We start from the raw sequence: 109,728 nt of genomic DNA on the forward strand, positions 1-109,728 counted from the left end.
TCGACCGTTCGCTGCACGACACCTACTACGTCGTGGCGCACTTCCATTACGTTCTGTCGCTCGGCGCGGTCTTCGCGATCTTCGCCGGCTGGTATTACTGGTTCCCGAAGATCACCGGCTACATGTACAACGAGTTCATCGGCAAGCTGCACTTCTGGGTGATGTTCGTTGGCGTGAACCTGATCTTCTTCCCGCAGCACTTCCTCGGCCTTGCCGGCATGCCGCGTCGTTACATCGATTATCCCGATGCCTATGCCGGCTGGAACCTGGTGTCTTCCTATGGTTCCTATATCTCGGCCGTTGCCGTGTTGATCTTCCTCTTCGGTGTTTGGGAAGCCTTCGCCAAGAAGCGGATCGCTGGCAACAATCCCTGGGGTGAAGGTGCGACGACGCTCGAATGGCAGCTGTCCTCTCCGCCGCCATACCACCAGTGGGAACAGCTTCCGCGCATTCGCTGAATGCCGGACCGGAGTGCGCGGGCAGGGCTTGCGAACTCCGGAAGCTGAAAAGAGGGGATGGTGTGGGCTTATCCGCGCCGTTTCCCTTGAGGCGGACGGAGTCTGCTGCCGCGTGAGGCATTTTGTCCAAGCGAAGCTTTTCGTACGACATGATAAAAGCCAAGTACTGCCGCTATGAATGGGCAGACGCAGCAGGGCGACGGAACGGGCGTGGCGATATACCATGCGCATGGCATCGGGTCTTTGACCCCGGTGCTGCCCGTGCCGGAACGTTCGAACCAATGAATTGACGCACCGTGCACGCCGAAAACGACACTCTGTTTTCGGGCTGGTGCAAGGGATGCCGCGGCAAGCGGCATCTGAAGAAAAACAGGATACGAAATGACCGTCATCGACAATCGCGAAATGCTTGGCCTGGAAAGCTCCGAACTTTCGGAAGCCGGCGCGCGCGATTATTTCGAGTTGCTGAAACCGCGCGTCATGTCGCTCGTCGTCTTCACGGCGTTTGCGGGCCTCGTGCTGGCGCCGGGCCACATCAACCCGGTCCTCGGCGTCATCGCCATTCTCTGTATTGCAGTCGGTGCCGGCGCATCCGGCGCGCTCAACATGTGGTACGATGCAGATATCGACGCCGTGATGAGCCGCACCGCCAAGCGGCCGATCCCGTCCGGCCGCGTAGCACCTGGCGAGGCGCTGGCCTTCGGACTGACGCTCTCGGCCTTTTCGGTGGTCATCCTCGGGCTTGCGGTCAACTGGTTCTCCGCCGGACTGCTCGCCTTCACCATTTTCTTCTACGCCGTCGTTTATACGATGTGGCTGAAACGCTCGACACCGCAGAACATCGTCATTGGTGGTGCTGCCGGCGCTTTCCCGCCCATGCTTGGCTGGGCCTGCGTCACCGGCGGCGTTTCGCTTGATAGCGTCATCCTCTTCCTCATCATCTTCTTGTGGACACCAGCCCATTTCTGGGCGCTGGCGCTGTTCAAGATGCGCGACTACGGCTCCGTCGGCATTCCGATGATGCCGAACGTGGCGGGCGAGCGCTCCACCAAGAACCAGATGATCGTTTACGCCGTGCTGACGGCTGCAGTTGCGGTCGCGCCGTATTTCACCGGTCTGGCGAGCCTCGGTTATGGCATTTTCGCCGCCGTGCTGAGCGCGATCTTTGTGTACTGTTCGCTCGATGTCCGGCGCATGCCTGACGGTGACGAAAGAATGCTGCCCGCCAAGAAGATGTTCGCCTATTCGGTGCTTTACCTCTTCGCCATCTTCTCCGGCCTTTTGGCCGATCATTTCGCTCCGGCCCTGAAAGCCGTGATTTCGGGAGTTTTTTGATGGAAACCGTGGAACTGAGCGCGGCGCAGAAAAAATCGAGGCGCGGGCGCAACGTCGCGCTCGGCGTCTTGCTCGCCGGTCTGGTGGTGCTGTTTTACGTCATCACCATCATCAAGATCGGTTCGCATTGACGGCCTGACAGTGAGGGCATGATCGGAGGAGAGGAGGGGGACATGGCGAATACTGGGGCAAATATCGGGGCAGACAAGGCAACCGCCGGCACGCAGCGGGTGAGCAATCGCTCCATCCTCGTGCTCTGTCTCGTGTTTTTCTGCGCTATGATCGGCATGGCCTATGCCGCCGTTCCGCTCTACAGCCTGTTCTGCCGCGTCACTGGCTATAACGGCACGACCCAGCGCGTCGAGCAATATTCCGACGTCATTCTCGACAAGACCATCAACGTCACCTTCGACGCCAATACGTCGAATGGCCTCAACTGGGATTTCCGCCCGGTCGACAAGCTGGTCACGCCGAAAATCGGCGAGACGGTGCAGATCAATTTCAAGGCGACGAACCGCTCAGCGGTGGCAACCACGGGCACGGCGGTCTTTAACGTCACGCCCATGGAAGCAGGCGCTTATTTCAACAAGGTGGAGTGTTTCTGCTTCACCGAAACGACGCTTCAGCCGGGCGAAACGCTCGAAATGCCGGTGGTGTTTTTCATCGATCCGGATATCGCCACGGCGCGCGAAACGAAGAACATTCATACTTTGACGCTGTCCTATACGTTTTATCCGGCCAAAACCGAAAAACCGGTTGCGTCCTTGCCGGTAAAGACTGAATCTGGCGAAAGCAAATTGTGAGAGGAGACTCGGGCCTTCTGAGCAGGGCCGGGTCTGGGAAGAGATACCAGGGGATTGTCACACATGGCAGATACGCATCAGAAGAACCACGACTACCACATCATAGATCCAAGCCCCTGGCCGCTTCTGGCCTCGATCGGCGCATTCATTCTGACCTTCGGCGGCGTCTGTTACATGCGTTACCTGTCGGCTGGCTCCTTCAAGCTGTTCGGCATGGAACTGGCCAATCCCTGGCTGTTTTATATCGGTCTCGTCATCGTGCTTTACACCATGTACGCATGGTGGGCAGACACGATCAAGGAAGCCAATGAGGGTAGCCACACCCGCGTCGTTTCGCTTCACCTGCGTTACGGCATGATCATGTTCATCGCCTCTGAGGTGATGTTCTTCGTCGCGTGGTTCTGGGCCTATTTCGATGCCAGCCTTTATCCGCACGAGGCCATTCAGGCGTCCCGCCTCGAATATACCGGTGGTCAGTGGCCGCCAAAGGGCATCGAGGTCATCGATCCTTGGCACCTGCCGCTCTACAACACCGTCATCCTGCTTTTGTCGGGCACCTGCGTCACCTGGGCGCACCATGCCCTGCTGCACAATGACCGCAAGGGGCTGATCACCGGTCTCGTCCTCACCGTTGCCCTCGGCGTCCTGTTCTCGACCGTGCAGGTTTACGAATACATGCACGCCCCGTTCGACTTCAAGAACTCGATCTATGGTGCGACCTTCTTCATGGCGACCGGGTTCCACGGTTTCCACGTTTTCGTCGGCACGGTTTTCCTGCTGGTCTGCCTGCTGCGCGCCATTGCCGGCGGTTTCACGCCGAAACAGCATTTCGGCTTCGAAGCGGCTGCCTGGTACTGGCACTTCGTTGACGTCGTCTGGCTGTTCCTGTTCTTCGCGATCTACATCTGGGGCGGCTGGGGCGCGCCGCTGGCGGAGTGATGCGGTTTGTTTTCTGACTCGGAGGGCGGCATCTGCCGCCCTTTGTGTTTAAACAGGCGGGCCGGACGGAGGTTTAACCGGCCCAAGGCGGGAGGCCATCATGTCTGAACCCGGAAACGGCGGCTTTGCGCCGGTGGACCCAATAAAAGTCGGGCTGAAGGGCTGCTGCCCGCGTTGCGGCAATGGCAGGCTGTTCGACGGCTTCCTGACCCCGAAACCCGCATGCAGTGCCTGCGGGCTGGATTACGGCTTTGCCGATGCGGGTGAAGGCCCGGCCGTCTTTGTCATGCTGATCGTCGGTTTCCTTGTCGTCGGGCTGGCGCTTTGGTTCGATCAGCGTTTTGCGCCGCCCGTCTGGGTGCATGTCATGCTCTGGTTGCCTTTTGCGGTGATCGTCTCCCTCGTGCTGCTGCGCAAGATGAAGGGCATCATGATTGCGCTGCAATACCGCAACAATGCAAGCGAAGGCAGGCTTGATCGTGAATGAGGTTTCCCACATGAAGGCGGCGGAAAGACGCATCTGGTTTGCCGCGCCGCTCGTCCTTTTGGCACTTGCCATCCTTCTCGGGCTAGGCACATGGCAGGTGAAGCGGCTTTACTGGAAAGAAGCGCTGATTGCCGATATCGAGGCGCGGCGCAACGCAAGTCCGGCTACGCTCTCGCAGATCGAGGCCATTGCCAAAAGCGGCGGCGAAATTGAATATCGCAGGGTCAACGTTTCCGGCGTTTTCGATCATGCCCGCGAGCGGCATTTCTTCGCCACCCATCAGGGCAGAACCGGCTATTACATCTATACTCCGCTGTCGCTTGCCGATGGCCGCATCCTCTTCGTCAATCGCGGCTTCGTGCCGTTTGAGATGAAGGAGGCAACGAAGCGGCCTGAAGGGCAGATCGCTGGCGAGGTGGAGATCAAGGGGCTGGCGCGCGCGCCGCTCGTTGCAAAACCTTCTTCCCTGCTGCCGGATAACGATATCGCCAAGAACATCTTCTACTGGAAGGATCTGGCGGCCATGGCGTCGAGCACCGATATCCCGCCCAACAGGCTGGTCAACCTGTTCGTGGATGCCGACGATGCGCCGAACCCCGGCGGCTGGCCACAGGGCGGCGTGACGCTGATAGATTTGCCCAACAATCACCTGCAATATGCGATAACGTGGTATGGTCTGGCGGCGGCCCTTGTCATCGTCGCCGGTTTTGCCTATTTCCGGAACGGTAAGGCGCAAGGTGAATAACGCGCGCCCTGTCCGGTAAGGCTGGCTACCGGGAAAGGGCAAGGAGCACGCCAAGGAGCACGAATGAACATCGCCGTTTCCAAACCCCCTTTGACGATAAGGCTGTGCGGACCGCGCGGCTTTTGCGCGGGCGTGGACCGGGCGATCCAGATCGTCGTACTGGCGCTGAAAGCATATGGCGCGCCGGTCTATGTCCGCCACGAAATCGTCCATAATCGATACGTGGTCGAGGGGCTGGAAGCCAAGGGCGCGATTTTCGTCGAGGAACTGCACGAAATCCCCACCGAGCATCGCGAGCAGCCGGTGGTCTTTTCCGCCCATGGTGTGCCCAAATCCGTGCCGGAGGATGCGCAGGCGCGCAACCTGTTTTATCTCGATGCCACATGCCCGCTCGTCTCCAAGGTCCATAAGCAGGCCATGCGCCACCAGCGCCTCGGCCGCCATGTCGTGTTGATCGGCCATGCCGGTCACCCTGAGGTCATCGGCACCATGGGCCAGCTGCCCGAAGGTACTGTTTCGCTGGTCGAGACGGTGGAGGATGCCGGCACCTATGAACCGGTAGACCGAGAAAACCTCGGTTTCGTTACCCAGACAACGCTGTCTGTCGATGATACCGCAGGCGTTATTGCCCGGTTGCAGGAACGTTTTCCGGCCATTCAGGCGCCCGCCGCCGACAGCATTTGTTACGCCACCACCAACCGTCAGGATGCGGTGAAGCAGGCGGCCCCCGGCTGCGATCTCTTCATCGTGGTCGGCGCGCCCAATTCGTCAAACTCGAAGCGGCTGGTGGAAGTGGCGCTGCGCGCTGGCGCCAAACATTCGGTTCTGGTGCAGCGTGCGGCGGAAATCGACTGGGATGCGATCGGCGATATCCGCACCGTCGGTCTTTCGGCGGGCGCTTCCGCGCCGGAGGTCATCGTTGATGAGATCATCGAAGCCTTCAAGGCGCGTTTCGATACGACGCTCGATCTGGCCGTCACGGTGGAGGAAACGGAACATTTCCTCGTCAACCGCGAACTGCGCAGCATTGAGCTGACGACGGACGACATGGCTTTCGTGAATGGCAATGCCAGCAATGCCCTGCCACCGAAAGCCGCCACTGGCGCCTAGACCGGGATGGCGAGATATGTGAGTGGTTCCCACCGCGCATATGTCATCCCCTCTTCAGATTTTCACTCCATCCTTCATCAAGAGATTTGAAATTGGCAGTTTATACGGACATCACCGAAGATGATCTGAGGAATTTCCTCATACAATACGACGTTGGCAGCCTCACATCCTATAAGGGCATTGCCGAAGGCGTTGAAAACTCCAATTTCCTGCTGCATACGACGAAGGATCCGCTGATTCTGACGCTTTACGAAAAGCGCGTGGAAAAATCCGATCTGCCGTTCTTCCTCGGTCTCATGCAGCATCTGGCCGCCAAGGGTCTGTCCTGCCCCTTGCCGCTGCCGCGCAAGGACGGGGAATTGCTGGGCGAATTGTCCGGCCGCCCGGCAGCGCTGATCTCCTTCCTTGAAGGCATGTGGCTGCGAAAACCGGAAGCGAAACATTGCCGGGAAGTCGGCAAGGCGCTGGCCGCCATGCATCTTGCCGGTGATGGGTTCGAGATCAAGCGGCCCAATGCACTCTCCGTCGATGGCTGGAAGGTGCTGTGGGACAAGTCTGAAGACCGCGCCGACGAGGTGGAGAAGGGCTTGAAGCAAGAGATCCGCCCGGAAATCGATTATCTCGCCGCCCATTGGCCGAAGGATTTGCCCGCGGGCGTCATCCATGCGGACCTGTTTCAGGACAACGTTTTTTTCCTCGGTGACGAGCTTTCCGGCCTCATCGATTTTTACTTCGCCTGCAACGACCTGCTCGCCTATGACGTGTCGATCTGCCTCAATGCCTGGTGCTTCGAGAAGGATGGCGCTTATAACGTCACCAAGGGCAAGGCGCTGCTGGAAGGTTACCAGTCGGTGCGTCCGTTGAGCGAGGCGGAACTGGATGCCTTGCCGCTTCTGGCACGCGGCTCGGCGCTGCGCTTCTTCCTGACCCGCCTCTATGACTGGCTGACGACGCCGGCGGGCGCGCTGGTGGTGAAGAAAGACCCGCTGGAATATCTGCGCAAGCTGCGGTTCCACCGCTCCATCAGCCATGTCGCCGAATACGGGCTGGTTGGCGAATGAAACATGTCGATATCTTCACCGACGGCGCTTGCTCCGGCAATCCCGGTCCGGGCGGCTGGGGTGCCGTGCTGCGATATGGCGAGACCGAAAAGGAATTGTCCGGCGGCGAGGCCGATACCACCAACAACCGCATGGAACTGCTGGCGGCCATCTCGGCGCTCAACGCGCTGAAAAGCCCCTGCGAAGTCGATCTCTATACCGACAGCGCCTATGTCAAGGATGGCATCACCAAGTGGATTTTCGGCTGGAAAAAGAAGGGCTGGAAAACCGCCGATAACAAGCCGGTCAAGAATGTGGAGCTGTGGCAGGCGCTGGAGGCTGCGCAGGAGCGCCATAAAGTGACGCTGCACTGGGTCAAGGGCCATGCCGGCCACCCGGAAAACGAGCGCGCCGACGAATTGGCACGCAAGGGCATGGAGCCTTTCAAACGCCGGTAACGGAAGTCTGATTTCTTCCATTCGGCCCTGATCCGGCCCAACCGTGATAAGGGATTGTGAAAACTGAAACCCGATCTATCTTGTCGTCAAACAGTTGGACGATGTTCCAGCGGAGGAGAGACATTCAGATGATCCTGCATTGTGTATTTCTACGGTTCAAGGCTGCAACGGCATCCTCTGAAAAACACGCGGTGTTTGAAGCAATTGCGGCCCTCAAGGACGTGATACCCGGCATAATCGACGTGAAATACGGCCAGAACGTTTCGCCGGAAGGCCTGAATGGCGGTTTCGTCGATGGCTTCATCGTGACGCTGGACAGCCCGGAAGCCCGCGACGAATATCTGGCGCACCCGCAACACATGGAAGTCGGTCAACGTCTGGTCTCGCTGACCGATGGCGGTCTGGCCGGGCTTCTGGTGTTTGATATGAACGTGTGAAAAAAGGGCGGTTTGACCGCCCTTTAATGGATACTGTGCTTCATTCGCGACGACAGAGAGGTGGCTTAAAGCTGCTCGATCATCGCTGCAGCGGCCGAGACCGTCGCCTGGCCGGGATTTTCTTCCACGTTGAGCGATGTAACCACGCCGTCTTTCACCAGCATCGAATAGCGCTTGGAGCGCACGCCGAGGCCACCGCCGGAGAGGTCGGCATCGAGGCCGAGCGCCTTGGTGAAGGCGGCGTCCCAGTCGGCGAGGAAGTGAATTTTGCCCTGGCCGCCGGACGATTGTGCCCATGCGCCCATGACGTGCCAGTCGTTGACGGAAACGACGGCGATGTCATCCACGCCCTTTGCGAGAATGGCGTCGCGGTTTTCGAGGTAGCCCGGCAGGTGGTTCAGCGAGCAGGTGGGAGTGAAAGCGCCGGGTACGGCAAAAAGAACCACCGTCTTGCCGCCAAAAAGCGCATCGGTGGTGGTTTCCACCGGGCCATCGGCGGTCTTTTCCTTGAAGGTTGCGGAAGGCAGTTTTTCGCCGATCTTGATAGTCATGTCCATGCTCCTATGGCCGTTTGGTTCGCGCGACTATAGAGCAAGGAAAAGAAAACTGTCATACGGTTTTCGCGGGAAATTCCATGGCTGAGAAAGCCGTTCGGGATATGTCGCCTGAACGGTCAGGGCTTTGGAAAATTGAGCATGGTCTCCATGGTCCGATCGCCGGATTTGACAAGAATGGGCCAGCTGTTGCCCTGCACCTGATAGGTTTTTGGCAAGCCCTTGATGTTCATGTAGAAGGAGAGCTTGCGCTTGTCTCGCACCAGGTTCTGCGGCTCATAATAGGCAAAACCGGAGGGGCCGGCGATGAATATCTCGGTCTCCTTCGGCGCGTTTTCCGGCAGCTGCAATTGCACGCCAAGCATGGTCTTATCGGGCGTGATGTGGAAATCGACAACCTTAAAATCGTCGGACGCAGCCTCTGGCAGCGTCTCGCGCGCCTCTTCCAGCAATCGCCGCTCTTCGTGGTCGTCATCGCCCGCATTGCCGCGGCTGATCGAAAACGTCGCCTCAAAGGGAATGCAGATATTCTGGCAGACGCCGATGAAGGCGCTGAGGTCGATATTGCCTCCCGCTTTGGCGTCCACGGCTTTCAACTGAAAGGGAATGCTGACGGCGTGATCGTAGCCGATATCGGTGATATCGCCGTTCTCGATGAGTTTGGGAACGGGATAGGCCATCGATGTCAGGCTTACACCGCTTGCCGGATCAAGCGTGATCTTGGGCGGTATTCCAGCTTCGCCCGGTTCGCGCCAATAGGTTATCCAGCCGTCTTTAGGCTCGATCTGCAACACGCCGCGCACCACGCCGTCCGCATCCATGGCAAGGCTTGCCACACGCATCTGGCCGCCTTCACTTCTCGCCCAGTCGGTAATTTCGGCCTGCGCTACTTGCCCGCCCCCGAGAAGGGCGGCGAAGGCAACGGCGAGGCGAAGATGTGAAAATCGAAAGAATGTCCTGACGCTCATTCTTTCCGTCTAACCCAACATCGCCCGATGGACCAGTTACGAATTCGTGCGGTTCATCATTTTCGGTTGATTGATCGGGCGCGATGCCGCATCCTGTGCTCTGTCGAAGTGCGAACGCCGCTTTCCCGTTCAATGATGGAATTCGGCAAGCTGGAGGCGCCGGTGAGCTTTTCAACCCTGATGGACAAACGCGAACGTGGCTTTTTTGACAGCCAGTTCCTCATTGCGATGCCGGGGCTGGACAATGGCAATTTTGCCCGTTCGGTGGTCTATATCTGCGCCCATTCGGATGCTGGAGCCATGGGTTTCATCATCAACCGGCCGCAGCAGATCACCTTCACGGATATTCTGCTGCATCTGAAGCTGGTGGACAGCAACGACGCCATCATGCTGCCCAACCGCACCCGGGAATTTCCGATCCAGTGCGGCGGCCCGGTCGAATCCGGCCGGGGTTTCGTGCTGCATTCCGATGATTATTTAAGTGAATCGAGCATTCCGGTCAGTGACGACATTTCCTTGACGGCGACGCTGGATATCGTGCGCGCCATTTCCAATGGTCGCGGCCCGCAAAAGGCTACCATGATGCTCGGTTATGCCGGCTGGGGTCCGGGTCAGCTGGAAAACGAGATCGCCAATAATGGATGGCTGAATTGCCCGGCGGCGGAAGAGCTGATTTTCGACCGTGGACTGGACAACAAATACGAGCGGGCGCTTGCGCTTATGGGTGTGGATGCTCGCATGCTTTCTGCTGAAGCCGGCCACGCCTGATTTTTTCCAGATGCTCCTTTTGTCGACTGCTGGAACCAATCCCAATCCCTGACGTTAACAATCCCGAAAGCCGCACAGACAGTACGGCTCAACTAGGGAGCAGTAACATGGGTAGCACATCAGACAAGATCGCCGGTACAGCCAAGGAAGTTGCTGGCAAGGTCAAGAAAAACGTCGGCGAAGCAACCGGCAACAACGAGCTGCGCGCCAAGGGTGCCGCTCAGGAAACCGAAGGCAAGGTACAGAAGAACGTCGGCAAGGCCAAAGATGCGGTCAAGGGTGTCGTTGATCGTATGTAATGTCGCCTGACGGGCTCCCGTGTCTTTGATGCGGTGCTTTGGAGCGCATGTGTTATCGCACATGCGCTCTTGTCGTCTGGAGGCCTGAAGGGCGGGTTTGTTACGCCTTTCACCTTGGTCTCTTGTATTCCCCTTCACCCAATTCATCCATCGCAAGGGTTTCATGAATGAAGCTTTTCTCCTGCGCTTCCTGTGGCCAGCCTGTCCACTTCGACAATCGTTTCTGCGTCTCTTGCGGCCATCGTCTGGCCTTCGTGCCGGAGCGCCTTTCCATGGAAGCGCTGGCGCCTGCGGGAGAGCCGAACTGGCAACTTGTTGCCCAGCCGGAAAGACAGGTGCGGTTCTGCGCCAATGAGGTGAACGACATCTGCAACTGGTCTGTGCCGGCGGAAAGCCAGAACGCCTTTTGCCCGGCCTGCAGCCATAACCGTCTCGTGCCGAATATCGCGACGGATGAGGGTATCGAACAATGGCGCGGCATCAGCCAGGCGCAGCGGCATTTGTTCTATTCGATATTGCGTCTCGGCCTGCCGCATCCCAACCGCGATGCCGATCCTGTCGGCGGGCTAGTCTTCGACTTTCTGGTCGACGAGGTCGCACCTGACGGTTCCGTCATTCCCGCCATGACCGGCCACGACGAGGGCCTGATCGCCATTCGCGCGGCAGAGGTGGATGATGCGACGCGCGAGCAGGTGCGCGCCAACATGAACGAGCCCTATCGCACCATGCTTGGCCATTTCCGCCATGAGGTCGGGCATTTCATCTGGAACAAGCTGGTTCGTGATGAGAACCGACTGGAGGCCTGCCGCGCGGTATTCGGCGATGAGCGCGAAGACTATGCCGCGGCGCTACAGCGCAACTACGAGCAGGGGCCGCGCCCCAACTGGCAGGAAACTTTCATAAGCGCCTACGCCTCCGTGCATCCCTGGGAGGATTTTGCCGAGTGTTTCGCGCATTATCTTCACATCGTCGATACGCTGGAAACCGCGCGCGCCTTTGGCGTGGCGATAGACCCCGACGGACATGAGGAAATGGCGGCGGAAGTCACTTTCGATCCCTATAATGCCCGTAGCGCCGCACAACTGGTCAAGGCCTGGATTCCGCTCAGCGTCGCCATCAACTCGATCCAGCGCAGCATGGGGGAGGCGGACCTTTATCCCTTCGTGCTGGCCCCGCCTGTTGTGAGCAAGATGGAATTCATCCACGACCTGCTACACGGCAGGATCGACGCGATGCCTCAACAGCAGATGCAGCAGTTCTCGATGGCGCAGTGAATACGAGACACGAGAAGTCATAGTCAGGAAACGCGTCGTTTCCTTCTCCCGTCATTCCGGCTCAATGCCGGAATGACGGCGGTGGATGGAGTAGCCCTTTACCACCCCATACTCCAATTCCTCTTACGAAGCTCGCTTCGTCGGCTGGAACCGCTCCCGCAGAAGCTTCAGCGCCGCATCGCCGGAAACCGGTGTGCCGAACAGGAAGCTCTGGCCGAAATGGCAGTTCATGCGTGAGAGTTCCGCCGCATCCTCAGGCGTTTCAATGCCTTCCGCCACCACCTGCATATCGAGCGCGCGCGCCATGGCGATAACGGAGCGCAGCAGCACGTTGCGCTTGTCGCTGGTATTTGCCACCAGTGCCTTGTCGAGCTTGATCGTGTCGAAGGGGAAGCGGGTGAGATAGGCAAGTGACGAATAGCCGGTGCCGAAATCGTCCATGGCGAGGCTGATGCCCGTTTCCTTCAGCTTGGAAAGCACCAGCCGCGCCTGTTCCGGGTTCTCCATCACCACGGATTCCGTCAGCTCCAGCTTCAGCTGCTGCGGATTACAGCGCGTTCGCGTCAGCATGCCGCGCACGTCGTTATACAGTTCGTTATTCAGCAATTGCGCGCTGGAAATATTGACGGAGATGAAGATCGGCATCTTCTCGATGGAATGCTGCCAGTCCATCAGGTCGGTCGCTGCCCTTTCCAGCGCGAACATGCCGAGCGGTTCGATCAGACCGGAGGCTTCCGCGATGGGTATGAATTCGCTTGGCGGAATGTTGCCGCGCTTGGGGTGTTCCCACCGCATCAGCGCCTCGAAACCGGCCAGCGCGCCATCGTCAAGCTTGACGATGGGCTGATAGGCGAGCGACAGCTCCTTGCGCTCGATGGCGCGGCGAAGATCGCTTTCCATTTGCAGGCGGTCGGTGCCGGACGTGCGGAAAGCGGGACGGAACGGCTCGACGCGGTTTCCGCCAGCGCGCTTGGCGCGGTACATCGCCAGTTCCGCATCGCTCAAGAGACCTGCGGCACTTTCCTGCTGGTCTATCCATGAAACGAGGCCGATGGAGGCGGTGAGGATGATTTCGCGATTGGCGAAATTGATCGGCACCATGATTGCCTTGTTCACCGCATCGGCGAAATCGGCCACCCGCTGCGGATCGCGCTCCGAGGTCAGGATCAGGCCGAATTCATCGCCGCCGAGACGCGCCAGCGTATCCTGCGGTTTCAACAGGCGGCGCAGACGCCGTGTCAACGCGATGAGGATATTGTCGCCTGCAGCAATGCCGAGCGTATCGTTGACCAGCTTGTAACGGTCGATATCGATCGCCATCACCGTCGGGCGCACGCCGTCGCTTTCAGGAGAGAGGTTGAGGATCGATTGCAGGCGGTCGAGGAAGACCTGCCGGTTTGGTAGCCCGGTCAGATTGTCATTCATCGCATCCTGCAACAGCCGCTCCACCGAGTTCTTCTGCTCGGTGATGTCGGTGATGGTGCCGACGCAGCGGATGATTTCGCCGTTAGAGCCAAGAACCGGGCGGGCGCGGATTTGCAGCCAATGGAAATGTCCGTCTTCAGCGCGAATGCGGAATTCGTGATTGAGGCGGCCCTTGCGATGGTCGAGCAGCACGTCGAGCGTTGCCTTGAACCGGTCGCGATCGTCAGGATGCAGGCGCGGCAACCAGTTGCGCGCAGCACCATGCATCGTGCCGGGCTCCAGCCCCAGACGATTGGAAATGTCAGGTGTGGTGACGATGCGGTCGCGCGTCACGTCCCAGTCCCAAACGGTATCGCCGCTGCCCGTCAGTGCGAGAGATTGCCGTTCGAGATCGGAAAACAGGCCCTGCTGATAGGCGCTGCCGGCAAAGGCATGCTGGATGACTGTGAAGCCGATCAGAAGCACGATCAGCACCAGCCCGCCGCCAAGCGCCGGCTGCACGATGTCGTTGTCCAATTGTCCGGTCACCGTCAGCCAGCTGCCGAACAGCCAGACGAGGATGAGCGCCCAGGACGGAACGAGCAAAATCGCCCGGTCGTAACGGTTGAAGCCAAGATAGATGATGAGTGCGATGCCGGCCGTCGCCGTCAGCGCGAAGGAGACGCGCGCGATACCGGAGGCGACCGAAGGATCGTAAATCGCGACGCCGAACAGCAGCGCCAGACCCACCACCCAGGCAAAGGTCGCATAACCCAGATGTGCGTGCCAGCGGTTTAGATTGAGATAGGTGAACAGGAAGACCACGAAGCTGGAGGCGAGAGCCACTTCGGCGCCCGCCCTCCATATTCGCTGATCGCTGGATGTGACGGTGATGAGTTTTTCAAGGAAGCCGAAATCGACGCAGATATAGGCGAGCACCGCCCAGGCGAGCGCGGCCGACGCCGGCAGAACCGAGGTTCCCTTGACGACGAACAGGATGGTCAGGAGCACGGCCAGCAGGCCGGCAATGCCGAGAACGATGCCGCGATAGAGCGTGAAGGCGTTGATCGTATCCTTGTAGGCTTCCGGTTCCCACAGATAGATCTGCGGCAATTGCGGGGTCGACAGCTCGGCGACGAAGGTGATGACGGAGCCGGGATTGAGCGTGATGCGGAAGACGTCGGCATCCGGGCTTGGCTGCCGGTCAAGCGCAAAGCCTTCGCTCGGTGTGATCGCGATGATGCGCTGCGAGCCGAGATCGGGCCAGAAGAGCTTGGAATTCACCAGACGGAAATGCGGTGCGACGATAACGCGCTCCAGCTGCTCTTCCGAAACGTTGGCAAGCGCGAAGACGGCCCAGTCGCCCTGATGGTCGGTGGAGCTGGCGCGCACCTCGATACGGCGGCGGATGCCATCCGGACCGGGCGCGGTCGAGACCTGAAAGGCTTCACCCTGATTGGCATAGATATCGGTTGTCGCGGTGAGATCGAGCGCCGTATCGTCACGGGAAATCTTCACCGGCTCGAAGGCGTAGGAAAGAGACGAAAAAAGCAGGAAAAACAGGAAGAACGGCGCAGCCAGTGCAATTGCCGCCAGACGTTTCGACAGGCACGGCGCAGAGTGAGTGTAAGTCATGTATCGTACTTCGTTCCACTGGAGCTTTGCTTGTCGGCAAGAAGGGAAAACATCGTATGATCCCGCCATTGGCCGTTGATTTTCAGATATTCCCGCAAGAGGCCTTCCCGCTGGAACCCGGCATTTTCGAGAAGCCGGATGCTTTTGAAGTTTTCCGGAATACAGGCTGCCTCGATACGGTGCAACTGAAGTCCGTTGAAGATATAGGGTATTACCAATTTTAATGCGGCAGACATATGGCCTTGCGCGGCGTAGCGTTCGCCCACCCAATATCCTATCATGCAGCTTTGTGCAGCACCCCTCCTGATATAACCGATGGTGATGCCGCCAACGAGCAACGTCTCCTTCTCGAATAGCAGAAACGACACGGCGGTGCCGGAGGAAAACTCCTGGCCGTTGCGCACCACACGCGTGCGGAAGGAGCCTTCCGTCAGTTCGTCCGGGCGCCAGGTGGGTTCCCATGGCTGGAGAAACTGGCGGCTTTCCGAGCGCAGAACGTGCCACTGCTTGAAATCGCCATAGCGCGGCAGTCTGAGAAGATGGTTGGCGCTGCGCAGTTCCGGGGTGTCGTTATGTCGGGAAAGAAAACGCAGCATTCACCATCCCTGTACGGAAAGAAACCGCAACCCTCAGCCGTTCGCCTTTATCCTTGCGGGCTGCTGCGCGGAAAGCGCGGCAGTAATGTCTGAAAGAGGCGGCAGCTGTTCGAGCGGGCCAATTGCAGACAACGTCGGAACTGTATCGAAAAACAGCCGTCCTGCAAGATCGGTCAGGCGTTCCCGCGTGATGTCGTTCAGGCGCTCCATCATCTCCTCATTGGGGATGGGCCGGCCGTAAAGCATCATCTGCCGTGCCATCTGGCCGGCACGGGCTGCCGGGCTTTCCTGACCCATCAGCAGTTGCGCGCGGATTTGTGCGCGGGCGCGGTCGATTTCTTCCTGATGAATGGTCTGGGAAGACTTGCGCAACTCGTCGACGATGACGGGCATCAGTTCCGGCAGGTCGTTGCCGCCGGTCGCCGCATGCACGCCGAAAATGCCGGTGTCGGAAAAACCCCAATGGAAGGCGTAAACGGAATAACAAAGGCCGCGGGACTCTCGCACTTCCTGGAACAGGCGCGATGACATGCCGCCACCGAGAATATTGGCGAGAATTTGCGAACAGTAGAAATCGCGGGCGTGATAGGCCTTGCCCTCGAAGCCGAGAAGCACCTGCGCGTCCATGAGGTCACGGGTCTCGCGGATTTCCCCGCCGGTATAGATCGCCTTTTCGAGAACCGGCGTGGTGACCGGCAGCTGCGGCAGCGAGGCAAAACGTTCTTCCACCTGCTTCACGAAGCTCTGGTGGTCGACAGCACCTGCTGCAACGACGAAGATGCGATCCGTCGTATAGTTGCGGGCGAGATAATGCCTGATCTGGGCGCTGGTGAAGGATTGCACGGTTTCCGGAGTGCCGAGGATCGGGCGGCCGATGGTCTGGTCGCGATAGGCGACGCCGGAAAAATTGTCGAAAATCACATCGTCAGGCGTATCGGTGGCGGCACCGATTTCCTGGAGGATGACGTTTTTCTCCCGCTCCAGCTCGTCTTCGTCGAACAGCGACTCTGTCAGAATGTCTGCAAGAATATCGACGGCGAGCGGAACGTGGTCTTTCAGGACGCGGGCGTAGTATGAAGTTGTTTCCGTCGATGTCGCGGCGTTGACTTCGCCGCCGACATTTTCGATCTCTTCGGCGATCTGCCGGGCGGTGCGGCGCGCCGTACCCTTGAAGGCCATATGCTCGAGAAGATGGGCGATGCCGTGCTCGGCAGTCGTCTCGTTGCGGGACCCGGATTTGATCCACACCCCAAGAGCAACGCTTTCGAGATGCGGCATTCTTTCCGTGACAACGGTCAACCCGGACGAAAGCCGGGTCACATTAACTCTCATATCAAGTCTTTCCGCGTCTCTATTTGCCGGCGCGTGCGTGGCTGCCGATGAAGGTTTCCACCGTCTTCAGCTCTGCGTCCAGAATGTCGAAACGCTCCTCCCGGTTCATAATGTCAGCTAGCCATACTGGAAGCGCCGGGTCGATTGCGCAAGCGGATTTTACGGCGGCCGGGAATTTAGCCGGATGGGCAGTGGACAGGACCACCATCGGGCTTGATGCCTTTTCGTGTTTTTCCGCCACAAAAACGCCGGTCGCCGTATGCGGGTCGATCAGGTAACCGGTTTTCTCAAGCGTATTGCGGATCGTCGCCGCCACCTGCTTTTCGGTGGCACGGCCGGCGCGGAAATCCTTCTTGATGAATTTCAGCGCATGCGGCGGGATTTCAAACGCGCCGGATTGCTTGAGGCCATCCATCGATGCCTTTACTGCAGCGGAATCGCGGCCATAGGCTTCAAACAGCAGCCGCTCGAAATTGGACGAGATCTGGATGTCCATCGAGGGCGAGGTGGTGGGCGTGACGCCGCGCATCTCGTAACGGCCTGTCTTCAGCGTGCGCGCCAGAATGTCGTTGTCGTTGGTGGCGATGACAAGCTTGTCGATCGGCAGGCCCATCTTCTTGGCGACGTAACCGGCGAAGATATCACCGAAATTGCCCGTTGGGACGGTGAAGGAAATCTTCCGGTCGGGACCGCCGAGCGACAGGGACGCCGTGAAATAATAGACCACCTGCGCCATGATGCGCGCCCAGTTGATGGAGTTGACGCCCGAAAGCTTGACGCCGTCGCGGAACTTCGCGTCGTTGAACATTTCTTTGACGAGGTTCTGGCAATCGTCGAAATTGCCGTTGATCGCCAGCGCATGCACGTTGGAGGCGGTGGAGGTCGTCATCTGGCGCTGCTGCACCGGAGAGACCTTGCCATTGGGGAAAAGGATGAAGATGTCGGTGCGCTCACGCCCGGCAAAGGCGTCGATGGCTGCGCCGCCCGTGTCGCCGGAGGTGGCGCCGACGATGGTGGCGCGTTCGCCGCGCTCAGCCAGCGTATAATCCATCAGGCGGGCGAGAAGCTGCATCGCCACGTCCTTGAAGGCAAGCGTGGTGCCGTGGAAAAGCTCCAGCACGAAGGTGTTCGGCCCGGTCTGCGTCAGGGGTGCTACGGCCGGATGGCGGAACGTCGCATAGGCGTCGTCGATCATCGCCCTGAACTTGTCGGCCGGAATTTCACCACCGGTGAAACGGTAGAGAACCTCAAACGCGATGTCCTGATAGGACTTGCCGCGCAGGTTGCGGATTTCCTTTTTCGACATGGAGGGCCATTCGCGCGGCACGTAAAGCCCGCCATCACGGCCAAGGCCCGCCAGAAGCGCGTCGCAGAAACCAAGCGAAGGGGCCGCACCCCTGGTCGATACATATTTCACGAGATAGTCCCTTGTCGTTTACCGGTCTGTCCGTTGCCGTTACCGGCTCTTTATCAGCAGCATCCCGCCGGAATGAGGCGATTGGCGAGGTAATGAAGGGCTTTTTTGAAAATTCAAGCAAAACCAAACATGCCAATCGATTTTTTCCGGCGTCGCTGCTATAGACCATCGCCAACCTGCGTGAAAGGTCAATAAACAGCGTCTCCGGTTCGGTTCCGGGACAATGGAGAGGGAATTAGAAGAGTGTCAGGGAATTTCTTGCGTTTGTCCGCCGCGATGTCGCTTCTGGCCGTTGTTGCAGGATGCAATTCCTCCAATCCGTCAGACTCGCTTGCCGTCAACCCTCCGGCGGCGCAGGCAAATGCCGTTGCTCCGGTGGTGCAGGCCAACTGCCCGACGGTCACGGTTCTCGATGCCAATGCCGTCCACCGCGTCTATGCCGGTGGCGCAAAGGACGATCCGCAGAAACTCGCCTATCAGGTTTCGCTGTCAGACACGACGCGCTCTTGTACCGCGAACGAAACCACGCTGACGGTAAACGTGCTGGCCCAGGGCCGTCTCGTTCCCGGCCCGATGTCGAAGCCCGGCCGCGTGACCGTACCGATCCGCGTCACCGTTAAGGACGGCGACGGCGAGATTTACGGCGAAACGACCAATTTCGCCATCGACGTTGCTGCGGGCGGTGCCGGCACGCAGTTCATCTTCAACAACGATCATGTCGCCATTCCCAACGGACCGGGCGGCGCACCGAGGTCGGTCAGTGTCTATATCGGTTTTGCCGAGCAGGGCGCAAAGGCCAAGACCAAGCGCCGGTGATTTGACGGGCGAAATGTAAAAACCGGAGGCTGCTTTTGCGGGCTTTCGGGCAGATCGCAAACAAACCATGCCTCATACGCAACGTCATCCTCGGGCCTGTCCCGAGGATCCGAACACGTATCGTGGAATCAAGTCGTTGCAGATGCTCGGGACAGGCCCGAGCATGACGAAGTGGCGTTTGTGACAAAGCCAGAGATTAAAAAGCGCCTTCCCACTCCGCCATCGCTGCAATAACGGCGGGCAGGTCCTGCATGCGTGAAATCACCGTTTCCGCGCCCGCATCCGTCAACCGGTCGGCATGGCTCGGATAGGTGTGGGATGCGCCGGTGAAGCCGATGACGCGCATGCCGGCTGCCTTTGCACCATGCACGCCGTGCACGGAATCCTCGATTACGACGGCGCGATCCGGTGAAACGCCGAACTGGGCTGCGCCATGCAGGAAGATATCCGGCTTCGGCTTGACGCGGTCGGCTCCGAGATCCTTGGCGGAGTAGATATGTGGTGCGAAATAGGGCTTCAGGCCCACTTTCGTCAGCATCATGTCGAGGCGGTGGCTGGAGGAATTCGAGCAGATGCAACGCGGTGTCGTCAGGCGCGACAGAGCGAACTTGACGCCCTCGATGATCTTCACGTCGCGTTCCAGCCGCGCGTCGAGCAGCTTTTCCGACTTGTCGAGCAGCGATGCGGAAAACGGGATGCTGGCTTCGCTTTCCACCTGCAGGAGGATGTTCTTCCAGGTCATGCCGGCGAAACGCTCGCCCATTTCCTCGACGGAGATCGGATACCCGGCCTCGGTCAGAAGGCGGGACTCCACCTGTGCGGCGATGATTTCGGAATCGACCAGAACGCCGTCACAGTCGAAAATAATGAGGTCGAAGCCGCTCATGGGCGCTCCCTGTATCGGATTTGCCTTGGAAAAAAGTGATGCCCGGGCTTTTAGACCAAGTCCGCGTCAAGCTCAACCGGCTGGCCCGCAAGGGTCGGTCGCGCCCGGCTCATAGCTGGGATTTGGCTTTGCGCGTTTCCTGCGCACAAAAACCGCTACACAGATCAGCGCCGGATGCGTTATGGGATGTTATGCCCAAGACAGCGAAAACCAGACCCGAAGATACCATTGCCGCACGCATCAGCCGCACTCTGGCTGACCGCATCGTGCGCGGTGAGCTGTCGCCGGGTGAACGTCTGAGGCAGGATCACATTGCCGCCGAATTCGGCGCATCGCATGTGCCGGTGCGCGAAGCGTTCCGCAGGCTGGAGGCGCAGGGCTTGGCCGCCAGCATTCCGCGCCGCGGCGTGCGGGTCGCGGATTTCGGCCTCGCCGATGTGCGCGAAGTCGCGGAAATGCGCGCCGCGCTTGAGGTTCTGGCGCTGCGCCACGCCATTCCAAACATGACTTCAGCCATTCTCGACCAGGCGGAGGCCGCCACGCTCGAAGGCGATAGCGCGGTCGACGTGCAGCATTGGGAAGAGGCCAATCGCCGCTTCCACCGCCTCATCACGGCGCCTTGCAACATGCCGCGCCTGATGGAGGCGATCGACGGCCTGCATGCCGCGAGCGCCCGATTCCTGTTTTCCGCCTGGCGGGCAGGATGGGAGCGCCGCACCGATACCGATCACCGCGCGATCCTCGACGCATTGCGCGGCGGCCGTGCCGAGGAGGCGGTGCGAATTCTCGACGGGCACGTGCAATGGATCGGTCGCAAGGCAATCCGCACCCCTTCAGGCTCGGTGCACGACGCCTTCGCCATCGTCGGATAGGCCGGGAACGATTGGCTGTGCTCGTTTGGACTCCGCCCGAAAAGTCGGTTATCGATATCCGGCCGCGATGACGATCCGCGGTGCGTGAAGGGAGCATGTATGGCTGCTGATACGGCGAAATCACGGAGCGGATTTTTCCTTTGTCCGCCGATCTGTTTTCTTGATCGGAAACGCGTCCCGTGACGGTCCGCCTTCGCCCCCATCACCTTCTCTGCATGCTGACCTATGTGGGGAAGGGATATACCTCCGGCTTTGTCGAAAACTACGACCGTGTCGCCGCTCGGCTGAACGCAGGCGAAGAGGATATCGAGCTGGTCGATGGGCCGGACGATATCTGCGTTGGCCTGTTGTGCGAAAGCCATGCCCACTGTTTCAACGAGGGCGTGGTCCAGAGGGACGAGGCGGCCCGGCTTTCGGTTTCAACGCTTTTGAACGAGACAATCACCGCCGGAAAGCGGCTGCGGGCAACGCCGGAGCTGCTTGAGAAAATGCGTCTGGCCTTCGCCGCCGGAGACATCCGGCAAGCCTGTCGCGGCTGCCAGTGGATTAGGCTGTGCGATCGCATCGCGGCATCAGGATTTACCGGCGTGAAGATTGGCGAGCCGCCGCCGCACCCGGCCGGGCAGCGGCTTACTGCTACTCCGGCACATTCGTCTCGGTTCTCTCGGCGGCCTTGACCGTCGCCTTGATCTCCTTCGGCTCGCGCCCGGATTTCTTGTCGTAGCTCACCTTCACCGAATAATCGCCGGGATGCAGGGTCTCCTGATGCCGGTTGCCATAACGGCCGGAAATTTCCTTTTGCGTACCCTGAAGGTCCTTGGTCGTTTCGACGATGTCGATCCGCTCCGCACCCGGTGCCGTGATTGCCAGAACACCAGCATCGAGGTTGAGGTTGATCTCGGTGCGTTTTCCTGCAGTTACGGTGAAGGGCTGTTCCACCGTGACCTTGCCCAGACGCGCGCGCATCACGAAATCACCGGCAGGCATTTCCATGGTTTTGCCGGTGCCGTAAACACCGTTGATGGTCTGGCGCGTGCCATCAAGCGTCTCCTTGGCTGAAAGCGCTTCGAAACGGATATCGTCCGTTTCCACAGCCTTGCCACCGTCCGTATAGGCCGCCTTGGCAACGACCACGCCGCTCGGGATGACTAGATCGTGGCTGATCGTCTCGCCCGCCTTGATGACAAGCGTTTCCTGCGCACGCGCAGGGCCGATGCTGCCGGTGAGGAGCAGTTCGCCCGCCGGCACGAAGGTCGTGTTCTGCCCGTAAACGCTGTCCTTGAAATCGTCTTTGGTGATTTCGGTTTTCGCCTGGCTTTCCACATCGCCGCCGGGGCTGCGTTTTGGCACCACCGTTAGTTCCGCCGCGTCGAAATTAGCCTTTGGCCTCGTTAGGCTTCCCTCCTTCACCTCGAAGGGTATTTCGCGACGGATGTTGCCCAGCGCTGCCACGCCGACATACTTGCCCGCCGGCAGCTTCGCTTCGAAGGTGGCGTCGTAGGAGCCGCCGGCATTGACGTCGCTGCGCACTCCGGCCCCGTCAGCCTTGTAAAAATCCCAACGCACCCTGTCGCTGTTGCCGAGCGATGGGCCACCATCGAACAGCACAGCGTCGGTGACGACGTTGTATAGCGGTGCCGGCTCCTGCGCCCCCAAGCTTGACGGCAGCGCCGCCAGAAGAAAAGCCGCGGAAAAGGCATGCACTGAAAAAGAAGCCACTCGCGTTACGGACATCATTGCGGATTACCCCCTGAGTTGCCGGTATTGCCAGCACCGACATGCGGAACAGGACAACCCGTTGTGCACAACGTTTTTGCGCCACTTCGGGTTCCCCGCCCGCGCCAGCAAATTGCGCGTGTCAGCCGCGACAGCCATTTATTTCGCATTTTCCGTGACTTGTTCAGGCTTTGATAACCATCTTCGGTAACCATAAGCATCAGTAGAGAGTAAGCGTATGGAGCGAGTACCAATGGCAGCAGTTTTTCCGCTGGCCGATTTTCGGCGTGCCGGTTTTGATCGTGCGGGCGAGAGTGACGCCTGGAAAGACAGCATAATCAAAGGTGATTGTGTCGCTGCCTTGGATGCCCTCCCGAGCCAGTCGGTGGATGCGATTTTCGCCGATCCGCCCTACAACCTCCAGCTTGGCGGTACGCTTCACCGGCCAGATCAGTCGCTGGTTGATGCGGTCGATGACGAATGGGACCAGTTCTCCTCCTTCGAGGCCTATGATGCCTTCACCCGCGCCTGGCTGCTGGCCTGCCGCCGCGTGCTGAAGCCGAATGGTACCATCTGGGTCATCGGCTCCTACCACAACATCTTCCGCGTCGGTTCCATGCTCCAGAACCTCGATTTCTGGATCCTGAACGATATCGTCTGGCGCAAGACCAATCCCATGCCCAACTTCAAGGGCCGCCGTTTCCAGAACGCCCATGAGACCATGATCTGGGCGAGCCGCGATCCGAAAGCCAAGGGCTATACCTTCAATTACGAAGCGCTGAAGGCCTCCAACGACGACGTGCAGATGCGCTCCGACTGGCTGTTCCCGATTTGCAGCGGTCATGAGCGGCTGAAAGGTGACGACGGCAAGAAGGTGCATCCGACCCAGAAGCCGGAAGCATTGCTGGCACGCATCATCATGGCCTCTACCAAGCCTGGCGACATCGTGCTCGACCCGTTCTTCGGCTCCGGCACCACGGGTGCGGTTGCAAAACGTCTCGGCCGCCACTTCGTTGGTATCGAGCGCGAACAGGATTACATCGACGCGGCCTCTGCCCGCATCGCCGCCGTCGAGCCGCTCGGCAAGGCGGAGCTGACCGTCATGACCGGCAAGAGGGCCGAACCGCGTGTTGCCTTCAACACCCTGGTGGAAAGCGGTCTCGTCCGTCCCGGCCAGGTGCTGACCGATGCAAAGCGCCGTTATAGCGCCATTATTCGTGCCGATGGTACGATTGCATCCGGCGGGACTGCCGGCTCCATTCACCGTCTTGGTGCAAAGGTGCAGGGTCTCGACGCATGCAACGGATGGACGTTCTGGCACTTCGAGGATGGCGACCAGCTGAAGCCTATCGATGATCTGAGAACAATCATCCGCAGTGAACTGGCAAAGGCCTGACAGTCTAAAGCCCAAAAGGCTGAAGGCAACGATCCACCGCCCGCCATTGTCAGCATACGTCTCCGTCCGGTTTAGTACCTTCAGTCCCGGATGGAGAACGACCAACGCCCGGCACTTCGGTGTCGGGCGTTGGTATTTTTGAATATCTAAATTTAGCCAGACAAGTTTCGCGCAAGAGAACGGTCATAGTGTCCTACGCAAAGCAATGGTTGTGAAAATCCGGTTCGGAAAGTTCACGAAAACATTGCTGTCCCATGCCGCTTGCGGCAGGACTGGCGCAGGCAGGAGACCGCCATTTCCGCCTGCGCCAATTTTCTTTTTGGATCTGATGGTCTGTCAGACATCCACGCCGTAGGATTGCAGATCCTGCTTCAGCTTTTCCGCTCCGGTAAAATGCACCGCCTGCCAGCCGGCGGCCTTGGCGCCTTCGACATTCACAAGCGTATCGTCAATGAAGATGCTTGCGGCAGGGTCGAGGCCAAATTCCTTGGCGTGCAGCTCGTAGATCGCCACATCCGGTTTCAGCAGCTTCACATCGCCAGAAACCGTCACGCCGCGCGGCAGGGTGAGGAAGGGGAACATCTTCTGCGCTTCGCGGAAGGTATCGGAGGCGAAGTTGGTCAGCATAGTCACGTCGTGACCGTTGTCGATCAGGCCGGTCATGATCGCGACGCTGTCGTCATAGGAATGCGAGACCATCTCATGCCAGAACTTGCGGAAGGCGCGGATATGCTCTTCCCGCTCGGGAAACTGCTCCATCAGCAGCGCCTCGGCGTCTTCCCAGCCGCGTCCGCGATCCTGTTCGAGGTTCCAGTCATGGGTGCAGACATTCTCGAAGAACCATTTGCGCTCGTCGGCATCGGGAATGAGGCGGCTATAGGGAATATGCGGATCGTAGTGGATCAGTACCTTGCCGATGTCGAATACGATATGCTCAATCTTGGTCATCGAAACTTCCTGCTTTCATCGAATGCGGATGGAATAGCCTGTGCGATGACTTTTTTCATCACCGTCGGCAAGGCTTGCGCGTCAAGATTTGTAACCGGCTCCCACCATCCGTCATCCGCGCCAGTTTCAAGCCCATCCGGCACCTGTGCCCGATAGACGGTGAGCCGCAGCTCGAAATGGGTGAAGACATGCACGATGACGCCCGCCGCTTGCCAAGACGCGGCAAAAGGCGCGTGGCTCGTGTCGGTGCCGCCATCCACGCGGGCGGTCCATGCTGTTGTCGGCACCTCCGTCATGCCACCGAGAAGGCCGCTTTCTATGCGCCGCCGCAGCAGAATTTTGCCGCTTGCATTCACCGCCACGAAGGCGGCTCCCAGCCGCACCGGTTTTGCCTTTTTCGCGGCCTTGACCGGAAACCGCTCCGGCTCGTCATGGGCAAGCGCCAGACAGTCGCGATTGAACGGACAGAGCGCACAGGCAGGGCGCTTCGGCGTGCAGATCGTCGCACCGAGATCCATCATCGCCTGCGCAAAATCGCCCGGCCGGTCGGGAGGCGTAAGCTCCGCCACTTTCGCCTTCATGGCGGGTTTCGAGCCGGGCAGGGGTGCATCTATCGCGAAAAGGCGGGAGATGACGCGCTCCACATTACCGTCCATCACCGCCGCCTGCCGGTTGAACGCAATGGCCGCCACGGCAGCAGATGTATAGTCGCCGATGCCGGGCAGCTTCTTCAGGCCCTCTTCGGTATCGGGAAAGACGCCGCCATGCTCTTTCGCCACAGCTTCCGCACATTTTTTCAGGTTGCGGGCGCGGGCGTAATAACCAAGTCCCGCCCATGCAGCCATCACATCCTCAACCGGTGCCGCCGCCAGATCGCTGACATGAGGCCACGTTGCGAGGAACTTCAGGAAATAGGGTTTAACCGCCTGCACCGTCGTCTGCTGCAACATCACTTCGGAAAGCCAGACATGATAGGGATCGGCACGTTTTCCTTGTGCCGCCATGGCCGGCGAGGTGCGCCAAGGCAACTCGCGATGGTGGCGGTCGTACCATGCGAGCAGCATCTGCGCGTGCGATGACGGGGCGGTTTTTTGAAGCATGGTTTGCCGTTTCTCTTCGATTCGGCCTATAGTTGGGCCATTCATACCGACCTATCAAGAAGCTCCGGACTGTCCGGTCCTGAAACCCGAGTGAAAAATGCGATATCCACGCAAAGGCGTCATCCAGATTGCCGAAATAGCCAATGGCATCATGGATCCCCTCCTGTCGAAACGGGCGGGCATCAACACGGCGCTGCTCGGCTCGTGGGACGAGATCGCCGGCGATGACTTCGCCGATTGCACGCGGCCGGAAAAGATTACCTGGCCGCGGCGCGACGAGGGGCCGGATCGCGGCGGTTACCAGCCGGGCGTGCTGACGATTGCCTGCGAAGGCGCACGCGCTCTGTTCCTCACCCATGCACAGGGCGAGCTCATCGCCCGCATCAACGGTTTTTTTGGCTTTCCGGCGGTACGCCAGATCAGGATCGTGCAGAAGCCGGTATCGCAGCCCGTTCCCCGCCGGCGAAAGCCGCCGCCGCTGCGCGGTGATGCGGCAAAACGTCTCGACGACATGATGGACGGCATCGAGAGCGAAGCGCTGCGCAAGGCAGTGGAAAGGCTCGGCACGGCGGTGATGCAGAAGAAGAAGCCGCGGGGCGGGACGATTTGATGTCGCGCACCGTCCTTGACTGGTCACAATTCTTTGACAAGAAGAGTTCAAAACCCCGCTTGTGATGAACAGGCCGTCGCTATATCGGAATCAACAGACAATAGAGTCTATTACCAACAGGTGCTTTCATGCATTTTTCCGAACTGACCATTTCCCGTCGCAGCCTTCTCGGCGGCGTTGCACTTGCTGCCCTTGCCACGGCCCTGCCGTTTGCCTTCACGCCGGGCGTTGCCCAGGCGCAGGAATTGCCTGAATCCACCGGTGACGTGGATATGGCTGCGGTGTTGAAGCCCGGTCCGCTGCCGGAAGCGGCGCTCGGCGATGCGAACGCTCCCGTCAAGATCGTCGAATATATGTCGATGACCTGCCCGCATTGCGCCAATTTCCACAACAAGACCTTTGACGAGATCAAGAAGAAATATATCGATACCGGCAAGGCCTATTTCGTCATCCGCGAATTCCCGTTCGATCCGCGTGCCGCTGCTGCCTTCATGCTGGCGCGCTGCGCACCGGAAGGACAGTATTTCCCGTTCGTTTCCATGCTGTTCAAGCAGCAGCAGAGCTGGGCAACAGCCCAGGATGCCCGTGCGGCCCTGCTGCAATTGTCGAAAATGGCCGGTTTCTCACAGGAGTCTTTCGAGGCCTGCTTGACGAACCAGAAGCTTCTGGATGATGTGAACGCAACGATGCAACGCGGTGCGACGGAATTCGGCGTCAACTCCACGCCGACTTTCATCATCAACGGCAAGAAATACGCGGGAGACATGTCGGTTGAAACCATGTCGGCTGTCATCGACAAGCTGCTCTGATCGCCGAACCCTTAAAGGAACGGGCGGCGGGTATTTCCGTTCGCCCGTTTTTTATTGCCGTTATTTCAGGCGGAGCGGAGCGGCATGAAGTTCAACAAGCTCCGCGTCGTCGGTTTCAAATCCTTCGTTGAACCCTCGGAATTCATCATCGAGCCGGGTCTGACCGGTGTCGTGGGTCCCAATGGTTGCGGCAAGTCCAATCTGGTCGAAGCGCTTCGCTGGGTGATGGGCGAAAACTCCTACAAGAACATGCGCGCATCCGGCATGGATGACGTCATCTTCTCCGGTTCCGGCAATCGCCCGGCCCGCAACACCGCCGAGGTCGGCCTTTATCTCGACAATTCCGATCGCACCGCGCCCGCCGCCTTCAACGATGCCGATGAAATTCAGGTGACGCGCCGCATCGAGCGCGAAAACGGCTCGGTCTATCGCATCAACGGCAAGGAAGCGCGCGCCAAGGATGTGCAGCTTCTGTTTGCCGATGCCTCCACCGGCGCGCGTTCGCCCTCGATGGTGGGGCAGGGGCGTATCGGCGAACTCATCAATGCCAAGCCGCAGGCCCGCCGCCAGCTTCTGGAAGAGGCGGCCGGCATTTCCGGCCTGCATTCCCGCCGCCATGAAGCGGAGCTTCGCCTGCGCGCTGCCGAAACCAATCTGGAGCGGCTGGAGGATGTGACCGCCCAGCTTGAAAGCCAGATCGAAAGCCTGAAACGCCAGGCGCGGCAGGCCAACCGTTTCAAGATGCTGTCGGCGGATATCCGCGCCCGCGAGGCGACCCTGCTGCATATCCGCTGGGTAGAAGCCAAGGAAGCCGAAGGCGAAGCGGAAAGCGCGCTTAATCAGGCCACGAACATCGTTGCCGAAAAGGCGCAGGCGCAGATGGAGGCGGCCAAACAGCAGGGCATTGCCAGCCTGAAGCTGCCGGAACTGCGCGAGGATGAAGCGCGTGTCGCTGCCGCCCTGCAACGTCTGCAGATTGCCCGCACCCAGCTGGATGACGAGGCGAACCGCCTGCTGCGCCGCCGTGATGAGCTGGCGCGCCGTCTGTCGCAGCTTGGCGAAGACATCGTTCGCGAAGAACGGCTTGTCTCTGATAACGCCCAGATCCTCGCGCGGCTCGATGAGGAAGAGGCAGACCTTCTCGAAATCCTCGCCGATTCCGGGCGTCATGCCGAAGAGATGCGCGAAGCCTTTGAGGCAGCTGCCGCTAAACTGACTGAAAGCGAAACCGTTTTCACTGCCATCACCGCCGAGCGCGCCGAGGCCGCCGCCGGGCGCCAGCAGCTGGAACGGGCGATCCGCGAGCTTTCCGATCGTAAACTCCGGCTGGAACGCCAGTCGCAGGAGGCATCCTCCGAGATCGATGCCGTCGATGAAAAACTCTCCGGCCTTCCCGATCCTTCGGAGCGCCGCGAGGCGGTCGAGGCAGCCGAGATCGCGGTGGAAGATGCTCTGATCGTGGCGGAGGAAGCCGAAGCCGCCGTTGCCGAGGCGCGTTCCGCCGAAGCGCTGGCGCGCGGCCCGCTGGAAACGGCGAGAAACCGGCTGAACGCTCTGGATACGGAAGCGCGCACCATCACCAAAATCCTGGCGGCCAGTGCTGCCGCCAATGGCAGCTTCACGCCGGTGGCGGAAGAAATGACGGTGGAACGTGGTTTTGAGGCAGCGCTTGGTGCAGCCCTTGGCGACGACCTCGAAAGTGCCCTTGATCCCGCTGCTCCCGCCTATTGGGCCGGCAATGGCGATGGTGCGGGCGATCCTGCTTTGCCGCAGGGCGTCAAGCCGCTTCTGAACTATGCGCAGGCGCCGGACGCATTAAGGCGCGGTCTCGCCCAGATCGGCGTTGCAGCCGACACTGCGGAAGCCTTGCGCCTGATGCCGTCGCTGAAGGCCGGTCAGCGGCTGGTGACGCGCGAGGGCGCGCTGTTTCGCTGGGATGGCCACATCGCCAGCGCTGATGCGCCGGGAGCCGCCGCCCTTCGTCTGGCACAAAAGAACCGGCTTGCCGAAATCGAGACGGAACTGGAAGAGGCCCGTTTCAGTCTGGAGGAGGCCGAAGAACAGCTCTCCATCAGGACCGACGACATCAAAAGCGCCGAGTTGCGGCTTTCGGAAGTGCGCGACAGAAGCCGGCTGGTGACGCGTCATCTTGCCGAGGCACGAGAGGCGCTGACATCAGCCGAACGCGCCTCGGGCGATCTTCTGCGCCGCCGGGATATCGTTTCGGAAGCGCTGAACCAGATCGGCGCGCAGATCGACGAGATCGTCGTTCAGGAAGAAAACGCCCGCATCGAAATGGAAGACGCGCCGGATCTTTCCGCCCTTGATCTGCGCCTGCGTGAAAGCCAGCTGGAAGTCGCCACAGACCGTGGCCTGCTGGCGGAAGCGCGCGCCCGCCACGAGGGGGTGAGCCGCGAGGCGGAAAGCCGCCAGCGCCGGCTTCAGGCAATCGCGCAGGAGCGCTCCACCTGGGCATCGCGGGCCGCCAGTGCCGCCGATCACATCGCCACCCTGCGCGAGCGTGAGGAAGAGGCGCGCGAGGAAATCGCCGAACTGGACATTGCGCCGGAAGAGTTCGACGAGAAACGCCGCAACCTCCTGACCGAGCTTCAGAAAACCGAAGACGCCCGCCGCTTGGCCGCGGACCGGCTGGCGGAGGCGGAAAACCTGCAACGCGCCGCCGACCGCGTTGCCACCACCGCCCTTTCCGAACTGGCAGAAGCCCGTGAAAAGCGCGGCCGCGCCGAAGAGCGGCTTGTTTCCGCCCGCGAGAAGCGGCAGGAAACCGAACATCGCATCCGCGAAACGCTGAATACCGAGCCGCATATGGCGCTGCGCCTGACCGGCCTTGGTCCCGACCAGCCGAAGCCAGATATTCGCGATGTCGAGCGCGATCTCGACCGGCTGAAGATCGAGCGTGAGAGGCTGGGCGCCGTCAACCTGCGTGCCGAGGAAGAGCAGGCGGAGCTTTCCGCCAAGCTCGCGGCCCTCATCAAGGAACGCGACGATATCATCGACGCGGTGCGCAAGCTGCGCGCCGGTATCCAGAACCTCAACCGTGAAGGCCGTGAACGGTTGATTGCGGCATTCGATGTGGTCAATTCGCAGTTCCAGCGGCTTTTCACCCATCTGTTTGGTGGCGGCACGGCGGAATTGCAGCTGATCGAATCCGACGATCCGCTGGAAGCCGGCCTGGAAATTCTCGCCCGTCCTCCGGGCAAGAAGCCGCAGACCATGACGCTGCTTTCCGGCGGTGAACAGGCGCTGACGGCCATGGCGCTGATCTTTGCGGTCTTCCTCACCAATCCCGCACCAATCTGCGTGCTGGACGAGGTGGACGCGCCGCTCGACGACCATAATGTCGAGCGTTACTGCAACCTGATGGACGAAATGGTTGCCTCCACCGAAACGCGTTTCGTCATCATCACCCACAATCCCATCACCATGGCGCGCATGAACCGCCTCTTCGGCGTCACCATGGCCGAACAGGGCGTGTCGCAACTGGTTTCCGTGGATTTGCAGACTGCCGAGCAACTGCGCGAAGCCGTCTGAGTTTCCCGTTCCGGACCTGCCCCTTAAGCCTTGTCCATCGCGAATTTATCTGGCCGCATCACCCATTCGGGTGGGCGACAATGCGCGGCATTTTGCTATGTCTTTTTGAAAGGAATTTGGGCTCTTTCCAGACCCCCCATCCGGTTTCCTGTACCGGATGGAAAGCCTTGCGAGGTCGCTGCCGTGGCCTCGCAAGGCTTTTTTTTGGTGTTGTGCCTCGCGTCCCTCGTTCCTCAACCAGTCACAGGAAACCAGCCGACTTGCCGCCCTCTTATACCGGCACCAACCGCAGCCGCGTGCCCCACGGATCAATCGCTTCCACAACCTTGTTTTCCATCTCCACCAGCACATAACCGGCCGCCCGCAGCCGCGTTTTCTGCGCTTCAAGGTCCGTGGGATTTTTGATGGCAAGAGAGAACCAGTCGAGGCCGGTTTCGGTGGCGTTGCGCTCTTTCGCCCCCCGGCTGTTCCATGTGTTGACGGCCAGGTGGTGGTGATATCCGCCCGATGACAGGAAAGAGGCATCCGAACGGGCATCCTGCGTCGGTTTGAGACCAACGGCTTCCTCGTAAAAGGCGCGTGCGGTGGCAATCTCGCCGACCCGCAGGTGAATATGGCCGATGCGCATGCCGGAAGGTGCGGCCTCGTAATCGCTCTTTTTGGTGTCGGTCAGCGTTACGAGATCATCGACGTCGAGCGGTTCGGTCCCCATCTTAACCACGCTGCCGCTCCAGACCCATGTGTCCTTCGGCCGGTCGCTGTAAACCTCGATGCCGTTGCCTTCGGGATCGTTGAGATAGACCGCTTCACTGACATTATGGTCGGCAAAGCCCGTGAGCGGCACCTGCCTTAACGCCGCATGTACCAGCCACCGCGCCAGATCCTTGCGGCTGGGCATCAGATAGGCGATGTGGAACAGGCCGGCTGAGGTGGGGCTTTCATAATCCGCCGTTGGCTTGTGAACGAGATCAAGCAGGGGAACGGTGCCGGCGCCGAGCGTCACACCCCGTGCGTTGCGCGCAACCTCATTCAACCCGAGCACGGAACGGTAATAATCGATCATCGGATCGAGATCGCGCACCCGAAGCGCCGCCTGACTGACATGCATCGGCGTGGTCAGCGCAAAGGGAAGGGCGGTGCCTGCACTTGCTGCGGGTGGGGCGCCTTCTGCTCTAAGAGCACCGGCAAGGGCGGTGGCGGCGCAAGAAATTCCGGCAAATTTCAACGTGTGGCGGCGAGTAAATTGCATGAATAATCTCTTTTTGGGCGATGTGGATGGCTTAGGGAACACTCCGTTTCTGCGCACTACACGAATGCGTCAGTAACGCTGTTATTTTGCTTTTGCGGCAATTCTGGCGCGCAATTCGCCGCAATTATGCTGCACTGCGATGTAAACTGGACGTTGTGGCGTTTCCAACATGCTGCCAATGCTGTAGATGATAGAAAAATGACAACGCTTCTGGGTGGAGAGCGTGGAATGAAAAAGTGGGTTTATACCTTCGGCAACGGTGCTGCCGAAGGCCGGGCAGGTGACGTTGCTATATTGGGCGGCAAGGGTGCAAACCTTGCCGAAATGGCAAGTCTCGGCCTTCCCGTTCCCCCCGGCCTCACCATCATAACCGATGCCTGCGCCCTTTATCACAAGAACGGCCGCGATCTCCCCGAAGAGCTGAAGCTGCAGGTCATGGCCGGCCTTCACGGCATGGAAGCCGTGACCGGCAAGACATTCGGCGGCAGCCAGACGCCGCTGCTGTTGTCGGTCCGATCAGGCGCGCGTGCCTCCATGCCGGGCATGATGGACACGGTGCTCAATCTCGGCCTCAACGACCGCACGGTGCAGGCGCTGGGCCACGATGCGGGCGACGCCCGTTTCGCCTGGGACAGCTATCGCCGCTTCATCCAGATGTATGCCGATGTCGTCATGGGTCTCGACCATGAGCTGTTCGAAGAAATTCTCGAAGACGAGAAAGGCCGGCTCGGCCATGAATACGATACCGATATGTCGGCGGTCGAGTGGCAGCATGTCGTTGCGCTTTACAAGCAACTGATCGAGGACGAGTTGGGAGAGGCTTTCCCGCAGGATTGCCATGTTCAGCTCTGGGGCGCGATCGGTGCAGTCTTTGCCAGCTGGACGAACCATCGCGCCGTGACCTATCGACACCTGCACAATATTCCCGGCGACTGGGGCACGGCGGTCAACGTCCAGGCCATGGTCTTTGGCAATCTCGGCTCGTCATCGGCAACCGGCGTTGCCTTCACCCGCAATCCCTCCACCGGAGAGGCGGAGCTTTACGGCGAGTTCCTCGTCAATGCCCAGGGTGAAGATGTGGTAGCGGGCATCCGCACGCCGCAATCCATCACCGAGGCCGCGAGGCTGGCGTCGGGTTCCGACAAACCCTCCATGGAAAAGCTGATGCCAGAGGCTTTCGCCGAGTTCATGGTGATCTGCAAACGGCTGGAGACCCACTATCGCGACATGCAGGATCTGGAATTTACCATCGAGCGCGGCAAGCTCTGGATGCTCCAGACCCGTTCCGGCAAGCGCACCACACGCGCCGCCATGAAAATCGCCGTCGATATGGTCGAGGATGGGTTGATCTCGCAGGAAGAAGCAGTCTGCCGCATCGAGCCGTCATCGCTCGACCAATTGCTGCACCCCACCATCGATCCCGGTATTTCTCGGCCCATCATCGGCTCCGGCTTGCCTGCCTCCCCGGGTGCGGCAACCGGCGAGATCGTCTTTACCTCGGAAGAAGCGGTCGCTGCGGAAGCTGAAGGCCGAAGCGTCATTCTGGTCCGCATCGAAACCAGTCCGGAAGACATTCACGGCATGCATGCCGCCGAAGGCATTTTGACGACGCGCGGCGGTATGACCAGCCACGCCGCCGTGGTAGCGCGCGGCATGGGCATTCCCTGCGTTACCGGTGCGGGTTCGATGCGCGTCGATATGCGCAACAAGGTGCTGATCGGCGTTGGCTGCATGCTGAAACGCGGCGATGTCATCACCATCGACGGCTCTTCCGGCCGGGTGATGAAAGGTGAAGTGCCGATGACGCAGCCTGAACTGTCAGGTGACTTCGGCAAGCTGATGCAATGGGCCGATAATCTGCGCCGTATGACAGTGCGTACCAACGCCGATACACCGGCCGATGCCCGCGCCGCGCGTGCCTTCGGTGCAGAAGGCATAGGTCTTTGCCGCACCGAACATATGTTCTTCGAAGGCGATCGCATTCATGTGATGCGCGAGATGATTCTCGCCGAAAGCGAAAAGGGCAGGCGGGCAGCGCTTGACCGGCTTTTGCCGATGCAGCGTTCGGATTTCACCGAGCTTTTCCAGATCATGCACGGCCTGCCGGTGACGATCCGCCTGCTTGATCCGCCGCTGCACGAATTCCTGCCGAAGAGCGATGGCGAGATCGTAGAGGTCGCCGCCGCCATGGGCATGCCGCAGACCGTATTCCGCCAGCGGCTGGATGCGCTGCACGAATTCAACCCCATGCTCGGCCATCGCGGCTGCCGGCTTGCCATTTCCTATCCCGAAATTGCCGAAATGCAGGCGCGCGCCATTTTTGAGGCTGCGGTTGCGGCGGCGCGCATCACCGGTGCGCCTGTCGTGCCTGAGATCATGGTGCCGCTGGTCGGCCTCCGGTCCGAACTCGATTACGTTAAGGCTGTCATCGACACTGTGGCCGCCGAGGTGGCGGAAGAGACCGGCATGACGCTCGAATATCTGACCGGCACCATGATCGAGTTGCCGCGTGCGGCGCTGCGCGCACATGTGATTGCGGAAGCTGCGGAGTTCTTCTCCTTCGGCACCAACGATCTGACGCAGACGACCTTCGGCATTTCCCGCGATGACGCGGCACGTTTCATCAACACCTATCAGCGCAAGGGTATTATTGAACGCGATCCGTTCATCTCGCTCGATTTCGACGGTGTGGGAGAGCTGATCCGCATTGCCGCCGAGCGCGGCCGCCAGACGCGTCCGGAGCTGAAACTCGGCATCTGCGGCGAACATGGCGGCGACCCGGCCTCGATCCATTTCTGCGAGGATGCGGATCTCGACTACGTGTCCTGCTCGCCCTTCCGCGTGCCCATCGCGCGTCTTGCCGCCGCGCAGGCGACACTTGCCGCAAGGGCAAGGCAGGGTGAAACCGCCAGCAATGTCGCCTTCATTCCGGTCAGGGGTTTGGTTGGACGATGATCCGCCGCTCCACCACCACCGGACGATAGAACATGTCGCGGTTCATCTGCGCCTGCCAGGCGCGGTTGTCGGCGCGACGATCCATTTCCAGATCGAGAAGGCAACCCGCCATGGGGTCGGTGCCGGGGCGGAAACCATAACCCCGGCATGTCGCCTCATCCCGCGCCCGGCGCTCTTCCGGCGTCAGCGTCTGGCAGGCGGTGAGCGCCAGTAGAGCGGCGAGCGAACCTAAGACAATGGAAACGCGCATTTTGTTTCTCCCTAGAACATGACAGCCGGGCGGCACTTTTATTGCCGCGATTGATACGCCTGATTCATGATCGGGAAAAGCGGGTGAAGACTGGAAAGTTGCATCGTCTATTGCCTGATGCCGCAATCTTCTTTTCACGCCAGGGATGTCCGCGGCCGCCACCCGTTCTTGTTTTGCATTATTACTCTGAGCAGCCGTCCAGTATCGTGCCCCTGCTATCTTCAAGCGAGGCGTTGCTGCCTTTCGTGCGCAAAGTGTAGCTATAGTTCGGGTCGATTGCGTTATAAACCGCTCCGGACGCCGATATTGTTTCCGCCATAGGTATCATTTCTTCCATCTGCTGCAGGATCGCGAAGCTTTTTCCATCGGCGCCGTTGACGTAAACTACACGTAGGACTTCGTTGTTGGCGCACGAATAGGATACGGAATCAACAGTTGTTCCCGCTGCTGCGGTCAAATTAGGGAATGCAATGAAGGAGAAAATACTCAGGAGAATTATAGACGATTTTTTCATATTTTATCTCGGTACAATTTTGTTTTCCATAATTATATTAGGACAATTGCAGCTAAAATTGATGATTCGCAAATTTATACTTCAATATTTTTGGGATTATTGTCAATGTGGGCGTCGCTAAAGTGATAGCGACGCCCATCATAGAGATATGAAGGTACCACCCCGGCGGCACCACTTTCAGTCGTTCTTTGTTCAGGCAGGAACCGCGTCGCGGTCATCGAGCGCCTCGATGTCCTTGGCGTTGTTATAGACTGCCTCATCTAGAATGCCTTCACGTTTGGCGACGATGGTGGGCACCAGCGCCTGACCGGCGACGTTGACGGCCGTGCGGCCCATGTCGAGGATCGGGTCGATGGCGAGCAGCAGGCCAACACCTTCGAGCGGGAGACCGAGCGTGGAGAGCGTCAGCGTCAGCATCACCACGGCACCCGTCAGGCCCGCCGTTGCGGCCGAGCCAAGCACCGAGACGAACACGATCAGCACATAGTCCTGAATGCCGAGCGGCACCTGGAAGAACTGGGCGATGAAGATCGCTGAAATCGCCGGATAGATGGCGGCGCAGCCGTCCATCTTGGTGGTGGCGCCGAGCGGCACGGCGAAGGCGGCATATTCGCGTGGCACGCCGAGGCTCTTTTCCGTCACGGTTTCGGTGACGGGCAGGGTGCCGATAGAGGAGCGCGACACGAAGGCGAGTTGGATTGCCGGCCATGCGCCCGCAAAGAAGCGCGATGGCTTCAGGCCATGGGCGAGAAGCAGCGCCGGATAGACCACGAAGAGAACCAGCGCCAGACCGATATAAACGGCCGCCGCGTACCAGCCAAGCTGCGAAAGCGTCGTCCAGCCATATTGGTCAACGGCGCGACCGAGCAGGCCGATGGTGCCAATGGGCGTGAGGCGGATGACCCACCACAGGATCTTGCGCACGATGGCAAGCAGCGACTGGTTGAAGGCAAGGAACGGCTCCGCCGCCTTGCCCGCTTTCAGCGCCGCGACACCAAAGGCAATCGACACCACGAGCAGCTGCAACACGTTGAAGTTCAGCGAGGTGCTGGCGGAACCGTTATTGACCTTGGTCGAGGCCTCGAGGCCGAACACGTTGGCCGGCACGAGACCCTTCAGGAAGTCGAGCCAGGAACCGGTGGAGGAGGGTGCTGCCGCTGCGGTATTGGCAATCGCGGTGTTCACGCCCGGCTGAATGACGAGGCCAAGGACGATGCCGATGACCACGGCGATCAGCGCCGTGATGGCGAACCACAGAAGCGTCTGCCAGACGAGCTTTGCCGCATTGGAGAGGTTCTTGAGATTGGCGATGGAGGCGACGATGGCTGTGAAAATCAGCGGCGGCACCAGCGCGCGCAACAGCTGCACGAAAATGCTGCCGATGGTCTGCAACGTCACGGAAAGCCAGTTCGGGCTGCCGGCGGCATCAGGACCGATATTGCGCGCAACGAGCCCGAGCAGCAGGCCGATGACCATGGCGATCAGAACCTGAAAGCCGAAGTTGCGATAAAAGGGTTTTGACCCGGATGAGCGGGCTGGCGTCGTTGCCTGTGACATGGCTTGTCTCTTTTTTATGCAAAAAAACGAGGATAATGCACTTTTTACACGCATTCTCGAAGGAAGGGACGAAGAATACGCCGATTTCCTCAGCAAATAAGGGATGAGCTTGCGTATTTGTTGCGCTGCCGATGCATTATTCTCTTAAAGGGAGATAATGCGGAAAAATATTCCGCTCTATCGTGGACGTGGCCTTTCACGCGCTCAAAACGAGGTCGGAGGCTTGAAGAGCGTTTGCGTTTGCTGACGCCGTTGCATTCCCACTCCGTCACCCCGGACCAGATCCGGGGTCCATTGCGATCAAGTCCTTGATCGCGGCAGGCTTCCTTCACCATGCAGACGCGCCGTGGCTGGATGCCGGATCAAGTCCGGCGCGACAAAGGTGGGTTTACGCACTTTACCCGCAGATCAGACCCGTCCTTGTTTTCCTAACCGCAAATCCGGTCTATGACATCATATGCAGGTGATTCCCTTGCCAGATTTCGGGTGCAACGCTTTTACGCCAATGCGATCTAACGGATATCCGCTTCCATGACTGTGCGTTTTGTCCGGCCTTTTTCAGTTGCAGCCTATCTTTCCCGCTATCTCGGTATGGCGGCGCTGGCGCTTTTTCTTGTCGCCGCTGGCATCCACCGTTTCGGACCGTTGACGACGCCCGATCTCATTGGCCTGCTGATGATAGCCGCTGGAATCGCTCTGATGGCGATGCTTCTGGCGTTGGTTGGGCTTGAACGGCTGTGGACCACGGGTGCGCGCGGCGGCCTTTCTGCGCTTGCCGCGCTGCTGTTGTCGGCGTTGCCGCTCGGCGTCGTCGGTTACGGCGCATTTCTGTACTGGCAGCAGCCAAAGATTTACGACATCTCCACCGATCTTGCCGATGCGCCGGAATGGCTGGTGCCGCCCGTTGCCAATCAGCAATGGCTGGCAAGACCGGCCACTGTTGCAAAAGCGGACCGGGATGCGCAGGCCGTGGCCTATGCGAGCCTTGCCGGACGCCGTTATGAAGGTGCGATAGACCGCATCTACACCGCCGCCAAAAAAATGGCCGCCGCCCAGAGCATCCGCATCACCCATACCAAAGGCGTCATCGGCACGGTGGAGCCGCCCTCCGTCGGCGTTCCCGAACAGGACAAGTCGCAGCCCACCGAGGAAGCCCCGGTAGAGGACCTCCCCTCCATCGTGCCGGTTCCCATGGCACGGCCGGTCGAGGCACCGCAGCCCACCTTCTTTAACGGCAGCGGCGTGGTGCTGATGCAGGGCGAAAAGCGCACGCGCATCTGGGGCCTGCGTTTCGACATCCTCATCCGCCTGAAAGAGGAGGCGGAAACCACGATCGTCGATGTGCGCGTTGCCTCCCGTTACGGCCCGCACGATCTTGGCATGGGAGCAGCAATCGCAGAAGCCTATCTCGATGCGCTGGATGCGGAAATGCAGGGCCTGAACGACAATTGAGGCTTAGTTTCCTTCTTCGTCATTCCGGCTCAATGCCGGAACGACGGGAAAATGCGACGGTGGTTGAAATGTTTGAACCGGATATGATGACGCCGATATGAGCGTTGCGCCCACACGCCAGCGTCACGCCGGAAAATATTCCCCCAGCAACGAAGGCGCACCCTCGGTCCGCACCTCGCCCTTTTCGATCAGGTCTTCGATATGGGCCAGTACGGAAAGTGCCGCAGCCCCATGCAGGCGTTTGTCGGTGCTGGCATAGATCACCTTCACCATATCGGCTATCCGCCGGTCGCCTTCCCGGATGCGCTTCAGAACCGCCCGTTCCCGCATGCGGCGGTGGGCGCGAAGCCCGCGCATGAAGGCTGCGGGATCGTTGACCGGGCCGCCATGGCCGGGCAGGAACAGCCGGTCGTCGCGGGCGAGCAGGCGCTCCAGTGAGGCCATGTAATCGCTCATCGACCCATCAGGCGGTGCGACGATGGTGGTGGCCCAGGCCATGACGTGATCGGCGGAAAAGACGATGCCGCTGCCATCAAGTGCGAAAGCCGCGTGGTTGGCGGTGTGCCCCGGCGTGTGCAGCGCCGTCAGCGCCCAGCCGTCGCCGGAAAGGCTCTGCCCGTCGCCAAGTGCCACATCCGGCACGAAAGCCGTATCGGAACTTTCGGCAAAGGGATTGGTCTCACCCACATGCAGTGGCCGAGCGGCGCGGTGCGGGCCTTCCGCAACCGTGATAGCGCCGGTCGCCTGCCGCAGCCGCTGCGCAAGCGGCGAGTGATCGCGATGGGTGTGGCTGACGAAGATATGGGTGACCTCGCGTCCATCAAGCGCCGCCATCAGCGCCTGAAAATGCGCCTCATCCTCCGGGCCGGGATCGATGACGGCAACGGACCGGTCGCCGACGATATAGGAGTTGGTGCCATGGAAGGTAAATGCGGAAGGATTGTTGACGGTGATGCGCTGGATGAGCGGGGCAACGGGAACCGCCTCGCCATAGGCCGGCCTGAAATCGAGATCGAATGCCGGGTCCGCCATCAAGACCTCCTGAAATATGCCATGCCACGCAGAGCCGCAGCCTCAGCCGCGCAATCGCCAAGCCCTAACATGCCATGTCAGGCACGGCATCCAAAAAGCTTGGATTTTGTGAAAAAATAAGCCGTCAGGTCATTGCCGCGTCGGGCAGGCTTTGCTAATCAGGCCCGGTTCAGGCAGCGGCGTTTCGCCCAAGCTGCCCTGTTGGGGCGTCGCCAAGCGGTAAGGCACCGGTTTTTGGTACCGGCATTCCCAGGTTCGAATCCTGGCGCCCCAGCCATCACTTCCAAAATCAGAACAGCGTGCACAGGTGCCGGCGTGCATCTACCAGCCGAGCTATTTCGCTGCGATCCCGGACGTTGTGACGCGCGAAAACCTGTCCTCCGTCATCATCAGCTTTGACCCGAGGATCCACAAGCCGTTGAAATCCATGGATCCTCGCGAAGAGGCCAGGATGACGCGTGTGCGTTAAAGGCCTGCTTAAACAGAAACGCCGCGCATCCAAAGACACGCGGCGTCCAAACTTAAAATCGCGGCTAAGCCTTAAAGCGCGATATCGGGAACCTTCTTGACCGGCGCGCCAGCAGGTGCCGCTCCCGCGCCCTTCAGCGCGCCAAGATCGATCTGCGGCGGGGTCGGCAATTGCAGGTGCTCGGCCGTATAAGTCCATTCCTGCTGCACTTTTTCCGGGTCGTCATTGAGCTTGGTGCCGTAGCTCGGAACGATCTGGCGGATCTTGGCCTGCCATTCCGGTGTTGCCACCTTGTCCTTGAAGACCTTTTCCAGAACGCTCAGCATGATCGGTGCGGCCGTGGAGGCGCCAGGGGAGGCGCCGAGCAGACCGGCGATGCTGCCATCCTGCGCGGCGACGATTTCCGTGCCGAGCCTGAGTACACCGCCCTTTTCCTCGTCGCGCTTGATGATCTGCACGCGCTGGCCCGCCTGCCACAGACGCCATTCGCCCTGTTTCGCGTTCGGGAAATACTCCTTCAACGCGGCAAAGCGGTCGTCGTCGGACATCATCAGCTGGCCGGCGAGATATTCCACCAGCGGATATTCATCGATGCCGACGCGCACCATCGGCCAGGCATTGCTTGTCGTGACGGAGGAGACGAGATCGAAATAGGAGCCTTCCTTCAGGAACTTGGTGGAGAAGGTGGCGAATGGTCCAAACAGGATGACGCGCTTGCCACCAAGCACGCGGGTATCCAGGTGTGGAACCGACATGGGCGGCGAGCCGACCGAGGCCTTGCCGTAGGCCTTGGCCAGATGCTGCATCGTCACGTCAGGATTGTCGTTGATCAGGAACGAGCCACCGACCGGGAAACCGGCGTAATTGTCGCCTTCCGGAATACCGGACATCTGCAACAGATGCAGCGCACCGCCGCCGGCGCCGATGAACACGAATTTCGCATCCACGGTCTGCTCAGCATCGGTCTTCAGGTTGCTATAGGTCACGCGCCAGCTGCCATCGGCATTGCGCTGGATATCGGAAACCTCGCTGTTGACCTGCAGGTCGAAATTCCGGTCGCTTTGCAGATGCGAAACGAACTGGCGGGTGATCTCGCCGAATTCCATGTCGGTGCCGAGCGGAGACCAGGTCGCGCCGATCTTCTGGGAAGGATCGCGCCCTTCCATCATCAGCGGCACCCATTTCTTAAGCTGCTCGGGGTCGCTGGAATATTCCATGCCGGCAAAAAGCGGGCTTGCCTTCAGCGCCTCGTAGCGCTTTTCGAGATAGGCGATGTTCTCATCGCCCCAGACGAAGCTCATATGCGGCGTGTGGTTGATGAAGGAGCGCGGGTTCTTCAAAACGCCGTTACGCACCTGCCATGCCCAGAACTGCCGGGAAATCTGGAAGGATTCGTTGATGTTGACGGCTTGGCTGATCTTGATGTTGCCGTTGTCGTCTTCCGGCGTGTAGTTCAGCTCGGCAAGCGCGGAATGGCCGGTGCCGGCATTGTTCCAGCCGTTGGAGCTTTCAAGCGCCACGCCGTCCAGCCGCTCGAGCATCTGCATCGACCAGGTTGGCTCCAGTTCACGCAGCCACACGCCGAGCGTCGCGCTCATGATGCCGCCACCGATCAGAAGCACGTCGACCTTCTTGGTAGCCGTATTGGCGAGAAGCGAGGATGTCGGCAGCGCTGTCGCTGCAAGCCCTGCGAGCGCAGTGCCGAGAACCTGTCTGCGGTTCATTGGAAGCGCATGGGAGGGAAGCGCGTCTGAGGAAAGATCAGTGAGCTGGGATTTGTCTTGATCGATGGGAGTCACGGCCATACCTGATTCTTGTTTTGTGTTAAAAACACTCCTCCCAGCCGCCCCGTTACAGCAAAGCCGAAACAGGCACAACCCTGACTTATTCACTCCAGTTCAAGCGCTTTTGCGGGGATTCTGCCGGGACATAAGGTCTCATTGGCAGTTTCTGCCATTTTGCGGATTGTCATTTTTGTGGTTGCGAGGATTAGACGGTGCTTTCAAACGGTTGAAAGTGTCTCAAGCGCGAATATCGCGAAAACGCCGTCAATTCGGCGTTTGCCGCGCTTGGCGGATCAGGTCGCGCTGGTCCGTGTGAAAAAATTCAGGAAAAATGACAATAATCGCAAAAAAGTGAAAAGGCCCGCCGGTTAGGGCAGGCCTTGGCTCGTTTCGTTTGCTGTACGAAAACTCAGCTTGCGGCGAGGAATTCCGCGCAATAGCTCGGGCCGTTGACGCCGGGGCGGTCGGAAACCGTGCGTACCGAAGTGATCGTGTAGTCGCTGGAGACGGTGAGCTGAACCGTGCAGGAGAGCGAGGCGGTGCGGGCGGGCGAAATCTGGCGACCCTTCTTGCCGTCCTTGCCTTCTTCGAACTTGGCCGGAATGGTGGCCTTCTTGTAACCGCCGCGCCAGTTATAGATGGTCGAGCTGCCGGTTTCCGTGTCGCTCAGCGGCGGGCCGAATTTTGCAAAGAAAATACCTGCGGACTGACCGACCCACCGCGTTTCAACGGGGCTCTTCTGGGTGAAGGAAGGGGCAGAGCCCGTCGATGTCGTGCAGGCGGAGAGCGCAATGGCGAGCCCTGCGAGCGTTACGCTGCGAAATAGCATGGTGAAATGTCCTTTGTGCCGTGTCCGGCTTCCCGCCGGTCATTACGTTCCCCTAGCAGATTTGGCGGCGACGGGCAGGGGAGCTGTGCCGCTTGACGAAAATTTCCTGCCACAATTGCTTTTTTGTAACGTTTTCCCACACGCCGCCCGGTGCGGCAGGCACTTGGCGACCGCCCTTGGCAGCGCGTTGAAAACTTGTCACAAAAAATGCAATATGCCGCTTGTCGAATGCTGGAGGCTGGTCTATAGAAGCGCCGCTGGTCACGGAGTGTAGCGCAGTCTGGTAGCGCACGTCGTTCGGGACGACGGGGTCGGAGGTTCGAATCCTCTCACTCCGACCAGCTTAAGCCCAATATTTCCCGGGGCTTTCAAATAATCCTAACACTTCTGAAGATCCTTGGATCAAGGCATCGTACGGAGACCTGACCGTTTAAAACCGGACGGGTAAACGCATTCGGCGTCCGCGGCTGCAAATCACGACTTTGGTGATTGCACGGAAGGTCAATTTCTCATTCTCGCCAACGGGAGAATGAGCAAAAGGCAAACAAGAGCCGTCGACCAGAAGTCGGTTAAACCATCCCAGGACCAATTCCAGAAATAATAACCTTCCAGATGGGGAGGAAGCATTTCTACGGACACCTCGTAGTCCCGCTTTTCCCGGCCATGAAAATGACCGGCGGCGAAGGCCAGCCCGATTATCCACGCGATTCGCCAGCTAACGAGCAGGCGAAACAGAAGGGCAACAATCGCCGCCATGATGACGGCCTCTAGAATGTGCCCCGCCCAATCCCAATGGTCTTGAATGTAGGTCCAGTCGATCATCGGTAGCGGTAATCACCGCGCCAGTCGCGACGATCGCGCCAATCCCTCCGGTCGCGCCAGTCGCGACGGTCATAGTCACGGTAGTGGCGATCGCGTTCATAGGTGCGGTAGTACACGCCTGTCGTATAATATCCGCCGCTACGGTAGCCCCGATCATCGACACAGCCGCTTAGGACGCCCACCGAAACCAGGCAGATCGCTGCAGTCAGAATTTTCATAATCTTCATCTCCCAATGACGGACACTAACGTGCGCTGAACCACGCAGTTCCATTGCTGAGAGAGTGAGGTGTCGGTCATTAACCGGGCCTGAACACAGCGCCATGACGCTGGCCATCTTCTGGGCTCTGCCAAGCGTCGAAAACTTGATGCGTTTGCCGTTATCGACTGCGATGAAGCCGTCGTCAGCGCAGTCGCAGGGAACGCAACCGCGCCTCAACCGTTATCCCAACACAACAACGATGGAGGATAACATGCTAAAAGGTATTGCACTGTGGGCGATGGGTGTTCCGATTTTTGTGATCATCCTGCTTTACATGTTCGTGTTTTAAACGAGGCCTGATCCAAAGGCTTTCAAACAAAAAAGGCGACCGCTTGGACGGTCGCCTTTTTGTTGTGCGTGCGTGTCTGTCAGTCCAGATCGCTGATCAGCCGTGAGGCTGTCGCGCCATCCGTGCGGCGGATGTCAATCTCGTCGCGGTGCTTGGCCAGCAGTTCGCTTGCCAGAAGCTTCTCGGCAAGATGGGCGGGCAGGGAGAGAATGACACGGTCACCCTGTTCTTCCGTCGCGCCAACGCTGCGTTTGCCGGCAATCATGCCACCCGCCACCGTGTTATTGGTGTCGGGGTCGATCAGGATGAAAGAGCCCGTTGCCCGGTTCTGCTCATAGGCATCGAAGATCGCCGTCTCGTCGAAGGAGAGCCGCACCTTGCCGATGGCGTTCATCGGCAGCGATGTCTCGTGCGCCTGCCATTCGCCTTCTTTCAGGTTGAGCTGGCTGACCGGCTGCACGCTGACGCGCTGGCGGCGGCTGCCGCTTTTCAGCCAGTAACGTTTGCCGGCCTCGATGCCACCTGGCTGCAACGCCACGATCTGCGCGTCAAAGGCAAGCCCTGTCTGCGGTTGTGCCTCGATGGACACGATCATGTCGCCGCGCGAGACGTCCACCTGACGGTCGAGAACGAGCGTGACCGCGTCACCAGCAACGGCGGCGTTACGCACCAGATCGAAAGTGACGATCTGCTTGACATTCGCGACCATGCCCGACGGCAGCACGACAACGCTGTCGCCCGGCTTGACCGAGCCGCCGGCAACCGTGCCCTGATAACCGCGGAAACTTTCGCCGGGGCGCGACACGCGCTGTACAGGGAAGCGGAAACCACCCGATTGCGCCGAGCGCACCGTGGCAAGCTCCAGCGTTTCGACCAGCGTCGGGCCTTCATACCAGGGCATGGAGGCCTTGCCTGATAGCACGACGTTTTCGCCCTTCAGCGCCGACATTGGAATGGCTGTGATCTGCTTGATGCCGAGGTCGGAGGCGAAATCGCGGAATTCGTGGGCGATCAGCTCAAAACCGGCCTTGTCGTAATTCGTCAGGTCGATCTTGTTGATTGCCAGCACGAATTGCCGGATGCCCATCAGCGCCGCGATGGTGGCGTGTCGGCGTGTCTGTTCCAGAATGCCGGTGCGCGCATCGACCAAAAGTACGGCGAGATCGGCCGTGGAAGCGCCGGTCGCCATGTTGCGGGTATATTGCTCATGGCCGGGCGTGTCGGCCACGATGAAGGCGCGCCGGTCGGTCGAGAAATAGCGATAAGCGACATCGATGGTGATGCCCTGTTCGCGCTCTGCCTGCAACCCGTCGAGCAGCAGCGCGAAATCGGGCAGGCCGAGATCGTTCTGCTTGCCGCTATCGCGGTGCAGGGTGGCGGCCTGATCTTCCTTGACGGCCTTTGTGTCCCACAGAAGACGGCCGATCAGGGTCGATTTGCCATCATCGACGCTGCCGCAGGTGATGAGACGAAGCGGGCGCGTATCACGCGTCGCCTTCGAATGTTCGGCAAAGGGCAGAATGGTGGCCGTGGAGGCGGTGTTGGTAGCAGCGGCGGTCATCAGAAATAGCCCTCGCGCTTCTTCTTCTCCATCGAGCCGGACTGGTCTCGATCGATGGCGCGGCCCTGCCGCTCGGAAACGGTGGCGATTTCCAGCTCTGCGATGACCTCCTGAAGCGTCGCCGCCTCGGAGTGGATCGCGCCGGTCAGCGGGAAGCAGCCGAGCGTGCGGAAGCGGATCGAGCCGTGCTTGATCTCTTCGCCGGGCAGCAGCTCCAGCCGCTCGTCTTCGGCAAGGATCATCATGCCGTCACGCTCGATATAGGGGCGCTCGGCGGCGTAATAGAGCGGCACGAGCGGAATGTTTTCCGCCTCGATGTAACGCCAGATATCGACTTCGGTCCAGTTGGAGAGCGGGAAGGCGCGCACGCTTTCGCCCTTGCGGACCATGCCGTTATAGATGTTCCACAGCTCAGGGCGCTGGTTGCGCGGGTCCCATTTGTGGTCCGGCGTGCGGAAGGAATAGATGCGCTCCTTGGCGCGGCTTGCTTCCTCGTCGCGGCGCGCACCGCCGAAGGCGGCATCGAACTGACCGGCGTCTAGCGCCTGGCGCAGGGCTTCCGTCTTCATGATGTCGGTGTAGAGCGCCGAACCGTGGGTGAAGGGCGTCACGTTTTCGCTCGCGCCGCGCGGGTTTGTGTAGGAGATGAGATCGAGGTCATATTCCTTGACGATCTTGTCGCGGAATTCGATCATTTCCTTGAATTTCCAGCCCGTATTGACGTGCAGCAGCGGGAAGGGCACGCGGCCTGGGAAGAATGCCTTGCGCGCCAAATGCAGCAGCACGGACGAATCCTTGCCGATGGAATAGAGCATCACGGGATTGTCGAATTCGGCGGCGACTTCGCGGAAGATATGAATGGCTTCGTTTTCAAGCGCCTTCAGATGCGGATCGAGCGGCGGCTTGGATGCGACAGTATTCTTGCTGTCCGTCTCGTGGACTGCGTTGGACATTTTAAACTCCGGAACTGGTCTGAATGATTATCGTTGTGGGATGGCGGAAATGGCGGATGTCTGGTCCGCACCGGCGACGTGAAGACCGCATTCGCGCTTCTCGTCGTTTTCCCACCACCATCGTCCGGCGCGCTCAGGCTCGCCGGGCTTGATAGCGCGTGTACACGGCTCGCAGCCGATGGAGGGGTAACCACGCGCATGCAACGGATTGACGGGAATGTTTTCAGAAGCGACATAGGCCTTGATCTGGTCGATGTCCCAGTCCGCCAAGGCATTGACCTTGATCAGATTACGCTCAGCGTCGAATTCGGCAAAAGGTGTGGTCGCACGATTGCCCGACTGGCCGCGGCGGAGCCCGGTGATCCAGAAGGTGGCACCTTCCAGCGCCTTGCCGAGCGGGATCAGCTTTCTGACATGACAGCAGGCGTGACGGGCCTCGATGCTTTCGTAAAAACCGTTGAGGCCGTATTTTTCGGCATAGGCGTCGATATCGTCCTGTTCGGGCCGAAAGCGACGGATGTCGATGCCGAAGCGTTCCTCGGTTTCCTCGATGAGATCGACGGTTTCCTTGAAGAGCCGGCCGGTTTCCAGCGTCACGACGTCGATCGGCAACCGGTGGGTGCCGATGGCCGCCGTGATGACCTGGTCCTCGATGCCGAGGCTGGTGGTGAAGACCGCACGGCCGCCAAGACCGGCGATAAAGGAAAGTCGTCCTGCAAGATCGAGCCCGGCAAGCGTGGCGTCGAGGGATGCGGTATCGGCAGAGGCATTTGCTGAATTGATCGTCATTGTCACGTCCGGGATTTCCATGGCCGATTATTGTTGAAATCGGGCCTCTGGAACAGAAATGACAGTCTTTGTGCGCTGCACTTCAGAGCAAAAATGCCTCACGCGCACGATCTATGAGCAAAAGATGCCCGTTCACCTTCTTTGCAGCTTGGATTTGAATTGTGACAACTTCTGCGCTAAGCCGGAATTGCCGGGTATCCGGGCTTGTGTTCTACTGGTTTCACGATGATTTCGCAGAAGGCAAAATATGCGCTGAGGGCGCTTCTTTCGCTGGCAAAGGCCGACGGCGGCTGTCCTGTGCAAATTTCCGATATTGCCCGCGAACAGGCCATTCCGAAAAAATTCCTTGAACAGATCCTTCTCGAAATGAAGAAGGAACGCATCGTCGAAAGCAGGCGCGGCAAGCAGGGCGGTTATTTGCTGGCGCGCCCGGCTGCCGATATCACCTTCGGCGAGGTGCTGCGCCTCATCGACGGGCCGCTGGCTCCCTTGCCCTGCCTGTCGCAGACCGCCTATCGCCGGTGCGAGGATTGCGATGGCGAAAAGCAGTGCGAAATACGCCACGTCTTCGCCCGCGTGGCCGATGCCACCCGCAATATCCTTTTCAACACCACCGTTGCGGATGCCGTTGCAGGCGTGGAAGTGCCCGAACTTTTGACGGCCTGACGAAAAAATCGTCTAAAACACCTGAATATTTTTCGCCGTAACGCCAAAAAATCGTCAAAAATGTGAAACGGTTTTGCATTCAGCAAAGTTTTACACGACGCTTGTTGCGCCTTTCGCCTATGCTGCGCTGTATTTGTTGCCCGTGGAAACGCTCTCGGGAAACACTTTTTCGATCGTATTCGGCCTCATTGACCAACTCTACCGGTCCAGTAGAGTTAAGCCATCTTCATCAGGAGGGAATACCGATGTCCAAGCTTCTGTCCGGTTTGAGCGTTTTCGCTCTCGGTCTATCGCTGGCTCTGGGAGGTGTCGGCTCGGCTGCCGCGCAGACCAAGCTGCTTAACGTGTCCTATGATCCGACCCGCGAACTCTACAAGGATTTCAACGAAGCCTTCGCCAAGAAGTGGAAGGCCGATACCGGTGAGGATGTCACGATCCAGCAGTCGCATGGCGGCTCCGGCAAGCAGGCTCGCTCGGTCATCGACGGTCTGGAAGCCGATGTGGTGACGCTGGCGCTGCAGAGCGATATCGATGCCATCGTCCAGAATTCCGGCAAGATCAACAAGGACTGGCGCGGCCGCCTGCCGCATAATTCCTCGCCCTACACCTCCACCATCGTGTTCCTCGTCCGCAAGGGCAACCCGAAGGGAATCCATAACTGGGGCGATCTGGTAAAGGGCGACGTACAGATCGTTACCCCGAACCCCAAGACCTCTGGTGGCGCACGCTGGAATTACCTTGCCGCCTGGGCATGGGCGAATGAAGAATTCAAGGGCGATCAGGACAAGATCAAGGCCTATGTCGGTGAACTCTACAAGCGCGCTCCGGTGCTCGATACCGGTGCCCGCGGCTCCACGGTCACATTTGCGCAGCGCCAGATCGGCGACGTGCTGCTGGCCTGGGAAAACGAAGCCTATCTGGCCGGTCAGGAATTCGGCGCGGATGCCTTCGACATCATCGTGCCGCCGATCTCGATCCTCGCCGAGCCGCCGGTCGCCGTGGTTGACGCGAACGTCGACGCCAAGGGCACCCGCAAGGCGGCGGAAGCCTATCTGCAATATCTCTATTCCGACGAAGGTCAGAACATTGCGGCGAAGCACTTCTATCGTCCATCCAACCCCGCAGTTGTCTCCAAGGATCTGCTGAAGCAGCTGCCCGACATCAAGCTCGTCACCATCGACGATCCGCAGTTTGGCGGTTGGGCCAAGGCGCAGCCTGAACATTTCGGTGACGGCGGCATCTTCGACCAGATTTACAAGCCCGCCAAGTAAGCGGATGATGGGCTGAAGACAAATCCGCCCACCCCGCTTAAGGGAACTTGAAAAACGACAAATCGATCGACCGGACACCGTGCCGGTCGATCCTTTATAACAAGGCCGGGGAACACCGGCTCCCAGAGAGCATTTCCAGGAAAAGTGGACCCCGGTTTTCTGTCCGGAAATGTGCCAAACTAAAGATTATCCGGAGCGTTGATGAGCAATAATACATCCGGAAACAGGTGGAAGTGGCCTCAATCGAGCGTGATACCCGGCTTCGGCCTGACGTTCGGTTACACGGTCGTCTATCTGTTTCTCATCATTCTTATTCCGCTCGGCGGCCTCATCTGGTCCACGGCGAAACTTGGTTTTGCAGATTTTATTGCGATCGCTGTCGATAGCCGTACACTGAATGCACTGCGCGTCAGTTTCGGCACCGCCTTCATCGCCGCACTGGTGAACGCTGTTTTTGGAGTCATCGTCGCCTGGGTTCTCACGCGGTATCGTTTTCCCGGCCGGCGTTTCGTTGATGCCATCGTGGATCTGCCCTTTGCCCTGCCGACGGCGGTTGCCGGCATCGCGCTCACCACGCTTTATGCCAATCGCGGCTGGGTTGGCTCGCTGTTCGAACCCTTCGGCATCAAGATCGCTTTTACGCCGACCGGTATCGTCATCGCGCTGATCTTCATCGGCCTGCCATTCGTGGTCCGCACCGTGCAGCCGGTCATGGAAGAAATAGACCGGCAGGTGGAGGAGGTGGCGGCAACGCTCGGGGCCAACCGTTTCCAGACCATCAGCCGGGTGCTGCTGCCAAGCCTCACGCCCGCCATCCTGACGGGCTTCGCACTCGCCTTCGCGCGCGGTATCGGAGAGTACGGCTCGGTCATCTTCATCGCCGGCAATATTCCCTACGTCTCGGAAATCGCACCGCTCCTCATCGTCATCCGGCTGGAGGAGTTCAATTATGCGGGCGCGACGGCCATCGCTACCATCATGCTGATCATTTCCTTCGCCATGCTGTTCCTCATCAATCTCATTCAGGCCTGGAGCCGCAAGAGGTACGGTTATGTCTGATGCTTCGCGCACCTCCTCCCGACCGTTCCGCGATCCCGCCAGCGAGAGCCTGCCTGCCCGGCTGGTGCTGATTGCCATTGCCTTCCTGTTCCTTGCGGCCTTCCTCGTGCTGCCGCTGGTATCGGTGTTCTTCGAGGCATTTCGCAAAGGCGCCGATGCCTTCTGGGAAGCGATCGTCGAGCCGGATGCACTCTCCGCCATCCGTCTGACACTGCTTGTCGCTGCCATTTCGGTACCGCTCAACCTTATCTTCGGTGTCGCCGCCGCCTGGGCGATTGCGAAATTCGAGTTCAAGGGCAAGGCATTCCTGATAACGCTGATCGACCTGCCGTTCTCGATCTCGCCGGTCATATCGGGTCTGGTTTATGTCATCCTGTTCTCTTCGCACAGCGTGCTCGGGCCATGGCTGAAGAGTTATGGCATCGAAATCCTCTTTGCTGTTCCGGGCATCGTGCTAGCCACCATCTTCGTCACCTTTCCCTTCGTCGCGCGTGAACTGATCCCGCTGATGCAGGAGCAGGGCAATGGCGATGAGGAGGCGGCGATCTCGCTTGGCGCAACCGGCTGGCAGACCTTCTGGTATGTCACGCTGCCGAATATCAAATGGGGACTGCTCTACGGGGTGCTGCTCTGCAACGCCCGCGCCATGGGCGAGTTCGGCGCCGTCTCTGTCGTATCAGGCCATATTCGCGGCGAGACCAACACCATGCCGCTGCATGTCGAGATACTCTATAATGAGTACAATATCGGCGCGGCCTTCGCGGTGGCGACGCTGCTGGCTGGTCTGGCGCTCGTGACGCTCGTTCTCAAAACCATTCTCGAAATACGCTTTGGCGCGGGCAACGCAGCCGGCAAGCATTGAAAGGCATATTCATGGAAGTGAAAGTTTCCGGCATCACCAAGCAGTTTGATCGCTTTCCGGCGCTGAACGACGTGTCGCTCGACATTCGTTCCGGCGAGCTGATCGCGCTGCTCGGTCCCTCCGGTTCCGGCAAGACGACGCTGCTGCGCCTCATCGCCGGCCTGGAGCAGCCGACCCAAGGCCGCATCTTCTTCGGCGATGAGGATGCCTCGCACCGCTCGGTGCAGGAGCGCAATGTCGGTTTTGTATTTCAGCACTACGCCCTGTTCCGCCATATGACGGTTGCCGACAACATCGCCTTCGGCCTGAAGGTGCGCCCTTCCGCCTCCCGCCCGCCGAAAGCGGAAATCCGCAGGCGAGTTTCGGAGCTTCTGGACATGGTGCATCTGACCGGCCTCGAAAAGCGTTACCCCACCCAGCTTTCCGGCGGCCAGCGTCAGCGTGTGGCGCTGGCTCGCGCAGTTGCCATCGAGCCGAAGGTGCTGCTGCTCGATGAACCCTTTGGCGCACTCGATGCCAAGGTGCGCAAGGAACTGCGCCGCTGGCTGCGCGAGTTCCACGACCGCACGGGCCACACCACCGTCTTCGTTACCCACGATCAGGAAGAAGCACTGGAACTGGCCGACCGCGTCGTTGTCATGAGCCAGGGCAAGATCGAACAGGTCGGCACGGCGGATGACGTCTACGACACGCCCAATTCCCCGTTCGTCTTCTCCTTCATCGGCGAATCCTCCAGCCTGCCGGTGACGATCCGCGACGGCCAGGTGGTGTTTCAGGGCGAGAGCATCGGCGTCGCCGAAAATGGCGCAGGTGAGGGCGAGCTGTTCTTCCGTCCGGAAGATGTGGTGCTGACCGACGAGAAAAACGCGCTTTACGGCAAGGTTACCACCTGTCGCCGCCTCGCCGGCACCCGCATCGCCGAAATCGACATCGCCAATAACGGCCATGACCCCTATCACCTCGAAATCGAGGTGCCGCTCAACGCCGCCGTGGCGGTAGGTGCCGAACTGCGGTTTCGCCCGACACGGTGGAAGGTGTTTGGCAAGAAGTAAGGGCAGATGCGGCTGCGATTGGCAGCTGGCGGTTGCGCCTATCCTAAGTTCCCCGTCATACCGGCCTTGAGCCGGTATCCAGCCAACCCAACTCCGTGGGTTGAAAAGAACCTTTCCGCCGCGCAGACGCGCCTCCGACGGATGTATAAGATGTCTGCAACGCTAGCGTACACACCGTCATTCCTGTGATCGTCACAGGTTGCCAGCCGGCGCGCGTCTGCGCGGCGGTGAAACTCCATTCAGCCCAAACACTTGGTCTGGCTGGATCTCTGTGACAAGCACAGAGATGAGGGAACCGGGTAAACGTGCCGATCACCCTAGAAACGGAAAAGGGTCGCCAGAGGCGACCCTTCCATGAGCTTGGTCCTGTTTACAGACCCGGGACTGTTTCTCAACGTTCCGAAGGCAAGAGGTTTTTACGCCGAGGGCTGCCCCGTCGAAAACCCACCCTTTCCATTGCCTGCACCAGAGACCGAAATCTCATTAGACATTGGATCACCTCCTTCCGATACGTTGAACATAACTAGAAGGTAGTACGATTCGTCATTAATGCAAGAGGTCTGATCAGGACACCCGCATCACGATCTTGCCGATATGATTGCTGGTTTCCATCAGCCGGTGGGCCTCCACAACTTCGTCCAGCGTGAAGACCTTGTTGATGACAGGCGCAACCTTGCCGCTTTCGATGAGTGGCCAGACCTGTTCGATAAGCTCATCACGGATGGCGCGTTTCTCGTCAGCGGTACGTGGCCGCATGGTGGAGCCGGTGACGGTCAGGCGTTTGACCATGATTGGCCGCAGATCGACCTTTTCAGCCACGGCGCCGCCCAGAAAGGCGATGATGGACAGACAGCCATCCTTGGCGAGTGCGGCAATGTTCTTTTCGAAATAGGCCGCACCGATCATGTCGAGAACCACATCGACACCCTTGCCATCGGTTTCGGCCTTGATGACGGCGGTGAAATCCTCGTTGCGGTAATTGATGGCCCGTTTGGCACCAAGCTTGACGCAGGCCTCGCATTTTTCCGCAGAACCCGCCGTCGCATAGACATCAGCGCCGAAGGCTTTGGCGAGCTGGATGGCGGTTGTGCCGATACCGCTGGTGCCGCCGTGGATGAGCACGCTTTCGCCTTCGGTCAGGCCCGCCATCTGGAAGAGGTTGGCCCAGACGGTGAAGAATGTTTCCGGCAGCGCGGCGGCCTTGACGGCGTCGTACCCCTTGGGGAAGGGCAGGGCCTGACCGGCCGGCACGGTGCAATATTGCGCATAACCGCCGCCATTGGCGAGCGCGCAGACCTTGTCGCCAGGTTTGAATTCGCTGACGCCTTCGCCGAGCGCCACCACTTCTCCGGCAATTTCCAGGCCGAGGATCGGGCTTGCGTCCTTCGGCGGCGGATAGGCGCCCTGCCTCTGCGCGACATCGGGGCGGTTGACGCCGGCCGCCTCGACCCTCACCAGGATTTCGCCTCTGGCGGGGGTTGGCAAAGGTGCTTGCGAAAGCTGCATCACCTCCGGGCCACCATGGGAGGGAAGGTCGATGAAGCGCATTTTTTCGGGCAGGGTCACATTTTCGGGCATGGCCAGGGGCAATTCCTCATTTGTCGGCGTTACCTGAAGATTTAGGACAGATGTACCGCTTAGGGAAGGAGGCCCTTTGTCGCTGATGTCATTTTGTCTCCCCGAACACCCGGATGACGAGGCCGCCTTCGTTTTCTTTCGCGGCTGTCTTGATGCCGGCGATCTCGCTGCCGATGCGCTCGGGATTGGCGATGATCAAACCTTTTGGCAATGTGAGAACGCCGATGGAGCAACGCAGCAGGGCAAAATCCCGCTCATTGCCGCGACGGTCCAGCCCGACCATGCGACCAGCCTGACGGTCCTCTGGCGAATAGAGTTCGGCCACTTCACCGTGAAAATCGCTGAGCAGCCGCTCGAGGATTTCCGTCAGTTCCTCCACCGCCCAGTCACGCACGCCGACGAAGAAGTCGTCGCCGCCGATATGGCCGAGAAAGCAGTCGCCGGCGAAAAAGTAGCGACGCATCAGTGCGGAAAACAGGGTGATGGCGTGGTCGCCGGCATTGAAGCCGTATTTATCGTTGAAGGGTTTGAAATTGTCGAAATCGCAATAGCAGAAGAAACGGGTCTCATCGCCATCGCCGCAGCTGTCGGCTATGAAGCCGCCGATGGCGCGGTTGCCCGGTAGCGCCGTCAGCGGGTTCTGGTCCTGCGCCATCTTGAGCTGTTTTTCATTGATGACCTTGATGAGTGATGCGGCTGAGACGATGCCGGCGTAACGCATGTTTTCGGTCAGGATGATGCAGGCGCTGCCGCCCATGCTGGCGAACATGTTCATCAGTTGATCGGCATCGGCGTCGAGACCCACGATCGGCGCAGGATCGACGAAGTGGGAAATGGTGCGCTCGTAGATCTTGTTCTTGAGGAGATCGCGCCCGAAAGGCCGGTAGATGTATTCCTTGAGGTGATATTCGTTGATGACGCCGCGCGGTTCGCCATTGGCGTTGAGCACCGGGAAAAACGCCTGCTGCGGGTTTCTGCGGAACAATTCGAAGACGCTGTCGACGCTGTCATGCTCATAGACGGTGGGAAGACGCTCTATTTCGCGACGGATGAGGATTTCGTCCAGCGACTGGCTGTTGCGCCGCGCCACGCCCACGCGGTTGAGGTGCGGAAAGCTCTCGGGAAGCTCGCTGGTGAAAACCGTCGGCCTGGCGATCAGCCAGCCCTGCACCAGATCGACGCCATATTCGCGGCAGGTGAGAAATTCCGCTTCGGTTTCGATGCCTTCCGCAATGACCCGGACGCCGAGAACATGAGCGATGTTGACGATGTTGCGCACGAGATGCTGCTTGCGCGGAAGATGATCGACACCGCTGATGAAATGCCGGTCGATCTTCAGGTAATCAAGCGGATAGTCGCATAAAAGCTTCATCTCGCCGTGACCGGCGCCGAAATCGTCGATCGCCAGCTTGAAACCTTCCTTGCGCATGCGGGCGATCAGCGCCTTGAACTCCGGCACGCTGGTATTGTCGAAACGTTCGGAAAGTTCAAAGCAGATGGAGGAGGCCGGAATGCCCGCCCGCGCCAGATGGCCAACGAGCTTGTCAAGAATGGCGTCCCCGTGCGGGATAAGCCTTACATCGAGATTGAGGAACAGGGTGGTGGTGGAAAAATCCGCCAGGGTGGAGAATTTAGCGAGCGCCCGGCTTGCCAGCATCTGCTCGAAGGCCTTCAGCTCGCCATCCTCGGCAGCCTGGTCGAGAAGCGCGAGCGGATTGGAAAACCCAAGCCGGTCATGCCCGCGCATCAGTGATTCATATCCGAAAATCGTGCCCGTCGTCGCCTCGACGATCGGCTGAAACGCGGTTTCAAGCACAAGCTTCGCCATGGGAAACATGTGCCCGGAGGCAAACCGCCTTATGACATCGTTCTCCAGCGTTACGGCCGGCATTTCTGTTCTCCGCTATTGCCAGTTCCCGTTGGTGGCATGACAAGTCAAATGCACACACGGGAACTTGTCTCTTTTCAGCAGACAATCGCAGATTACAGGTCAACAAAAGCTTTCACGACTGTGAAGCTTTAATGAAGGTTTTGTCACGGGCCCCTCAATAGCCAGGGGTATCCGGCAGGCCCTCAGGCCCGGCGCACATGGCCGGTGTGAGCGGCGTAAAGTTCCGCAACATTCAGGCGTTCGCGATCCGCCTCGACAGGTGCTGCAGCCTCTGTATCTGCGCCGGTTGCGGCAGCAGAGGCCGCCCATAGTCTCAGCGCGGCCCTTACGACCTCGCTGCCGGATGCGTAGGCGCCGCTATTCACGGCCTCGCGCATTCTTGCTGCCTGTTCCGGGGAAATCGATACTGTCACCATTGGCATGATATCACTCCCTTGTTCAACCGTTGCGAAGGCATCTCCGGTCCGTGCCAGGACTTGATGGGAATCGCGGTCTTGCGGGCGTTTTTTCAGTTTTCGTCTGGCGCCGCTTCCAGCGAAATTTGTATCACTCTGCATATTAGCACGAAACGTGTTCCATTCCCAATTTGCAGTATATCACGGTTTAGTTTTTCCCCTGTGAGCGGCTCCTCAGCATGGGAGCGGCTAGTCTTATCCGGCCTTGCCCGGTTTTCTTTGATCCATGGCAAATCAGCGACATGAAATGGCGCGTTTTTTATTGATTGATTGATCAATCAAGAATATTTTGCCCGCCATCAAGGAGACCCTTATGCCCAAGATCGGAATGGAGCCTTTGCGCCGCAAGGCGCTTGTGGATGCGGCGTTACGCACCATAGGCCACCATGGTTCGCTGAATGTGACAATGTCGGATATTGCCCGGGAAGCGGGCGTATCGCCGGCGCTTGCGCATCATTATTTCGGCAGCAAGCAGCAGCTTCTTCTGGAAACCATCCGCAGCCTGCTGCGGGATCTGAGGCGCGATGCGGTGGCGGCGCTGACCCGCGCCAATGGCCCGCGCGAACGGCTGAGCGCCATCGTTCACGTCTCTTTCCAGAGCGACCAGTTCACGCCCGAAACGGTGGCGGCATGGCTTGCCTTTTATGTGGAGGCGCAGCGCTCGGAAGAAACGCGCCGCCTGCTGGTGCTCTATTCCCGTCGCCTGCGCTCGAACCTCATGGCAAGCCTAAACCGGCTATGTCCACCCGATGACGCAGCGCGCATCGCGGAAGGGGCGGCAGCCCTTATCGACGGGCTGTATATCAGGCACAGCCTGCGTTCGGCCCCGCTTGGGCTCGCCTCCGCGCCTGCCCTTGTCGAAGACTATTTCGACTTGCAGCTCAAACCATATCCTGATGGACAGCGCCCGAAGCCGTCCGTCCGCATTCTCTAGGAGTATTCGACATGACTATCGTGACGTCTCTCAGGGCGCAGCCCAAAGCCTCGCATTTCATTGATGGCGACTATGTCGAAGACAATGCCGGCACGCTTTTCGAAAGCGTCTTTCCGGCCACCGGCGAAGTCATTGCAAGGCTGCATGCGGCAACGCCCGCGATTGTCGAGCGCGCCATTGCATCGGCCAAACGCGCCCAGAAGGAATGGGCGGCAATGAGCCCCATGGCGCGCGGGCGTATATTGAAACGCGCCGCCGATATCATGCGTGAACGCAACGAGGCGCTCTCCACGCTCGAGACGCTGGATACCGGCAAGCCGATCCAGGAAACCATTGTCGCCGATCCGACCTCGGGTGCCGATGCCTTCGAATTTTTCGGCGGTATCGCGCCTTCCGCGCTGAACGGCAACTACATCCCGCTCGGCGGCGATTTCGCCTATACCAAGCGCGTGCCGCTCGGCGTCTGTGTCGGCATCGGCGCATGGAACTATCCACAGCAGATCGCCTGCTGGAAGGCGGCGCCGGCGCTCGTTGCCGGCAACGCCATGGTCTTCAAGCCATCGGAAAACACCCCGCTCGGCGCTTTGAAGATCGCGGAAATCCTGATCGAGGCAGGGCTGCCCAAGGGCCTGTTCAACGTCATTCAGGGTGATCGCGATACCGGCCCGCTTCTGGTCAACCACCCGGATGTCGCCAAGGTCTCGCTCACCGGCTCGGTGCCCACCGGCCGCAAGGTTGCCGCCGCCGCCGCCGGGCATCTCAAGCACGTGACGATGGAACTCGGTGGCAAATCGCCGCTGATCGTGTTTGACGATGCCGATATCGAAAGCGCTGTCGGCGGGGCGATGCTCGGCAATTTCTATTCTTCCGGTCAGGTCTGCTCCAACGGTACCCGCGTTTTCGTGCAGAAAAAGGCGAAGGACCGCTTCCTCGAAAACCTGAAGCGCCGCACTGAGGCGATGATCCTCGGCGACCCCCTGGATTACGCCACCCATCTCGGCCCGCTGGTCTCCAAAGCCCAGCAGGAAAAGGTGCTTGGCTATATCGAAAAGGGCAAGGCGGAGGGTGCGACACTGGTAACCGGCGGCGGCATTCCCAACAATGTTGCAGGCGAGGGCGCCTATGTGCAGCCGACCGTGTTTGCAGATGTGACCGATGACATGACTATCGCGCGCGAGGAAATCTTCGGCCCGGTCATGTGCGTGCTGGATTTCGATGATGAGGATGAGGTTCTCGCCCGCGCCAACGCCACCGAATTCGGCCTTGCCGGCGGCGTCTTCACCGCCGATCTGGCCCGTGCTCATCGCGTGGTCGACCAGCTGGAGGCGGGCACGCTGTGGATCAACACCTACAATCTCTGCCCGGTGGAAATCCCATTCGGCGGCTCCAAGCAGTCTGGTTTCGGGCGCGAGAATTCGGCGGCGGCGCTGGATCATTATAGCGAGCTGAAGACGGTTTATGTGAGCACGGGCAAGGTGGACGCGCCTTATTGAGATTTGGTGAGGGGGGAACCCCACCCTCAGCCCGTTAATCGGAACCAACGCTCATTGAAGAGAGAGCAAATCATGCACGCAGATTACGTCATCGTCGGTTCCGGTTCCGCAGGCTCCGCCATCGCCTATCGCCTGTCGGAAGACGGCCGTTATTCGGTGATTGTCATTGAGGCTGGCGGCTCGGATTTCGGGCCTTTCATCCAGATGCCGGCCGCACTGGCCTGGCCGATGAGCATGAAGCGCTACAATTGGGGCTATCTCTCCGAACCCGAACCGAACCTCGACAATCGCCGCATCACCGCACCACGCGGCAAGGTCATCGGCGGTTCGTCCTCCATTAACGGCCTTGTTTACGTGCGCGGCCATGCCGAGGATTTCAACCGCTGGGAGGAATTGGGCGCGCATGGCTGGGCCTATGCGGATGTGCTGCCTTACTTCAAGCGCATGGAACACAGCCATGGCGGCGAAGAGGGGTGGCGCGGCACGGATGGGCCGCTGCATGTTCAGCGCGGGCCGGTCAGCAATCCGCTGTTCCACGCCTTCATTCAGGCTGGCGCGCAGGCAGGCTTCGAGCTGACAGACGACTATAACGGCTCCAAACAGGAAGGTTTCGGCCTGATGGAGCAGACCATCCATAATGGCCGCCGCTGGTCCGCCGCCAATGCCTACCTGAAGCCGGCGCTGAAGCGCGGTAATGTCACGCTGGTCAACGGCTTCGCCCGCAAGGTCGTCATCGAGAACGGCCGTGCCGTCGGCGTCGAAATCGAGCGCAGGGGCGGGGTGGAAACCATCAGGGCCGATCGTGAGGTCATCGTCTCGGCATCGTCTTTCAACTCGCCGAAATTGCTGATGCTTTCGGGCATCGGGCCTGCCGCTCATCTGAAGGACATGGGCATAGAGGTTCAGGCGGATCGGCCGGGTGTGGGTGCAAACCTCCAGGACCATATGGAGTTTTATTTCCAGCAGGTCTCCACCAAGCCGGTGTCGCTTTACTCCTGGCTGCCCTGGTTCTGGCAGGGGGTCGCGGGTGCGCAATGGCTGCTGTCGAAAGGCGGGCTAGGGGCCTCCAACCAGTTCGAGGCCTGCGCCTTCCTGCGTTCAGCGCCTGGCCTGAAACAGCCTGACATCCAGTACCATTTCCTGCCCGTCGCCATCTCCTATGATGGCAAGGCGGCTGCGAAAAGCCATGGTTTTCAGGCACATGTCGGCTACAACCTGTCGAAGTCGCGCGGCAATGTCACGCTGCGTTCCGCCGATCCGCATGACGACCCGGTCATCCGCTTCAACTATATGAGCCACCCGGAAGACTGGGAAAAATTCCGCCATTGCGTGCGCCTCACGCGCGAGATTTTCGGCCAGAAAGCCTTCGACGATTTTCGCGGGCCGGAAATCCAACCGGGCGAAAAGGTGGAGACGGACGAACAGATCGACGCCTTCCTGCGCGAACATCTGGAAAGCGCCTATCACCCCTGCGGCACCTGCCGGATGGGCGACAGGAACGACCCCATGGCGGTCGTTGATCCCGAATGCCGGGTGATCGGCGTGGAGGGGCTGCGGGTCGCCGACAGCTCGATCTTCCCGCATGTGACCTATGGTAATCTGAATGGCCCGTCGATCATGACGGGCGAAAAGGCGGCGGACCACATCCTTGGCAAAACCCCGCTGCCGCGCTCCAATCAGGAGCCGTGGGTAAACCCGCGCGCGGCCGTCAGCGACCGGTGAGGATCAATGGTAATCGTCCTCGCGCTGGTGGCGAACGGCGGCAATGGTGACTGTTTCCGGGCCGTCGATGCGGAACAGCACGATATAGCCGGATGACCCGAACGGCACGAGGAGTTCACGTATCAGCCCGTTTTCAGAAGATGCCTTACGGCAACTGAAGGGAAAATCGCTGAGAATGTCTAATCCTGCTCTTATGGCGTGAATGGCCTTCTCGGCCACATTGATGTCGTATGCGATCAGAAAATCATAGATGCGATCGAAATCCGCCAGTGCTTCTTCGGTATGACGAAGCTGATATGTCATTTCCGTTTCGCGGCTTTCGCAGCATCGAGTTTTCTTTGCATCATCGAAAGAACATCGTCGGTGCTATAATAGACACCGGTGCGCTCCGCTTGTTCGAGCGACGCCAGCCCGCGCGCAATGAATTCCGCCTGCGATTTGCGGATTTCCACCTGCCTGCGGACCGAATCCTCGACAAATGACGATAGCGTCTCGCCGTCTTTCAGAACGCTTTCTGCCGCCTCGCGGAAATCCGCCGTTACACGCAGCGAAGGCAAAGTTGCGGTTTTCATCTTTTCTCTCCATGCGTTGCATTTGCGATGCGCAGCTTCTGCCATCTGTCGCAACGAGTCAAATGCAAAACTTGCAATCGCCGGCTGGCAGGCAGATAAACGGGTTTCCCGTCTGCTAAATACCAAAACCACCGATCTGGATCCCCATGCCCGTCGACTACAAAAAGCTGAAGATGCTCCGCCGTTCCCGTGTTGTGTGGGGTTCATGGCGGGTGTGGAAGCCGAGGGCAGTATTCTGGATCGGCGCGCTTGCAGTCGGCATCATCAGCGTCGGGTTTGCCTGGGCGGCGGATCGCGCCCAGCATCTTTTCTTCTCGGCAACATCTTCCGGCGAATGGGCGTTTCTGCTGCCGCTTGTCGTGACGCCGCTCGGTTTCACGCTGTGCGCCTGGCTGGCGCTGACGGTTTTTCCCAATGCTGGCGGCAGCGGCATTCCCCAGGCCATCGCCGCGCGGCACCTGCGTGATGATGCGGATCGTTCGCGGCTCCTGTCGCTGAAACTCGCTTTCGGCAAGGTCGCGCTGACGGTCGTCGGGCTTTTGTCCGGTGCGTCAATCGGGAGAGAGGGGCCAACCGTGCAGGTCGGGGCCTCGATCATGCTTCAGGCGGCGCGCTGGGGCGGCATGGCACAGGCAAAGGGTCTTATTCTTGCCGGATCAGCGGCGGGTATTGCGGCAGCGTTCAACACACCGCTGGCCGGCATCGTGTTTGCCATCGAGGAAATGAGCAAGACCTACGAATCCCGTGCAAACGGCCTCGTCCTTACCGCCGTCATCCTGTCCGGCCTTGCCTCGCTGGCGCTGGTCGGCAGCTATACTTACTTTGGCACCAGTTCCGTCATGGCGAAAACCATGATGGACTGGCTGCTTGTACTGGTCTGCGGCATTGGCGGCGGTGCGTTTGGCGCGCTGTTCAGCGCGGGGGCGCTGCGCCTGTCCGCGCGCATCCGGCGCTTCGCCCAGGCCATGCCGTCAAGGCGCATGCTGGCGGTTGCCGCCGCCTGCGGCCTTGCCTCCGCCGTCATCGGTATTGCAACTGATGGCGCGACCTTCGGAACGGGTTACGAACAGGCGCGCGCCGCAATCGAGGGCCAGGCCGCACCGGCCTTCTTCTTCATCGAAAAGCTGGCGGCCACGTTTCTGGCGATGATGTCGGGCATTCCGGGCGGTATATTCGCGCCGTCGCTGTCCGTGGGCGCGGGCTTTGGCAGTACGATGGCGACTTTGCTGGGTACGAGCATCGGCCTTGGCGCCATTGTCGGCATGGCGGGATATTTCGCGGGCGTGGTGCAGGCCCCCATGACGGCTTTCGTAATCATCCTCGAAATGACCGGCAATCATGACGGCGTCATCCCCATCATGGTGGCATCGATGCTGGGATATCTAACCTCCCGGCTTTTCTCCCGGGAGCCGCTCTATCACGGCCTGTCGCGTGTTTTTATTGCCCAGAGCATCCGCGCCAAACGCGCAGCACAGGCCGCTGAGACCTGACCCGACTTTACGCGCGGATACCCGCTACTCCGAAATAGCCAAGTCCCGGTATCTTCACACCGGGCCGGCTGAAATCGAAGCCCGCGACCAGGCCGAGGAAATTGACCTCGAAGCCGCTGCGTGCGCCCGCCGAAATGCCGAACAACCCGCCAAGCGAGAGGCTCGCATCCTTCCAGTCGTCGGCGACGTGGTAAAACGCGCCGTTGGGCAGATAGTCGCGGCCCACCGCGTCTGATGGCAGAACCACACCGAGCTCCGGCACGCTGCGCAGCACATGGGCAACGAAAGTGTTGGAGTTGGGACCGGGATAGATACGATAGCCGCCCGGTTTGCCATAGGGATAGTCGGCAATCGCCTGTTCGATCTTCGGGATCAGTTTTTCCGCTGCGGCCCCATGAATGGCCACCACCTGACGCGGCGTGTTGGAATACCAATAGGCATCCGCCGGATAGCCATTGTGGCGTATCGGCATTCCCCAGCCCACCTTGTCGTAGCGATCGTAGGCCGTCGCGCCCGGCTTTTTCAGCACGATCCAGGCATGGCTGGCGACGGAGCCTTTAAAGCCACCGGTCATGGCGGAAAAAACGTAAACCGCCGCCTGCCGGTCGGCACCTGCTTGCGGCAGGGTGCCGGAGGAAGACCAGCGCGCGTCACGCCAGCCCTGCGGGTGATCCCTCATGGCCCACAACCCCGCCGATGCCAGAGCTGGCAGCAGATAGATGATGGCAATCGCCAGCAGCAGACGTTTTGCAAATTTCACTGATAGCCTCGTGCATCGAAAAATCAATTGCGCTATCAACGACATAAAATCAGAACTTTTTGAGGCCGCAAAAATGAACAATTCCGTTACCGTCGAAGTCCTCAGGGGCAGTCTGGTCGAAAGCCGCCACCAGGGTCTTGCAGTGGTGGTGGATGGCGATGGTGGCGTCGTGTTTTCAGCTGGCGATGTCGAGCGTGGCGTTTTCCCGCGTTCTGCCTGCAAGGCCATGCAGGCGCTGCCGCTGGTGGAAAGCGGCGCGGCGGATGCCTATGGCTTCGGCAATCGCGAACTGGCGCTTGCCTGCTCTTCCCATTCCGGCGAGGACGAACACGCGGCGCTCGCCGCCTCCATGCTCGCAAGGGCAGGCAGGGATGTGGATACGCTGGAATGCGGCGCGCACTGGTCTTCCGACCAGAAGACCATCATCCATCAGGCCCGCACGCTGGAAAAGCCGACAGCGCTTCACAATAATTGCTCCGGCAAGCACTCCGGCTTCATCTGCGCCTGCTGTCACACAGGCACCGACCCCAAGGGCTATGTCGGTTACGACCACCCCCTGCAGCGCGAAATCCGCGCGACGATGGAAAGCCTGACGGGTGCGACGCTTGGCCATGACAATTGCGGCGTGGACGGTTGCTCGATCCCCACTTATGCCGTGCCGCTCAAGGGTCTGGCGCATGGTTTTGCCAAGATGGCGACGGGCAGGGGGCTGGAGGCCGGGCGCGCGCAAGCCTCCCGCCGGCTCTTTGACGCCTGCATGGCGGAACCCTTTTATGTGGCGGGCACCGGTCGCACCTGCACCAGGCTGATGCAGATCGCGCCGGGCAGGATTTTCGCCAAGACCGGTGCGGAAGGCGTGTTCGTGGCCGCACTGCCGGAAAAGGGCATCGCCATGGCGGTGAAATGCGAAGACGGCACGACGCGTGCGGCGGAAGCGATGATTGCCGCAATGCTGGCGAAATATTTCGATGGCGCCGAGAACGAGGCGCTGCTTGCCATGGCAAACCGGCAGATGCGCAACTGGAACGGCATCCACGTCGGCGATATCCGCGTCGTCGGCCTCTAGAGGCATCTCCTGTAAAACTGCGCAGCGGCTTTACGTCCGGAACACGCGTAAAGACAAAAAATAAGGCGCGCGGTATGCCTTCGGTTAAACGCGACGCGCTTCAGAAATAACCTTTGACGCGGCCCGCTGCCGGCAGGATGATGGATTGCCCTTGCATGTGATGGTCTGCCAGATCGCCGCCGCAGGGGCTGGCGTCTGCACGCGAGGAGGTGGGCGCCCCTCATTGCCCTGGAGGTTGCATATCCATGTTCACACTGTTTTTCTCCCCCGGTTCCTGCTCCCGCGCCAGCCATATTGTGCTTGAGGAATCCGGCCTGCCTTACACGGCCCATCGCGTCAACTTCGCCGAGGGCGAGCAGCGCTCCGAGGCATTCCTGAAGATCAACCCGAAAGGCCGCGTGCCAGCGCTGGCAACGGCAAGCGGGGTGCTGACGGAAACGCCTGCCATCCTCGCCTTCATTGCGCAGATGGCTCCGGAGAAGAAACTCGCCCCACTCGACGATCCCTTCGAATTCGCCCTGATGCAAGCCTTCAACGCCTTCATTTCCTCCACGGTGCATGTCGCCCATGCGCATGGCCGGCGCGGCAGCCGCTGGGCGAACGAGGATAGTTCCCTGGCGGATATGAAAGCGAAGGTGCCGCAGACCATGACCGATTGTTTCGAACTGATCGAGCACGGCATGCTGCACGGCCCATGGGTCTTGGGCACCGCCTATTCGGTCGCCGATCCCTATCTATTCGTCATGTCCGGCTGGCTGGAAAGCGACGGCGTGGATATCGCCCGCTTCCCGAAGGTGCATGATCACTTCAGGCGCATGAACGAGCGCCCGGCCGTGCAGCGGGCGCTGGCGGGTGAGAAGGGGTGATGTGCTAAAAAGCTTGCTTCGTCGTCCTCGGGCTTGTCCCGAGGATGACGTCGAGTGCGAAGAGAGGTCTGCCAACTATCCCCTAGCTAGTGCCTTCGTTCACGCCGCCTCGGCGGCCCGGCTGTCCCACATGGACTTGAATGCCGTGCGGGCCTGGCAGCGCTCCAGCCAGGCTTTCAGCGCCGGATGGGCGTCAAACAGTGGCTGGTGGCCCTGCGCGTAACGGACGATTTCCGCCACGTTGAGATCGGCGACGGTGAAACGGTCGCCTACCAGATAATCGTGGCTGGCAAGATGTTGCTCCAGCACCCGGAAGGGCCGCCTCAAGAGGCGCGCGGCGACATCGATAACCGCTTTGCCGGCATCGCTTTCCGAAAGTCCTTCGGCAATGGCGGAGGAAATCTTCAGCGAATTGTTCTCGATTTCGGTCGCGGCAAAGAACGACCATTGCAGCATCGCCGCATCTTCCTTCAGGTCGACCGGTGCGAGCGGTCCGCCATATTTGCGGACGAGATAAAGGTTGATGGCCATGGATTCATAAAGCACCATGCCGTCATCTTCGATGCAGGGGATGGTGCCCATCGGATTGATGGCCAGAAACGCGGGGGACAGCGTGTTGAGCGGCGCGTCTGCGGCCAGGGGATCGGCAACGCGGCGGGCCTGCACGACAGGCACGTGCTTGAATTCCATGCCCAGTTCCCCGGCAAGCCAGAGCGTGCGCGTGGCGCGGGAACGGTAGACACCATAGATCGTCAACATCGAAGTCACCCTTTTACCTTTTCGATGGCGGCACGTTAAGGTCTCGTCCTTTTAAAGTGAAGTTGTGGATGTCAGGGTCAACTATGATTTTTTCTGATCCGTCAGGAGGTCCGTATCGGGTGACAGCCGGGCCTCGAAACGGTCGATGAACCGATCGAAAAGCCGGGCGAATGTCTCGACATCCTCCTCCGGCCATCCATCCATCACGTCCTGGATGACGCTCATCTTGGTCCGGCGCATTTCCTGCAGCAGACTGGTGCCAAGTGGTGTGATCTCGACGATGCTGCGGCGGGCATCTTCCTGCGAGACGCCGCGTTTCAACAGGCCGCGCCCGACCATATCCGCCACCACCCGGCTGCCGCGCGAGGGGTCGATGCGCATGCCCTCGGCAATCGCACCAACGGTGACATCGCCGTCCGCGCGGCGCAATATATCGAGAACGTCGATATGGGAGAGTTCCAGACCCGGAGCCACCTTGGCAAGCGCCATGCGCCCGATGATGCGCCGTCCGATCATGATGCGCATACGCGTCATCGTATTGCCGATGCGCTTGATGTCTTCGGGCAGATCCTCGTTCCAGTCTTCCTCAGTCGACACGCTCAGCCGTTCCTTTCAATCCCGATTTGCGATCACATTTAGCGCCAATATCATGGATGTCAAAAACTTGCCATTGACATATATATGCTAATAGCACACAAATTGTCGCAGCAAAATTGCCGAAACTCAACGAGATTTTTCATGGATATGTCCGTTGCCCCCGTGGCGCCGCTTGTGTCGGATCACCGGCGTAGGCTCATCGTTTTCCTGTTTCTGATGCTGGCCATGTTCATGGCTACCCTCGACAACCAGATCGTCTCGACAGCGCTGCCCACCATCGTCGGCGAATTCGGCGCGCTGGAGCGTTTCGGCTGGATCGGCTCGGCCTATCTTCTGGCGACCAGCGCGGTCATGCCTGTTTATGGCAAGCTCGGAGACCTGTTCGGGCGAAAATACGTGATGATCGCGGCGGTTATCATCTTCACGCTCGGCTCGCTCGCCTGCGGGCTGGCCTGGTCGATGGATAGCCTGATCGCGGCCCGCGTGCTTCAGGGCCTTGGCGGCGGCGGCATCATGGTTTCGATCTTCTCCGTCAATGCCGATCTGTTCGAACCGCGTGAAAGAGCCCGTTACCAGAGCTATTCCAGCCTCACCATCATGGCGTCGGGCAGCGTCGGGCCCATTCTCGGCGGCACGATGAGCGATCTGTTCGGCTGGCGGTCGATCTTCCTCATCAACCTGCCACTCGGGCTTATCGTCATCACCGGCCTGATTTTCCTGCTGCCCTACCGCCGTCCCGCGCGTCAGCCGAAGATCGACTATCTCGGCGCCGTCCTGCTGGCAGCGACGATCGCAAGCGTCGTCTTCTGGGCCGACAGCAGCGAATTGTTCGGTTCGCTCATCGCCGGTCCCAGCCTCGGTATTATCGCTTTCGCCGTCATCGCCGCCTTCCTCTGGGTGCAGGTGGAGCGTCGCGCGCCGGAACCCGTGGTGCCGCTCAGGCTCTTCAAGGACAGCACCTTTCCGCTGTTGATGATCGTTTCATTGACCAGCGGCGGCATTGGCATCGGCATGGTCAATTATTACGCGCTGTTCCTGCAGACCACGACCGGGCTTTCCCCATCCCATGCCGGCCTGTTCTTCATCGCCGTCACCGGCGGCATCGTCATGGGTTCCCTGTCGGCCGGGCGGTTGATCTCGATCACCGGCGTCTACAAACCGTTTTCGGTGGCCGGGCTTACTATCAATGTCATCGCCATGCTGCTCTTCACGCAGATGCATGCGGGAACGCCGCTTTGGCTGATTGCGATTCTCATGCTGGCGCAGGGTTTCGCCGTCGGCCTTGGCCAGCAGGCACCCATTATCGGCGTGCAGAATTCCGCGCCGAAGGCCGATATCGGTGCCGCAAGCGGTGCGGTGACGCTCACCCGCATGGGCGGCGCAGCAATCGCCATCTCGGTCTATGGCGCGATCGTCACCTCCAGCCTCAAGGGCGTTGCCGTGACCATTCCGGGTGTCGGACGGATTGAGGAATTGACGCCGAAGATGCTCTCCGAACTGCCCGCGGCATCCCAGGCCGCTGTTGCCTCGCTCTATTCGGATGCCTTCACGCCGCTGTTCTTCGCAGCCGCCGCAACCGCCGCCATCGGCCTTGCCGCAGCACTGATGCTGAAACCGGTCCGGTTGCCAGCCGCAGCACAGGCGGCCAAGCCGGCGGAAAGTGCGGGGGAGTAGGGAAGCGGCTGTCCTTGTAAGGCGCGGTGAACTCGAGCTGTGCCTTCCTCCGGCGACTAGCTCTTCCCTCATCCCTGTGAGAAGCACAAGGATGAGGGATGGTTCCGGGCCTTTCCAATATACCCGCGACCTCTGAGCGCGAAAACAAAACCGCACCCCTGGAAATTTAACGCCCGTTCCGCGTTATGCTCGCAGCACTTTAAATTCGCGCGGGCGGCCCTATCTCAATGAATATGAAGCCGGAACAGCTCCTGAACTCCACGCCCAAGGGTCTTTATTGCCCGCCGGGCGATTTTTATATCGACCCGGTGCGGCCGGTGGCGCGCGCGTTGATAACCCACGGCCATTCCGATCACGCCCGCGCCGGCCACGGGGCGGTGCTGGCCACACGCCAGACGCTCGATATCATGCGCATCCGTTACGGCGAGGACTTCTGCGGCAGCGAGCAGGCGGTCGCATTCGGGGAGACGGTGGAGGTAAACGGCGTGACCGTCGGTTTCCACCCGGCGGGCCATGTGCTGGGTTCGGCGCAGATCTCCGTGGAAATGAACGGCATGCGCATCGTTGCCTCCGGCGATTACAAGCGCGGTATCGATCCCACCTGTACACCCTTCGAAACGGTGCCGTGTGATGTCTTCATCACCGAGGCCACCTTCGGGTTGCCGGTGTTTCACCACCCGCTGCCGCGGGTGGAAATCGGCAAGCTGCTCATCTCCATCAAGCAGTTTTCCGAGCGCACCCATCTGGTCGGCGCTTATTCGCTCGGCAAGGCGCAGCGCGTTATCAGGCTCCTGCGCGACAATGGTTATGCCGATCCCATCTATATCCACGGCGCGCTGGCGCGGCTCTGCGATTATTACGTGTCGCAGGGCATCGATCTAGGTGATCTACGCCCCGCGACGCTTGAAAAAAGCGATCCCGCCATCTTCAAGGGCGCGATCGTCGTCGGCCCGCCCTCTGCATTTCAGGAGCGCTGGGCGCGTCGTTTCAACGAGCCGCTGATCGCATTCGCGTCCGGCTGGATGATGGTCCGACAGCGGGCGAAACAGGGCGGCGTGGAGCTGCCTTTGGTCATCTCCGACCACTGCGACTGGCCGGAACTGCTGGAAACCATCAAGGAAATTGGCCCGCAGGCCGTCTGGGTTACGCATGGTCGCGAGGAGGCGCTGGTGCGCTGGTGCGAATTGCAGGGCATTGCTGCCAAACCGCTGCATCTTGTCGGTTACGAAGACGAGGGGGATTGAGATGAAAGCCTTCGCCACCCTTCTCGACCGACTTGTCCTCACCCCATCGCGCAACGGCAAGCTGAAGCTTTTGACCGATTATTTCCGCGATACGCCTGACCCAGACCGGGGGTATGGGCTAGCGGCGATTGCCGGCACGCTGGACCTCAAAAGCGTCAAGCCCGCAATGCTGCGCGAGCTGGTGCTGGAGCGCATGGACGAGGTGCTGTTCCGCTATTCATACGATTATGTCGGCGACCTGGCCGAGACCATCTCGCTGGTCTGGGGCAATATCGGCGGTCTGGATGATTCCGAGGCGCAGGATCCCCGTCTTGGCGAAGTCGTGACGCTGATGAATTCGCTCGGCCGCACCGAAGTGCGCGGAGCGGTGCGCGATCTGCTCGACCGGCTCGATACCTCCTCGCGTTTCGCCTTCCTGAAACTCGCAACCGGCAGCCTTCGCATCGGCGTTTCGGCGCGGCTGGCGCGGCAGGCACTGGCGGATTTCGCGGATAAGGACATCATCGAAATCGAAACCCTCTGGCACGGTCTGACGCCGCCTTACACGACGCTTTTCGCCTGGCTCGAGGGCAAGTCCGAGCGGCCGGTTCTGGCGACGCCCGCCATCTTTCACTCGGTAATGCTGGCCACCCCGGTTGCAGACGGCGATCTCGATGGTCTGGACCCGGCCGATTATGCGGCCGAGTGGAAATGGGACGGCATCCGTGTGCAGCTTTCCCGCGCAGGCGAGACGCGCAAACTCTACTCCCGCTCCGGCGACGATATTTCTGGCGCATTTCCCGACGTGCTCGATGCCATCGATTTTGAAGGCGTCATGGATGGTGAATTGCTGATTGGCGGCACGGCGCGCTCCAACAATCTCACGCGCACCTTTTCCGACCTTCAACAACGGCTGAACCGCAAGACGGTGACGGCCAAGATGCAGGATGACTATCCGGCCTTCATCCGCGCCTATGACCTGCTGTTCGATGGTGAGAGCGACATTCGCGCGCAGACCTATCTAGAACGCCGTGGCCGCCTGTCGGATATCATCGAACATGCCCCGCATGACCGCTTCGACCTGTCTCCGCTCATCGGTTTTTCAACATGGGACGAGCTGAATACGCTGCGCGCCGCGCCGCCCGATCCGGTGATCGAAGGCGTCATGATCAAGCGCCGCGACAGCGCCTACCAGGCCGGCCGGGCCAAGGGACCGTGGTTCAAGTGGAAACGCGATCCCTACAATATCGATGCTGTCATGATGTATGCGCAGCGCGGCCATGGCAAACGCTCGAGTTATTATTCCGATTTCACCTTCGGCGTATGGGCGGAAGGGGAGGATGGTGAACAGCTGGTGCCGGTTGGCAAGGCCTATTTCGGTTTTACCGATGCGGAGCTTGAAGTGCTGGACAAGTTCGTGCGCGACAATACCGTCGAGCGTTTCGGACCCGTGCGCGCGGTGCGCGCCACGCCGGATTTCGGTTTCGTGCTGGAGGTGGCTTTCGAGGGCATCAACCGTTCCAACCGCCACAAATCCGGCGTTGCCATGCGGTTTCCACGCATTGCGAGGCTTCGCGCCGACAAACTCCCGGCGGAGGCGGATCGCCTGGCGACGCTTGTGGCGATGATCGATGGCGTTGATGGGTAGGGGTCTCCGCTGTCTCCCTCATGCCTGTGCTTGTCACAGGGATCCAGCCAGCCCAAGTCCTTGGGCTGATGGGACTCTTCCCGCCGCGCCGATGCGCGTGGACTGGATTCCTGTAACAAGCCCAGGAGTAAGGGAATGTTTTGTCCAGAAAATGCCATGATGGCTGCGAATACATTGTTGTCATTCGCGAATCCGTGATTGGACAGCCTCTCGCCGCAGTGCTGAACTGCTTCTAATGTTTTGATCACTCAGGTGCGCATATGCCAGATAAACGCTTTCTCTCCTCAGCATTCGGACAGGAAGAAAGCGGCGCGACCTTAAGGAGCCTGACGCGGCGCAATCTGCTTGTGGGTGCCATGGGCCTGTCAGCAGCGGCACTTCTGCCCGCAGGTGGGAAAGCGGGCATTCCCACGCCCGAAGTGCTGCCGCTGGAAAAGCAGGATTACGGCGAGGCGCGTAAACGGTTCCATACCCATTTGCTGCGCAAAATGTCCGCTCCGGAAAAATCATCGCCGCTCGGCACACCGCCGGGCGCGGAACGGGTCACCTATCGTGGCGGGCCGGATGGTTCCATCGAACTTGTGGCCTGGCTTTCCCATTATCAGCCCTCGACGGTACTCAAACCCGCGGTGCTTTTCCTGCACGGCGGCAACGCCACCGGTGACGGCCATTGGGCGATGATGAAGCCCTATTGGGAGGCGGGTTTCGTGGTGCTTTTGCCGTCCTTCCGGGGCGAAAACGGCCAGAACGGCAATTACTCCGGTTTCTACGACGAAACAGCGGATGCGCTGGCGGCGGCGACCTATCTGGAAAGCCTGCCCGGTATCGACAGGAAACGCTTCTTCATTGCCGGGCATTCCAATGGCGGCACGCTGACGCTTTTGGCCGTCATGAGCCGCAAATTCCGTGCCGCCGCGCCGATTTCGGCGGGCGTCAATTCATGGCGTTACTTCAACCGCTACTCGGACGAACTCTGTTTCGACGAAACCGACGAGCGGGAATTCATCATGCGCTCTTCGGTCTGTTTCGGCCCCAGCCTCAAATGCCCGGCGCTGTTGCTGCGCGGCACGGAGGAGCGCCCGTTCGACGCCGATCACCAGCTTTTCGTCGACCGCGCCGTGTATTCGGGATTCAAGGTCGACAAAAAACTGCTGCCCGGCACACACAATGGCGTGGTGCCGGGCGCCGTGACGGAAAGCATCCGCTTTTTCAACGAATTTGCATAAAAAAGGGCCGAAAACCGCTTTGCAGCTTTCGGCCCTCTCGTAAAGTCAGGCGCTCTTCTTGAAGTAGCCGAGCAGCCGCATGGCATTGGCGGTGACGAGAACCGTAGCGCCGGTGTCGGCGAAGACAGCGAGCCACAGGCCGGAGAGGCCGGTAACCGTTGTTACCAGGAATACCGCCTTCAGGCCGAGCGCGATCGTTACGTTCTGGTGGATATTGCGCATGGTGGCGCGCGATAGGCCGATCAGGCGGGCAGCATCGCCGACATTGTTGCGCATCAGCGCTGCATCCGCCGCTTCCATCGCCACATCCGTGCCTGAGCCGATGGCGACACCGACGCTTGCAGCCGCGAGGGCGGGCGCATCGTTGATGCCGTCGCCCACCATCACCACGGTTTTCTTCTGGGCAAGCTTGCGGATTTCCTCGACCTTGTTCTGCGGCAGGAGTTCGCCGCGCGCTTCAAGTCCCAGCTTGTTGCCGATTGCCTTTGCCGTGCGGGCATTGTCGCCAGACAGCATAAGCGAGGAAATACCCATCTCCTTCAGTGCCTTGATGCCTTCTGCCGCATCCTTGCGCGGTTCGTCGCGCATGGCGAAGAGACCGCTTGCCGCTCCCTCGGCCATGACGACGGCCACGGTCTTGCCTTCGCTTTCCAGTGCGGAAATGCGCTCTGCAAGTTCCGTCGATACGGTCCCAACTTCGGTTGCAAAACGCGGCGCGCCGATGAACAGGCGCTTGCCGCCGACGGTGCCCTGCATGCCACGACCGGAAATCGCCTTGATCTCCGAGCCGGGCAGGGGAGTTACGCCTGCCTTGTTGGCATGGTTGACGATGGCTCTGGCAAGCGGATGGCTGGACTCGTTCTCGATGGTCGCGGCCTGCGCGATCAGCCCGGCCTCGTTGCCGTCAAGAGCCACGACATCCGTCACGACAGGTTCGCCGAGCGTCAGCGTGCCGGTCTTGTCGAAGGCCACGGTTTCGGTGCGTGCCAGCATCTCGATAACCGCACCGCCCTTCACCAGCATACCGTGCCGCGCCGCAGCCGAAAGGCTGGAGGCGATGGCAGCGGGAACGGAAATGACGAGTGCGCAGGGGCAACCGATCAGCAGCAGGGCGAGACCGCGATAAATCCAGGTGTCCCAATCGCCAAGGCCCACAAGCGGCGGCACGACGATGGTAAGTGCGGAAATCGCGACGATCAGCGGCATGTAATAACGCGAGAAGTTCTGGATAAAGCGCTCGGTCGGGGCGCGGGCGTCCTGTGCTTCTTCAACGAGCGTGATGATGCGGGCAATGGTGTTGTCTTCCGGCGCGCGGTCGACCCGAATGCGCAGCGAACCGTCATGGTTGATCGAACCCGCAAAGACGCGTGCGCCTTTTTCCTTGGCGACCGGAATGCTCTCGCCGGTCATCGGCGATTCATCGACGCTGGATTCGCCTTCCATCACCACGCCATCGGCGGCAATGCGGTCGCCCGGACGCGCCACGACCACCTGTCCGATGCGAACCTTATCGGCGGCCACCTGCCGAAGCGTACCGTTTTCTTCCACCAGTGCCGTTTTTGGCAGCAGGGAACCGAGAGCCTTGATGCCCGAGCGGGCACGTGCGGCGGCAAAGCCTTCCAGCAACTCGCCAACGGAGAACAGCAGCACGACGATCGCCGCTTCTTCCGCCTCGCCAATGATGATGGCGCCGATGGCGGCAATCGTCATCAGCATCTCGATGGTGAAGATCGCGCCAAAACGCGCGGCGTTGAAGGCGTTGCGCGCAATGGGAAACAGCGTGACCAGCGTTGCGACGATGAAGGCGTAACTGCCCCATGCCGGGAAGCCAAGCTCCGCCGCATAGGCAACGGCCACGAGAATGGTGCCGGTGAAGGTGTTGCGCGCCTTGGCGGTGCGCCACCACACGCCTTTTTCATCCGCGCCATGGGCGTGGCCTATGTCGGCGCTCTGCGCGACGGTTTCAACGCTCCCGTGGCTATGCGCGTGCTTCGCATCGTCATGATGGTGGCCGCCGCAGCTTGAGTGGTCGTGGTCGGCGTGGTCATGGCCCGAATGGTCGTGGCCTGAATGATCATGTTTGTGATCGTGATCATGGCCGTGATGACCGCCGCATGATCCATGGTCATGGTCGTCCGCATGATCATGATTATGTTCTTCGACCTTGCCGAGTGCGGTTTTTTCCTGCGGCAGCAAGGCAGGCTTGAAGCCGAGCTTGCGCAGCGTGTCCTCGATCTTGTCGACCGGGGTTTTGTTGTCTGCCAGAGAAAGGTTCAGCCTTTCGCGCGCAACGGATACCTTGACGTCGGCAACACCGGGCAGACGCGAGAGCGCGGTTTCGATCTTGGCCGCGCAGCTGCCGCAATCCATGCCGCCGACAGAGAAGGTCAGGGCATTGTTCTGCTCGATGCTCGGTGCTGCTTCCGCATGGTGGTGACCACCGCACGATGAATGGTCATGATCATGCCCATGATCGTGATGTTCCGCCGCAATCTTTTCGCCCGGAGCCTTATCCTGCGGCAGCAAAGCGGGCTTGAAGCCAAGTTTGCGCAGCGTATCCTCGATTTTTGCGACCGACGTTTTGTCTTCCGCCAGCGAAAGGTTCAGCCTTTCGCGCGCAACGGAGACCTTGACGTCGGCAACGCCGGGGAGGCGGGAGAGCGCCGTTTCGATCTTCGCCGCACAGCTGCCGCAATCCATGCCGCCGACCGTGAAGGTCAGGTCTCCTGATTCCCCGTTCAAACTGCCGCGTGTCGAAATATTCATGGTTCTAGCTCCTGAATTCCACTCGACAGCCAATCTGGCACCTCTAGCAACTAGAGGTTCAAGGGCAAAAATGCGCTTTTCCGATTTTTTTTGAAAGGCACACACCAGCCTCGCGCCAGCCGCGCAATGCATCATGCCTTCAAACTTGGTTTCATGAAGCGGTTCAGATGACAGCACTCCTATTGAAAAACTGCCGCCGGGCGGCCTCGCTGGCGGTTATTGCGCTGCTGCCTTTCCTGAGCGGCTGCCTTTTCGTGACGGATACGAGCCGGATGAACCCGGACGTCTTCGTTCAGGAAACGGCGCCGGTGTTCAATTTCAATTCCGTAAGCTCCAATCGCCAGCCGGAACTGCCACCACAGCCGGGTCAGCTTTCCACGCGCCCGCCGGATCTGTTCAGAACCCGCTTCCATCAGGAATACGGCCCGCCGGTGCGCGGGCAGGGCCTGAGCGCGCCGCAGGTGCAGGGATTGAATGTGCCGCAGGCGCAAGGTCAGGCGATGGCCTATGGCCTTCCGGTCGCCAATCCGCTGCACCGGGTAATGTATGGCCCGATCCGCGATGACGACCGGTCCCTGCCGGCCATTCCCTATGGTCGCATCGATCCGCGTTATCTCCGCCAGGAGGTGAGCTACCAGACGGCGGAAGCGCCGGGTACAATCGTCGTGGATACGAAGCAGCATTTTCTCTATCTGGTGCAGCCGGGCGGCAAGGCTATCCGGTATGGAGTTGGCCTCGGGCGCGACGGTTACGCCTGGTCGGGTCGCGGCAAGATCCAGTGGAAGGCGAAATGGCCGCGCTGGACGCCGCCCGACGAAATGGTCAGGCGCCAGCCGGAACTCACCTCCATTTCCGCCGCCAATGGCGGCATGACGCCGGGTCTCAACAACCCGCTCGGCGCGCGTGCCCTTTATATTTTCAAGGACGGCAAGGACACGCTTTACCGCGTGCACGGAACGCCCGACTGGCAGTCCGTCGGCAAGGCAACTTCGTCCGGCTGCGTGCGCATGCTCAATCAGGATGTGATCGACCTCTACGAGCGCGTACCGAAGGGCGCACAGATTGTGGTTATCTGACCACTTTCTAAAAGAAAGCGCTGTATCGTGGGGTTCCCCCAGCGCCTTCTGACTGGCTTTTAGCGGTCGGTTAACTATTTTCGCAATACGCCTGTGTACGTGGAACAAACGATGTACAACGGCGATATAGCCGTTCGAAATGTGGGACAATCCGGCCTTATGACAAGCACCGACACAGATCTTTCCAGACGCACTTTCCTTTCCCTTCTGGGTATTTCCTCCGCTTCGTTGCTGGCGGGCTGCGCTTCTTCCGGCACGGGTGAAGCCATTCGCCAGCAGGCGAGCAGCATCGGCAGCGATTTCCGCCAGATGTTCTCGTCGGGCGTTAGCGATGCGGAACTGGCCGTCATGTACGGTTCGGTCGAGGATGGCGGTTACGTCATTCCCGCGGTTCCCTATCAGAAGATCGACCGGCGTTATTATCGTCAGCGCGTAGTCGATCCGACCGGCGAACGCCCCGGCACCGTTGTCGTGGATACGCGCTCGCGTTTCCTCTATGTCGTGGAGCAGGGCGGCAGCGCCATGCGTTACGGCGTCGGCATCGGCCGCGATGGTTTCGCCTGGTCCGGCGAAGGCGTCATCCAGTGGCGCCAGAAATGGCCGAAATGGACCCCGCCGGACGAAATGGTCGCCCGCCAGCCGGAACTGGTCAAATATTCTTCCAAGAACGGCGGCATGCCACCGGGCCTGAAAAACCCGCTCGGTGCCCGCGCGCTCTATATCTTCCAGAACGGCAAGGACACGCTTTACCGCCTGCATGGATCGCCGGAATGGAACTCCATCGGCAAGGCCGTCTCTTCCGGCTGCGTACGCCTGATGAACCAGGACGTCATCGACCTCTACGACCGCGTGCCGCAGAAGGCGCGTGTGGTTGTTTGGCAGTAGGTCTGACTGGAAGCTCTGATAGGCATCCGCTAAATGAACTGGCGAATAATGGCTGCAACATGAAGCATGTTGTGGCCATTATTTATTTCTAATATATCGATATTGTTTTTAATGTTAATAATCAATTCTGTAGTATATTTAGAAATTCCGTGACTTTTTTTGATTTTATACTATAATGTGTTTCGGTATTCATAAGTATTTTCGAAATGAATTTCCTGCATTGCAATCATTCTAATATCGCTGTCGTTCATCGAGGAGTGAATGGCATGACTCTTTATCTCTCAAATAGTTGGCAGGTCGGTACTAGCCCCTACGAAATCTTTTACGGTGATCGCTATGGTGTGGCGAGAAACGACGTATTTCAGCTGGGCGGCAGCGAGACCGGCACTCTGGGTGGTGTTCGAAACGGATGGGAAAAATTTTATGGCGGCGCGGGTGTAGACACGATTTACGTCGCTCCCAAGTATTATTACTCCTGGACTGCCGTGATGATCGACCACAATGGCTTGGACAGCGTGGAACGTATCGAGTTTAACAGCGCCACCTCCTGGCCGGTAAAACCAGTCTATTTCGCTGGAATGGCAGATTTTTCGAGCGTCACATACATGTCGCCCGGCGTGACGATCTATGGCCGCGAGAACAGCAATATATTCGTCGGTAGTCAGCTTGGGGAAAGGGTCGAAGGCGACGGCGGTGACGATCTGCTCTTTGGCAACGCCGGAGACGACACGTTGTACGGTGATACGACCGCGGTAAATCCCTGGCCGGCGCAATTGAATGCCGCTGGCAATGACTGGTTGTTCGGTGGCGCCGGAAATGACTATCTTGATGGTCAGGGTGGTAACGACAATCTGTCCGGCGATGCTGGCGATGACACTCTTTACGGCGGACCCGGAAGCGACCAGCTTAGCGGTGGAGACGGCGCCGATAAGCTTTTTGGCGGAACCGGAAATGACCAGTTGCGCGGCGGTGCGGGAAATGATGAGCTACATGGTGGAGATAACGATGATCTGCTTGATGGCGGTTCCGGTAGGGACATTCTCTGGGGTGACGCGGGTGCGGATACTTTCCAGTTCGTAACAATTGGCGCTTCGAGTTTGGTTGAAGACTTTCAAATCGGCGTTGATAAGCTACGTTTTCATAACGCCATTGCCGATGAATTCAGCGATTTAACGATCATCGATAATTCAACCGGGTACGCAAGTATAACTGTGGGCGATGTTGAAGTTATTTTGAACGGGGTGTCATCAGCCTCTTTAAATAGTTCTATGTTTGAGTTTGGCGTGTATGCATGATGCGAACGGCTCCGCCGGGACAAGCGGCGGAGCCTTATTAAATTTATTAGGATTGAAGCTCTGACTTTTTATATTTCTTTGTGACATTTCCATTTGAATCAAATATTTCCAACTCACCGTTTTCTTTGTATTCAATCAGTTTCCGTCCATTATCATAGTATATAACGCCTGGTGTCACGGATACTTGGCCGTTTTCTCCAAGTTTAAGAGCCATAGCGGAACCGAAAAATTCCTTCAAAGCTCTTTCGCTATAATACATATCTTGGCGTGATACTGCGCAGTAATAGCCATTGTTTGCTTTTCTGAGTGCTGCCAATTCGACGCGAGCCTCATAGGCGCGATCACTGGTGAAATGCTCGACCTGCTTTTTAACAACAGTTTCATCTTCGCCATTCGCGATGCGTTTTGCACCCCATTCAGCATACTGAGCATTATATTCTTCACGCGGCGGTACTATGATTTCGGGATCATAGCGTGGACTGGCTCTTGATGCTTGGATGATCAGGTTCGTTACGATGAACTCCGCATTTTCCGCCGTGCGCTCAATCGGATTGACGTAATAGGACGACATCATATTCGTGGCGGCGGCGTTCATGGCGCTCATCGTCGCCTGCGGAATGGCGGCGGAGACGGTTTCTTTTTTTGCGACGGTTTCCAGCTTTGCTTTGGTAGCCTGCGAAGCGAGCGTCGAAATCGTCTCAATGGCCTGTGCAGTTCTTTGCTGGCCTCCGGATACCATCGCGAGTATCGAGCTTGCGGCATCTTTGCTCGATATTTTTGTCACTGAAAAAGTTTGATTGAGAATGGTCAGCGCCATTGAATTTGCAGAGATAAAAGCCATCGCCATGCCTTTTGAAATCTGCCGCAAAATGCCTTCATCGGCTTCTGGGGCTGGAACGCAGCCATAAGTCATTTTAGCTGCATAAAATATAAATGCAACTTTATCGGGAAGTGGTTAACAGATGCGTTATGACCCCTGGTTTTTCAGGGGTTAGCTCCTCGCAAGCCCATCTTTAAGCGCATTCACCTGGTCGCGCAGCTGCACCAGTTCCTCCAGCCCGCAGCCCGTGGCGTCGCCGATTGCCGCCATGATCTTCACGCCCTCCTTTTTGAGATCGGCGCCCTTGGGCGTTACGGCCACCAGCACCTGCCGCTCGTCAACAGTTCCGCGTTTGCGGGTGATCAGCCCGGCATGTTCCAGCCTTTTCAGCAACGGCGAAAGCGTGCCCGAATCGAGGCCCAGCATTTCACCGAGCGCCTTGACGGTGGAGGTTTCCTTTTCCCACAGGGCCATCATGACCAGATATTGCGGATAGGTCAGGCCGATCGGGTCCAGCAGCGGCTTATAGGCGCGGGTGAAAGCGTGCGCCGCGCCGTAAAGGGCAAAGCATATCTGCTGGTCCAGCCTCAGCAGGCTTTCCAAATTGGTGTCGTCGCTCTCTGCGCCCATTGTTCTGCTCCAAAAATCAACCGGGAAGGGAACAATCAGCCCTGCCTTTCGGTTCCTGCCACATGGATGCGCGGCGAAATTTCGTGAAATTATCGCAAAAAACAATTTTTTATTCAATGTGCAAAATTATATTGCGCACAATTGAGTTGCGCATTATAAGAAACCCAACACCAACCCAACGGGAGTAAATGCCATGCCTATTCTCTACACGACCAAAGCATCCGCCACCGGTGGCCGCGCCGGCAACGCCAAGTCTGAAGACGGCGTGCTCGACGTAACGCTGACCGTTCCGAAGGAACTCGGCGGCGATGGCGCCCGCGGCACCAATCCGGAGCAGCTTTTCGCAGCCGGTTATTCCGCCTGCTTCCTCGGCGCCTTGAAGGCTGTCGCCGGCAAGCAGAAGGTAAAGATTCCTGAAGACACGACTGTGACGGCAACCGTTGGCATCGGTCCGCGTGAAGACGGCACCGGCTTCGGCATCGAAGTGTCGCTGAAGGTCAACATTCCCGGTCTTGAGCGCGAAAAGGCAGAAGAACTGGTAGCCGCCGCCCACATCGTGTGCCCTTACAGCCACGCCATGCGCACCTCTACGGAAGTGCCGGTCTCTGTGGCCTGATCCAGCAAGTTCTAGCAGCAAGGCCGGGTTAATCCCCGGCCTTCTTGTTTATGGAAAGAAAAGTGCTATATTCTTTCTAGGGAAAGGATATATGCCATGAATATTCACGCCAAGACCGCCATGGATCCTGCTTCGCAGGGCAGGGTCGTCACCAAGGCCGTTGTGACCGCTGCCGAGCGGCTGGGCCTTAACGCGGCCCGCACCGCGGATATTCTCGGTGTTTCCGCCCCTACGGTGTCGCGCATGAAGCGGCTCGATTTCCTGCTGGAGCCGGGCGCCAAGTCTTTCGAGCTTGCGGTGCTGCTGATCCGGGTTTTCCGTTCGTTGGATGCAATCGCCGGCGGCGATGAGGCGGTAGCCAAAAACTGGCTGCGCAATCACAATACGGCGCTCAACGCCGTGCCTGCCGAGAGGCTCACCACCATTACCGGATTGATCGATGTCCTCTCCTATCTGGACGCCCGACGCGCTCCTGTCTGAAAAGCGCGCCGCATCGGGAAAATACTGGCGACTGGTGGAAGCACAGCATCAGGTTTCCACCATGAAGCTGGTGGATACGGTGGAGGAGCAATCGCTGCTGGAAGATATTCTGGAGGCGAGCAAGCGGCCCTTTCCGCCGGAATGCGCCGGGCTCGATTATCTTCTTGCCACGCCCTTCCGGTATGGTGCGGCCTATCCACATGGCTCGCGTTTCCGCCGGGCTGGCTTTACCGAAGGCGTTTATTACGCCGCAGCCAAGGTGGAAACCGCGCTTGCCGAAATGGCCTTCTACCGGCTGCTGTTTTATGCGGAATCTCCCGGCACACCGCTGCCTGCCAATCCCGCCGACTATTCCGCCTTTGCCGCCCGTATCGCCACCAGCGCGGCGCTGGACCTGACGCAACCGGAATTGAACCGGGACGAGGCGCTGTGGACCGACCTGCAGAATTACGAGCCATGCCAGGCGCTGGCCGAGCAGGCGCGTCTGGCGAAGATCGAGGCGATCCTCTACCGCTCGGTGCGCGATCCCGCAGGTGGCCTCAATATCGCGGTCCTGTCGCCGACAGCCTTTGCCGAAAAAATGCCGGTGGAACGGATGAGCTGGCGCATCCGCCTGTCGAAGACCGGGGTGCAGGCACTGTGCGAATTTCCGATGCGCAGAACAGGGTTTGCGGTCGCGGATTTTTCCGGTGATCCACGCCTCGCCAGCCTGTTGGGCTGACGGGCGTTTCGCTTGTTTTTACTCTCAGCCCGTTTGACGGGCCTCATGCCGACGCGAAAAACGCTTCGGGATCGTCGACTTCCACCAGCCTGCGCTTGTCGATCAGCCAGAAACGTGTTCCGACCGCCCGCACGAAACTCCTGTCATGCGAGACGAAGACGCAACTGGCCGAACGGTTGATGATTTCCGCCTCAAGCGCTTCCTGCCCGTCTATATCAAGATGGTTGGTGGGCTCGTCCAGCAGGTAGAAATTCGGTTCCGCCAACCGCAGCGCCAGCATGGCGAGCCGCGCCTTTTGGCCGCCGGAAAGCGTTGCGATCCGACGTTTCTGCATTTCCATGTCGATACCGGCACGCGCAAGCAGGCCGTGTATGCGCTGGTCGCCAATGTCGAATCGGCGGGTCATGAGCGCAAATGGCGTGCTGTCGTCGTCGATTTCGGCAAGCGACTGATCGACATATCCGGCCACCAGCGAAGGCGTAGTCTTTATGCCGTCCTGTATTTGGCCTTCATCCATCACCGCCGCTTTCAGAAGCGAGATCAGCCGCGTCTTGCCGACGCCGTTGCGGCCGAGAATGACGATGCGGTCGCCCTGGTGGACAAACTGCCGGCCGGTGCGAAACAGCAATGTCCCGTCCGGCGTCGAGACTGTCACATCCTCCAGAGTGACCAGAACCTTGGCATGGGTGCCGCGATTGGCGAGCTGGATCTTGCCGGCGGAGCGCTCGCTATGTGCTGGGCGCGCATTCTCCTCCAGTTTCTCGGCACGCTGGCGCAATTGCTTGGTCTTGACGGTCAGAAGATCGCTGCCCGAATTGATGCCGATATTGTTGAGCTTGGCGGCCTGCCGGCGCAATTGCTGCGCTTTTTTCATGTCGCGCTGGAAACGCCGCTCATCGGCGGCATCCTCCTCTTCGAGTGCCGTGCGCGCATGGCCGTAAGGCAGCCGGAACAGTGCCGAATTTTCCGGCCGCAGGAACAGCGTGGTCTTCGTGACATTGTCGAGAAAGGCGCGGTCATGGCTGACGATGACGACCGCCGTGTCGCGCGGCAATTGACCGAGCCAGCTTTCCAGCACGTTGATTTTTTCGAGGTCGAGATGGTTGGTCGGCTCATCGAGCAGGAGAACGTCAGGCTCGGTGATCCACGCCCGCGCCAGCATGGCAAGTCGCTGCCAGCCACCGCTCAGTTCTTTCAAATGGCGATGACGATAGGGTTCCGGCACCAGCATGGCATCAAGAATAATGTCGGCGCGCCAGCTCTCATTGTCGATCTCATCCGCCGGCAGGGCGGAAAGCACGGCGTCCCGCATCGTCTTTTCCAAAAGCGGGGAGGGCAGGTGCTGGTGGACGATGGACTGCGTCAGCCCGCGCAGCCGGGTGATATCACCGCTGGTAGCGTCCAGTTCACCGGCAAGGCAATTCAGCAGGGTGGATTTGCCGTGGCCATTCGCAGCGACGATGCCGATGCGGTCTCCGGCATTCACGGTGAGGCCAAGATTGGAAAAAAGCGGCTTTCCCAGAATGATTCCGAGGTTTCGAAGCGTGATAAGGGTCATGAAATTGTCTCTGGCAAAACGGATCTGTGACGAACCGTGGTCTGCGACAATGCAGTACGGGATATCGGTTCGAGGTGATCCGTCGTGAAAACATGCGCAACGGCAGACAAGCTGCATTCTGCGCGGCCTTTCGGGCAAACCAGAGTTTTGGTGTTCCGGTCAGCCCTGCAAACGCGTCTGCAGGGCAAAAAGGTGGCAGATCTGGCGGTTGCGCCAGAAGCAGGAAATATCCATGCGAAGCCTCCTTTCTTGATACGTGTTCAACCATCCAACAATTAACAGCGGCAGGGGTTCGAGGCAATGGCTTTTGAAGAGGAGGGTGGTGCCGGAGAATATGGCGACCCGCATTCTCCAGCCCTCAAGCGCGGCGCCCTTACTGTTTTGCCACGCGCTCGCGCAGTTTTTCCACATGTTCGGCGATTTCAGGTGTCACCGCGTCGCCGAAATCCTCCATTTCGAACATCGGGCGGATTTCGATTTCGCTGCGCTCCAGCATCGGGTTGGGGCAACGCTTCACCCACTCCACGGCCTCATCCATGTCCTTCACCTTCCAGAGCCAGAAGCCGGCAACCAGCTCGTTGGTGTGCGGGAAGGGGCCGTCGATCACGCTGCGGCTGTCACCATCGAAAACAACTCTCTTGCCTTTGGAGGAGGGGTGGAGGCCATCACCGGAAAGCATGATGCCGGCATTGACCAGTTCCTCGTTGAACTTGCCCATGGCTTCCATCAGTTCGGTGGTCGGCATTATGCCATCCTCGCTGCTGCGGGTGGCCTTTACGAAAACGATAACACGCATGGTTTCCTCCCTTGTTGCGTCTTCCTCGTTAGTTTCACCGTCCGGCACGACGGGTAGATGACATTTTCACGGGTAAAAGTGGCAATATGCCGCTTTTCCCGTCAGCCGAGATCAATGAGGTCGCGGCGCAGCCGGTCGGGGTCGCCGCTGCCGATGCGGGCCTCGATTTCGGCGTGGGTCTGTTGCCAGATGGGGAAGGCGGCGGTGAGTACGGCCATGCCTTCCACCGTCAGCCGCAGCCGCTTGCCGCGCTTGTCCTTCGGGTCTTGCTCGATACTGACCAGCCCACGCCGCTCCAGTGGCTTCAGCGCTGCCGTCAGCGTCGTGCGGTCCATCGCCAGAAGATTGGCGACCGGCCCCATCGGCGGCGGCTCCGGCCGGTTGAGCGACATCAGCAGGGAAAATTGGCCGTTGTTGATGCCCACGGGCTTCAATGCGTTATCGAACAGCCGCGCCAGCGCCCGCGCCGCACGTTGCGCATGCAGGCAAAGACAGGAGTCCCGCACTAAAAGAGTTGCCGAAAAAGGAATCACGCTGGCGTTTGACATGGACTATATACATTGATATCAACGTAATTAGTCAAGCGGAACCTGTCGCCTTGCTGACGGTTTTCCTGGCTTTCAATGCAGACACAGGCGGCGCCCACCATGGAAGCGGAGCGGTGCCGTGGTGAAAGACGGATCCAAGGAGGAAAGATCATGTCTCATCCCGTCGTTTCGAATGAGGAGTGGCTTGCGGCCCGCCGCGATCTGCTGGTGAAGGAAAAGGAATTGACCCGCGCGCGCGACAGGCTGAACGAGGCGCGCCGCGCATTGCCCTGGGAAGAGGTGACGAAAGATTATATTTTCGACGCGCCGTCCGGCCCGAAATCGCTGAAGGAACTCTTCGGCAATTGCAGCCAGCTCATCGTATACCACTTCATGCTGGCACCCGACTGGGAGGAGGGCTGCACCGGCTGTTCCTTTTTCGCCGACCATGTCGATGGTGCGATGGTTCACCTGAAGCACGGCGATGCGGGTTTCGTTGCGGTCTCGCGCGCACCGCTCGAAAAGATCGAGGCCTATAAAAAACGCATGGGCTGGAAATTCCCTTGGGTCTCGGCCAACGGCAGCGACTTCAACTATGATTATCAGGCCTCCTTCCGTGATGAGGATATCGAGAGCGGGGCGATCACCTACAATTACCGTGAGATCGAGCCGATGGGCGACCTGAAGGACCTGCACGGCGTCAGCATTTTCGCCAAGGGCGAGGACGGCAGGATTTACCATAGCTATTCCGCCTATGCCCGCGGCATGGAAGAGACGCTCGGTACATTGATGCTGCTCGATCTGGTGCCAAAAGGCCGTAATGAAGAGGGTGTAATGGATTGGGTGCGCCGGCACGACCAGTACGAGGACGAGCCCAAGGCTGCGTCTTGCTGCCACTGAAATAGGACGAGGAGGAGGAGACGACAATGGAAAATGCCAAGCCGCAGAAGGAACACGCGTTCCTGGGCAGGATCGTCGGCGACTGGGTCATGACCGCCAGTTCCGGCCATGAGGGATACGATCCCGATGATCCCGCCCAGCGGTTCACCGAAACCGTCAGCTCCATCGGCGGGCTGTGGATCATCGGGCACGGCACCGGCAAGATGCCTGACGGGACGGAGATGACGGCTGTCATCACCGTGGGTTTCGACCCTGCCAAGGGCCATTTCGTCGGCACCTGGGTGGGGTCGATGATGACCAATCTCTGGGTCTACAAAGGCTGGCTGGAAGACGACGGCAAGACCCTGACACTCGAAGCGGAAGGACCGGCCTTTGACGGTTCCGGCCGCATCGATACCTATCGAGACGTGCTGGTGCTGCACGACGACAATAACCGCAGCTTTTCCGGCAGCGTCCGGCAGCCGGATGGCAGTTTCAAGACCTTCATGACATCGGAGTTCCAGCGCAAGGCATGACGCCCCGCCGGAATTTGCCCGATCACGCCGAATAATGTGCTGCCGCGTCCTGCGGCGGCTGATCGCCAGAAAAATGACGCCATAACCCCGGAGAGATTCGATGTCCGATACACACGGAAAATTCATATGGGTTGAACTGATGACGCCTGACATGGAGCAGGGTGCCCGCTTCTATGGTCATGTCGCCGGCTGGCAGACCAAGGATTTCGGTTCGCCGGAAATGCCCTATCTGGTGCTGGAAGCCGATGGCAAAGGCATGGGCGGCATCATGGAACTGACCGAAGAACACAAGGGCCAGGGTATTCCGCCCAACTGGACCGGTTATGTCGGCGTTGACGATGTGGACGCCACGGCAAAACTTTTCGCGGAAAAGGGCGGTTCGGTCAGGCGTCCGCCGCAGGATATCCCGGAGATCGGCCGTTTCGCCGTGGTGGCTGATCCTTCCGGTGCGGTTCTGTGCATCATGACGCCGCTGCCGATGGAAACCGGCGAATTTCCGCAGGAGACGCAGAACCTGCCGGGTCACGTCGGCTGGTACGAACTTGCCACCAACAATGTCGACGACGCCATAGCCTTTTACGGTGAGGTCTTTGGCTGGACCAAGGACCATGATTTTGACATGGGCGCAGAAATGGGCCCGTATCGCATCTTCGCCCATAACGGCAAGGTCGTCGGCGGCATGATGAAATGCATGGCGGGTGCGCCCACCTGTTATTGGGGTTATTATTTCAACGTCGACGGCATCGATGACGCCATCACCCGGGTGAGCACCGGTGGCGGCAAGGTCGTCAACGGCCCGATGGAGGTTCCCGGCGAGAGCTGGATCGTCAATTGCCAGGACCCGCAGGGCGCTTTCTTCTCGCTGCTGTCGCAGAAGAAGTAACCCTTCTGGGCTGATATACCGATCTGCCGGAGGCTACTCCGGCAGATTACCGGTTTCTCGGTAGCCGAACGTGATCGATAAAGGCGCGGAGCTTCGGCGCAAGATGACGTCGATTGGGATAATAGAGATAAAAACCCGCAAAAGTCGGAGAATGGTCCTCCAGCATGGAAACAAGCTGGCCGCTCTCCAGGTAGGGACGGAAGGTCTCTTCCATGCCGAATGTGATGCCGGCGCCGGCACAGGCCAGCTTTATCATCAACTGCATGTCGTTGGTGGTGAAGTCCGGCTGGACAGCGACCGCGAATTCCCGGCCGTTTTCGGCAAATTCCCACCGATATGGCGCAACGTCCGGACGAGGCCGCCAGCCGATACATCTGTGATGGATCAGTTCGCGCGGCTGCGTCGGTAAGGTGACGCGATCTCGATATTGCGGGGAACAGACGGCGAGCTGCCGCTGCGGCCCGGAAACCGGAACGGCAATCATATCCTGCGCGATCAGCTCCCCCAGACGCACGCCGGCATCGTAATGTTCGGCGACGATATCGAATTCCTCATCCGTCACGACAATATCGAGTTGCACTTCCGGATGGATTTCAGCAAAGCGCGCCAGCAATGGCCCGGACAAGAAGCGCTCCGCTATCGAGGAAACGGCAAGCCGCAATTGCCCCCGAGGCATTCCACTCAGGGAAGAGGCGGCCTGTGTCGCTTGCATGAGGTTGCCGATGGATGGCGAAACATCGGCGTAAAGCTGTTGCCCCGCTTCCGTCAGGCTAACGCTGCGCGTTGTGCGCTGAACGAGCGCTATCCCCATCGTTTCTTCAAGCCTGCGGATGGTCTGGCTGACGGCTGACCGTGTTACGCCGAGCCTGTCCGCCGTAGCCCGAAAATTGCGTTCCTCGGCAACCATGCAGAAGGTGGAAAGCGCGTTGAGATCAACATTCATTGGTTAGTAAATCTATCCATGGAGGTTATAATTAAGGTAATTATCACGACAATGGCAAAGCTTTATCTTTCCTGCAACGGCCTCCTCTCGAAAAAGCGGGCCGTAAAGCCAAGGAGAAAGCCATGACATTGAACAAAGTTATTCTCATAACAGGTGCGTCGAGCGGGATAGGTGAGGGTATCGCCAGAGAACTTGCCGCTGCAGGCGCGAAACTGGTTCTGGGTGCGCGCCGCATGGACCGTTTGCAGGCTTTGGCCGACGAACTGCGCCAAACGGGCGCTGAGGTTGTCGTCCATCCCCTTAATGTCACGGAAAGGCAGAGTGTCGAGGATTTTGCCGAGGCGGGACGCAAGGCGTTCGGACGGATCGACGTCATCGTCAACAATGCCGGCATCATGCCACTATCGTTGATGTCGTCCCTCAAGGTCGATGAATGGGACCGCATGATCGACGTCAACATCAAGGGCGTGCTTTATGGCGTCGCCGCCGTTCTGCCTGAGATGACCGCGCGTGCTTCCGGCCACATCGTCAACATCGCTTCCATCGGCGCACTGGCCGTTTCGCCCACGGCTGCCGTTTATTGCGCGACGAAATTTGCGGTGCGGGCGATTTCGGACGGGCTGCGACAGGAAAACCGCGACCTGCGGGTCACCTGCGTTCATCCCGGCGTGGTGGAAAGCGAACTTGCCGACACCATCACCGATCCGGCCGCTGCGGAGCTGATGCAAAGCTACCGAGCCATAGCATTGAAGCCGGACGCCATTGGCCGCGCAGTCCGCTATGCCATCGAACAACCCGACGACGTGGACGTCAATGAAATCGTCGTCCGCCCGACCGCCGCATAGGGAGGATCGGGCCAATGAAGATTGTTTCGACATCGCTTGCCCTTGTACTCGCAACGGCCGCCGCCGATACCGGCCACCATCAGGAGGATCGTGCCGTGAAAGGGAATATGGACAAGATGGCCCAGACCGAAAGCCACCCCTATATCGGCATGTGGGTCACCGGCGACGGCCATATCCGTCAGGAGCTTTTGCCTGATGGCCGCTACGACGAGGCGCGCGGCCAACGCAAAAGCGCCTATCAGGGGCGTTACGAGGTGAGGGGCAACCATATCGACTATTGGGATGATACTGGCTTTACCGCCGATGGCGAGTTCATCGACGATGTGCTTTACCACGGCGGCATGATTTTCTATCGCGAGCCTTGAACCGTCACGCTAACAGGAAAAAATCCGTCCGGCTGATCGAGGCCGGGCGGATTATCTGTTTTAACGCTTCAGGCTTCCCAGTATGCCGCGCACGATGGCGCGGCCCACGGATGTGGCAACCGAGCGGGCGGCACTTTTCATTGCCGCCTCGATCACGGTTTCGCGCTGATAACCGCTCGTCTTGCGGGCGCCGGTGGTGGAGGCCTTTGTGGGTTCCTCGTCGCCGAAACCGGGCAGGCGCCAGCGTCCCGAGGCACTGTCGGACTGGCTGGAGGCATTTTCCTCTTCCGCGCGCTTGGCGGCTTCGGCTTCCGCAGCCTTCTGGGCGCGTGCGTTGAGGATTTCAAAGGCCGATTCCCGGTCCACATCCCTGTCGTATTGACCGGCAAGCGGGCCGGTATCCATCAGCAATTTGCGCTCGGCATCGGTGAGCGGCCCGACGCGGCCCGAGGGCGGCCGCACAAGGGTGCGCTCGACGATGGAGGGCGCGCCCTTGTCATGCAGGGTCGAAATCAGAGCCTCGCCCGTACCGAGCGTGGTGATGATGTCGGCTGTGTTGAAGGCGGGGTTCTGGCGGAACGTATCGGCTGCGGTGCGCACAGCCTTCTGCTCGCGCGGCGTATAGGCGCGAAGCGCATGCTGCACGCGGTTGCCCAGCTGGGCAAGAACGGTTTCCGGCACGTCCAGCGGGTTCTGCGTCACGAAGTAGACGCCCACACCCTTGGAGCGGATAAGCCGCACCACCTGCTCTACGCGCTCGACGAGCACCCTTGGCGCGTCGTTAAACAGCAGATGCGCCTCATCGAAAAAGAACACCAGACGCGGCTTTTCCGGGTCGCCCACTTCCGGCAGTTCCTCGAAGAGCTCCGAGAGCATCCACAACAGGAAGGTGGCGTAAAGGCGCGGGTTCATCATCAGCTTGTCGGCGGCGAGAACTGAAACCGTGCCACGCCCGTCCGTGCCGACGCGCATGATGTCGGCAATATTCAGCGCCGGCTCGCCGAAGAAGTTTGCGGCACCCTGCTGTTCGAGAACCAGCAGCCCGCGTTGCAGTGAACCGACAGAGGTCTTGGAAATCAGGCCGAACTGGCTGGACAGCGCACTAGCATTCTCGCCCATGTAGTTGAGCAGCGATTGCAGGTCTTTGAGATCGAGCAGCGGCAACCCGCCCTGATCGGCGATCTTGAAGGCGATGTTGAGCACGCCTTCCTGGGCTTCCGAAGCATCCATCAGTCGCGCCAGCAGCAGCGGGCCCATTTCGGCAATGGTGGCGCGCACGCGATGGCCTTTTTCACCGTAGAGATCCCAGAAGATCACCGGCGATTTGCCATAGGAAAAATCCGTGAAACCGATCTGTTCGGCACGTTTCTGCACCCAGTCCTTGGTTTCGCCCTGGGCGGCGATGCCGGAAAGGTCGCCCTTGATATCGGCGCAGAAAACGGGAACGCCGGCTTGCGAGAAACCTTCGGCAAGAACCTGCAGGGTCACGGTCTTGCCCGTGCCCGTTGCGCCGGTGATCAGGCCGTGGCGGTTGCCGAATTTCAGCTCCAGATATTCACCCTTGTTCAGGCTGTCGTCCGGATTGCGGCTGGTCCCGATATAGATCTGTCCGTCCTGCAACATCGACCATTTTCTCCTGCGACTGATGCATGCCCCTTAAATCGCGATCGATTTGAAGATGGTCATGTCCGAATTGAACTTTTACGGCACCCTCTGGCCGCTACTGCCAAAGCGGCCTTTTCATAGTATGGTTGTGATGATCTTATAAGGACAGTTTCAAGGCGCAACAACTGCTTGATGGCGATGAAGAAAAACCGCTTCATGAAAGTTGCCGCACCCGCCTGCCGCCCGCTTGAATGCGGCATGAGATTGTTTTACGTTGACGTTAACGTCAGTTATTCGGTGTTGGCGTCGTTTTTCAACAGGAGGCAAGAATGAACGAAGTCGTTGACCAGATCGCCGCAAAGGCGGGCATAGACCCTGCGCTGGCCGAAAAGGCTGTTGGCATGATTCTGGGTTTTCTCCAGCGCGAGGCGGCAGATGGTCCGATCGCCCGCATGATCGAAGCCATTCCGGGTGCCAGCGATCTCGTGGCACAGTATAATGGCGAGGGCGCTGGTGGCGGCGGTCTGCTGGGCGGATTGATGAGCGCGATCGGCGGCGGCGGCATCATGGGTCTCGGCCAGCAGCTGATGAGCCAGGGCATCGGCATGAGCGAAATCACCACGCTCGCCAAGGAAACCATCGCCGTTGCTCGCCAGCACGCGGGCGATGAGACTGTCGATCAGGTGATCGCTTCGGTTCCGGGCCTCAGCCAGTTCGCGTAAGGTGACATTTTATTCGATAGCGGGGCGCGGCGGCTGTTCATTGAACCGGCGCCGCGCCTCTTCTATTTCCGCATGGTGGGTTTCCGCCCATATCCACACGCCGCAAAAGGCGCTGCCAAGGGTCTCTCCGAGAGACGTGAGGCCATAATCCACATGCGGTGGAATGACGGGGTGCACGGTGCGGCGCACCAGTCCGTCGCTTTCCATCTGCCTCAGCGTTTTCGTCAGCATCTTCTGGCTGATGGTGCCGACCAGCCTGCCGATCTGCGTAAAGCGAAGCGTGCCATGCTCTTCCAGCACCTCAAGGATCAGCATCGTCCATTTGTCCGCCACTTTCGCGATGATATCCTCAACCAGCGCCTCGATGACCGGATCGGTTTCCGTGGGCGGCGGAGACTTGCGCCTGTTCTCGATCATGGGATCGGCGGCATACCGTTTCATCTTACACTCTCCTTTGGGTAAGTATAATTCTTTTGGGTGCCTACTTACGAATGGAGAGTATAGCCGCTAATTTCCCGTCATCCAACAGGCAGAGGATTTTTCGATGAAAACGACAGGCAACACCATTCTCATCACCGGTGGCGGCTCCGGCATCGGCCGGGCGCTGGCGGAAGCGTTTCACCGGCTGGGCAACAAGGTCGTCATTTCCGGCCGCCGCCAGAATGTGCTGGATGAGGTAACGGCCGCCAATCCCGGCATGGCCGCGATGGTCATGGACGCGACCGACGCCGAAGGCATCCGCTCTTTCGCCGACAATCTCATCAAGACACATCCGACGCTCAACGCCGTCATCAACAATGCCGGCATCATGCGGCCGGAGGACATCGCCTCGGCCCCGGACTATCTGGACACGGCGGAGGAAACTATCGCCACCAACCTTCTGGCGCCCATTCGCCTGACGGCGGCGCTGCTGCCGCATTTCCTCAAGCAGCCTGAAGCGACAGTGCTGACCGTATCCTCCGGCTTGGCCTTCGTGCCCATGGTGGTCACCCCAACCTACAGCGCCACCAAATCGGCCATCCATGCCTACTCGGTCGCACTTCGCGAACAGCTGAAAGAAACCTCGGTTGAGGTCATCGAAATCGTGCCGCCCTATGTGCAGACGACGCTGATGGGGGAAGGCCAGGCAAGCGACGAAAGAGCCATGCCGCTCGAGGCCTTCATTTCGGAAGTGATGGACATTCTCGGCGGTCGCCCGGATGAGAAAGAAGTGGTTGTGGAACGCTGCAAGCCGCTGCGTTTCGCCGCGCAGAACGGCAATTTTGATCAGGTGTTTTCGATGGTCAACGGCATGCATCCGTAAAGGCCCGGCCCTGTATCGGAGGCATCGCCTGTGATAGCGTGGCGCTCTTTAAAGGGAGCGCCAGCTTTTCATGGGCAGCCGTCAATTCCTGATGCCGAAAACCGCCATGCCCGGTATTGCTGCCGTGGTTGCGGATAGCGACCGCTCTTTTCCACGTCACATGCACGACCAGTTCGGCATCGGCCTTGTGGAGCGCGGCGCGCAGAAATCGCTGAGCGGGCGCGGCATGGTGGAGGCTGAAGCCGGCGATGTCATCACCGTCAATCCGGGTGAGGTTCATGACGGCATTCCGCTGGGAGAGGGCGGGCGCGCCTGGCGGATGATCTATCTCGACATCGATATCGTGCAGGCCGCCATTGCCGATATCATCGAAAAGGATCACGGCTTTTTCGAATTCGCCTATCCCGTCGATACGAGGCCTCTGGCGGACCGGTTCCGCGCGCTTTTTTCAGCCGTGACGGCAACTCATCGCCCGGGTGACACCCTTCGCTGCGACGAGACCCTGCTTATGCTGCTCGTGGGTGCAATGGAAACGGTGGCAACACCACGCGAGACGGCAGCGCCCGATAGCATAAGACGCGCGAAAAGCAGGATCGACGACGATCCCGCCCGGCCGTTCCGTCTTGCCGATCTGGCCCAGGAGGCCGGCATCAGTCAGTTTCGCTTCCTGCGATCCTTCAGCAAGACCACGGGGCTGACGCCGCACAGCTACCTTTTGCAGCGACGCCTGCATCTGGCACGGGGTGCGCTGGCGAAGGGTGCTCCACCCGCCGATGTCGCGTTTTTCGCCGGTTTCTCCGACCAGAGCCATTTGAACAGGTTTTTCGTACGGCAGTTCGGGGTGACGCCTGCGGCGTATAGGGCGGCCGTTTCGTAGCGCAGGTTGGGATAATAGGGCTACAGACGCGAGCCTCCAAGCCTCAACGCTGCAATTTCATCCAAGACCCCCGCGTCGGACACAGTCACGCTCCTGTCCTCCATTCAACAGGACCTGCAGAAACCATGACGCCCGAATTCCTCATCACATCCCTGATCATCGCCGCTTCTCCCGGAACAGGCGTGGTTTACACGCTGGCCGCCGGCCTGTCCCAAGGGTCGAAGGCGAGCGTCGTCGCGGCTTTCGGCTGCACGCTCGGCATCGTGCCGCATCTGCTGGCCGCCATCACCGGACTTGCCGCCATTCTGCACGCGAGCGCCCTTGCCTTCGGCGTGATCAAATATCTGGGTGTCGCCTACCTGCTCTACATGGCGTGGAACACGCTTCGGGAAGATGGGGCGCTGAAGATCGACGACAAGCAGGAGCACCGCAAGGCAGGGCGGGTCATCGGTGAGGCTATCCTCATCAATCTCCTGAACCCGAAACTGTCGATCTTCTTTTTTGCTTTCCTGCCGCAATTCATCGCGCCGGAAGAGGTTTCTCCGACGTGGCGCATGGTCGATCTCGGGCTGATCTTCATGGCCATGACGTTTCTGGTCTTTGCGCTTTACGGCTGTTTTGCCGCCTCGGTCAGGCGGCAGGTTGTGGCGCGCCCGGCCGTGCTCACCTGGCTGAGACGCAGTTTCGCCGCCGCGTTTGTGGCGCTCGGGGCGAAACTGGCGTTGACGCAGCGGTGAGACCGGACCGGGTTCCACGCTGTCAATCGTCCCAGTCGGGTGCGAGGTGACCGGGGTTGACGATGCGGCCATCGGGTTTGGCAAGCGCGTGGATCGCCTGCATTTCCTCTTCCGAGAGCGCAAAATCGAAAATGTCGAAATTCTCCTTGAGGCGGCTTTCGGTTGCGGTCTTGGAGAGCGCCACGACATCCGGCTGCTGCACCGCCCAGCGCAGCGCCACCTGTGCGGCCGTCTTGCCGTGCCTTGCACCAATATCCTTCAGAACCGAATCGTCGGGCACCTTGCCATCCGCCATCAGATAATAGGCAGTGACCGAAAGCCCGTGTTTGCGCGCGGCCGCAATCACCTTCGTCTGGTCCAGATAGGGGTGGTATTCGATCTGGTTGGTGGCAAGCGGCGTGTCGGAGAGTTTGACCGCCTCTTCCGTCAGCGCCACGTTGAAGTTGGAAATGCCGATATTGCGCACCTTTCCGGACTTGCGCACGTCGTTCAGCGCGCCGATCCTTTCCGCCAGCGGCACATCGCTTTTAGGCCAGTGCAGCAGCAGGAGATCGACATAATCCGTCTTCAGCTTTTGCAGGCTTTCGTCGACGGAGGCGAGAAAATCAGCGTGGCGGTAGCGGTCGACCCAGACCTTGGTGGTCAGGAAAATATCGTGCCGGGAAATGCCGGACTTCGCGATCACTTCGCCAACCGCACCTTCATTCTTGTAGATCTGCGCCGTATCGACATGGCGGAAACCAAGTTTCAGCGCCTCCGGCAAAATGCGCCTGATATCCTCTTCCGGAATGCGGAAGGTGCCGAAACCGAGGGCGGGAATGTTCGCGCCATTCGCGTTGACGTCATACATGCATGTCTCTCCTGTTTATTGCAAACATGGCCGGCAAGGACTGCCGGATGGGGAATCGGTCTTTTATTAACTGGTGTCCGCGCCATTGGTTTCAAGCGTCTCGCCATTGCGAGGCGCTGTGCGCGAGGCTACCAGTCGATGGCGAAACGTCGTAGATGGCATGATCGGAATGTGGAGGAACCACGCGTGTCGCGCTCACAACGGCTTCTTGATCTGTTGCAGATCCTGCGCGCCCACCGCATGCCGGTCAGCGGTACGGCGCTGGCCGCGCAAACCGGCGTCAGCCTGCGCACGCTTTACCGCGATATAGCAACGCTTCAGGCGCAGGGTGCTGACATCGAGGGCGAGGCGGGTGTGGGTTATGTGCTGCGTCCCGGTTTTTTGCTGCCGCCGCTGATGTTCTCGCAGCAGGAGATCGAGGCGCTTGTGCTCGGGTCGCGATGGGTCGCGGGCCGTGCCGATGAGGGGTTGGCGCAGGCCGCCCGCGCCGCACTCGTCAAGATCGCCGCCGTTTTGCCCGATGCCCTGCGTGAGGAACTCGATAATTCCACCCTGCTTGTCGGCCCCGGGCAGGCCATGGCCACCATCCACGTCGATCTCGCCGCCATTCGCGATATTATTCGCAAGGAGAGCAAGGTCGTGATGACCTATCGCGACGAGAAGGGAGAATTGACGGAGCGGGTGATCTGGCCCTTCGCGCTCGCTTTTTTCGATCTGGTGCGGGTGGTGCTGGCATGGTGCGAGACGCGGCAGGATTTCCGCAGTTTCCGGGCCGACCGCATCGAGAGCTTCAACCCTCTGGACAAGCGTTATCCCCGCCGCCGCCAGTCCCTGCTGAAGGACTGGCGCGAGCGGGAAAAACAGCGACGGCAACAAAATCATGCTGACAAAAACTGACAGCACGGGAGGCTAGAACCTGTTCATCCGCAACTCAAGGAGAACAGCCATGACCCACCCCGATTTCACCATTCTCTACGTCGACAACCCGCCGGCCAGCACGGAATTTTATAAAGCCCTGCTCGGCGCAGAGCCGGTCGAAGCCTCTCCGACATTCTCCCTTTTCGTGCTTCAAAACGGCATGAAGCTCGGCCTCTGGTCAAGGCATACGGTGGAGCCGAAGGCATCGTTAACGGGCGGTGGCGGCGAGCTTGCTTTCCGCGTCGAAAGCGGTGCGCAGGTGGATGAAGCCTTCGCCGACTGGAAGACAAAGGGCATCGCCATTTTGCAGCAGCCCGGCACGATGGACTTCGGCTACACATTCACTGCGGCCGACCCCGACGGCCATCGTCTAAGGGTCTACGCCTTCGCGGGTTAGAGATAATGCGTTGAGGCCGATTGGCTAAATAGTGTCGTAGCCATGTCGTACTCTAAGTTCTCCTCATCCCTGTGACAGGCACAGGAATGAGGGGAGGCGAAAACTACGCTACTTCTTCACCGCCACCACGAACAGGCGCGGAAAACGCAACAGCAGCCGGCCGTCCGCCATGGGCGGATAGGCGGCTGCGATGCGCCTGGTATAGTCGTTGAGGAAGGCCTCGCGGTGTTCCTCCCCGGCGGCGGCAAGATAGGGGCGCAGACCCGTGCCCTTCACCCATTCCACAATGCTTTCCGCATCCTTCATGGGGTGGTTGTAGATGGTGTGCCACACATCCACCCGCGCGGATTTCGGTGTCAGCGCATCGAAATAGGCTGATGGCGCGGGCAGGGGTTTGCGGCGTAATCTGCCATCCGCAAACTTGTCCTTCCAGGGGCCGTCTGCTCCCGTTTCCTCCATGGCGCGATGTGTCGGCTCCTGCAGATTGTCAGGCATCTGCACGGCAAGCACGCCGCCGCTTTCCAGCTGGTCCATCAGCTGCGAAAGAACGGCAAGATGATCCGGCACCCATTGGAACACCGCATTGGCATAAAGCAGGTCCGCCTTCTGGCTGGGCCGCCAGTTGCCGAGATCGGCCTTGCCGAAACGGGTGTTGGGCAGCCGGTCCGCCGCCTTTTCCAGCATGTCGTCGTCGCTGTCGATGCCAGTGATGACGTTGACGCCGTAACGACCGGTCAAAAGCTCGGTGGAATTGCCCGGGCCGCAGCCCAGATCGTAACCGTTCAGTACGCGCTCCAGCGGCACCTGCGCCAGAAGATCCCTTGCCGGGCGTGTCCGCTCGTCTTCAAATTTCAGATATTGCTGGGCGGACCATGCCATGATTTTCTCCTGCTGACGTGTTGCATTCGGATCGGCGAACAAGAATGGTAAGGGGCGTTGCAAGCGCCGTCAGACTGCCAGCATCGCATGGGCGAAATCCCCCCGCCATCATCCAATGCATGAATTATTGTGATGGATCTATTCATCAACCTTTTGTTTCGCCTCACAAAACGTCTTTGTCAGGGCATGCATTTGTTATTTTCCGTCAAAATAAGACATGGCGGCAATTAAAACTTGACCTCACCCGGTCAGAGGCATTCACTCCCGCCGATTTCAGAGCATTGCCAGCAAAAGTGCGAAGCGGTTTTGCGTGCGGCAATGTGGCAGGACGAAAAAGATGGAGCTCTTTCGCTTTTTGCAGAAAGGCGGAGATGCTCAAGACAGGAGACAGTCATGACCGTCGATACCGCACCCCGATCAACCACCTGGACCTATGTTGATGGTCAATGGCTGCCCGGCAATCCGCCGCTCATCGGCCCGACCTCACATGCCATGTGGCTGGCCTCCACGGTGTTTGACGGCGCGCGCTGGTTCGATGGCGTGGCTCCCGATCTCGATCTGCATTGCCAGCGCGTCAACCGCTCGGCCACCAACATGGGCATGAAGCCGACCATGACGGCGGAAGAAATCGAGGCATTGGCGCTGGAAGGCGTCAATAGATTCGACGGCAAGACCGAAATCTACATCAAGCCGATGTATTGGGCAGAACACGGTTCGCCGGGCAGCGTCGTCGCGCCCGATGCCAATTCCACCCGTTTTGCGCTGTGCCTTTTCGAAGCGCCGATGAATGCCGGCGCATCGCTGACACTCACCGTCTCGCCGCTGCGCCGTCCTTCACCGGAAACCGCGATGACGGATGCCAAGGCCGGTAGCCTTTACCCCAATAGCGGCCGTGCCATTCTGGAAGCCCGTGCACGCGGTTTCGACAACGCCCTGATGTGCGACATGAACGGCAATGTCGCTGAATCGGCATCGTCCAACGTCTTCATGGTCAAGGACGGCGTCGTCTTCACCCCGGTTCCGAACCGCACCTTCCTTGCCGGCATCACCCGTTCGCGGGTGATGAGCCTTCTGCGCCAGGCCGGTTTCGAAGTGCGCGAAGCGACCCTGTCGGTCGAGGATTTCCGCGGCGCGGATGAAATCTTCTGCTCGGGCAATTATTCCAAGGTTTCCCCTGTTGTGAAACTGGATGACCGCGTATTGCAGGCAGGTCCGGTCGCCCGCAAGGCGCTCGATCTTTACATGGATTGGGCACGTCTCGGCGCAGACGTCTAGAGCGCCGTGCGTCCCGCCGGACGCTCTGACTCTCTTTAATCTGCGCATCGTTACGGACGAAAATCGAATGTGATTTTCTGTCTGGTGGGCAAAGCTGACACGTATTTCGATCAGGGCCACGGCAGGCGTTCGGCTTGCCGTGGCCTTTTGTTTTTGCAGTGCAGTATTTTCCCGCGAAAACTGAGGGGAATTTAATCCAATTTTAGACAAACCACCCGTAGTTTGCAGCATCTTCCCTTCCGGCTAACGAGGGCCGCCAGATGTCTTTCAGCATTCGTAATGTACTTGTAGGATTTTTTCTTACCATCAGCCTCGCGCTGGCCGGTTTGGTCGGAAACGAGTTGTGGCGGTCGGCCAATCGCGCCGGCACCTTTTCAGAGGTTGCGCAACTCGTCTCGCTCGACAAGCTTCTTTTCAACGCTCTTTTGAATTTCCGCAGTGAACGCGGCGACAGCGCCACGGAACTGACGCTCGATCCGTCGAAATCGACGGGCAGCGTCGCCAGCGTGCAGGCCGCACGCCAGAAGGTGGATGCTGCCATGACGGCATTCCTCACGCAGTCTTCGTCGCTTGAAGACACGCAGCTTCAGGCACCGCTGAAGCGCGTTAAAGATGTCTACGCGCAGTTCGTCGAATTGCGAAAGAAGGTTGACGCCAACGTTTCGCTGCCGCTTGACCGGCGCGAAGGCGGGCTCGACAAGACGGTCATGGCGCTCGGCGGCGATTTCCTCGCCTCGCTCGAGGCGGGCTCGACAGCGCTTGAAGGCACTGTTCGCTCTCTCGATCAGGGTCAGACCGGTTTGATCCAGTTGCGCTCTTACGGCTGGTCTGCCCGTGCCCTTGGTGGCAGCGCCACCGTCATTCTCAACGCTGCCGTTGCCCAGAACCGTCCACTGACGGCGCAGGAGATGCAGCAACTCGGCGCATTCGATGCCGGTGCGGCTTTCGCCTGGAAAGCGACCGGCGATCTGGTTACGCATGAATCGACGCCGCAATCGCTCAAGGATATCTACGCCACGGCGGACAAGACTTACTTCAAGGGCGATTTCAGCGCGCAGCGCGCCAAGCTCATCGACGATCTCATGAATGGTCGCACGCCTGCCTTCACCATGGACAGCTGGCGCACCACCGTCACCGAAAACCTCGGCACGATTGCGAAAATCGCTTCTGCCGCCATGGATGTTCTGGACGCAAATGCCGCACAGGCCAAACAGGACGCCTTCATCGATGCGATGATCTATCTCGTCGTCTTCATCGCGACGCTGGCGCTCTGTATCCTCTCGCTTGCCGTCATCGTCGGCCGCGTCACCCGGCCGATCAGCCGCCTGACCAACGCGATGATGGAGCTTTCGGGCGGCAATCTTTCGATCGATGTCGCCGGCGCAAAACGCGGCGACGAGATCGGCGAGATGGCCCGCGCCGTGGAAATCTTCCGCGAGGCGGCAATCCGCAACAGGCAGCTGGAATCCGAAGCCCTGGCCAACCGCGAGCGGGCCGAGCGGGACCGTATCGAGTTGCAGCAGCGCGCCGAGGCCGAGGCCGAAGAACGGCTCAATCAGGCCACCGGTTCGCTGGCGGGCGGTCTTCGCCGTCTCGCTTCCGGCGACATGGTCTGCGAGATCGCCACGCCGTTCGCACCGCAATTCGAGGCGCTGCGGCACGATTTCAACAGCTCCGTCGTTCAACTGCGCGAAGCGCTGACAAGTGTCGGCCAGTCCGTGCAGACGGTAAATGGCGGCGCTCACGAGGTTTCGTCGGCATCGGACGATCTTTCCCGCCGCACGGAGCAGCAGGCTGCCTCTCTGGAAGAGACCGCTGCCGCGCTGGAAGAGATCACCGCCAATGTTTCGGCCACTTCCAAGCGGGCAAGCGATGCGCGCGACACGGTGCGTGAGGCAAGGGCAAAGGCCGATCTTTCCGGCAAGGTGGTGCGCGATGCCGTTTCCGCCATGGAACGCATCGAGCATTCCTCGCGCCAGATCGGCCAGATCATCGGTGTTATTGACGAAATCGCCTTCCAGACCAACCTTCTGGCGCTGAATGCGGGCGTCGAGGCGGCGCGGGCTGGCGATGCGGGCAAGGGTTTTGCAGTCGTTGCACAGGAAGTGCGCGAACTGGCCCAGCGTTCCGCCAAGGCCGCCAAGGAAATCAAGCAGCTCATCAACACGTCAGCCGTTGCGGTGGGTGAGGGCGTGAAGCTTGTCGCCGATACTGGCGTCGGACTTTCCGAGATCGAGCAGCTCGTACTGTCCGTCAACACCCATATGGACGCCATCGCCACCGCGGCGCAGGAACAGTCCGCCGGTCTCTCCGAGGTCAACACCGCCGTCAACCACATGGATCAGGCTACGCAGCAGAACGCCGCGATGGTTGAGGAAATGAATGCGGCCGGTGCGGGTCTTGCGCAGGAATGTGCCAATCTCCAGGCTTTGTTGGCGCAATTCCAGCTCGGTCAGCAGACTTCCGCATTGCGCGAGACGGCAAGGCACATGCGTGAGGCAAGCCCCGCACGTGCACCCGTCTCCCAGCCGTCCAGATCCCGCCCGGTCACTGCTTCGCGTGGCAATGCCGCGCTGGCCGTGAAGGGTGATGACTGGACCGAGTTCTGAGGACGAGATTGCCTTTGGCTCCGGGGTCCAGCGCGATCAAGTCTCTGATCGCGTACGACTCTTCTCACGGCGCAGAGGCGCCGTGGCTGGATGCCGGATCCAATCCGGCATGACGATATAAAAAAGTCGCAAGCATCAACAGATCGAAGCCCGCGTCCGAAACCGACGCGGGCTTCATCGTTTCTGCAGGTTTGGCAATGCAGCAGCGAGCGCCCTTAGTGGCGCGGTCATGTGCTTGTCGCGTCTGAGGGCAAGGGCGATCCACCGTTCGAGCGGCGGCTCGAGCGAGCGCCATTCAAGGCCCGATGGAGCATCTTCATGCTCCATCGCCATGCGTGGCACGATGGCAAGGCCAAGGCCTGCGCCCGCCAGTTTCTTGATGGCCTCGACGCTGCCCAGTTCCATGGCGGGTTGCACGGTGCGGCCGCTTGCCGAAAACCATTGATCCACGAGCTTGCGCGTATTGCCGCCCTCGTAAAGCAGCAATGGCTGTGTCGAAAGCGTCTCGGCATTCAGGATTGTTGCGTCGCTGATGGTGCCATGCGGGAAAACCGCAACCAGTTCATCGAGATGGATGTCGCTGATATCGAGGCTGCGGCCGCTGGCCGGCAGGGCCACCACCGCCGCATCGATCGTATTGGCTTCGAGAAGCCTCAGTATATCGTGGGTATTGCCGGTCTGCACGACGATGTCTATCCCCGGCATCACCTGGCGGATTTTGCCCAGCACTGGCGGCAGAAGATAGATGCAGGCGGTGGCGCCCGTGCCGATGCGCAGGCGTCCCGTCACGCCGCTGCGATGAGGGGCTACGGTATCGATGGCATGCACCACTTCTTCCGCAATCCGTCTTGCATGGATGAGAAAGTCCCGGCCCGCCGCCGTCGGCTGCGCGCGCCTGCCGACCCGTTCGATCAGACGCACACCGAGCTGCTTTTCCAGCAGCCGGATGTGCAGGCTGATGGCCGGCTGCGTCAGCCCCGCCTTGTCGGCTGCGGCGGAAAAGCTGCCGAGATCGGCGACATCCATGAAGCTGCGGACCTGCCGCAGATCGAGGTCCATCATCAAAGAAAACCTTATCGTTTGTATAAGACAGATAATCTTTATTTTGACTGAGCCGCAATGCACAATAATGCCGTGAATGACCACAGGACACGAGAATGACCCTTCCCACAATTTCCAGCCTTACCATCCGCCCTTGCGAGGAGGCGGATATTCCAGCCATTACCGAAATCTACCGGGATGCCGTGCTGCATGGCCGCGCCAGCTTCGAGATCGATCCGCCAAGCGTGGATATGATGCTTGAGCGCCGCCGACTGCTGGTAGAAGGCAACTACTCCTATCTCGTCGCCGAAATCGACGGAAAGGTAGCCGGATATGCCTATGCCGGCGCCTATCGTCCGCGCCCGGCCTATGGTGCTGCTGTGGAGAATTCCGTTTATATCGATCCGGCCATGAAGGGCATGGGAATTGGCCGCAAGCTGCTCGATGCGCTGATCGAGGATGCGACTTCGCGCGGCTTCCGGCAAATGATTGCGGTCATCGGCGATAGCGCCAACGCCGCCTCCATCGGTGTGCACCGCGCCGCCGGTTTCGAGCATGTAGGCACATTCAAGTCCATCGGCTGGAAACACGGCCAGTGGCTGGACACGGTGCTGATGCAGCGCGCGCTGGGCGATGGCGACACCACGCCCCGTTTCTGAAACCTCAGGGCTTGGTGGAACCAGGGATTTCAACCTTCAGCGTATCGCCGGCAAGCTCGCTGCCGAGTTCGACGGCCTTGGTCTTCTTGTCGTAAACGCAGATATGGCTGATCGTCGCATCCGCGCCCTTGGCCTTGCCGGTGAGGACGGCGAGACCATAATTCTCGCTGCCCACCGGATCGACCACCACCTTGGCGTCCTCGATCATGTCTTTGCCGGCGCCAAGGCACGCCGTCTGCACATCCGCCACGAATTCCTTCCAGGCATCGTCAGACGATGCGACGGCGGGTAGCGCCAGCGAGGAGAAGGCGGCGAAAAGCAACGCGCGATGGATCATGGGGCGGGTCATGGAATTTCCTTCCTGCAATTTCATCAAAAGCGAACCGATAGGGTGGAAAACAGTACGCCAGGGTTGTGAAACAAATGTGGTGGCGGCTGGCTTGAGAGGAATTTTCTCTTTTGTCGGAACATTTTGATATTTCACAGGTTGCCCAAACAGAGGTTCGCTCCTATGGTCCGCTCACACGGTTTCTAGGAGCGGTAACCCGCTGCAAAAAGGAGTAAAAACCATGGCCTTCGAACTTCCTGAACTCCCCTACGACTACGACGCGCTTGCACCATACATGTCGCGCGAGACGCTCGAGTTCCATCACGACAAGCACCACAAGGCATATGTCGACAACGGCAACAAGCTGGCGGCGGAAGCCGGTCTTTCCGACCTTTCGCTTGAGGAAGTCGTGAAGAAGTCCTTTGGCACCAATGCTGGTCTCTTCAACAATGCTGCCCAGCATTACAACCACGTCCATTTCTGGAAGTGGCTGAAGAAGGACGGCGGCGGCAACAAGCTGCCGGGCAAGCTGGAACAGGCATTCGCCTCCGATCTCGGCGGTTACGACAAGTTCAAGGCTGATTTCATCGCTGCCGGCACCACGCAGTTCGGCTCGGGCTGGGCATGGGTTTCCGTCAAGAACGGCAAGCTCGAAATCTCCAAGACCCCGAACGGCGAAAATCCGCTGGTTCATGGCGCAGAACCGATCCTCGGCGTCGACGTATGGGAACACTCCTACTACATCGACTACCGCAACCTGCGTCCGAAGTACCTCGAAGCCTTCGTCGACAACCTCATCAACTGGGACTACGTCCTGGAGCGTTACGAAGCCGCTTCCAAGTAAGTTTTGCGGATTGTAATTTTTTGAACACCCGGCCCCCAAAGGCCGGGTGTTCTGCTTTTGAGGTCGACAATCCAGCGTGTCGCTCCCATTTGTCACAAGCCTGTCATCCGCCCGGTTTATCGCGGCGCATCATGACTGAAAAAACCACACCGCTCTTCTCATTCGGCATCGTTGCCGATCCCCAATATGCCGATGCCGAACCCCGCCCGGATATGGGCCGGTATTATGCCGAAAGCCCGAAAAAGCTTGGCGAAGCGATCGACGCCTTCAATCGCGAGGAACTGGCCTTCGTGGTAACGCTGGGCGATATCATCGATCGCGGTTTTGAAAATTTCGATGCGATCCTTGGCGTCTACGAGCAGCTTCGCCACCCTTCGGTGATGCTGCCGGGAAATCACGATTTCGCCGTTGCCGCCGAACACTTGTCCGCCATCCATGCCCGCCTCGGAATGGCGTCGCCCTGGCACGATTTCACCATCGGCGAGATACGTTTCGTGGTGCTTGACGGCAACGAGGTCAGCCTGTTTGCCCCGCCGCCGGGCGATCCGCGCCGCACGCTGGCGCAAGAGCGTCTGAGGCGCCTGCAAGAGGTGGGTGCGATCAATGCGCAGGACTGGAATGCGTCGCTCAGCGACGAACAGTTCGAATGGCTGCGGACCGTTCTGCAAAAGGCGGATGCGGCGGGTGAAAAAGTGGTCATTCTCTGCCACTATCCGGTCTATCCGAACAACGCCCATAATATGTGGGACGCGCCCCGCATCCTCGATCTTCTGGATGTACACCCTTCGGTCGTCGCATGGTTCAGCGGCCATAATCATGAGGGCAATTACGGGGTGCAGGGCAACACTCACTTCGTCAACTTCAAGGGCATGGTGGATACGCCAGACCAGAACACCTTCGCCATTGCCGATGTGTTTGCCGACCGAATCGTCATCCGCGGTTTCGGGCGGGAAGACGATAGGGTGCTGGAGCACTTGCAGCATAACGCTGCCTTGCTTTGAAGTCAGCACCACCCTCTCAACCGTCATTACTGTCACAGGAATGGCGGTTGAGACGGGGGCACCGACACACAAAGAAGGTTGAAAGACGCGCTAAATCAGTAGCTTTACGCGCCGGCTTGATTCGTCGTTCGTTCCGAAGTCCCCAGCTGATTGCTCTGCCAGCCGCTCATCCACAATTGCCGCAACCTTTCGCCTTCCATCTTGAAAAAGCTGCCGGTTGTCTTGCAGGTCAGAACGCGGTCGGAGCGGAAATTGCGGATCGCTTGCCTGAGCTCGCACCAGGCGACGATATTGGTCGTCTCCGAATAATAGATCATGGCGATGGGCCGGATCTGTCGCCGGGTCTCGGTGCCGGTTTCATCGCCATAGGTTATGTCCAACCGCTCCTCGTCGCGCACCGCCCGTCTGACCATGGCAAGATCGACGCCGGCGGGTGAGGGCGCGATGCTGCCCCAGGCGTGCAGGGCATTGGCCGACAGGGTTTTCGACAGGGGATCGGGCAGGGATGCGGCAATCTTGTCGCTGACCTTTTTGGCCGCCTGCCGCAATTCGGTATCGCCCGTGCGCGCGACCATGGCGAGCGCAAGCACGATCGCCTCCGTCTCCTCGATGGAAAACATCAGCGGCGGCAGGTTGAAGCCGGGACGCAGGATGTAACCGACGCCGCGTTCGCCTTCGATCGGCACGCGCATGGTCTGAAGGGCCGAAATATCGCGATAGACCGAGCGCACCGTGACCTCCAGTGCCTCGGCAATGGTCTGCGCGGTGACCGGCCTGCGCGCCACCCGCAGGATCTGGATGATCTCGAACAGTCTCGATGCCTTGCGCATTGCCGTTTTTCCCGGTGGTTTCCCAACGCAACTGACACAACGCTGTCAGTTGGCTTTTCCTATAAGCAGCAAAACACATTGAGAAACATGAGTTTTCCCGAATGTGTCGCAAACTGTTTTGGGAGATACTGACATGAGTTACGCCGAAAATCTCTGGCTTTTCTTTCTGGTCCTGTTCGGCATCATCATCCTGCCGGGCATGGATATGCTGGTCGTGCTGGCAAGTGCGTTGACGGGTGGCAAAAGAACCGGGCTTTCCGCCGCAAGCGGCATGAGCGCCGGCGGCATGGTGCATTCACTTTACGGTGCGTTGGGCGTCGGCATGCTTGCCGCCTGGATGCCGTCGCTGTTCCTGCCGCTGCTGGTCGCCGGCGCCGCTTACATGGTCTGGATCGGCGTCGGCCTGATGCGCAGCGCTATCACCGTCAATGGCGATGAGGCGCAGGCGAGCGCCTCTGTCAGAAAGGCGTTCTGGCGGGCCGTGCTCACCTGCCTTTCCAATCCGAAAGCCTATCTCTTCATGATGGCGATCTATCCGCAATTCCTCAAACCCGACTATGGTCCAATCTGGATGCAGGGGCTGGTAATGGGCGCGATGGTGGCCATCACGCAGTTCACGGTCTATGGCGCTCTGGCGCTGACGGCGGATAAAAGCCGGGCATGGCTCGTTTCCTCGCCTGCCGCGACGATTTTCATCGGCCGCGCCGCCGGTTTCATGCTGATTGCCGCAGCCCTGGTTACGCTTTGGGAAGCACTCTCCTAGACTTCTGTTTTCTTGGGGAAATTCACTGCAATGTGACTTCTTTTCGCCATGCGGAAAGGGCATCCTCGCGCCGTTATCGCGCGTTCGGCATCTGCCGGAATCAAGGAGAGAGTGTATGAAACTGAAAACCATCGCGGCGGCCATGCTTTTCGGCTGTCTTTGCGCCGGAGCGGTCTACGCTGCCGGCGAAGTCGAAAAACGTGAAGGCATGATGAAGCAGATCGGCGGCTCCATGGGGGCGCTTGCTGCCATCTCCAAGGGCCAGAAGCCTTATGACGCCGAAGCCGTAAAGGCTGCCGTGACGACCATCAGCACCAACGCCAAGGCTTTCCCCGACCAGTTTCCCCCGGGCAGCGAGACCGGCAGTGCTGCGGCACCCGCGATCTGGGAAAATTTCGATGACTTCAAGTCCAAGGCCGCCAAGCTCGGTGCCGATGCGGACAAGGTCCTCGCCAGCCTTCCCGCCGATCAGGCAGGCGTCACCGCCGCCATGCAGACCCTCGGTGCCGATTGTGGTGCGTGCCACCAGACCTACCGTCTGAAGAAGTGATCCTATTAAGAACGCCGCTTCCCGGCGGCGTTTTTTTCAGCGGGAATGACGCCTGATCTCATCAGGTGATAATGGGGAGAGGGGTCATGGCCTCCATTTGGACGAAGCTCGCGGGCGGGATCGCGGTGGCGGCCATTGCCGGTTTCGGCATTTTCGCCTGGGTCACCGCGCCTGTGCGTCAGGCACCCAGCCACTGGGTGAGCCTTGGGGAGCCGGACCTTGCCAATGGCGAAACGCTGTTCTGGGCGGGCGGCTGCGCAAGTTGCCATGCGGCACCAGATGCCAAGGGCGATGCGCTTTTGACGCTTTCGGGCGGGCAAGCGTTGAAAAGCCCCTTCGGCACCTTCCATGTGCCCAATATTTCCTCCGATCCGCAGCATGGCATTGGCGGCTGGACGCTTTCGGAATTCGGCGATGCGATGACGCGCGGCGTCGGCAAGAACGGCGAACATCTCTACCCGTCCTTCCCTTACGCCTCCTATGCCCGCATGACGCAGAAGGACATCAACGACCTCTTCGGTTATTTGCGGGTTCTGCCCGCCAGCCAGAATGACGCGCCGGATCACGAACTGCCGTTCCCCTTCAACATGCGCATGGCATTGGGCGGCTGGAAATTCCTCTATTTCGATACATCCGCGCCACCCCGCGTCGAGCTTGCCGATGCCAATGCCGAATTGCTGCGCGGCCAATATCTGGTGGAAGGCCCGGGCCATTGCGGCGAATGTCACACGCCGCGCAATGCGCTTGGCGGTTTTCTCGATGGCAAATGGCTGGCCGGTGGTCCCAATCCCGAAGGCGAGGGCCGCATTCCCGATATTACCCCCGGCTCGCAGAGCGTCGGAAGCTGGGAGGCGGCCGATATTGCCAATTATCTGGAAACCGGCTTCACCCCGGAATTCGACAGCGTCGGCGGCTCCATGGTCAAGGTGCAGCAGAATATGGCGCATCTGACGGCCGAAGACCGCAATGCGATCGCCGCCTATCTGAAGGCCATCCCGGCGCGGTAGCCCTTTGCCATCATGCCGGACTTGATCCGGCATCCAGCCACGGCGCGCGACTCTCACGCCGGCCTGCCATTGACTCCCACCCACACCCATCGGATAACGATCCTGTGATGGTTCCTTCCGGGCGTTCCGGAAGGTGAAAAGGGAACACGATAGGGAGATATCCTCATTCGTGGCTGCCCCCGCAACTGTGAGCGGAGAGCCTGAAACGAAATGCCACTGGTAAGCATCTCGCCGGATATGGGCGAGGGCAATGCCGGGAAGGTGTTTCAGGTTTTGACCCGTAAGCCAGGAGACCTGCCATCACGGAAATGTCCATGCCGGCGGGGTGTCCGGAAGAGCGGAATTTCAGGGTGGTGGTGCTTGAACGTGCCGCCCTGTGTCAGTCTCGTATCCCCGTGGTGAAGTGTATCGCATGCGGCTGCACGGCGTTTGCCGTTCCGCCGCGTCTAAAGGCGCGGGGTCGCGCCGTAAGAGGGGTCACCATGTCCATCAACCAGAATACGGCAAATGCCGCCGTTTCAGCAAAAACGGGCAGCTTCGCGCAATCGCTGACGGCGATCGTGCTTGGTCTGTTCGTCGTCGGTTTTGTCGGCTTTTCGCATGTGGAAGCCGTTCACAACGCCGCGCATGACACGCGTCATGCCAATGCTTTCCCTTGCCATTGAGGGGAAAAAGCATGTCGTTCTTTCGCAATATCGTTTTTACTGCCGTCCTCGTCGGCATCGTTGGCGGCTTCGCCGTTTCGGCCATGCAGGCTTTCGGCACCACGCCGCTGATCCTGAAGGCGGAAACCTATGAAAATGCCGGTGGCGAAGCGCCCCACAGCCATGATGCTCCGGCCACGACCGGCGCTGCCGTTCCCGCGCACGAACATAACGAGGAAGCCTGGTCTCCGGCCGACGGCTTCGAGCGCACCGCCTATACGGTCGCCGCCAACGTGCTGACCGCCATCGGTTATGCGCTGGTGCTGACCGGCCTCATCTCGCTGCGCGGCACCGATGCCGGCTGGCGCGAAGGCCTTTTGTGGGGTGTGGCCGGTTTTGCCGCCGTCATGCTTGCGCCGATGATCGGCCTGCCGCCGGAACTGCCGGGCAGCCCGGCGGCCGCGCTTGAGGCGCGTCAAATCTGGTGGCTTTCGACGGTTGCGGCGACCGCAGGCGGCATTGCGCTGATCGCATTCCGCCGCGAACCCTGGGCAATCGTGCTCGCACTGGTGTTGATCGTTGCTCCACATGTGGTGGGCGCGCCCCTGCCGCCGGAAGGTGAACATGCGCTGGCACCGCTGCCGCTGGAACGACAGTTCATCGTCGCCGCCACCGTGACCAGCTTTGTCTTCTGGGCCTTGCTCGGAACATTGAGCGCGTTTTTCCTGAAGCGCTTCCAGCAGGCTTGAAACCATGCAGGGCGCAGCCGAATGGAGTGAGGAACTCGATGCGCTGCGTTTTGCCGTTCCCGGTCACGGCGCTTTCTGCGCCGTGCATCGCCTTGCTTTCAAGGCAGTCCTTGGCGTCAGCCCGGA

112 protein-coding genes, 2 tRNA genes and 1 riboswitch (2 of these 115 only partly in view) are annotated in these 109,728 nt (G+C 59.6%); of the genes, 69 read left to right on the top strand and 45 right to left on the bottom strand.

Annotated elements, in window-relative coordinates; genetic code table 11:
• The 11 genes from ctaD to AB4Z23_RS03355 all read left to right on the top strand — a co-directional run.
• Nucleotides 1-458 carry the end of a cytochrome c oxidase subunit I gene (gene ctaD / locus AB4Z23_RS03305; RefSeq protein WP_003511781.1) on the top strand. Its footprint begins 1,252 nt before the window's first position, so only the last 458 of its 1,710 coding nucleotides appear in the window; its start codon lies beyond the left edge, outside the window; its stop codon occupies nucleotides 456-458.
• 381 nt (nucleotides 459-839) lie between these two features.
• Nucleotides 840-1,793 (top strand): heme o synthase, encoded by a 954-nt coding sequence (locus AB4Z23_RS03310; protein ID WP_065661294.1) that lies wholly within the window; start codon nucleotides 840-842, stop codon nucleotides 1,791-1,793.
• Complete coding sequence (locus tag AB4Z23_RS03315; protein ID WP_013635615.1) at nucleotides 1,793-1,924, top strand: hypothetical protein; 132 nt, start codon at nucleotides 1,793-1,795, stop codon at nucleotides 1,922-1,924. Before AB4Z23_RS03310 ends, AB4Z23_RS03315 begins: the two co-directional genes overlap by 1 nt.
• Nucleotides 1,925-1,966: 42 nt before the next feature.
• Nucleotides 1,967-2,596 carry a cytochrome c oxidase assembly protein gene (locus AB4Z23_RS03320; RefSeq protein WP_003511786.1) on the top strand — a complete coding sequence of 210 codons (630 nt, stop codon included), beginning with the start codon at nucleotides 1,967-1,969 and terminating at the stop codon, nucleotides 2,594-2,596.
• 63 nt (nucleotides 2,597-2,659) lie between these two features.
• On the top strand, nucleotides 2,660-3,535 hold the full coding sequence (locus AB4Z23_RS03325; protein ID WP_003511788.1) for a cytochrome c oxidase subunit 3: 876 nt from the start codon (nucleotides 2,660-2,662) through the stop codon (nucleotides 3,533-3,535).
• 100 nt (nucleotides 3,536-3,635) lie between these two features.
• On the top strand, nucleotides 3,636-4,022 hold the full coding sequence (locus AB4Z23_RS03330; protein WP_019564184.1) for a DUF983 domain-containing protein: 387 nt from the start codon (nucleotides 3,636-3,638) through the stop codon (nucleotides 4,020-4,022).
• Nucleotides 4,023-4,032: 10 nt separating this feature from the next.
• Nucleotides 4,033-4,767, top strand: coding sequence for an SURF1 family protein (locus AB4Z23_RS03335; RefSeq protein WP_115064356.1), 735 nt, complete (start codon nucleotides 4,033-4,035; stop codon nucleotides 4,765-4,767).
• Between the two features lie 63 nt (nucleotides 4,768-4,830).
• Nucleotides 4,831-5,877 (top strand): 4-hydroxy-3-methylbut-2-enyl diphosphate reductase, encoded by a 1,047-nt coding sequence (gene ispH / locus AB4Z23_RS03340; protein ID WP_019564182.1) that lies wholly within the window; start codon nucleotides 4,831-4,833, stop codon nucleotides 5,875-5,877.
• A 92-nt stretch (nucleotides 5,878-5,969) separates the two neighbouring features.
• The gene (locus tag AB4Z23_RS03345; RefSeq protein WP_421416269.1) at nucleotides 5,970-6,938 is read left to right on the top strand and encodes a homoserine kinase; all 969 of its coding nucleotides are present in this window, start codon (nucleotides 5,970-5,972) and stop codon (nucleotides 6,936-6,938) included.
• On the top strand, nucleotides 6,935-7,375 hold the full coding sequence (gene rnhA / locus AB4Z23_RS03350) for a ribonuclease HI (RefSeq protein WP_003511799.1): 441 nt from the start codon (nucleotides 6,935-6,937) through the stop codon (nucleotides 7,373-7,375). Before AB4Z23_RS03345 ends, rnhA begins: the two co-directional genes overlap by 4 nt.
• Nucleotides 7,376-7,503: 128 nt before the next feature.
• Nucleotides 7,504-7,812 (top strand): Dabb family protein, encoded by a 309-nt coding sequence (locus AB4Z23_RS03355; protein WP_013635620.1) that lies wholly within the window; start codon nucleotides 7,504-7,506, stop codon nucleotides 7,810-7,812.
• Between the two features lie 65 nt (nucleotides 7,813-7,877).
• Here the strand turns inward: AB4Z23_RS03355 and AB4Z23_RS03360 are convergent, their stop codons facing one another.
• The gene (locus AB4Z23_RS03360) at nucleotides 7,878-8,363 is read right to left on the bottom strand and encodes a peroxiredoxin (RefSeq protein WP_003511803.1); all 486 of its coding nucleotides are present in this window, start codon (nucleotides 8,361-8,363) and stop codon (nucleotides 7,878-7,880) included.
• Nucleotides 8,364-8,485: 122 nt separating this feature from the next.
• The gene (locus tag AB4Z23_RS03365) at nucleotides 8,486-9,334 is read right to left on the bottom strand and encodes a protein-disulfide reductase DsbD domain-containing protein (RefSeq protein WP_065661292.1); all 849 of its coding nucleotides are present in this window, start codon (nucleotides 9,332-9,334) and stop codon (nucleotides 8,486-8,488) included.
• A 162-nt stretch (nucleotides 9,335-9,496) separates the two neighbouring features.
• Here AB4Z23_RS03365 and AB4Z23_RS03370 point away from each other — a divergent pair, with 162 nt between their 5' ends.
• From AB4Z23_RS03370 to AB4Z23_RS03380, 3 genes are all read left to right on the top strand, one after another.
• Nucleotides 9,497-10,102 (top strand): YqgE/AlgH family protein, encoded by a 606-nt coding sequence (locus AB4Z23_RS03370; protein ID WP_003511807.1) that lies wholly within the window; start codon nucleotides 9,497-9,499, stop codon nucleotides 10,100-10,102.
• 107 nt (nucleotides 10,103-10,209) lie between these two features.
• The gene (locus tag AB4Z23_RS03375) at nucleotides 10,210-10,401 is read left to right on the top strand and encodes a CsbD family protein (protein ID WP_003511808.1); all 192 of its coding nucleotides are present in this window, start codon (nucleotides 10,210-10,212) and stop codon (nucleotides 10,399-10,401) included.
• 167 nt (nucleotides 10,402-10,568) lie between these two features.
• A complete protein-coding gene (locus tag AB4Z23_RS03380; protein ID WP_013635625.1) occupies nucleotides 10,569-11,675 on the top strand; it encodes a zinc-binding metallopeptidase family protein in 1,107 nt (368 codons plus the stop codon).
• A 123-nt stretch (nucleotides 11,676-11,798) separates the two neighbouring features.
• Here the strand turns inward: AB4Z23_RS03380 and AB4Z23_RS03385 are convergent, their stop codons facing one another.
• From AB4Z23_RS03385 to thrC, 4 genes are read right to left on the bottom strand one after another with little or no spacing between them, the layout of a single operon-like run.
• Nucleotides 11,799-14,714 carry an EAL domain-containing protein gene (locus tag AB4Z23_RS03385; protein WP_003511812.1) on the bottom strand — a complete coding sequence of 972 codons (2,916 nt, stop codon included), beginning with the start codon at nucleotides 14,712-14,714 and terminating at the stop codon, nucleotides 11,799-11,801.
• On the bottom strand, nucleotides 14,711-15,310 hold the full coding sequence (locus AB4Z23_RS03390) for a GNAT family N-acetyltransferase (protein ID WP_003511814.1): 600 nt from the start codon (nucleotides 15,308-15,310) through the stop codon (nucleotides 14,711-14,713). Before AB4Z23_RS03390 ends, AB4Z23_RS03385 begins: the two co-directional genes overlap by 4 nt.
• A gap of 33 nt (nucleotides 15,311-15,343) precedes the next feature.
• The gene (locus AB4Z23_RS03395) at nucleotides 15,344-16,642 is read right to left on the bottom strand and encodes a M16 family metallopeptidase (protein ID WP_003511816.1); all 1,299 of its coding nucleotides are present in this window, start codon (nucleotides 16,640-16,642) and stop codon (nucleotides 15,344-15,346) included.
• 19 nt (nucleotides 16,643-16,661) lie between these two features.
• The gene (gene thrC / locus AB4Z23_RS03400) at nucleotides 16,662-18,059 is read right to left on the bottom strand and encodes a threonine synthase (RefSeq protein ID WP_019564176.1); all 1,398 of its coding nucleotides are present in this window, start codon (nucleotides 18,057-18,059) and stop codon (nucleotides 16,662-16,664) included.
• Nucleotides 18,060-18,335: 276 nt separating this feature from the next.
• Here thrC and AB4Z23_RS03405 point away from each other — a divergent pair, with 276 nt between their 5' ends.
• Nucleotides 18,336-18,875 (top strand): hypothetical protein, encoded by a 540-nt coding sequence (locus AB4Z23_RS03405; protein WP_003511819.1) that lies wholly within the window; start codon nucleotides 18,336-18,338, stop codon nucleotides 18,873-18,875.
• A 196-nt stretch (nucleotides 18,876-19,071) separates the two neighbouring features.
• Here the strand turns inward: AB4Z23_RS03405 and AB4Z23_RS03410 are convergent, their stop codons facing one another.
• Nucleotides 19,072-19,761 (bottom strand): HAD family hydrolase, encoded by a 690-nt coding sequence (locus AB4Z23_RS03410; protein ID WP_003511821.1) that lies wholly within the window; start codon nucleotides 19,759-19,761, stop codon nucleotides 19,072-19,074.
• A gap of 191 nt (nucleotides 19,762-19,952) precedes the next feature.
• On the opposite strand from AB4Z23_RS03410, the gene AB4Z23_RS03415 reads away from it, so the two are divergent.
• Entirely contained in the window at nucleotides 19,953-20,633 is a 681-nt protein-coding gene (locus AB4Z23_RS03415; RefSeq protein ID WP_013635630.1) for a GntR family transcriptional regulator, read from the top strand.
• Between the two features lie 215 nt (nucleotides 20,634-20,848).
• Entirely contained in the window at nucleotides 20,849-21,310 is a 462-nt protein-coding gene (locus tag AB4Z23_RS03420; protein WP_041694521.1) for a DUF1284 domain-containing protein, read from the top strand.
• Here AB4Z23_RS03420 and AB4Z23_RS03425 read toward each other — a convergent pair.
• Nucleotides 21,270-22,370, bottom strand: coding sequence for a hypothetical protein (locus tag AB4Z23_RS03425; RefSeq protein WP_441359992.1), 1,101 nt, complete (start codon nucleotides 22,368-22,370; stop codon nucleotides 21,270-21,272). The genes AB4Z23_RS03420 and AB4Z23_RS03425 overlap by 41 nt on opposite strands.
• Before the next feature lie 232 nt (nucleotides 22,371-22,602).
• Between AB4Z23_RS03425 and AB4Z23_RS03430 the strand changes: the two genes are divergently transcribed.
• Complete coding sequence (locus AB4Z23_RS03430) at nucleotides 22,603-23,745, top strand: site-specific DNA-methyltransferase (protein WP_003511827.1); 1,143 nt, start codon at nucleotides 22,603-22,605, stop codon at nucleotides 23,743-23,745.
• Between the two features lie 336 nt (nucleotides 23,746-24,081).
• On the opposite strand, the gene AB4Z23_RS03435 is transcribed toward AB4Z23_RS03430, so the two are convergent.
• Together AB4Z23_RS03435 and mutY are read right to left on the bottom strand one after the other, a co-directional pair.
• Nucleotides 24,082-24,693, bottom strand: a complete 612-nt coding sequence (locus AB4Z23_RS03435; protein ID WP_003511829.1) for an HAD family hydrolase — start codon at nucleotides 24,691-24,693, stop codon at nucleotides 24,082-24,084.
• A complete protein-coding gene (gene mutY, locus AB4Z23_RS03440) occupies nucleotides 24,690-25,793 on the bottom strand; it encodes an A/G-specific adenine glycosylase (RefSeq protein ID WP_003511831.1) in 1,104 nt (367 codons plus the stop codon). The genes AB4Z23_RS03435 and mutY overlap by 4 nt, the downstream gene beginning before the upstream one ends.
• Nucleotides 25,794-25,890: 97 nt before the next feature.
• Between mutY and AB4Z23_RS03445 the strand changes: the two genes are divergently transcribed.
• The 3 genes from AB4Z23_RS03445 to AB4Z23_RS03455 all read left to right on the top strand — a co-directional run bounded on the left by AB4Z23_RS03445 (nucleotide 25,891) and on the right by AB4Z23_RS03455 (nucleotide 30,764).
• Nucleotides 25,891-26,403 carry a DUF721 domain-containing protein gene (locus AB4Z23_RS03445; protein ID WP_003511832.1) on the top strand — a complete coding sequence of 171 codons (513 nt, stop codon included), beginning with the start codon at nucleotides 25,891-25,893 and terminating at the stop codon, nucleotides 26,401-26,403.
• A gap of 128 nt (nucleotides 26,404-26,531) precedes the next feature.
• On the top strand, nucleotides 26,532-27,212 hold the full coding sequence (locus tag AB4Z23_RS03450; RefSeq protein ID WP_003511833.1) for a DsbA family protein: 681 nt from the start codon (nucleotides 26,532-26,534) through the stop codon (nucleotides 27,210-27,212).
• Between the two features lie 84 nt (nucleotides 27,213-27,296).
• Nucleotides 27,297-30,764, top strand: a complete 3,468-nt coding sequence (locus AB4Z23_RS03455; protein WP_003511835.1) for a chromosome segregation SMC family protein — start codon at nucleotides 27,297-27,299, stop codon at nucleotides 30,762-30,764.
• A gap of 271 nt (nucleotides 30,765-31,035) precedes the next feature.
• Here the strand turns inward: AB4Z23_RS03455 and AB4Z23_RS03460 are convergent, their stop codons facing one another.
• Complete coding sequence (locus tag AB4Z23_RS03460) at nucleotides 31,036-32,013, bottom strand: VOC family protein (protein WP_421477909.1); 978 nt, start codon at nucleotides 32,011-32,013, stop codon at nucleotides 31,036-31,038.
• Between the two features lie 228 nt (nucleotides 32,014-32,241).
• On the opposite strand from AB4Z23_RS03460, the gene ppdK reads away from it, so the two are divergent.
• Entirely contained in the window at nucleotides 32,242-34,968 is a 2,727-nt protein-coding gene (gene ppdK, locus AB4Z23_RS03465; protein WP_003511838.1) for a pyruvate, phosphate dikinase, read from the top strand.
• Here ppdK and AB4Z23_RS03470 read toward each other — a convergent pair.
• From AB4Z23_RS03470 to AB4Z23_RS03480, 3 genes are all read right to left on the bottom strand, one after another.
• A complete protein-coding gene (locus tag AB4Z23_RS03470) occupies nucleotides 34,946-35,218 on the bottom strand; it encodes a hypothetical protein (RefSeq protein WP_003511845.1) in 273 nt (90 codons plus the stop codon). The two genes, ppdK and AB4Z23_RS03470, sit on opposite strands and share 23 nt — an antisense overlap.
• Nucleotides 35,219-35,399: 181 nt before the next feature.
• Entirely contained in the window at nucleotides 35,400-35,732 is a 333-nt protein-coding gene (locus AB4Z23_RS03475) for an MliC family protein (protein ID WP_162719771.1), read from the bottom strand.
• A gap of 192 nt (nucleotides 35,733-35,924) precedes the next feature.
• The gene (locus tag AB4Z23_RS03480) at nucleotides 35,925-37,289 is read right to left on the bottom strand and encodes a dicarboxylate/amino acid:cation symporter (protein WP_019564166.1); all 1,365 of its coding nucleotides are present in this window, start codon (nucleotides 37,287-37,289) and stop codon (nucleotides 35,925-35,927) included.
• A gap of 531 nt (nucleotides 37,290-37,820) precedes the next feature.
• Between AB4Z23_RS03480 and AB4Z23_RS03485 the strand changes: the two genes are divergently transcribed.
• Nucleotides 37,821-38,741 (top strand): DUF1499 domain-containing protein, encoded by a 921-nt coding sequence (locus AB4Z23_RS03485; RefSeq protein ID WP_441359993.1) that lies wholly within the window; start codon nucleotides 37,821-37,823, stop codon nucleotides 38,739-38,741.
• 123 nt (nucleotides 38,742-38,864) lie between these two features.
• Here AB4Z23_RS03485 and AB4Z23_RS03490 read toward each other — a convergent pair whose 3' ends face one another.
• A complete protein-coding gene (locus AB4Z23_RS03490; RefSeq protein ID WP_003511851.1) occupies nucleotides 38,865-39,773 on the bottom strand; it encodes an MBL fold metallo-hydrolase in 909 nt (302 codons plus the stop codon).
• Nucleotides 39,774-39,975: 202 nt separating this feature from the next.
• Here AB4Z23_RS03490 and AB4Z23_RS03495 point away from each other — a divergent pair.
• Nucleotides 39,976-40,050: transfer RNA gene (locus AB4Z23_RS03495), tRNA-Gln, on the top strand.
• A gap of 263 nt (nucleotides 40,051-40,313) precedes the next feature.
• On the opposite strand, the gene mqo is transcribed toward AB4Z23_RS03495, so the two are convergent.
• Both mqo and AB4Z23_RS03505 read right to left on the bottom strand, forming a co-directional pair.
• Nucleotides 40,314-42,047, bottom strand: coding sequence for a malate dehydrogenase (quinone) (gene mqo, locus AB4Z23_RS03500; RefSeq protein ID WP_421477910.1), 1,734 nt, complete (start codon nucleotides 42,045-42,047; stop codon nucleotides 40,314-40,316).
• A gap of 388 nt (nucleotides 42,048-42,435) precedes the next feature.
• Complete coding sequence (locus AB4Z23_RS03505) at nucleotides 42,436-42,855, bottom strand: hypothetical protein (RefSeq protein WP_421477911.1); 420 nt, start codon at nucleotides 42,853-42,855, stop codon at nucleotides 42,436-42,438.
• A 264-nt stretch (nucleotides 42,856-43,119) separates the two neighbouring features.
• Here AB4Z23_RS03505 and AB4Z23_RS03510 point away from each other — a divergent pair.
• Nucleotides 43,120-43,196, top strand: a tRNA-Pro gene (locus tag AB4Z23_RS03510).
• A gap of 160 nt (nucleotides 43,197-43,356) precedes the next feature.
• Here AB4Z23_RS03510 and AB4Z23_RS03515 read toward each other — a convergent pair.
• On the bottom strand, nucleotides 43,357-43,677 hold the full coding sequence (locus AB4Z23_RS03515) for a hypothetical protein (RefSeq protein ID WP_421477912.1): 321 nt from the start codon (nucleotides 43,675-43,677) through the stop codon (nucleotides 43,357-43,359).
• Nucleotides 43,674-43,904 carry a hypothetical protein gene (locus AB4Z23_RS03520; protein WP_247643653.1) on the bottom strand — a complete coding sequence of 77 codons (231 nt, stop codon included), beginning with the start codon at nucleotides 43,902-43,904 and terminating at the stop codon, nucleotides 43,674-43,676. Before AB4Z23_RS03520 ends, AB4Z23_RS03515 begins: the two co-directional genes overlap by 4 nt.
• A 94-nt stretch (nucleotides 43,905-43,998) precedes the next feature.
• Here AB4Z23_RS03520 and AB4Z23_RS03525 point away from each other — a divergent pair, with 94 nt between their 5' ends.
• Nucleotides 43,999-44,226: a hypothetical protein gene (locus AB4Z23_RS03525; RefSeq protein ID WP_111798903.1), complete on the top strand. Its 228-nt coding sequence runs from the start codon at nucleotides 43,999-44,001 to the stop codon at nucleotides 44,224-44,226.
• Between the two features lie 79 nt (nucleotides 44,227-44,305).
• On the opposite strand, the gene cysN is transcribed toward AB4Z23_RS03525, so the two are convergent.
• From cysN to AB4Z23_RS03540, 3 genes are read right to left on the bottom strand one after another with little or no spacing between them, the layout of a single operon-like run.
• Nucleotides 44,306-45,787, bottom strand: a complete 1,482-nt coding sequence (gene cysN, locus AB4Z23_RS03530) for a sulfate adenylyltransferase subunit CysN (RefSeq protein ID WP_003511861.1) — start codon at nucleotides 45,785-45,787, stop codon at nucleotides 44,306-44,308.
• A complete protein-coding gene (gene cysD / locus AB4Z23_RS03535; RefSeq protein ID WP_065661277.1) occupies nucleotides 45,787-46,740 on the bottom strand; it encodes a sulfate adenylyltransferase subunit CysD in 954 nt (317 codons plus the stop codon). The genes cysN and cysD overlap by 1 nt, the downstream gene beginning before the upstream one ends.
• A gap of 27 nt (nucleotides 46,741-46,767) precedes the next feature.
• A complete protein-coding gene (locus tag AB4Z23_RS03540; protein ID WP_013635643.1) occupies nucleotides 46,768-47,550 on the bottom strand; it encodes a phosphoadenylyl-sulfate reductase in 783 nt (260 codons plus the stop codon).
• Nucleotides 47,551-47,754: 204 nt separating this feature from the next.
• Here AB4Z23_RS03540 and AB4Z23_RS03545 point away from each other — a divergent pair, with 204 nt between their 5' ends.
• The 5 genes from AB4Z23_RS03545 (at nucleotide 47,755) to AB4Z23_RS03565 (ending at nucleotide 52,439) form a co-directional block, all read left to right on the top strand.
• Nucleotides 47,755-48,195 (top strand): RrF2 family transcriptional regulator, encoded by a 441-nt coding sequence (locus AB4Z23_RS03545; protein WP_025592702.1) that lies wholly within the window; start codon nucleotides 47,755-47,757, stop codon nucleotides 48,193-48,195.
• 245 nt (nucleotides 48,196-48,440) lie between these two features.
• Nucleotides 48,441-49,466: a sulfate ABC transporter substrate-binding protein gene (locus AB4Z23_RS03550; RefSeq protein ID WP_003511869.1), complete on the top strand. Its 1,026-nt coding sequence runs from the start codon at nucleotides 48,441-48,443 to the stop codon at nucleotides 49,464-49,466.
• 201 nt (nucleotides 49,467-49,667) lie between these two features.
• The gene (gene cysT / locus AB4Z23_RS03555; protein WP_421477913.1) at nucleotides 49,668-50,525 is read left to right on the top strand and encodes a sulfate ABC transporter permease subunit CysT; all 858 of its coding nucleotides are present in this window, start codon (nucleotides 49,668-49,670) and stop codon (nucleotides 50,523-50,525) included.
• On the top strand, nucleotides 50,518-51,387 hold the full coding sequence (gene cysW, locus AB4Z23_RS03560) for a sulfate ABC transporter permease subunit CysW (protein WP_003511871.1): 870 nt from the start codon (nucleotides 50,518-50,520) through the stop codon (nucleotides 51,385-51,387). The genes cysT and cysW overlap by 8 nt, the downstream gene beginning before the upstream one ends.
• A gap of 11 nt (nucleotides 51,388-51,398) precedes the next feature.
• Nucleotides 51,399-52,439, top strand: a complete 1,041-nt coding sequence (locus AB4Z23_RS03565) for a sulfate/molybdate ABC transporter ATP-binding protein (RefSeq protein WP_003511873.1) — start codon at nucleotides 51,399-51,401, stop codon at nucleotides 52,437-52,439.
• 564 nt (nucleotides 52,440-53,003) lie between these two features.
• Here the strand turns inward: AB4Z23_RS03565 and AB4Z23_RS03570 are convergent.
• The 3 genes from AB4Z23_RS03570 to AB4Z23_RS03580 form a co-directional block, all read right to left on the bottom strand.
• A complete protein-coding gene (locus tag AB4Z23_RS03570) occupies nucleotides 53,004-54,017 on the bottom strand; it encodes an NAD(P)H-quinone oxidoreductase (RefSeq protein ID WP_421477914.1) in 1,014 nt (337 codons plus the stop codon).
• 88 nt (nucleotides 54,018-54,105) lie between these two features.
• Nucleotides 54,106-55,908 carry a GGDEF domain-containing protein gene (locus AB4Z23_RS03575; protein ID WP_013635646.1) on the bottom strand — a complete coding sequence of 601 codons (1,803 nt, stop codon included), beginning with the start codon at nucleotides 55,906-55,908 and terminating at the stop codon, nucleotides 54,106-54,108.
• A 182-nt stretch (nucleotides 55,909-56,090) separates the two neighbouring features.
• Nucleotides 56,091-56,330 carry a ribbon-helix-helix domain-containing protein gene (locus AB4Z23_RS03580; RefSeq protein ID WP_025592709.1) on the bottom strand — a complete coding sequence of 80 codons (240 nt, stop codon included), beginning with the start codon at nucleotides 56,328-56,330 and terminating at the stop codon, nucleotides 56,091-56,093.
• 346 nt (nucleotides 56,331-56,676) lie between these two features.
• Here AB4Z23_RS03580 and betI point away from each other — a divergent pair, with 346 nt between their 5' ends.
• The 3 genes from betI (at nucleotide 56,677) to betA (ending at nucleotide 60,512) form a co-directional block, all read left to right on the top strand.
• Nucleotides 56,677-57,297, top strand: coding sequence for a transcriptional regulator BetI (gene betI, locus AB4Z23_RS03585; RefSeq protein WP_003511878.1), 621 nt, complete (start codon nucleotides 56,677-56,679; stop codon nucleotides 57,295-57,297).
• A gap of 11 nt (nucleotides 57,298-57,308) precedes the next feature.
• On the top strand, nucleotides 57,309-58,790 hold the full coding sequence (gene betB / locus AB4Z23_RS03590; protein WP_421477915.1) for a betaine-aldehyde dehydrogenase: 1,482 nt from the start codon (nucleotides 57,309-57,311) through the stop codon (nucleotides 58,788-58,790).
• 72 nt (nucleotides 58,791-58,862) lie between these two features.
• Nucleotides 58,863-60,512 (top strand): choline dehydrogenase, encoded by a 1,650-nt coding sequence (gene betA / locus AB4Z23_RS03595; RefSeq protein ID WP_173992395.1) that lies wholly within the window; start codon nucleotides 58,863-58,865, stop codon nucleotides 60,510-60,512.
• A 3-nt stretch (nucleotides 60,513-60,515) separates the two neighbouring features.
• Here betA and AB4Z23_RS03600 read toward each other — a convergent pair whose 3' ends face one another.
• Entirely contained in the window at nucleotides 60,516-60,815 is a 300-nt protein-coding gene (locus AB4Z23_RS03600; RefSeq protein WP_035197952.1) for a type II toxin-antitoxin system RelE/ParE family toxin, read from the bottom strand.
• Complete coding sequence (locus AB4Z23_RS03605; protein WP_003511882.1) at nucleotides 60,812-61,084, bottom strand: YlcI/YnfO family protein; 273 nt, start codon at nucleotides 61,082-61,084, stop codon at nucleotides 60,812-60,814. The genes AB4Z23_RS03600 and AB4Z23_RS03605 overlap by 4 nt, the downstream gene beginning before the upstream one ends.
• 146 nt (nucleotides 61,085-61,230) lie before the next feature.
• Here AB4Z23_RS03605 and AB4Z23_RS03610 point away from each other — a divergent pair, with 146 nt between their 5' ends.
• Nucleotides 61,231-62,574 (top strand): chloride channel protein, encoded by a 1,344-nt coding sequence (locus tag AB4Z23_RS03610; RefSeq protein WP_003511883.1) that lies wholly within the window; start codon nucleotides 61,231-61,233, stop codon nucleotides 62,572-62,574.
• Nucleotides 62,575-62,581: 7 nt separating this feature from the next.
• Here AB4Z23_RS03610 and AB4Z23_RS03615 read toward each other — a convergent pair whose 3' ends face one another.
• Nucleotides 62,582-63,334 (bottom strand): DUF3750 domain-containing protein, encoded by a 753-nt coding sequence (locus AB4Z23_RS03615; protein ID WP_003511884.1) that lies wholly within the window; start codon nucleotides 63,332-63,334, stop codon nucleotides 62,582-62,584.
• Nucleotides 63,335-63,407: 73 nt separating this feature from the next.
• Here AB4Z23_RS03615 and AB4Z23_RS03620 point away from each other — a divergent pair, with 73 nt between their 5' ends.
• Both AB4Z23_RS03620 and AB4Z23_RS03625 read left to right on the top strand, forming a co-directional pair.
• Nucleotides 63,408-64,400 carry an asparaginase gene (locus tag AB4Z23_RS03620; RefSeq protein ID WP_013635650.1) on the top strand — a complete coding sequence of 331 codons (993 nt, stop codon included), beginning with the start codon at nucleotides 63,408-63,410 and terminating at the stop codon, nucleotides 64,398-64,400.
• Between the two features lie 245 nt (nucleotides 64,401-64,645).
• Complete coding sequence (locus AB4Z23_RS03625) at nucleotides 64,646-65,266, top strand: glutathione S-transferase family protein (RefSeq protein WP_421477917.1); 621 nt, start codon at nucleotides 64,646-64,648, stop codon at nucleotides 65,264-65,266.
• Nucleotides 65,267-65,365: 99 nt separating this feature from the next.
• Here the strand turns inward: AB4Z23_RS03625 and AB4Z23_RS03630 are convergent, their stop codons facing one another.
• Nucleotides 65,366-66,025: a glutathione S-transferase family protein gene (locus tag AB4Z23_RS03630; RefSeq protein ID WP_421477918.1), complete on the bottom strand. Its 660-nt coding sequence runs from the start codon at nucleotides 66,023-66,025 to the stop codon at nucleotides 65,366-65,368.
• Between the two features lie 81 nt (nucleotides 66,026-66,106).
• Nucleotides 66,107-66,622, bottom strand: a complete 516-nt coding sequence (locus AB4Z23_RS03635; RefSeq protein WP_003511890.1) for a MarR family winged helix-turn-helix transcriptional regulator — start codon at nucleotides 66,620-66,622, stop codon at nucleotides 66,107-66,109.
• Between the two features lie 141 nt (nucleotides 66,623-66,763).
• Here AB4Z23_RS03635 and AB4Z23_RS03640 point away from each other — a divergent pair, with 141 nt between their 5' ends.
• From AB4Z23_RS03640 to AB4Z23_RS03655, 4 genes are all read left to right on the top strand, one after another.
• A complete protein-coding gene (locus AB4Z23_RS03640) occupies nucleotides 66,764-68,296 on the top strand; it encodes an MDR family MFS transporter (RefSeq protein ID WP_019564151.1) in 1,533 nt (510 codons plus the stop codon).
• A gap of 227 nt (nucleotides 68,297-68,523) precedes the next feature.
• Complete coding sequence (locus tag AB4Z23_RS03645; protein ID WP_421477919.1) at nucleotides 68,524-69,540, top strand: ligase-associated DNA damage response exonuclease; 1,017 nt, start codon at nucleotides 68,524-68,526, stop codon at nucleotides 69,538-69,540.
• 1 nt (nucleotide 69,541) lies between these two features.
• Nucleotides 69,542-71,167 carry a cisplatin damage response ATP-dependent DNA ligase gene (locus AB4Z23_RS03650; RefSeq protein ID WP_003511896.1) on the top strand — a complete coding sequence of 542 codons (1,626 nt, stop codon included), beginning with the start codon at nucleotides 69,542-69,544 and terminating at the stop codon, nucleotides 71,165-71,167.
• A 260-nt stretch (nucleotides 71,168-71,427) separates the two neighbouring features.
• Entirely contained in the window at nucleotides 71,428-72,393 is a 966-nt protein-coding gene (locus tag AB4Z23_RS03655) for an alpha/beta hydrolase family protein (protein ID WP_441359994.1), read from the top strand.
• Nucleotides 72,394-72,438: 45 nt separating this feature from the next.
• Here the strand turns inward: AB4Z23_RS03655 and AB4Z23_RS03660 are convergent, their stop codons facing one another.
• The gene (locus AB4Z23_RS03660) at nucleotides 72,439-75,159 is read right to left on the bottom strand and encodes a heavy metal translocating P-type ATPase (protein WP_421477921.1); all 2,721 of its coding nucleotides are present in this window, start codon (nucleotides 75,157-75,159) and stop codon (nucleotides 72,439-72,441) included.
• Nucleotides 75,160-75,326: 167 nt separating this feature from the next.
• On the opposite strand from AB4Z23_RS03660, the gene AB4Z23_RS03665 reads away from it, so the two are divergent.
• The 3 genes from AB4Z23_RS03665 to AB4Z23_RS03675 all read left to right on the top strand — a co-directional run bounded on the left by AB4Z23_RS03665 (nucleotide 75,327) and on the right by AB4Z23_RS03675 (nucleotide 78,415).
• Nucleotides 75,327-76,235, top strand: coding sequence for a L,D-transpeptidase (locus tag AB4Z23_RS03665; RefSeq protein ID WP_441359995.1), 909 nt, complete (start codon nucleotides 75,327-75,329; stop codon nucleotides 76,233-76,235).
• Between the two features lie 159 nt (nucleotides 76,236-76,394).
• Nucleotides 76,395-77,120, top strand: coding sequence for a L,D-transpeptidase (locus AB4Z23_RS03670; RefSeq protein WP_013635657.1), 726 nt, complete (start codon nucleotides 76,395-76,397; stop codon nucleotides 77,118-77,120).
• A gap of 266 nt (nucleotides 77,121-77,386) precedes the next feature.
• A complete protein-coding gene (locus tag AB4Z23_RS03675) occupies nucleotides 77,387-78,415 on the top strand; it encodes a calcium-binding protein (RefSeq protein ID WP_198927933.1) in 1,029 nt (342 codons plus the stop codon).
• A gap of 46 nt (nucleotides 78,416-78,461) precedes the next feature.
• Here the strand turns inward: AB4Z23_RS03675 and AB4Z23_RS03680 are convergent, their stop codons facing one another.
• Together AB4Z23_RS03680 and AB4Z23_RS03685 are read right to left on the bottom strand one after the other, a co-directional pair.
• On the bottom strand, nucleotides 78,462-79,328 hold the full coding sequence (locus AB4Z23_RS03680) for a hypothetical protein (protein WP_441359996.1): 867 nt from the start codon (nucleotides 79,326-79,328) through the stop codon (nucleotides 78,462-78,464).
• Nucleotides 79,329-79,406: 78 nt separating this feature from the next.
• On the bottom strand, nucleotides 79,407-79,865 hold the full coding sequence (locus tag AB4Z23_RS03685; protein ID WP_038490190.1) for a MarR family winged helix-turn-helix transcriptional regulator: 459 nt from the start codon (nucleotides 79,863-79,865) through the stop codon (nucleotides 79,407-79,409).
• Between the two features lie 193 nt (nucleotides 79,866-80,058).
• Between AB4Z23_RS03685 and AB4Z23_RS03690 the strand changes: the two genes are divergently transcribed.
• The 3 genes from AB4Z23_RS03690 (at nucleotide 80,059) to AB4Z23_RS03700 (ending at nucleotide 81,682) form a co-directional block, all read left to right on the top strand.
• Nucleotides 80,059-80,481: an organic hydroperoxide resistance protein gene (locus AB4Z23_RS03690; RefSeq protein ID WP_003511906.1), complete on the top strand. Its 423-nt coding sequence runs from the start codon at nucleotides 80,059-80,061 to the stop codon at nucleotides 80,479-80,481.
• Between the two features lie 96 nt (nucleotides 80,482-80,577).
• Entirely contained in the window at nucleotides 80,578-80,961 is a 384-nt protein-coding gene (locus AB4Z23_RS03695) for an MbcA/ParS/Xre antitoxin family protein (RefSeq protein WP_038490193.1), read from the top strand.
• A complete protein-coding gene (locus tag AB4Z23_RS03700) occupies nucleotides 80,921-81,682 on the top strand; it encodes an RES family NAD+ phosphorylase (protein WP_421477924.1) in 762 nt (253 codons plus the stop codon). The genes AB4Z23_RS03695 and AB4Z23_RS03700 overlap by 41 nt, the downstream gene beginning before the upstream one ends.
• A gap of 43 nt (nucleotides 81,683-81,725) precedes the next feature.
• Here the strand turns inward: AB4Z23_RS03700 and AB4Z23_RS03705 are convergent, their stop codons facing one another.
• The 4 genes from AB4Z23_RS03705 to AB4Z23_RS03720 all read right to left on the bottom strand — a co-directional run bounded on the left by AB4Z23_RS03705 (nucleotide 81,726) and on the right by AB4Z23_RS03720 (nucleotide 84,584).
• Nucleotides 81,726-83,240, bottom strand: coding sequence for an ABC-F family ATP-binding cassette domain-containing protein (locus tag AB4Z23_RS03705; protein ID WP_441359997.1), 1,515 nt, complete (start codon nucleotides 83,238-83,240; stop codon nucleotides 81,726-81,728).
• A 159-nt stretch (nucleotides 83,241-83,399) separates the two neighbouring features.
• A complete protein-coding gene (locus tag AB4Z23_RS03710; protein ID WP_019564143.1) occupies nucleotides 83,400-83,588 on the bottom strand; it encodes a hypothetical protein in 189 nt (62 codons plus the stop codon).
• A gap of 25 nt (nucleotides 83,589-83,613) precedes the next feature.
• A complete protein-coding gene (locus tag AB4Z23_RS03715) occupies nucleotides 83,614-84,036 on the bottom strand; it encodes a YciI family protein (RefSeq protein WP_038490203.1) in 423 nt (140 codons plus the stop codon).
• A 101-nt stretch (nucleotides 84,037-84,137) separates the two neighbouring features.
• Entirely contained in the window at nucleotides 84,138-84,584 is a 447-nt protein-coding gene (locus tag AB4Z23_RS03720) for a MarR family winged helix-turn-helix transcriptional regulator (protein ID WP_013635660.1), read from the bottom strand.
• A gap of 150 nt (nucleotides 84,585-84,734) precedes the next feature.
• On the opposite strand from AB4Z23_RS03720, the gene AB4Z23_RS03725 reads away from it, so the two are divergent.
• The 3 genes from AB4Z23_RS03725 to AB4Z23_RS03735 all read left to right on the top strand — a co-directional run bounded on the left by AB4Z23_RS03725 (nucleotide 84,735) and on the right by AB4Z23_RS03735 (nucleotide 86,861).
• On the top strand, nucleotides 84,735-85,463 hold the full coding sequence (locus AB4Z23_RS03725; RefSeq protein WP_003511917.1) for a DUF899 domain-containing protein: 729 nt from the start codon (nucleotides 84,735-84,737) through the stop codon (nucleotides 85,461-85,463).
• 26 nt (nucleotides 85,464-85,489) lie between these two features.
• The gene (locus AB4Z23_RS03730) at nucleotides 85,490-85,978 is read left to right on the top strand and encodes a DUF1579 domain-containing protein (RefSeq protein ID WP_003511919.1); all 489 of its coding nucleotides are present in this window, start codon (nucleotides 85,490-85,492) and stop codon (nucleotides 85,976-85,978) included.
• 100 nt (nucleotides 85,979-86,078) lie between these two features.
• Entirely contained in the window at nucleotides 86,079-86,861 is a 783-nt protein-coding gene (locus AB4Z23_RS03735) for a VOC family protein (protein ID WP_421477926.1), read from the top strand.
• 46 nt (nucleotides 86,862-86,907) lie between these two features.
• Here AB4Z23_RS03735 and AB4Z23_RS03740 read toward each other — a convergent pair whose 3' ends face one another.
• Nucleotides 86,908-87,804: a LysR family transcriptional regulator gene (locus AB4Z23_RS03740; protein WP_025592731.1), complete on the bottom strand. Its 897-nt coding sequence runs from the start codon at nucleotides 87,802-87,804 to the stop codon at nucleotides 86,908-86,910.
• Nucleotides 87,805-87,926: 122 nt separating this feature from the next.
• Between AB4Z23_RS03740 and AB4Z23_RS03745 the strand changes: the two genes are divergently transcribed.
• Nucleotides 87,927-88,649 (top strand): SDR family oxidoreductase, encoded by a 723-nt coding sequence (locus AB4Z23_RS03745; protein WP_038490210.1) that lies wholly within the window; start codon nucleotides 87,927-87,929, stop codon nucleotides 88,647-88,649.
• 14 nt (nucleotides 88,650-88,663) lie between these two features.
• Nucleotides 88,664-89,014, top strand: coding sequence for an Atu4866 domain-containing protein (locus AB4Z23_RS03750; RefSeq protein WP_013635663.1), 351 nt, complete (start codon nucleotides 88,664-88,666; stop codon nucleotides 89,012-89,014).
• Nucleotides 89,015-89,074: 60 nt separating this feature from the next.
• Here AB4Z23_RS03750 and AB4Z23_RS03755 read toward each other — a convergent pair whose 3' ends face one another.
• A complete protein-coding gene (locus tag AB4Z23_RS03755) occupies nucleotides 89,075-90,637 on the bottom strand; it encodes a helicase HerA-like C-terminal domain-containing protein (protein ID WP_013635664.1) in 1,563 nt (520 codons plus the stop codon).
• Nucleotides 90,638-90,948: 311 nt separating this feature from the next.
• Between AB4Z23_RS03755 and AB4Z23_RS03760 the strand changes: the two genes are divergently transcribed.
• Nucleotides 90,949-91,341: a hypothetical protein gene (locus tag AB4Z23_RS03760; protein WP_003511926.1), complete on the top strand. Its 393-nt coding sequence runs from the start codon at nucleotides 90,949-90,951 to the stop codon at nucleotides 91,339-91,341.
• Nucleotides 91,342-91,350: 9 nt separating this feature from the next.
• On the opposite strand, the gene AB4Z23_RS03765 is transcribed toward AB4Z23_RS03760, so the two are convergent.
• A complete protein-coding gene (locus tag AB4Z23_RS03765) occupies nucleotides 91,351-91,782 on the bottom strand; it encodes a winged helix-turn-helix transcriptional regulator (RefSeq protein ID WP_013635666.1) in 432 nt (143 codons plus the stop codon).
• 103 nt (nucleotides 91,783-91,885) lie between these two features.
• Here AB4Z23_RS03765 and AB4Z23_RS03770 point away from each other — a divergent pair, with 103 nt between their 5' ends.
• The 3 genes from AB4Z23_RS03770 (at nucleotide 91,886) to AB4Z23_RS03780 (ending at nucleotide 94,258) form a co-directional block, all read left to right on the top strand.
• Entirely contained in the window at nucleotides 91,886-92,644 is a 759-nt protein-coding gene (locus AB4Z23_RS03770) for an SDR family oxidoreductase (RefSeq protein ID WP_013635667.1), read from the top strand.
• Nucleotides 92,645-92,714: 70 nt separating this feature from the next.
• Nucleotides 92,715-93,521, top strand: a complete 807-nt coding sequence (locus tag AB4Z23_RS03775) for an AraC family transcriptional regulator (protein ID WP_421477927.1) — start codon at nucleotides 92,715-92,717, stop codon at nucleotides 93,519-93,521.
• Between the two features lie 125 nt (nucleotides 93,522-93,646).
• Entirely contained in the window at nucleotides 93,647-94,258 is a 612-nt protein-coding gene (locus tag AB4Z23_RS03780; RefSeq protein ID WP_038490223.1) for a LysE family translocator, read from the top strand.
• Nucleotides 94,259-94,280: 22 nt separating this feature from the next.
• Here AB4Z23_RS03780 and AB4Z23_RS03785 read toward each other — a convergent pair whose 3' ends face one another.
• On the bottom strand, nucleotides 94,281-95,108 hold the full coding sequence (locus tag AB4Z23_RS03785; protein ID WP_421477928.1) for an aldo/keto reductase: 828 nt from the start codon (nucleotides 95,106-95,108) through the stop codon (nucleotides 94,281-94,283).
• Between the two features lie 186 nt (nucleotides 95,109-95,294).
• On the opposite strand from AB4Z23_RS03785, the gene AB4Z23_RS03790 reads away from it, so the two are divergent.
• A complete protein-coding gene (locus tag AB4Z23_RS03790) occupies nucleotides 95,295-96,005 on the top strand; it encodes a helix-turn-helix transcriptional regulator (RefSeq protein WP_111783243.1) in 711 nt (236 codons plus the stop codon).
• Nucleotides 96,006-96,054: 49 nt separating this feature from the next.
• Nucleotides 96,055-96,423, top strand: coding sequence for a VOC family protein (locus AB4Z23_RS03795; protein WP_112681523.1), 369 nt, complete (start codon nucleotides 96,055-96,057; stop codon nucleotides 96,421-96,423).
• A gap of 108 nt (nucleotides 96,424-96,531) precedes the next feature.
• Here the strand turns inward: AB4Z23_RS03795 and tam are convergent, their stop codons facing one another.
• Nucleotides 96,532-97,302, bottom strand: a complete 771-nt coding sequence (gene tam, locus AB4Z23_RS03800; RefSeq protein WP_421477929.1) for a trans-aconitate 2-methyltransferase — start codon at nucleotides 97,300-97,302, stop codon at nucleotides 96,532-96,534.
• 393 nt (nucleotides 97,303-97,695) lie between these two features.
• Between tam and AB4Z23_RS03805 the strand changes: the two genes are divergently transcribed.
• Both AB4Z23_RS03805 and AB4Z23_RS03810 read left to right on the top strand, forming a co-directional pair.
• On the top strand, nucleotides 97,696-98,577 hold the full coding sequence (locus tag AB4Z23_RS03805; protein WP_421477930.1) for a branched-chain amino acid aminotransferase: 882 nt from the start codon (nucleotides 97,696-97,698) through the stop codon (nucleotides 98,575-98,577).
• Nucleotides 98,578-98,837: 260 nt separating this feature from the next.
• A complete protein-coding gene (locus AB4Z23_RS03810) occupies nucleotides 98,838-101,186 on the top strand; it encodes a methyl-accepting chemotaxis protein (RefSeq protein WP_441359998.1) in 2,349 nt (782 codons plus the stop codon).
• A gap of 174 nt (nucleotides 101,187-101,360) precedes the next feature.
• Here the strand turns inward: AB4Z23_RS03810 and AB4Z23_RS03815 are convergent, their stop codons facing one another.
• Nucleotides 101,361-102,248, bottom strand: a complete 888-nt coding sequence (locus AB4Z23_RS03815; protein ID WP_421477932.1) for a LysR family transcriptional regulator — start codon at nucleotides 102,246-102,248, stop codon at nucleotides 101,361-101,363.
• Nucleotides 102,249-102,343: 95 nt separating this feature from the next.
• On the opposite strand from AB4Z23_RS03815, the gene AB4Z23_RS03820 reads away from it, so the two are divergent.
• Nucleotides 102,344-102,886, top strand: coding sequence for a GNAT family N-acetyltransferase (locus AB4Z23_RS03820; RefSeq protein ID WP_003511952.1), 543 nt, complete (start codon nucleotides 102,344-102,346; stop codon nucleotides 102,884-102,886).
• 4 nt (nucleotides 102,887-102,890) lie between these two features.
• Here the strand turns inward: AB4Z23_RS03820 and AB4Z23_RS03825 are convergent, their stop codons facing one another.
• Nucleotides 102,891-103,235 carry a hypothetical protein gene (locus AB4Z23_RS03825; RefSeq protein ID WP_333717868.1) on the bottom strand — a complete coding sequence of 115 codons (345 nt, stop codon included), beginning with the start codon at nucleotides 103,233-103,235 and terminating at the stop codon, nucleotides 102,891-102,893.
• Nucleotides 103,236-103,455: 220 nt separating this feature from the next.
• On the opposite strand from AB4Z23_RS03825, the gene AB4Z23_RS03830 reads away from it, so the two are divergent.
• Together AB4Z23_RS03830 and AB4Z23_RS03835 are read left to right on the top strand one after the other, a co-directional pair.
• Nucleotides 103,456-104,058, top strand: coding sequence for a superoxide dismutase (locus tag AB4Z23_RS03830; protein WP_003511955.1), 603 nt, complete (start codon nucleotides 103,456-103,458; stop codon nucleotides 104,056-104,058).
• A 131-nt stretch (nucleotides 104,059-104,189) separates the two neighbouring features.
• Nucleotides 104,190-105,059, top strand: a complete 870-nt coding sequence (locus AB4Z23_RS03835) for a metallophosphoesterase (RefSeq protein ID WP_421477933.1) — start codon at nucleotides 104,190-104,192, stop codon at nucleotides 105,057-105,059.
• A gap of 104 nt (nucleotides 105,060-105,163) precedes the next feature.
• Here AB4Z23_RS03835 and AB4Z23_RS03840 read toward each other — a convergent pair whose 3' ends face one another.
• Entirely contained in the window at nucleotides 105,164-105,889 is a 726-nt protein-coding gene (locus tag AB4Z23_RS03840) for a helix-turn-helix transcriptional regulator (RefSeq protein WP_421477934.1), read from the bottom strand.
• Between the two features lie 133 nt (nucleotides 105,890-106,022).
• Here AB4Z23_RS03840 and AB4Z23_RS03845 point away from each other — a divergent pair, with 133 nt between their 5' ends.
• The 6 genes from AB4Z23_RS03845 to AB4Z23_RS03870 all read left to right on the top strand — a co-directional run.
• Complete coding sequence (locus tag AB4Z23_RS03845) at nucleotides 106,023-106,652, top strand: LysE family translocator (protein ID WP_441359999.1); 630 nt, start codon at nucleotides 106,023-106,025, stop codon at nucleotides 106,650-106,652.
• A 115-nt stretch (nucleotides 106,653-106,767) separates the two neighbouring features.
• Nucleotides 106,768-107,202, top strand: a complete 435-nt coding sequence (locus AB4Z23_RS03850) for a c-type cytochrome (RefSeq protein ID WP_025592760.1) — start codon at nucleotides 106,768-106,770, stop codon at nucleotides 107,200-107,202.
• Between the two features lie 86 nt (nucleotides 107,203-107,288).
• Entirely contained in the window at nucleotides 107,289-108,209 is a 921-nt protein-coding gene (locus AB4Z23_RS03855; protein ID WP_003511962.1) for a c-type cytochrome, read from the top strand.
• Between the two features lie 91 nt (nucleotides 108,210-108,300).
• A riboswitch (cobalamin riboswitch) is annotated at nucleotides 108,301-108,525 on the top strand.
• Between the two features lie 166 nt (nucleotides 108,526-108,691).
• Nucleotides 108,692-108,874, top strand: a complete 183-nt coding sequence (locus AB4Z23_RS03860; protein WP_003494386.1) for a CbtB domain-containing protein — start codon at nucleotides 108,692-108,694, stop codon at nucleotides 108,872-108,874.
• An 11-nt stretch (nucleotides 108,875-108,885) separates the two neighbouring features.
• On the top strand, nucleotides 108,886-109,602 hold the full coding sequence (locus AB4Z23_RS03865; protein ID WP_065702657.1) for a CbtA family protein: 717 nt from the start codon (nucleotides 108,886-108,888) through the stop codon (nucleotides 109,600-109,602).
• Nucleotides 109,603-109,606: 4 nt separating this feature from the next.
• Nucleotides 109,607-109,728, top strand: partial view of a hypothetical protein gene (locus AB4Z23_RS03870; RefSeq protein WP_003511970.1) — the 5' portion only. It continues 193 nt past the right edge of the window; the window shows 122 of its 315 coding nt (coding positions 1-122); its start codon is at nucleotides 109,607-109,609; its stop codon lies off the right edge, out of view.

The organism is Agrobacterium sp. MCAB5 (assembly GCF_052114365.1).
Classification (GTDB): Bacteria; Pseudomonadota; Alphaproteobacteria; order Rhizobiales; family Rhizobiaceae; genus Agrobacterium; species Agrobacterium tumefaciens.

Bases quoted from the DNA above. Each gene is read 5' to 3' on its own strand.
- AB4Z23_RS03575 (WP_013635646.1), bottom strand. From the start codon at position 55,908: ATGCCGGCCGTAACGCTGGAGAACGATGTCATAAGGCGGTTTGCCTCC.
- AB4Z23_RS03845 (WP_441359999.1), top strand. From the start codon at position 106,023: ATGAGTTACGCCGAAAATCTCTGGCTTTTCTTTCTGGTCCTGTTCGGC.
- AB4Z23_RS03520 (WP_247643653.1), bottom strand. From the start codon at position 43,904: ATGAAGATTATGAAAATTCTGACTGCAGCGATCTGCCTGGTTTCGGTG.
- AB4Z23_RS03420 (WP_041694521.1), top strand. From the start codon at position 20,849: ATGCTGACCTATGTGGGGAAGGGATATACCTCCGGCTTTGTCGAAAAC.
- AB4Z23_RS03645 (WP_421477919.1), top strand. From the start codon at position 68,524: ATGAATATGAAGCCGGAACAGCTCCTGAACTCCACGCCCAAGGGTCTT.
- AB4Z23_RS03780 (WP_038490223.1), top strand. From the start codon at position 93,647: ATGACGCCCGAATTCCTCATCACATCCCTGATCATCGCCGCTTCTCCC.
- AB4Z23_RS03755 (WP_013635664.1), bottom strand. From the start codon at position 90,637: ATGTTGCAGGACGGACAGATCTATATCGGGACCAGCCGCAATCCGGAC.
- AB4Z23_RS03665 (WP_441359995.1), top strand. From the start codon at position 75,327: ATGACAGCACTCCTATTGAAAAACTGCCGCCGGGCGGCCTCGCTGGCG.
- AB4Z23_RS03765 (WP_013635666.1), bottom strand. From the start codon at position 91,782: ATGAAACGGTATGCCGCCGATCCCATGATCGAGAACAGGCGCAAGTCT.
- AB4Z23_RS03855 (WP_003511962.1), top strand. From the start codon at position 107,289: ATGGCCTCCATTTGGACGAAGCTCGCGGGCGGGATCGCGGTGGCGGCC.
- AB4Z23_RS03865 (WP_065702657.1), top strand. From the start codon at position 108,886: ATGTCGTTCTTTCGCAATATCGTTTTTACTGCCGTCCTCGTCGGCATC.
- mqo (WP_421477910.1), bottom strand. From the start codon at position 42,047: ATGGCCGTGACTCCCATCGATCAAGACAAATCCCAGCTCACTGATCTT.
- AB4Z23_RS03425 (WP_441359992.1), bottom strand. From the start codon at position 22,370: ATGATGTCCGTAACGCGAGTGGCTTCTTTTTCAGTGCATGCCTTTTCC.
- AB4Z23_RS03675 (WP_198927933.1), top strand. From the start codon at position 77,387: ATGACTCTTTATCTCTCAAATAGTTGGCAGGTCGGTACTAGCCCCTAC.
- AB4Z23_RS03695 (WP_038490193.1), top strand. From the start codon at position 80,578: ATGAATATTCACGCCAAGACCGCCATGGATCCTGCTTCGCAGGGCAGG.
- AB4Z23_RS03725 (WP_003511917.1), top strand. From the start codon at position 84,735: ATGTCTCATCCCGTCGTTTCGAATGAGGAGTGGCTTGCGGCCCGCCGC.
- AB4Z23_RS03720 (WP_013635660.1), bottom strand. From the start codon at position 84,584: ATGTCAAACGCCAGCGTGATTCCTTTTTCGGCAACTCTTTTAGTGCGG.
- AB4Z23_RS03605 (WP_003511882.1), bottom strand. From the start codon at position 61,084: ATGAAAACCGCAACTTTGCCTTCGCTGCGTGTAACGGCGGATTTCCGC.
- AB4Z23_RS03640 (WP_019564151.1), top strand. From the start codon at position 66,764: ATGGATATGTCCGTTGCCCCCGTGGCGCCGCTTGTGTCGGATCACCGG.
- AB4Z23_RS03310 (WP_065661294.1), top strand. From the start codon at position 840: ATGACCGTCATCGACAATCGCGAAATGCTTGGCCTGGAAAGCTCCGAA.
- AB4Z23_RS03445 (WP_003511832.1), top strand. From the start codon at position 25,891: ATGCGATATCCACGCAAAGGCGTCATCCAGATTGCCGAAATAGCCAAT.
- AB4Z23_RS03660 (WP_421477921.1), bottom strand. From the start codon at position 75,159: ATGAATATTTCGACACGCGGCAGTTTGAACGGGGAATCAGGAGACCTG.
- AB4Z23_RS03825 (WP_333717868.1), bottom strand. From the start codon at position 103,235: ATGACCCGCCCCATGATCCATCGCGCGTTGCTTTTCGCCGCCTTCTCC.
- AB4Z23_RS03670 (WP_013635657.1), top strand. From the start codon at position 76,395: ATGACAAGCACCGACACAGATCTTTCCAGACGCACTTTCCTTTCCCTT.
- AB4Z23_RS03600 (WP_035197952.1), bottom strand. From the start codon at position 60,815: ATGACATATCAGCTTCGTCATACCGAAGAAGCACTGGCGGATTTCGAT.
- ppdK (WP_003511838.1), top strand. From the start codon at position 32,242: ATGAAAAAGTGGGTTTATACCTTCGGCAACGGTGCTGCCGAAGGCCGG.
- AB4Z23_RS03625 (WP_421477917.1), top strand. From the start codon at position 64,646: ATGTTCACACTGTTTTTCTCCCCCGGTTCCTGCTCCCGCGCCAGCCAT.
- AB4Z23_RS03335 (WP_115064356.1), top strand. From the start codon at position 4,033: ATGAAGGCGGCGGAAAGACGCATCTGGTTTGCCGCGCCGCTCGTCCTT.
- AB4Z23_RS03320 (WP_003511786.1), top strand. From the start codon at position 1,967: ATGGCGAATACTGGGGCAAATATCGGGGCAGACAAGGCAACCGCCGGC.
- AB4Z23_RS03515 (WP_421477912.1), bottom strand. From the start codon at position 43,677: ATGATCGACTGGACCTACATTCAAGACCATTGGGATTGGGCGGGGCAC.
- AB4Z23_RS03805 (WP_421477930.1), top strand. From the start codon at position 97,696: ATGACCGTCGATACCGCACCCCGATCAACCACCTGGACCTATGTTGAT.
- AB4Z23_RS03700 (WP_421477924.1), top strand. From the start codon at position 80,921: ATGTCCTCTCCTATCTGGACGCCCGACGCGCTCCTGTCTGAAAAGCGC.
- AB4Z23_RS03435 (WP_003511829.1), bottom strand. From the start codon at position 24,693: ATGACCAAGATTGAGCATATCGTATTCGACATCGGCAAGGTACTGATC.
- AB4Z23_RS03835 (WP_421477933.1), top strand. From the start codon at position 104,190: ATGACTGAAAAAACCACACCGCTCTTCTCATTCGGCATCGTTGCCGAT.
- AB4Z23_RS03860 (WP_003494386.1), top strand. From the start codon at position 108,692: ATGTCCATCAACCAGAATACGGCAAATGCCGCCGTTTCAGCAAAAACG.
- betI (WP_003511878.1), top strand. From the start codon at position 56,677: ATGCCCAAGATCGGAATGGAGCCTTTGCGCCGCAAGGCGCTTGTGGAT.
- AB4Z23_RS03490 (WP_003511851.1), bottom strand. From the start codon at position 39,773: ATGGCGGACCCGGCATTCGATCTCGATTTCAGGCCGGCCTATGGCGAG.
- AB4Z23_RS03730 (WP_003511919.1), top strand. From the start codon at position 85,490: ATGGAAAATGCCAAGCCGCAGAAGGAACACGCGTTCCTGGGCAGGATC.
- AB4Z23_RS03325 (WP_003511788.1), top strand. From the start codon at position 2,660: ATGGCAGATACGCATCAGAAGAACCACGACTACCACATCATAGATCCA.
- AB4Z23_RS03705 (WP_441359997.1), bottom strand. From the start codon at position 83,240: ATGACCCTTATCACGCTTCGAAACCTCGGAATCATTCTGGGAAAGCCG.
- AB4Z23_RS03330 (WP_019564184.1), top strand. From the start codon at position 3,636: ATGTCTGAACCCGGAAACGGCGGCTTTGCGCCGGTGGACCCAATAAAA.
- AB4Z23_RS03785 (WP_421477928.1), bottom strand. From the start codon at position 95,108: ATGTATGACGTCAACGCGAATGGCGCGAACATTCCCGCCCTCGGTTTC.
- AB4Z23_RS03815 (WP_421477932.1), bottom strand. From the start codon at position 102,248: ATGATGGACCTCGATCTGCGGCAGGTCCGCAGCTTCATGGATGTCGCC.
- mutY (WP_003511831.1), bottom strand. From the start codon at position 25,793: ATGCTTCAAAAAACCGCCCCGTCATCGCACGCGCAGATGCTGCTCGCA.
- AB4Z23_RS03455 (WP_003511835.1), top strand. From the start codon at position 27,297: ATGAAGTTCAACAAGCTCCGCGTCGTCGGTTTCAAATCCTTCGTTGAA.
- AB4Z23_RS03580 (WP_025592709.1), bottom strand. From the start codon at position 56,330: ATGCCAATGGTGACAGTATCGATTTCCCCGGAACAGGCAGCAAGAATG.
- AB4Z23_RS03565 (WP_003511873.1), top strand. From the start codon at position 51,399: ATGGAAGTGAAAGTTTCCGGCATCACCAAGCAGTTTGATCGCTTTCCG.
- AB4Z23_RS03775 (WP_421477927.1), top strand. From the start codon at position 92,715: ATGGGCAGCCGTCAATTCCTGATGCCGAAAACCGCCATGCCCGGTATT.
- AB4Z23_RS03570 (WP_421477914.1), bottom strand. From the start codon at position 54,017: ATGCCCGAAAATGTGACCCTGCCCGAAAAAATGCGCTTCATCGACCTT.
- AB4Z23_RS03770 (WP_013635667.1), top strand. From the start codon at position 91,886: ATGAAAACGACAGGCAACACCATTCTCATCACCGGTGGCGGCTCCGGC.
- AB4Z23_RS03410 (WP_003511821.1), bottom strand. From the start codon at position 19,761: ATGAGCGGCTTCGACCTCATTATTTTCGACTGTGACGGCGTTCTGGTC.
- AB4Z23_RS03430 (WP_003511827.1), top strand. From the start codon at position 22,603: ATGGCAGCAGTTTTTCCGCTGGCCGATTTTCGGCGTGCCGGTTTTGAT.
- AB4Z23_RS03545 (WP_025592702.1), top strand. From the start codon at position 47,755: ATGATTTCGCAGAAGGCAAAATATGCGCTGAGGGCGCTTCTTTCGCTG.
- AB4Z23_RS03505 (WP_421477911.1), bottom strand. From the start codon at position 42,855: ATGCTATTTCGCAGCGTAACGCTCGCAGGGCTCGCCATTGCGCTCTCC.
- AB4Z23_RS03830 (WP_003511955.1), top strand. From the start codon at position 103,456: ATGGCCTTCGAACTTCCTGAACTCCCCTACGACTACGACGCGCTTGCA.
- AB4Z23_RS03360 (WP_003511803.1), bottom strand. From the start codon at position 8,363: ATGACTATCAAGATCGGCGAAAAACTGCCTTCCGCAACCTTCAAGGAA.
- AB4Z23_RS03850 (WP_025592760.1), top strand. From the start codon at position 106,768: ATGAAACTGAAAACCATCGCGGCGGCCATGCTTTTCGGCTGTCTTTGC.
- rnhA (WP_003511799.1), top strand. From the start codon at position 6,935: ATGAAACATGTCGATATCTTCACCGACGGCGCTTGCTCCGGCAATCCC.
- AB4Z23_RS03690 (WP_003511906.1), top strand. From the start codon at position 80,059: ATGCCTATTCTCTACACGACCAAAGCATCCGCCACCGGTGGCCGCGCC.
- AB4Z23_RS03475 (WP_162719771.1), bottom strand. From the start codon at position 35,732: ATGAAAAAATCGTCTATAATTCTCCTGAGTATTTTCTCCTTCATTGCA.
- betA (WP_173992395.1), top strand. From the start codon at position 58,863: ATGCACGCAGATTACGTCATCGTCGGTTCCGGTTCCGCAGGCTCCGCC.
- AB4Z23_RS03390 (WP_003511814.1), bottom strand. From the start codon at position 15,310: ATGCTGCGTTTTCTTTCCCGACATAACGACACCCCGGAACTGCGCAGC.
- AB4Z23_RS03610 (WP_003511883.1), top strand. From the start codon at position 61,231: ATGCCCGTCGACTACAAAAAGCTGAAGATGCTCCGCCGTTCCCGTGTT.
- AB4Z23_RS03710 (WP_019564143.1), bottom strand. From the start codon at position 83,588: ATGCGGGTCGCCATATTCTCCGGCACCACCCTCCTCTTCAAAAGCCAT.
- AB4Z23_RS03680 (WP_441359996.1), bottom strand. From the start codon at position 79,328: ATGACTTATGGCTGCGTTCCAGCCCCAGAAGCCGATGAAGGCATTTTG.
- AB4Z23_RS03685 (WP_038490190.1), bottom strand. From the start codon at position 79,865: ATGGGCGCAGAGAGCGACGACACCAATTTGGAAAGCCTGCTGAGGCTG.
- AB4Z23_RS03655 (WP_441359994.1), top strand. From the start codon at position 71,428: ATGCCAGATAAACGCTTTCTCTCCTCAGCATTCGGACAGGAAGAAAGC.
- AB4Z23_RS03715 (WP_038490203.1), bottom strand. From the start codon at position 84,036: ATGCGTGTTATCGTTTTCGTAAAGGCCACCCGCAGCAGCGAGGATGGC.
- AB4Z23_RS03415 (WP_013635630.1), top strand. From the start codon at position 19,953: ATGCCCAAGACAGCGAAAACCAGACCCGAAGATACCATTGCCGCACGC.
- AB4Z23_RS03745 (WP_038490210.1), top strand. From the start codon at position 87,927: ATGACATTGAACAAAGTTATTCTCATAACAGGTGCGTCGAGCGGGATA.
- AB4Z23_RS03385 (WP_003511812.1), bottom strand. From the start codon at position 14,714: ATGACTTACACTCACTCTGCGCCGTGCCTGTCGAAACGTCTGGCGGCA.
- cysN (WP_003511861.1), bottom strand. From the start codon at position 45,787: ATGACCGCCGCTGCTACCAACACCGCCTCCACGGCCACCATTCTGCCC.
- cysW (WP_003511871.1), top strand. From the start codon at position 50,518: ATGTCTGATGCTTCGCGCACCTCCTCCCGACCGTTCCGCGATCCCGCC.
- AB4Z23_RS03550 (WP_003511869.1), top strand. From the start codon at position 48,441: ATGTCCAAGCTTCTGTCCGGTTTGAGCGTTTTCGCTCTCGGTCTATCG.
- AB4Z23_RS03395 (WP_003511816.1), bottom strand. From the start codon at position 16,642: ATGAGAGTTAATGTGACCCGGCTTTCGTCCGGGTTGACCGTTGTCACG.
- AB4Z23_RS03405 (WP_003511819.1), top strand. From the start codon at position 18,336: ATGTCGCTTCTGGCCGTTGTTGCAGGATGCAATTCCTCCAATCCGTCA.
- AB4Z23_RS03375 (WP_003511808.1), top strand. From the start codon at position 10,210: ATGGGTAGCACATCAGACAAGATCGCCGGTACAGCCAAGGAAGTTGCT.
- AB4Z23_RS03380 (WP_013635625.1), top strand. From the start codon at position 10,569: ATGAAGCTTTTCTCCTGCGCTTCCTGTGGCCAGCCTGTCCACTTCGAC.
- AB4Z23_RS03470 (WP_003511845.1), bottom strand. From the start codon at position 35,218: ATGCGCGTTTCCATTGTCTTAGGTTCGCTCGCCGCTCTACTGGCGCTC.
- AB4Z23_RS03630 (WP_421477918.1), bottom strand. From the start codon at position 66,025: ATGTTGACGATCTATGGTGTCTACCGTTCCCGCGCCACGCGCACGCTC.
- AB4Z23_RS03735 (WP_421477926.1), top strand. From the start codon at position 86,079: ATGTCCGATACACACGGAAAATTCATATGGGTTGAACTGATGACGCCT.
- cysD (WP_065661277.1), bottom strand. From the start codon at position 46,740: ATGTCCAACGCAGTCCACGAGACGGACAGCAAGAATACTGTCGCATCC.
- betB (WP_421477915.1), top strand. From the start codon at position 57,309: ATGACTATCGTGACGTCTCTCAGGGCGCAGCCCAAAGCCTCGCATTTC.
- AB4Z23_RS03740 (WP_025592731.1), bottom strand. From the start codon at position 87,804: ATGAATGTTGATCTCAACGCGCTTTCCACCTTCTGCATGGTTGCCGAG.
- AB4Z23_RS03810 (WP_441359998.1), top strand. From the start codon at position 98,838: ATGTCTTTCAGCATTCGTAATGTACTTGTAGGATTTTTTCTTACCATC.
- AB4Z23_RS03450 (WP_003511833.1), top strand. From the start codon at position 26,532: ATGCATTTTTCCGAACTGACCATTTCCCGTCGCAGCCTTCTCGGCGGC.
- AB4Z23_RS03795 (WP_112681523.1), top strand. From the start codon at position 96,055: ATGACCCACCCCGATTTCACCATTCTCTACGTCGACAACCCGCCGGCC.
- AB4Z23_RS03485 (WP_441359993.1), top strand. From the start codon at position 37,821: ATGACTGTGCGTTTTGTCCGGCCTTTTTCAGTTGCAGCCTATCTTTCC.
- AB4Z23_RS03355 (WP_013635620.1), top strand. From the start codon at position 7,504: ATGATCCTGCATTGTGTATTTCTACGGTTCAAGGCTGCAACGGCATCC.
- AB4Z23_RS03820 (WP_003511952.1), top strand. From the start codon at position 102,344: ATGACCCTTCCCACAATTTCCAGCCTTACCATCCGCCCTTGCGAGGAG.
- AB4Z23_RS03760 (WP_003511926.1), top strand. From the start codon at position 90,949: ATGAACGAAGTCGTTGACCAGATCGCCGCAAAGGCGGGCATAGACCCT.
- AB4Z23_RS03315 (WP_013635615.1), top strand. From the start codon at position 1,793: ATGGAAACCGTGGAACTGAGCGCGGCGCAGAAAAAATCGAGGCGCGGG.
- tam (WP_421477929.1), bottom strand. From the start codon at position 97,302: ATGGCATGGTCCGCCCAGCAATATCTGAAATTTGAAGACGAGCGGACA.
- AB4Z23_RS03365 (WP_065661292.1), bottom strand. From the start codon at position 9,334: ATGAGCGTCAGGACATTCTTTCGATTTTCACATCTTCGCCTCGCCGTT.
- AB4Z23_RS03840 (WP_421477934.1), bottom strand. From the start codon at position 105,889: ATGCGCAAGGCATCGAGACTGTTCGAGATCATCCAGATCCTGCGGGTG.
- AB4Z23_RS03540 (WP_013635643.1), bottom strand. From the start codon at position 47,550: ATGGAAATCCCGGACGTGACAATGACGATCAATTCAGCAAATGCCTCT.
- AB4Z23_RS03620 (WP_013635650.1), top strand. From the start codon at position 63,408: ATGAACAATTCCGTTACCGTCGAAGTCCTCAGGGGCAGTCTGGTCGAA.
- AB4Z23_RS03750 (WP_013635663.1), top strand. From the start codon at position 88,664: ATGAAGATTGTTTCGACATCGCTTGCCCTTGTACTCGCAACGGCCGCC.
- ispH (WP_019564182.1), top strand. From the start codon at position 4,831: ATGAACATCGCCGTTTCCAAACCCCCTTTGACGATAAGGCTGTGCGGA.
- AB4Z23_RS03460 (WP_421477909.1), bottom strand. From the start codon at position 32,013: ATGCAATTTACTCGCCGCCACACGTTGAAATTTGCCGGAATTTCTTGC.
- AB4Z23_RS03525 (WP_111798903.1), top strand. From the start codon at position 43,999: ATGACGCTGGCCATCTTCTGGGCTCTGCCAAGCGTCGAAAACTTGATG.
- cysT (WP_421477913.1), top strand. From the start codon at position 49,668: ATGAGCAATAATACATCCGGAAACAGGTGGAAGTGGCCTCAATCGAGC.
- AB4Z23_RS03650 (WP_003511896.1), top strand. From the start codon at position 69,542: ATGAAAGCCTTCGCCACCCTTCTCGACCGACTTGTCCTCACCCCATCG.
- AB4Z23_RS03480 (WP_019564166.1), bottom strand. From the start codon at position 37,289: ATGTCACAGGCAACGACGCCAGCCCGCTCATCCGGGTCAAAACCCTTT.